At 41.9% G+C, this 115,343-nt stretch carries 114 protein-coding genes, 1 tRNA gene, 1 other RNA gene, 1 pseudogene, 1 riboswitch and 2 other annotated features (2 of these 120 only partly in view); of the genes and pseudogenes, 36 read left to right on the top strand and 81 right to left on the bottom strand.

All coding sequences use genetic code 11. The annotated features are described in order from the left end of the window. Together mvaD and mvk are read right to left on the bottom strand one after the other, a co-directional pair. Nucleotides 1–900, bottom strand: partial view of a diphosphomevalonate decarboxylase gene (gene mvaD, locus FD05_RS08935; RefSeq protein WP_020280277.1) — the 5' portion only. It extends 87 nt beyond the left edge of the window; only the first 900 of its 987 coding nucleotides appear in the window; the start codon lies at nt 898–900; its stop codon lies beyond the left edge, outside the window. Beyond that, nucleotides 881–1,858 carry a mevalonate kinase gene (mvk, locus tag FD05_RS08940; protein WP_020280276.1) on the bottom strand — a complete coding sequence of 326 codons (978 nt, stop codon included), beginning with the start codon at nt 1,856–1,858 and terminating at the stop codon, nt 881–883. Before mvk ends, mvaD begins: the two co-directional genes overlap by 20 nt. 194 nt (nt 1,859–2,052) lie before the next feature. Here mvk and FD05_RS08945 point away from each other — a divergent pair, with 194 nt between their 5' ends. The 5 genes from FD05_RS08945 (at nt 2,053) to FD05_RS08965 (ending at nt 8,741) form a co-directional block, all read left to right on the top strand. Beyond that, the gene (locus tag FD05_RS08945; RefSeq protein ID WP_039932352.1) at nt 2,053–4,890 is read left to right on the top strand and encodes a helicase C-terminal domain-containing protein; all 2,838 of its coding nucleotides are present in this window, start codon (nt 2,053–2,055) and stop codon (nt 4,888–4,890) included. 64 nt (nt 4,891–4,954) lie between these two features. Next, nucleotides 4,955–5,461, top strand: coding sequence for a cell wall elongation regulator TseB-like domain-containing protein (locus FD05_RS08950; RefSeq protein WP_020280274.1), 507 nt, complete (start codon nt 4,955–4,957; stop codon nt 5,459–5,461). Nucleotides 5,462–5,480: 19 nt separating this feature from the next. Then, entirely contained in the window at nt 5,481–6,701 is a 1,221-nt protein-coding gene (locus FD05_RS08955) for a pyridoxal phosphate-dependent aminotransferase (protein WP_020280273.1), read from the top strand. Between the two features lies 1 nt (nt 6,702). Further along, nucleotides 6,703–7,983, top strand: a complete 1,281-nt coding sequence (gene asnS / locus FD05_RS08960; RefSeq protein WP_020280272.1) for an asparagine--tRNA ligase — start codon at nt 6,703–6,705, stop codon at nt 7,981–7,983. Between the two features lie 44 nt (nt 7,984–8,027). Next, entirely contained in the window at nt 8,028–8,741 is a 714-nt protein-coding gene (locus tag FD05_RS08965; protein WP_020280271.1) for a DnaD domain-containing protein, read from the top strand. A gap of 95 nt (nt 8,742–8,836) precedes the next feature. On the opposite strand, the gene FD05_RS08970 is transcribed toward FD05_RS08965, so the two are convergent. Further along, a complete protein-coding gene (locus tag FD05_RS08970; RefSeq protein WP_020280270.1) occupies nt 8,837–11,185 on the bottom strand; it encodes a PBP1A family penicillin-binding protein in 2,349 nt (782 codons plus the stop codon). A gap of 18 nt (nt 11,186–11,203) precedes the next feature. Then, complete coding sequence (recU, locus tag FD05_RS08975) at nt 11,204–11,803, bottom strand: Holliday junction resolvase RecU (protein ID WP_020280269.1); 600 nt, start codon at nt 11,801–11,803, stop codon at nt 11,204–11,206. 125 nt (nt 11,804–11,928) lie between these two features. On the opposite strand from recU, the gene FD05_RS08980 reads away from it, so the two are divergent. From FD05_RS08980 to FD05_RS08995, 5 genes are all read left to right on the top strand, one after another. Continuing rightward, on the top strand, nt 11,929–12,501 hold the full coding sequence (locus tag FD05_RS08980) for an SLOG family protein (RefSeq protein ID WP_039932349.1): 573 nt from the start codon (nt 11,929–11,931) through the stop codon (nt 12,499–12,501). A 53-nt stretch (nt 12,502–12,554) separates the two neighbouring features. Further along, entirely contained in the window at nt 12,555–12,935 is a 381-nt protein-coding gene (gpsB, locus tag FD05_RS08985) for a cell division regulator GpsB (protein WP_020280267.1), read from the top strand. Between the two features lie 25 nt (nt 12,936–12,960). Continuing rightward, an RNA gene (gene rnpB, locus FD05_RS11550) (RNase P RNA component class B) lies at nt 12,961–13,334 on the top strand. 66 nt (nt 13,335–13,400) lie between these two features. Further along, the gene (locus tag FD05_RS08990) at nt 13,401–14,570 is read left to right on the top strand and encodes a THUMP domain-containing class I SAM-dependent RNA methyltransferase (RefSeq protein WP_039932347.1); all 1,170 of its coding nucleotides are present in this window, start codon (nt 13,401–13,403) and stop codon (nt 14,568–14,570) included. 50 nt (nt 14,571–14,620) lie between these two features. After that, nucleotides 14,621–15,733, top strand: a complete 1,113-nt coding sequence (locus FD05_RS08995) for an NAD(P)/FAD-dependent oxidoreductase (RefSeq protein WP_020280265.1) — start codon at nt 14,621–14,623, stop codon at nt 15,731–15,733. Here the strand turns inward: FD05_RS08995 and FD05_RS09000 are convergent. Further along, complete coding sequence (locus tag FD05_RS09000) at nt 15,730–16,119, bottom strand: ribonuclease HI family protein (protein WP_020280264.1); 390 nt, start codon at nt 16,117–16,119, stop codon at nt 15,730–15,732. The two genes, FD05_RS08995 and FD05_RS09000, sit on opposite strands and share 4 nt — an antisense overlap. 31 nt (nt 16,120–16,150) lie before the next feature. Here FD05_RS09000 and FD05_RS09005 point away from each other — a divergent pair, with 31 nt between their 5' ends. The 7 genes from FD05_RS09005 (at nt 16,151) to FD05_RS09035 (ending at nt 23,851) form a co-directional block, all read left to right on the top strand. Continuing rightward, nucleotides 16,151–16,537, top strand: a complete 387-nt coding sequence (locus FD05_RS09005; protein WP_039932345.1) for an EbsA family protein — start codon at nt 16,151–16,153, stop codon at nt 16,535–16,537. Nucleotides 16,538–16,587: 50 nt separating this feature from the next. Further along, entirely contained in the window at nt 16,588–18,249 is a 1,662-nt protein-coding gene (locus FD05_RS09010; protein ID WP_020280261.1) for a formate--tetrahydrofolate ligase, read from the top strand. Nucleotides 18,250–18,263: 14 nt separating this feature from the next. Beyond that, nucleotides 18,264–18,704, top strand: coding sequence for a signal peptidase II (gene lspA / locus FD05_RS09015; RefSeq protein ID WP_020280260.1), 441 nt, complete (start codon nt 18,264–18,266; stop codon nt 18,702–18,704). Between the two features lie 16 nt (nt 18,705–18,720). Then, complete coding sequence (locus FD05_RS09020) at nt 18,721–19,629, top strand: RluA family pseudouridine synthase (protein ID WP_020280259.1); 909 nt, start codon at nt 18,721–18,723, stop codon at nt 19,627–19,629. Nucleotides 19,630–19,719: 90 nt separating this feature from the next. Continuing rightward, nucleotides 19,720–20,253, top strand: coding sequence for a bifunctional pyr operon transcriptional regulator/uracil phosphoribosyltransferase PyrR (gene pyrR / locus FD05_RS09025; RefSeq protein WP_013727896.1), 534 nt, complete (start codon nt 19,720–19,722; stop codon nt 20,251–20,253). A gap of 21 nt (nt 20,254–20,274) precedes the next feature. After that, nucleotides 20,275–21,366: a carbamoyl phosphate synthase small subunit gene (locus FD05_RS09030; protein ID WP_020280257.1), complete on the top strand. Its 1,092-nt coding sequence runs from the start codon at nt 20,275–20,277 to the stop codon at nt 21,364–21,366. Next, nucleotides 21,350–23,851, top strand: coding sequence for a carbamoyl phosphate synthase preATP-grasp domain-containing protein (locus tag FD05_RS09035; protein ID WP_039932342.1), 2,502 nt, complete (start codon nt 21,350–21,352; stop codon nt 23,849–23,851). The genes FD05_RS09030 and FD05_RS09035 overlap by 17 nt, the downstream gene beginning before the upstream one ends. 39 nt (nt 23,852–23,890) lie before the next feature. On the opposite strand, the gene FD05_RS09040 is transcribed toward FD05_RS09035, so the two are convergent. Continuing rightward, nucleotides 23,891–25,597, bottom strand: a complete 1,707-nt coding sequence (locus FD05_RS09040; RefSeq protein ID WP_020280255.1) for an NFACT RNA binding domain-containing protein — start codon at nt 25,595–25,597, stop codon at nt 23,891–23,893. A 132-nt stretch (nt 25,598–25,729) separates the two neighbouring features. Between FD05_RS09040 and FD05_RS09045 the strand changes: the two genes are divergently transcribed. From FD05_RS09045 to FD05_RS09085, 9 genes are all read left to right on the top strand, one after another. Next, the gene (locus FD05_RS09045) at nt 25,730–26,143 is read left to right on the top strand and encodes a MarR family winged helix-turn-helix transcriptional regulator (protein WP_020280254.1); all 414 of its coding nucleotides are present in this window, start codon (nt 25,730–25,732) and stop codon (nt 26,141–26,143) included. A gap of 19 nt (nt 26,144–26,162) precedes the next feature. Further along, nucleotides 26,163–27,035: a DegV family protein gene (locus tag FD05_RS09050; protein ID WP_020280253.1), complete on the top strand. Its 873-nt coding sequence runs from the start codon at nt 26,163–26,165 to the stop codon at nt 27,033–27,035. Nucleotides 27,036–27,140: 105 nt separating this feature from the next. Next, nucleotides 27,141–27,255, top strand: a riboswitch (THF riboswitch). Between the two features lie 54 nt (nt 27,256–27,309). After that, nucleotides 27,310–27,840 carry a folate family ECF transporter S component gene (locus FD05_RS09055; RefSeq protein ID WP_020280252.1) on the top strand — a complete coding sequence of 177 codons (531 nt, stop codon included), beginning with the start codon at nt 27,310–27,312 and terminating at the stop codon, nt 27,838–27,840. A 72-nt stretch (nt 27,841–27,912) separates the two neighbouring features. Then, nucleotides 27,913–28,260, top strand: a complete 348-nt coding sequence (gene folB / locus FD05_RS09060; RefSeq protein WP_020280251.1) for a dihydroneopterin aldolase — start codon at nt 27,913–27,915, stop codon at nt 28,258–28,260. Nucleotides 28,261–28,262: 2 nt separating this feature from the next. Then, nucleotides 28,263–29,306, top strand: a complete 1,044-nt coding sequence (gene folE, locus FD05_RS09065; RefSeq protein WP_020280250.1) for a GTP cyclohydrolase I FolE — start codon at nt 28,263–28,265, stop codon at nt 29,304–29,306. A gap of 9 nt (nt 29,307–29,315) precedes the next feature. Further along, on the top strand, nt 29,316–30,629 hold the full coding sequence (locus tag FD05_RS09070) for a bifunctional folylpolyglutamate synthase/dihydrofolate synthase (RefSeq protein ID WP_020280249.1): 1,314 nt from the start codon (nt 29,316–29,318) through the stop codon (nt 30,627–30,629). Beyond that, a complete protein-coding gene (gene folP, locus FD05_RS09075; RefSeq protein WP_020280248.1) occupies nt 30,616–31,464 on the top strand; it encodes a dihydropteroate synthase in 849 nt (282 codons plus the stop codon). The genes FD05_RS09070 and folP overlap by 14 nt, the downstream gene beginning before the upstream one ends. Before the next feature lie 12 nt (nt 31,465–31,476). Continuing rightward, on the top strand, nt 31,477–32,004 hold the full coding sequence (locus tag FD05_RS09080; protein WP_020280247.1) for an NUDIX domain-containing protein: 528 nt from the start codon (nt 31,477–31,479) through the stop codon (nt 32,002–32,004). Between the two features lie 34 nt (nt 32,005–32,038). Continuing rightward, on the top strand, nt 32,039–32,458 hold the full coding sequence (locus FD05_RS09085) for a GNAT family N-acetyltransferase (RefSeq protein ID WP_020280246.1): 420 nt from the start codon (nt 32,039–32,041) through the stop codon (nt 32,456–32,458). Nucleotides 32,459–32,631: 173 nt separating this feature from the next. Here FD05_RS09085 and FD05_RS09090 read toward each other — a convergent pair whose 3' ends face one another. After that, entirely contained in the window at nt 32,632–33,474 is an 843-nt protein-coding gene (locus tag FD05_RS09090; RefSeq protein WP_020280245.1) for a LicD family protein, read from the bottom strand. 226 nt (nt 33,475–33,700) lie between these two features. Here FD05_RS09090 and xerS point away from each other — a divergent pair, with 226 nt between their 5' ends. Further along, nucleotides 33,701–34,798 (top strand): tyrosine recombinase XerS, encoded by a 1,098-nt coding sequence (gene xerS, locus FD05_RS09095; protein WP_020280244.1) that lies wholly within the window; start codon nt 33,701–33,703, stop codon nt 34,796–34,798. 48 nt (nt 34,799–34,846) lie between these two features. Here xerS and mutY read toward each other — a convergent pair whose 3' ends face one another. The 7 genes from mutY to parE form a co-directional block, all read right to left on the bottom strand. After that, nucleotides 34,847–35,962: an A/G-specific adenine glycosylase gene (gene mutY / locus FD05_RS09100; RefSeq protein WP_020280243.1), complete on the bottom strand. Its 1,116-nt coding sequence runs from the start codon at nt 35,960–35,962 to the stop codon at nt 34,847–34,849. A gap of 87 nt (nt 35,963–36,049) precedes the next feature. Continuing rightward, a complete protein-coding gene (gene msrA / locus FD05_RS09105; RefSeq protein ID WP_020280241.1) occupies nt 36,050–36,568 on the bottom strand; it encodes a peptide-methionine (S)-S-oxide reductase MsrA in 519 nt (172 codons plus the stop codon). Nucleotides 36,569–36,588: 20 nt separating this feature from the next. Next, complete coding sequence (gene msrB / locus FD05_RS09110) at nt 36,589–37,017, bottom strand: peptide-methionine (R)-S-oxide reductase MsrB (RefSeq protein WP_020280240.1); 429 nt, start codon at nt 37,015–37,017, stop codon at nt 36,589–36,591. A 134-nt stretch (nt 37,018–37,151) separates the two neighbouring features. Next, entirely contained in the window at nt 37,152–38,078 is a 927-nt protein-coding gene (locus tag FD05_RS09115) for a manganese-dependent inorganic pyrophosphatase (RefSeq protein WP_020280239.1), read from the bottom strand. Between the two features lie 28 nt (nt 38,079–38,106). Then, nucleotides 38,107–39,066: a LysR family transcriptional regulator gene (locus FD05_RS09120; protein ID WP_020280238.1), complete on the bottom strand. Its 960-nt coding sequence runs from the start codon at nt 39,064–39,066 to the stop codon at nt 38,107–38,109. A 102-nt stretch (nt 39,067–39,168) separates the two neighbouring features. Further along, entirely contained in the window at nt 39,169–41,607 is a 2,439-nt protein-coding gene (parC, locus tag FD05_RS09125; protein ID WP_020280237.1) for a DNA topoisomerase IV subunit A, read from the bottom strand. Between the two features lie 15 nt (nt 41,608–41,622). Continuing rightward, nucleotides 41,623–43,578: a DNA topoisomerase IV subunit B gene (parE, locus tag FD05_RS09130; RefSeq protein ID WP_020280236.1), complete on the bottom strand. Its 1,956-nt coding sequence runs from the start codon at nt 43,576–43,578 to the stop codon at nt 41,623–41,625. A 147-nt stretch (nt 43,579–43,725) separates the two neighbouring features. On the opposite strand from parE, the gene plsY reads away from it, so the two are divergent. Continuing rightward, on the top strand, nt 43,726–44,364 hold the full coding sequence (plsY, locus tag FD05_RS09135) for a glycerol-3-phosphate 1-O-acyltransferase PlsY (protein WP_020280235.1): 639 nt from the start codon (nt 43,726–43,728) through the stop codon (nt 44,362–44,364). 186 nt (nt 44,365–44,550) lie between these two features. Here plsY and FD05_RS09140 read toward each other — a convergent pair whose 3' ends face one another. The 19 genes and pseudogenes from FD05_RS09140 to FD05_RS09230 all read right to left on the bottom strand — a co-directional run bounded on the left by FD05_RS09140 (nt 44,551) and on the right by FD05_RS09230 (nt 64,315). Further along, nucleotides 44,551–45,426, bottom strand: a complete 876-nt coding sequence (locus tag FD05_RS09140; RefSeq protein ID WP_020280234.1) for an aldose 1-epimerase family protein — start codon at nt 45,424–45,426, stop codon at nt 44,551–44,553. A 19-nt stretch (nt 45,427–45,445) separates the two neighbouring features. Further along, nucleotides 45,446–46,858, bottom strand: a complete 1,413-nt coding sequence (gene hslU, locus FD05_RS09145; RefSeq protein ID WP_020280233.1) for an ATP-dependent protease ATPase subunit HslU — start codon at nt 46,856–46,858, stop codon at nt 45,446–45,448. Between the two features lie 12 nt (nt 46,859–46,870). Beyond that, entirely contained in the window at nt 46,871–47,413 is a 543-nt protein-coding gene (hslV, locus tag FD05_RS09150; protein WP_020280232.1) for an ATP-dependent protease subunit HslV, read from the bottom strand. A 13-nt stretch (nt 47,414–47,426) separates the two neighbouring features. Further along, nucleotides 47,427–48,371 carry a tyrosine recombinase XerC gene (gene xerC, locus FD05_RS09155; RefSeq protein WP_020280231.1) on the bottom strand — a complete coding sequence of 315 codons (945 nt, stop codon included), beginning with the start codon at nt 48,369–48,371 and terminating at the stop codon, nt 47,427–47,429. Between the two features lie 272 nt (nt 48,372–48,643). Then, nucleotides 48,644–49,006, bottom strand: a complete 363-nt coding sequence (gene rplS, locus FD05_RS09160; protein ID WP_020280230.1) for a 50S ribosomal protein L19 — start codon at nt 49,004–49,006, stop codon at nt 48,644–48,646. A gap of 89 nt (nt 49,007–49,095) precedes the next feature. Next, nucleotides 49,096–49,896 carry a tRNA (guanosine(37)-N1)-methyltransferase TrmD gene (gene trmD, locus FD05_RS09165; protein WP_020280229.1) on the bottom strand — a complete coding sequence of 267 codons (801 nt, stop codon included), beginning with the start codon at nt 49,894–49,896 and terminating at the stop codon, nt 49,096–49,098. After that, nucleotides 49,893–50,414, bottom strand: a complete 522-nt coding sequence (rimM, locus tag FD05_RS09170) for a ribosome maturation factor RimM (RefSeq protein WP_020280228.1) — start codon at nt 50,412–50,414, stop codon at nt 49,893–49,895. Before rimM ends, trmD begins: the two co-directional genes overlap by 4 nt. A gap of 85 nt (nt 50,415–50,499) precedes the next feature. Continuing rightward, nucleotides 50,500–50,748, bottom strand: coding sequence for a KH domain-containing protein (locus tag FD05_RS09175; protein ID WP_020280227.1), 249 nt, complete (start codon nt 50,746–50,748; stop codon nt 50,500–50,502). Nucleotides 50,749–50,764: 16 nt separating this feature from the next. After that, nucleotides 50,765–51,040: a 30S ribosomal protein S16 gene (gene rpsP, locus FD05_RS09180; RefSeq protein WP_013727929.1), complete on the bottom strand. Its 276-nt coding sequence runs from the start codon at nt 51,038–51,040 to the stop codon at nt 50,765–50,767. A 160-nt stretch (nt 51,041–51,200) separates the two neighbouring features. Beyond that, nucleotides 51,201–52,637 (bottom strand): signal recognition particle protein, encoded by a 1,437-nt coding sequence (gene ffh, locus FD05_RS09185; protein WP_020280226.1) that lies wholly within the window; start codon nt 52,635–52,637, stop codon nt 51,201–51,203. Nucleotides 52,638–52,649: 12 nt separating this feature from the next. Further along, a complete protein-coding gene (locus tag FD05_RS09190) occupies nt 52,650–52,991 on the bottom strand; it encodes a putative DNA-binding protein (RefSeq protein WP_020280225.1) in 342 nt (113 codons plus the stop codon). Between the two features lie 76 nt (nt 52,992–53,067). Beyond that, entirely contained in the window at nt 53,068–54,396 is a 1,329-nt protein-coding gene (gene ftsY, locus FD05_RS09195) for a signal recognition particle-docking protein FtsY (RefSeq protein WP_020280224.1), read from the bottom strand. Then, nucleotides 54,397–57,948: a chromosome segregation protein SMC gene (smc, locus tag FD05_RS09200; RefSeq protein WP_020280223.1), complete on the bottom strand. Its 3,552-nt coding sequence runs from the start codon at nt 57,946–57,948 to the stop codon at nt 54,397–54,399. A 14-nt stretch (nt 57,949–57,962) separates the two neighbouring features. Then, nucleotides 57,963–58,673 carry a ribonuclease III gene (rnc, locus tag FD05_RS09205; RefSeq protein ID WP_039932336.1) on the bottom strand — a complete coding sequence of 237 codons (711 nt, stop codon included), beginning with the start codon at nt 58,671–58,673 and terminating at the stop codon, nt 57,963–57,965. A gap of 87 nt (nt 58,674–58,760) precedes the next feature. Next, nucleotides 58,761–59,003 (bottom strand): acyl carrier protein, encoded by a 243-nt coding sequence (acpP, locus tag FD05_RS09210; RefSeq protein WP_039932335.1) that lies wholly within the window; start codon nt 59,001–59,003, stop codon nt 58,761–58,763. A 52-nt stretch (nt 59,004–59,055) separates the two neighbouring features. Continuing rightward, entirely contained in the window at nt 59,056–60,099 is a 1,044-nt protein-coding gene (gene plsX, locus FD05_RS09215) for a phosphate acyltransferase PlsX (protein ID WP_020280220.1), read from the bottom strand. Between the two features lie 14 nt (nt 60,100–60,113). After that, nucleotides 60,114–62,150 (bottom strand): annotated as a pseudogene (gene recG, locus FD05_RS09220) (ATP-dependent DNA helicase RecG); the annotation flags it as partial. Nucleotides 62,151–62,213: 63 nt separating this feature from the next. Further along, nucleotides 62,214–63,923, bottom strand: a complete 1,710-nt coding sequence (locus FD05_RS09225) for a DAK2 domain-containing protein (RefSeq protein ID WP_039932331.1) — start codon at nt 63,921–63,923, stop codon at nt 62,214–62,216. A gap of 29 nt (nt 63,924–63,952) precedes the next feature. Further along, on the bottom strand, nt 63,953–64,315 hold the full coding sequence (locus tag FD05_RS09230) for an Asp23/Gls24 family envelope stress response protein (RefSeq protein ID WP_020280217.1): 363 nt from the start codon (nt 64,313–64,315) through the stop codon (nt 63,953–63,955). A 219-nt stretch (nt 64,316–64,534) separates the two neighbouring features. On the opposite strand from FD05_RS09230, the gene rpmB reads away from it, so the two are divergent. Continuing rightward, nucleotides 64,535–64,720 (top strand): 50S ribosomal protein L28, encoded by a 186-nt coding sequence (rpmB, locus tag FD05_RS09235; protein WP_008856832.1) that lies wholly within the window; start codon nt 64,535–64,537, stop codon nt 64,718–64,720. A 100-nt stretch (nt 64,721–64,820) separates the two neighbouring features. Here the strand turns inward: rpmB and FD05_RS09240 are convergent, their stop codons facing one another. The 11 genes from FD05_RS09240 to gmk all read right to left on the bottom strand — a co-directional run bounded on the left by FD05_RS09240 (nt 64,821) and on the right by gmk (nt 76,836). Continuing rightward, nucleotides 64,821–65,483 (bottom strand): thiamine diphosphokinase, encoded by a 663-nt coding sequence (locus FD05_RS09240; protein ID WP_020280216.1) that lies wholly within the window; start codon nt 65,481–65,483, stop codon nt 64,821–64,823. Next, on the bottom strand, nt 65,484–66,137 hold the full coding sequence (gene rpe / locus FD05_RS09245) for a ribulose-phosphate 3-epimerase (RefSeq protein WP_020280215.1): 654 nt from the start codon (nt 66,135–66,137) through the stop codon (nt 65,484–65,486). Between the two features lie 11 nt (nt 66,138–66,148). Then, the gene (gene rsgA, locus FD05_RS09250) at nt 66,149–67,039 is read right to left on the bottom strand and encodes a ribosome small subunit-dependent GTPase A (protein ID WP_039932329.1); all 891 of its coding nucleotides are present in this window, start codon (nt 67,037–67,039) and stop codon (nt 66,149–66,151) included. A gap of 68 nt (nt 67,040–67,107) precedes the next feature. Next, nucleotides 67,108–69,156: a Stk1 family PASTA domain-containing Ser/Thr kinase gene (gene pknB, locus FD05_RS09255; protein ID WP_020280213.1), complete on the bottom strand. Its 2,049-nt coding sequence runs from the start codon at nt 69,154–69,156 to the stop codon at nt 67,108–67,110. After that, on the bottom strand, nt 69,149–69,898 hold the full coding sequence (locus tag FD05_RS09260; protein ID WP_020280212.1) for a Stp1/IreP family PP2C-type Ser/Thr phosphatase: 750 nt from the start codon (nt 69,896–69,898) through the stop codon (nt 69,149–69,151). The genes pknB and FD05_RS09260 overlap by 8 nt, the downstream gene beginning before the upstream one ends. A gap of 14 nt (nt 69,899–69,912) precedes the next feature. Then, nucleotides 69,913–71,244: a 16S rRNA (cytosine(967)-C(5))-methyltransferase RsmB gene (rsmB, locus tag FD05_RS09265; protein WP_056938585.1), complete on the bottom strand. Its 1,332-nt coding sequence runs from the start codon at nt 71,242–71,244 to the stop codon at nt 69,913–69,915. Next, nucleotides 71,245–72,189: a methionyl-tRNA formyltransferase gene (gene fmt / locus FD05_RS09270; protein ID WP_020280209.1), complete on the bottom strand. Its 945-nt coding sequence runs from the start codon at nt 72,187–72,189 to the stop codon at nt 71,245–71,247. It abuts the gene before it with no gap. Between the two features lie 27 nt (nt 72,190–72,216). Then, entirely contained in the window at nt 72,217–74,616 is a 2,400-nt protein-coding gene (gene priA, locus FD05_RS09275; RefSeq protein ID WP_039932327.1) for a primosomal protein N', read from the bottom strand. An 18-nt stretch (nt 74,617–74,634) separates the two neighbouring features. Then, nucleotides 74,635–75,840: a bifunctional phosphopantothenoylcysteine decarboxylase/phosphopantothenate--cysteine ligase CoaBC gene (gene coaBC / locus FD05_RS09280; RefSeq protein ID WP_020280207.1), complete on the bottom strand. Its 1,206-nt coding sequence runs from the start codon at nt 75,838–75,840 to the stop codon at nt 74,635–74,637. Nucleotides 75,841–76,007: 167 nt separating this feature from the next. Further along, entirely contained in the window at nt 76,008–76,220 is a 213-nt protein-coding gene (gene rpoZ / locus FD05_RS09285; protein WP_020280206.1) for a DNA-directed RNA polymerase subunit omega, read from the bottom strand. A 1-nt stretch (nt 76,221) separates the two neighbouring features. Next, nucleotides 76,222–76,836: a guanylate kinase gene (gene gmk, locus FD05_RS09290; RefSeq protein WP_039932325.1), complete on the bottom strand. Its 615-nt coding sequence runs from the start codon at nt 76,834–76,836 to the stop codon at nt 76,222–76,224. Between the two features lie 163 nt (nt 76,837–76,999). Between gmk and FD05_RS09295 the strand changes: the two genes are divergently transcribed. Then, nucleotides 77,000–77,305, top strand: a complete 306-nt coding sequence (locus tag FD05_RS09295; RefSeq protein WP_039932324.1) for a hypothetical protein — start codon at nt 77,000–77,002, stop codon at nt 77,303–77,305. Between the two features lie 63 nt (nt 77,306–77,368). On the opposite strand, the gene recN is transcribed toward FD05_RS09295, so the two are convergent. The 13 genes from recN to rplU all read right to left on the bottom strand — a co-directional run bounded on the left by recN (nt 77,369) and on the right by rplU (nt 86,405). Then, entirely contained in the window at nt 77,369–79,069 is a 1,701-nt protein-coding gene (gene recN / locus FD05_RS09300) for a DNA repair protein RecN (RefSeq protein ID WP_020280203.1), read from the bottom strand. A gap of 22 nt (nt 79,070–79,091) precedes the next feature. After that, nucleotides 79,092–79,550, bottom strand: a complete 459-nt coding sequence (locus FD05_RS09305) for an arginine repressor (protein ID WP_020280202.1) — start codon at nt 79,548–79,550, stop codon at nt 79,092–79,094. A 38-nt stretch (nt 79,551–79,588) separates the two neighbouring features. Further along, a complete protein-coding gene (locus FD05_RS09310) occupies nt 79,589–80,404 on the bottom strand; it encodes a TlyA family RNA methyltransferase (RefSeq protein WP_020280201.1) in 816 nt (271 codons plus the stop codon). A 1-nt stretch (nt 80,405) separates the two neighbouring features. Continuing rightward, nucleotides 80,406–81,299, bottom strand: coding sequence for a polyprenyl synthetase family protein (locus FD05_RS09315; RefSeq protein ID WP_020280200.1), 894 nt, complete (start codon nt 81,297–81,299; stop codon nt 80,406–80,408). Then, the gene (locus FD05_RS09320; protein WP_020280199.1) at nt 81,280–81,546 is read right to left on the bottom strand and encodes an exodeoxyribonuclease VII small subunit; all 267 of its coding nucleotides are present in this window, start codon (nt 81,544–81,546) and stop codon (nt 81,280–81,282) included. The genes FD05_RS09315 and FD05_RS09320 overlap by 20 nt, the downstream gene beginning before the upstream one ends. 1 nt (nt 81,547) lies before the next feature. After that, complete coding sequence (xseA, locus tag FD05_RS09325; RefSeq protein ID WP_020280198.1) at nt 81,548–82,891, bottom strand: exodeoxyribonuclease VII large subunit; 1,344 nt, start codon at nt 82,889–82,891, stop codon at nt 81,548–81,550. Next, a complete protein-coding gene (locus FD05_RS09330; protein WP_020280197.1) occupies nt 82,881–83,747 on the bottom strand; it encodes a bifunctional methylenetetrahydrofolate dehydrogenase/methenyltetrahydrofolate cyclohydrolase in 867 nt (288 codons plus the stop codon). The genes xseA and FD05_RS09330 overlap by 11 nt, the downstream gene beginning before the upstream one ends. Nucleotides 83,748–83,822: 75 nt before the next feature. Beyond that, nucleotides 83,823–84,236, bottom strand: a complete 414-nt coding sequence (gene nusB, locus FD05_RS09335) for a transcription antitermination factor NusB (RefSeq protein WP_020280196.1) — start codon at nt 84,234–84,236, stop codon at nt 83,823–83,825. Beyond that, nucleotides 84,236–84,673 (bottom strand): Asp23/Gls24 family envelope stress response protein, encoded by a 438-nt coding sequence (locus tag FD05_RS09340; protein WP_020280195.1) that lies wholly within the window; start codon nt 84,671–84,673, stop codon nt 84,236–84,238. Before FD05_RS09340 ends, nusB begins: the two co-directional genes overlap by 1 nt. 31 nt (nt 84,674–84,704) lie before the next feature. Further along, nucleotides 84,705–85,265, bottom strand: a complete 561-nt coding sequence (gene efp / locus FD05_RS09345) for an elongation factor P (RefSeq protein ID WP_020280194.1) — start codon at nt 85,263–85,265, stop codon at nt 84,705–84,707. Between the two features lie 155 nt (nt 85,266–85,420). Further along, nucleotides 85,421–85,714 (bottom strand): 50S ribosomal protein L27, encoded by a 294-nt coding sequence (gene rpmA, locus FD05_RS09350; protein ID WP_014940013.1) that lies wholly within the window; start codon nt 85,712–85,714, stop codon nt 85,421–85,423. A gap of 26 nt (nt 85,715–85,740) precedes the next feature. After that, nucleotides 85,741–86,076, bottom strand: coding sequence for a ribosomal-processing cysteine protease Prp (locus FD05_RS09355; RefSeq protein ID WP_020280193.1), 336 nt, complete (start codon nt 86,074–86,076; stop codon nt 85,741–85,743). A gap of 20 nt (nt 86,077–86,096) precedes the next feature. Continuing rightward, the gene (gene rplU / locus FD05_RS09360; protein WP_020280192.1) at nt 86,097–86,405 is read right to left on the bottom strand and encodes a 50S ribosomal protein L21; all 309 of its coding nucleotides are present in this window, start codon (nt 86,403–86,405) and stop codon (nt 86,097–86,099) included. Between the two features lie 19 nt (nt 86,406–86,424). Next, nucleotides 86,425–86,507 (bottom strand) — a sequence feature (ribosomal protein L21 leader region). A gap of 435 nt (nt 86,508–86,942) precedes the next feature. On the opposite strand from rplU, the gene FD05_RS09365 reads away from it, so the two are divergent. Beyond that, nucleotides 86,943–87,016, top strand: a tRNA-Arg gene (locus FD05_RS09365). 161 nt (nt 87,017–87,177) lie between these two features. On the opposite strand, the gene FD05_RS09370 is transcribed toward FD05_RS09365, so the two are convergent. From FD05_RS09370 to FD05_RS09405, 8 genes are all read right to left on the bottom strand, one after another. Next, nucleotides 87,178–87,717: a dUTPase gene (locus FD05_RS09370; RefSeq protein ID WP_020280191.1), complete on the bottom strand. Its 540-nt coding sequence runs from the start codon at nt 87,715–87,717 to the stop codon at nt 87,178–87,180. Nucleotides 87,718–87,726: 9 nt separating this feature from the next. Continuing rightward, nucleotides 87,727–88,668, bottom strand: coding sequence for a hypothetical protein (locus tag FD05_RS09375; protein ID WP_020280190.1), 942 nt, complete (start codon nt 88,666–88,668; stop codon nt 87,727–87,729). Beyond that, nucleotides 88,661–89,542: a hypothetical protein gene (locus tag FD05_RS09380; protein ID WP_020280189.1), complete on the bottom strand. Its 882-nt coding sequence runs from the start codon at nt 89,540–89,542 to the stop codon at nt 88,661–88,663. The genes FD05_RS09375 and FD05_RS09380 overlap by 8 nt, the downstream gene beginning before the upstream one ends. Nucleotides 89,543–89,733: 191 nt before the next feature. After that, complete coding sequence (locus FD05_RS09385) at nt 89,734–91,374, bottom strand: peptide ABC transporter substrate-binding protein (RefSeq protein ID WP_020280188.1); 1,641 nt, start codon at nt 91,372–91,374, stop codon at nt 89,734–89,736. A 182-nt stretch (nt 91,375–91,556) separates the two neighbouring features. Next, nucleotides 91,557–92,900, bottom strand: a complete 1,344-nt coding sequence (gene glnA / locus FD05_RS09390; RefSeq protein WP_020280187.1) for a type I glutamate--ammonia ligase — start codon at nt 92,898–92,900, stop codon at nt 91,557–91,559. A 16-nt stretch (nt 92,901–92,916) separates the two neighbouring features. Then, nucleotides 92,917–93,327, bottom strand: coding sequence for a MerR family transcriptional regulator (locus tag FD05_RS09395; RefSeq protein WP_013727970.1), 411 nt, complete (start codon nt 93,325–93,327; stop codon nt 92,917–92,919). Between the two features lie 82 nt (nt 93,328–93,409). Beyond that, nucleotides 93,410–94,342 carry a tRNA (adenosine(37)-N6)-dimethylallyltransferase MiaA gene (gene miaA / locus FD05_RS09400; protein WP_020280185.1) on the bottom strand — a complete coding sequence of 311 codons (933 nt, stop codon included), beginning with the start codon at nt 94,340–94,342 and terminating at the stop codon, nt 93,410–93,412. Further along, complete coding sequence (locus FD05_RS09405) at nt 94,339–95,085, bottom strand: glycerophosphodiester phosphodiesterase family protein (protein WP_020280184.1); 747 nt, start codon at nt 95,083–95,085, stop codon at nt 94,339–94,341. Before FD05_RS09405 ends, miaA begins: the two co-directional genes overlap by 4 nt. Nucleotides 95,086–95,184: 99 nt before the next feature. On the opposite strand from FD05_RS09405, the gene FD05_RS11555 reads away from it, so the two are divergent. Beyond that, a complete protein-coding gene (locus FD05_RS11555) occupies nt 95,185–95,361 on the top strand; it encodes a DUF3042 family protein (RefSeq protein WP_020280183.1) in 177 nt (58 codons plus the stop codon). Nucleotides 95,362–95,447: 86 nt separating this feature from the next. Here the strand turns inward: FD05_RS11555 and FD05_RS09410 are convergent, their stop codons facing one another. The 7 genes from FD05_RS09410 to FD05_RS09435 form a co-directional block, all read right to left on the bottom strand. Then, nucleotides 95,448–95,870 (bottom strand): rhodanese-like domain-containing protein, encoded by a 423-nt coding sequence (locus FD05_RS09410; RefSeq protein WP_039932318.1) that lies wholly within the window; start codon nt 95,868–95,870, stop codon nt 95,448–95,450. Nucleotides 95,871–95,899: 29 nt separating this feature from the next. Beyond that, entirely contained in the window at nt 95,900–96,880 is a 981-nt protein-coding gene (locus tag FD05_RS09415; protein ID WP_020280181.1) for an ROK family glucokinase, read from the bottom strand. Further along, nucleotides 96,855–97,094 carry a YqgQ family protein gene (locus tag FD05_RS09420; RefSeq protein WP_020280180.1) on the bottom strand — a complete coding sequence of 80 codons (240 nt, stop codon included), beginning with the start codon at nt 97,092–97,094 and terminating at the stop codon, nt 96,855–96,857. The genes FD05_RS09415 and FD05_RS09420 overlap by 26 nt, the downstream gene beginning before the upstream one ends. A 42-nt stretch (nt 97,095–97,136) precedes the next feature. Further along, nucleotides 97,137–97,799, bottom strand: coding sequence for a rhomboid family intramembrane serine protease (locus FD05_RS09425; protein ID WP_020280179.1), 663 nt, complete (start codon nt 97,797–97,799; stop codon nt 97,137–97,139). A 13-nt stretch (nt 97,800–97,812) separates the two neighbouring features. Beyond that, nucleotides 97,813–98,373, bottom strand: a complete 561-nt coding sequence (locus FD05_RS09430; RefSeq protein WP_020280178.1) for a 5-formyltetrahydrofolate cyclo-ligase — start codon at nt 98,371–98,373, stop codon at nt 97,813–97,815. A gap of 83 nt (nt 98,374–98,456) precedes the next feature. Continuing rightward, a complete protein-coding gene (gene rpmG / locus FD05_RS11560) occupies nt 98,457–98,606 on the bottom strand; it encodes a 50S ribosomal protein L33 (RefSeq protein WP_013727979.1) in 150 nt (49 codons plus the stop codon). A gap of 115 nt (nt 98,607–98,721) precedes the next feature. After that, a complete protein-coding gene (locus tag FD05_RS09435; RefSeq protein ID WP_020280176.1) occupies nt 98,722–100,773 on the bottom strand; it encodes a peptidoglycan D,D-transpeptidase FtsI family protein in 2,052 nt (683 codons plus the stop codon). Nucleotides 100,774–100,901: 128 nt separating this feature from the next. Here FD05_RS09435 and FD05_RS09440 point away from each other — a divergent pair, with 128 nt between their 5' ends. Continuing rightward, nucleotides 100,902–103,580: a YfhO family protein gene (locus FD05_RS09440; protein WP_020280175.1), complete on the top strand. Its 2,679-nt coding sequence runs from the start codon at nt 100,902–100,904 to the stop codon at nt 103,578–103,580. A gap of 63 nt (nt 103,581–103,643) precedes the next feature. Here FD05_RS09440 and FD05_RS09445 read toward each other — a convergent pair whose 3' ends face one another. The 9 genes from FD05_RS09445 to FD05_RS09485 form a co-directional block, all read right to left on the bottom strand. Continuing rightward, on the bottom strand, nt 103,644–103,961 hold the full coding sequence (locus tag FD05_RS09445) for a HesB/YadR/YfhF family protein (protein WP_020280174.1): 318 nt from the start codon (nt 103,959–103,961) through the stop codon (nt 103,644–103,646). Nucleotides 103,962–104,203: 242 nt separating this feature from the next. Next, nucleotides 104,204–104,677: a transcription elongation factor GreA gene (gene greA / locus FD05_RS09450; RefSeq protein ID WP_020280173.1), complete on the bottom strand. Its 474-nt coding sequence runs from the start codon at nt 104,675–104,677 to the stop codon at nt 104,204–104,206. 21 nt (nt 104,678–104,698) lie between these two features. Beyond that, nucleotides 104,699–105,373 (bottom strand): uridine kinase, encoded by a 675-nt coding sequence (udk, locus tag FD05_RS09455; RefSeq protein WP_020280172.1) that lies wholly within the window; start codon nt 105,371–105,373, stop codon nt 104,699–104,701. Nucleotides 105,374–105,393: 20 nt separating this feature from the next. Continuing rightward, nucleotides 105,394–106,515 carry an endolytic transglycosylase MltG gene (gene mltG, locus FD05_RS09460; protein WP_020280171.1) on the bottom strand — a complete coding sequence of 374 codons (1,122 nt, stop codon included), beginning with the start codon at nt 106,513–106,515 and terminating at the stop codon, nt 105,394–105,396. A gap of 43 nt (nt 106,516–106,558) precedes the next feature. Then, nucleotides 106,559–108,970 carry a phenylalanine--tRNA ligase subunit beta gene (gene pheT / locus FD05_RS09465; protein WP_020280170.1) on the bottom strand — a complete coding sequence of 804 codons (2,412 nt, stop codon included), beginning with the start codon at nt 108,968–108,970 and terminating at the stop codon, nt 106,559–106,561. Nucleotides 108,971–108,973: 3 nt separating this feature from the next. Beyond that, a complete protein-coding gene (gene pheS, locus FD05_RS09470) occupies nt 108,974–110,023 on the bottom strand; it encodes a phenylalanine--tRNA ligase subunit alpha (protein WP_020280169.1) in 1,050 nt (349 codons plus the stop codon). 46 nt (nt 110,024–110,069) lie between these two features. Then, nucleotides 110,070–110,288: a binding site (T-box leader), on the bottom strand. 37 nt (nt 110,289–110,325) lie between these two features. Continuing rightward, on the bottom strand, nt 110,326–110,676 hold the full coding sequence (locus tag FD05_RS09475; protein WP_020280167.1) for a winged helix-turn-helix transcriptional regulator: 351 nt from the start codon (nt 110,674–110,676) through the stop codon (nt 110,326–110,328). Nucleotides 110,677–110,705: 29 nt separating this feature from the next. After that, nucleotides 110,706–111,212 (bottom strand): HD domain-containing protein, encoded by a 507-nt coding sequence (locus FD05_RS09480; protein ID WP_020280166.1) that lies wholly within the window; start codon nt 111,210–111,212, stop codon nt 110,706–110,708. Between the two features lie 70 nt (nt 111,213–111,282). Next, nucleotides 111,283–112,053: a TrmH family RNA methyltransferase gene (locus FD05_RS09485; RefSeq protein ID WP_020280165.1), complete on the bottom strand. Its 771-nt coding sequence runs from the start codon at nt 112,051–112,053 to the stop codon at nt 111,283–111,285. A gap of 42 nt (nt 112,054–112,095) precedes the next feature. Between FD05_RS09485 and FD05_RS09490 the strand changes: the two genes are divergently transcribed. The 3 genes from FD05_RS09490 to FD05_RS09500 all read left to right on the top strand — a co-directional run. Beyond that, nucleotides 112,096–112,380: an acylphosphatase gene (locus tag FD05_RS09490; RefSeq protein ID WP_039932314.1), complete on the top strand. Its 285-nt coding sequence runs from the start codon at nt 112,096–112,098 to the stop codon at nt 112,378–112,380. 68 nt (nt 112,381–112,448) lie between these two features. Continuing rightward, the gene (gene yidC / locus FD05_RS09495) at nt 112,449–113,474 is read left to right on the top strand and encodes a membrane protein insertase YidC (RefSeq protein WP_020280163.1); all 1,026 of its coding nucleotides are present in this window, start codon (nt 112,449–112,451) and stop codon (nt 113,472–113,474) included. A gap of 141 nt (nt 113,475–113,615) precedes the next feature. Next, nucleotides 113,616–115,343, top strand: the 5' portion of a protein-coding gene (locus FD05_RS09500; RefSeq protein ID WP_020280162.1) for a cation:proton antiporter family protein. The gene runs 129 nt beyond the window's last position; the window shows 1,728 of its 1,857 coding nt (coding positions 1–1,728); it begins with the start codon at nt 113,616–113,618; the stop codon falls past the right edge of the window.

Consider the following 115,343-nt stretch of genomic DNA (forward strand, 5'->3'; position numbering starts at 1 on the left):
CGCATTTTGCTTTTGGCAAATCACTTTGACGTTTGGCCCAGCGTCAATTGTATAGTAGCACTCAATGCCGGAATGCCGAAGTCGTTTGACTTCGTTCATGGCTTCAAGCGTATCCCCAGTAAAGTAAAGAAAATCTGGATTGGCACTCAACGTTAAGGCGTGCATCCGCATCGCATTTAATTCGCTGATGGTGCCAAAACGGGTAAAGTCATCGGCGTTAATTGCCGTTTTAATACTCTGCAGGTCTGATTCGACCACCTTTACCCAGGTTGGATAGTACGGCGAAGTGGTGACTGATAACGCCATTCCTTGACGACTTGAAATTGGTTTGTGGTGTTTTTCGACCGTCAGGGCCACAATTCGAATGTCATTTAAATTAGGCGTTTCGATTGGAACTGCGTAGGAATCGGAATCGTTGGTGCCACGCTGCCACTCTACAAAGCCGCCAAATATTGATCGACAAGCGGATCCAGAACCGCGACGAGCCAATCGGGATAGGGCTTGCAAGTCCAAGTCCATTCCCGCAGCTCGACTGGCAGCCGCTGCCAGGGCAGCAAATGCTGAGGCGGACGACGCCAATCCAGCGGCAGTCGGCACGTGGTTTTCGGATTTTACTCGGGCGTTTAAGGTTATATCTGACTGCTGACGAACAATGTTTAAGAAATCGTGAACCCGTTGCCAGCCATTACCATCAATCAGTTGATCATCGATCGAAACCGAATCCTGGTCCAAGCTGGCATCAAATTGAACACTGGTTTGAGTATAAAATTGATCCAGCGTCAACGAGAGACTGCCGGTATATGGAATAATAAATTCTGCGTTCCGTTTGCCCCAATATTTGATTAAGGCGATATTCGTATGGGCAATCGCGGTAACGATCTTATCTGACGAGATTGTCATGGGCTTCTCCTGTTGAAAATTGATAGTTCTTAAATGATTGAATCCAAGTTTGAGTGGCGCCAGCTGATCTGAGCGCCGTGGAAATTTGTTGGGCGTCGCTTTGATTTTTTGCCAAGGCAATCACACAACCGCCTAGGCCACTACCGGTCAGTTTGGCACCCAAGGCGCGGTTGTCACAGGCAACCCGACAGAAAGTGTCAAGCGTCTGATTGCTGACACCGAGTTGAGCCAAATCGCGTTGAGACTGATTCATTAATTTGCCTAATCGTTCATCATCAGTCGTTGCCAATGCATCCTTGGCAGATACAGCAATCTTCCCAAGCTCCTCTATGAGCGGTTTGGCTGTTTCAGGTTCGTCGACGATATTATCGTGGATCAGCGAAACGGCTTCAGATGTTTTCCCTTTGATTCCGCTATCAGCGATGACAAGTGAAGAGGTAGGGAGATTAAAATCGATCTGTTCGTTAATTTCATTTTTGACAAACCAAATTGGCATGTTGGAGCTGGCAGTTGCCGAATCTAAGCCGCTTGGATTGCCATGGGTAATTTTTTCTTCAATGTCAGCTAATTTTAATAGTTGGATTCTGGTCAAATTGACTTCAAAAAAGCCAAAGAAGGCCCGGACGATCGCAATCGCCGTTGCTGCTGAAGAACCCATCCCACGTTCGGAAGGTAATTTACTCTCAATATTGAGATCAAATGAAAGGTCCTGGGCGCCAAATAGGCTAATCAGATGGTTGGTTAACGTTTTAACGCCACGCAAATTGTCGGCCATTTCACTGATCGGGCCATCAAAATAACGGCAGTGGATTTCTTGCCCACTGGGGATTTTTTTCAAGGTTGCTGTGACGTCTACAGAATAGATTGGAATGGCAATTGCCGGCTGCCCGTATACGACACTGTGCTCACCAAACCAAATGATTTTTGCGTAACTTTTTCCAGTTGCTTTATCTTTCAACTTTATCCGCTCACTTTCAAACATTCCAATTTTATCATAGTTCACTGATTCGAGAACGTTTTAAAGATATTTTTAGAGATTCATAAATAATTCGACTTCTTTCCATGGTAGATTATCACATCTAGCTTGTAGTATGATTAAAGTTAGTGAATATTTAAGAAAAGTCAGCTAATAAATCAGATTGGTGAATGACAATGAATTCAAAAACCACCTTCGCAGTTGTTGATATTGAAACGACCGGGACGGATATTGCCGCCGATAACCGGACAATTCAGTTCAGCTGCTGCTTGGTTTCCAACAATAAAATTATAAAAACGTTCGTAACTGATATTAACCCGCAACGAGAAGTACCCAATCGAATCGTGCAGTTAACCGGCATTACCAACGAACGACTTAAAAAAGCAAAAACTTTTGATCAGGTTGCCGCTCAACTCTATTCCCTGTTGAACAATACGGTCTTTGTCGCCCATAACGTCAACTTTGATTTTCCATTTTTAAATTCGGAATTTCAACGGGTCGGCTATCCTGAATTACAAATTGAAGCCATCGATACAGTCACGTTGAGCCAGATACTATTGCCCACCTTGTCCAGCTATCGGCTTCAGGATCTGAGTGCTTACTTCAATATTGAGCACGATCATCCCCACACCGCAGACAGTGACGCAATGGCAACAGCCAAACTATTGCTGATCTTACTTCGACAAATCCAAATGCTGCCAAGAATCACCTTGGAGCAGATCATCAGCGTGAATCCATCCCTGCCTCAAGATACGATGCAGGTCTTTTTGGACGCCGATGAGGCTAATCGTAAGCGGGTTCACACGCCCAAGCTGCCGGATCAGCTACGAATTTCTTCAGGACTCGTTTTACGGAAACATGATTCAGTTGATCAAACCGATGAGGCCGGTCGACAGGATTTCCGATATCCAAAGACTAAGAAAGCCAAGCAAAAGATTTTACCCGACAACCTGGAATCACGCCTGGAACAAAACAAAATGATGAACCTGATCTACAACAACTATGCAGATCCGCAACATCACGATGCCAAAACATTGTTAATCGAAGCCCCAACTGGGATTGGTAAAAGTTTGGGTTATTGTTTGCCGCTCAGTTACTTGGTATCTGCCAAGAAACCAGCGGTCATCAGTACCTCCACGACTTATTTGCAGTTTCAGCTGCAGAACCAAACCCTGCCAATGTTAAACGAAGGGCTGCCATTTAAAGTCCACAGCGTCATCTTAAAGGGTGCCAGTCACTATATTGATCTCTATAAATTCCGCAACCTATTATTTGTTCCGGACAGTTCCAGTCAAACTGCGTTTATTAAGGCGCAGATTTTAGTGTGGCTGACGGTGACCACGACTGGTGATCTGGATGAACTGCATTTAAACGTCGACCAGACACCATTTGTCTGGAAAATTCAGCACACCGGTGTTAAGTGGCTTGATCCAAATGAACCGTTTTATGACGACGATTTTCTGCGCTACAACTTACAAAAAGCTGAAAGTGCCGACTTTGTCATTGTGAATCACAGTTATTTAATCAAAAATTGGCAATACTTCAAGGACTTGCCAACCAAGCCCTATCTGTTAATTGATGAAACCCAACAATTTGCCGAGACTGCCATTCGCAATAATCAGGAACGCATCAATCCGTTATCGCTGATTACCACGATTAACAAAATTCTGGCAAACATTAACGGCACCCACGAGGATAATATCAGAGAAATTGTCGGTGAAGATGCAATCTTGGATCACGCCATTAGTGAACTTGACGGGCAGCTTCGTGAAGGCAAGAACTTGGTTGCCAATGTAATCCAGACCTTTTTCGAAATGGTGGTTAAAGGTAAACGGCTCCATCGCAATGTTGAGTTCTTTGAGCGGCTCATTCCGATTACTGAAATGAAGTCGGTCATTAGTGCCAACCAGGCTTCCATCAAGAAACTAAGGGCAGTTCATGACAGTTTGGATGGCTTGCTGGCAACCTTAAATACCCAGATTGATCACAATGCGGGTGCCTATACCAACCATGATTTCTTGAGCATTTATTCATTTTTTGAAAATTATAATGAGTTTAATCATAAATTGAGATTGCTGTTGTCCATTATTGATGTCGACGACAAATCCATTGAGCAGCATGTGACTTGGGTGACAGTCAATAATGTCAAAGATGTTAATAGTTTGACTTTGAATCGGGGGATTTTGAAAACCGAGGATTATCTCCGAGATCACGTCTACTCAGCCTTTGAACCGGTGACCTTCACTGGCGCGACAATCTTTTCGTCGCGGCGATCGCAGTTCATCTATAACTTATTGGGGATTAGTCGTGAAGATTCGGCTATTAAACGTCTGAAGAGTGACTTTAATCCAAAAGATCAGGCAAGATTGTATTTGGTGACCGGTCAAGATGATCAGCAGTTTGCCACCAACTCAGATACGTATCTGGAAAAAGTGGCCGCCAATATTGAAACCATTTATAAGAATGAGCCGCGGCAGACTTTGGTGTTGTTTAATTCGTTAAACGCGATTGAGCGAACTTATCATTTGCTTCAGGAGAATGGCTTTACCGCCACCCATTTTGTCTTGGCGCAGGGTGTTCATGGAACGGCTTCTAAAATCAGTAAGCAATTTATTCACCACGAACCGGCAATCCTGCTGGGTGCCAACACATTCTGGCAGGGGGTTGATTTCCCGCGGAATTTATTGGAAAATTTGATTGTTGCGCAATTACCATTTGATACGCCATCAGATCCATATAATCACGCGCTGTACTCAATTGAACGGAGTAAGGGTAAGAATCCGTTTTACAGTATTACGCTCCCCAAAGCGACGCTACGGCTCCGTCAGGGCATGGGACGGCTGCTCCGAACCAAGGATGATTTTGGGACGATCTTTATTTTGGATCCAAGGTTGTTATCCAAACGATACGGCAGCACAATTCTATCAAATCTGCGAAACGATATTCCCGTTATCCAAGGCGATATTGATGATTGCGTGCTGGACATGGTTAAGTTTTTTGAAAGCAGAAATTAATGTCCGTTTGTCGGGCAGTTTATTTGCTATAATTAGAAATAACGAAATTTAAGAGGGAGATAACATGCAACGGCATCGAAGAGTAAAAAAACAATCATATGTTAAAATTTCCTGGATCGTGATCGCCGTTATTTTAATTCTCTGCTTTACGTTCTTCATTATCATGCATACCGCAGAACGACCAATGACAATTGCCCGTGGCCAAACCGAGACCATTGCGAAAAAGTATGCCGGTTTACGAGATGTAGACTCCTTCTACACTTCTAATTTAGGCAAAACCTACTACTCGGTTTCCGGTGTCGATAACAAGAATAAGAACGTCTATGTGATTGTTGCCAAGAAGGGCGGAACAGTAACCGTCATTAACCGCAACAGTGGCATTACCGAACAACAAGCAAAGAATGTGATTCAGCGCCAGAAGCACCCGGCAAAGTTGAATGGGATTGGGCTGACTTTGATCAAGTCCAAACCATACTGGGTGGCCAGTTATATGAATTCTAAAGGCAACTTGTGCTTTACAACCATTAGTTTCAAGAATGGGGCAATTTATAAATCAATCGAAAATATTTAATTCATGAAAGGATACTTTAATGAAATTTTCTGATAGGGCGATGCAGGTCACGCCTTCCGCAACTGTAAAAGTCTCTAACACTGCCAAAGCAATGATCAGAAAGGGCATCGAAGTCATTAATTTAGGCATTGGCGAACCCGATTTTAAAACGCCTAAAGTGATTGCAGATGCTGCCATCAAAGCAATTCAGGACGGTAAGACGAGTTTCTATACGCCGGCAAGTGGATTGCCTCAGTTAAAAGAAGCCATTGCAGAACGGATCAAAAAGGACTGCGGGGTCATTTACCCGGTTGATCAGATTAGTGTGACCAATGGGGCTAAAATGGCGCTGTACGTTTTGATGCAGGTGTTAGTAGATCAAGGCTCTGAAGTTCTCTTACCACGGCCAAGCTGGGTGAGCTACAAGCAACAGGTTCTCCTAGCCGGTGGCAAGCCGGTGGTTGTTGAGACTGGCGATGATTTTAAAATTACGACTAAAACCCTGGACGATGCTGTTTCCAGGGATGCCAAGGTCTTAGTAATCAATTCGCCACAGAATCCAACCGGGACCGTTTATTCCAGGGATGAACTGGAAGCGATTGGTAAATGGGCTGTTCTGCACAATGTCACTTTGATTGCCGACGATATCTATGGCAAATTGATGTATAACCAAAATCAGTTTGTGTCACTCATTCAAATTAGTGACGAAATTGCTGCATCAACGGTGTTGGTCAATGGCGTATCCAAAGCTTATTCCATGACCGGTTGGCGGATTGGCTATGTTGCCGGTGCTCCTGAGCTCATTAGCAAGGTGAACGCCATCCTTTCTCATTCGACTGGGAACCCAGCGACTGTTAGCCAGTATGCGGCAATTGCAGCTTTTGAATCAGACCAGACTGAGGTGGAATCGATGCGAGTCGCTTTTGAAGAACGACTGAATACGATTTATCCACTGGTTCAAAAAATCCCTGGATTTAAGATGGCAGTTAAACCTCAGGGTGCCTTTTACCTGTTCCCAAATGTTCAAGAAGCCATCAAACTTGCTGGAGTAAATACATCTGGGGAGTTGGTTGATCTTTTGCTGGATAAAGCACACGTTGCTGTCGTTGACGGGGATGCGTTTGGCATGCCCGGCTACTTGCGATTAAGTTATGCTGCCAGCTTGAAAGATTTGTTGACAGCGGTTGATCGAATTACTAAATTTATGAATCAATTTTTAAAAAAACAAGTATCTGGAGGGATCGGAATTGAAACAAATTAACATGGTTGACGCCCCAAAGTACGTTAACGAAAAAGTCAAAATTGGTGTTTGGTTAACCAATAAACGCTCAAGTGGGAAGATTGCTTTCCTGCAGCTCCGTGATGGATCAGCCTTTTTCCAAGGTGTGGTCGTGAAAAACAATGTTACCCCGGAAGTTTTTGAATTGGCCAAGGAAGTTAAACAAGAGACCAGTATGTGGGTCACAGGAATTATTCACGAAGATTCCCGGTCTAAATTTGGCTATGAGATTGAAATTGAAACCATTGAAGTGATTTCTGAAGCTCATGATTATCCAATTACACCCAAAGAACATGGTATTGACTTCTTGATGGATCACCGACACCTATGGTTGAGATCTAGTCGACCACATGCCGTTATGCGGATCCGTAATGAAGTCATCAAAGCAACTTATGATTTTTTCAATGACGAAGGATTTATTAAAATTGATGCGCCAATTCTGACCGGTAGTGCACCAGAGGGAACCACCACTTTATTCCATACTGAATATTTTGATCGGGATGCTTATCTTTCTCAAAGTGGTCAGTTATACGAAGAAGCTGGTGCCGAAGCCTTTGGCAAGGTCTTTTCATTTGGGCCGACTTTTAGAGCGGAAAAATCCAAGACCCGTCGCCATTTGATCGAATTTTGGATGATTGAACCCGAAATGGCCTTTATGCACCAAGAGGAAAGTTTGGAAATTCAAGAGCGCTACATCGCTTACTTGGTCACTCGGGTTCTTAAAAATTGTGAAATGGAATTAAAGACCTTGGATCGTGATCCTGAAGTTCTTAAAAAATATACGATTTTACCATACCCTCGCATTAGTTATGATGAAGCAATCGACATGCTCAAAAAGGGTGGTTTTGATCTTGAATGGGGTGTTGATTTCGGTTCACCTGAGGAGACTTTCCTGGCAGATCAATTTAACCAACCAGTCTTTGTCATTAACTATCCAAAGGCAATTAAGCCATTTTACATGAAGCCACATCCAACCCGCGATGACGTGGTTATTTGTGCTGACTTGTTGGCGCCTGAAGGTTATGGGGAAATCATCGGTGGTTCAGAACGGGCAACCGATTACAATTACCTTTATGACCAAATTGTCAAAGCCGGCTTAGACCCTAAGGAGTATTCATGGTACTTGGATCTCCGTAAGTACGGAAGTGTTCCGCATTCTGGATTTGGATTGGGACTTGAACGTGCCTTGACCTGGTTAACAGGTGAGGACCATGTCCGTGAGGCAATTCCATTCCCAAGATTACTTAACCGAATTTATCCATAGACTGAAATGTCACAGTCATTTTAAGAGGATCCGAGGCGATTTGAATGGATGATTATGCACACAGCATTTTGTCAGCTGGGCAAACCACGGTCAGCAATTATTTGTTGGCAAATTATCATCAGATTGGTATCAACAATCAGGAGTTGTTTATTTATCTGCTGATCAAAGGTGACCACGATTTGGTCATCCCGATGCCTGAAATGGCTGATTTGCATGATCAAACTGGTTATTCTGAGCAACAGCTGTTCAATCTCTTTCATCAAATGATCGAAAAAAAGTTAACGAAGATCACTCAAATCACGATCGAAGGTCAACAAGTTGATGCGTATGATTTCACACCAATGTACGAAAAGTTGGCAATGTTTAAGCCAGAAGAGGACGGACGGCTGACATCATCTACTACAACTGATATTGTTGACAGTACGCAACGTCAGGCGGTTTTCCAAAGCATTGAGCAAGAATTCGGCAGAACGCTGTCGCCAATCGAAATGGAATCCATCAGTCAGTGGCTGGATATTGATCACTATTCACCGGAGTTGATTCAGTTGGCTTTAAAAGAGGCAGTGTTGAATCAAGTTTACAATTTGAAGTATATGGATCGAATCATTAGTAACTGGTACAAAAAGAATCTTAAAACCCCCGCACAAGTTGAGGCATATAAGAAGACCCGGAAGAATCCCCATTCGGATGATATCTCAAATGGGTATGATGGGCCAGATATTCCGTTTATCAACTTATCGGGAAATTCAAATAAATAACTGGAAGATCGGCAATAAAAAATGTCGATCTTTTTTCGTATATAAAAAACGATAGCTGCAAGAAAATTTCTTACAACTATCGTTTGATTTGATTTTTATTGGGTGACGTCTGCTCCGCCGTTATTGCTGTCGGTATTGGTGTTGCCGCCAGTATCTGGCGTGGTGTTACCGCCATCGCCGCCGCTATTACCACCACTGCCGCCATTATCAGTGGAACTAGAGCTTGCAGAACTGCTGTCAGAACCACCATCTCCGCCATCTCCGCTTGGCTTTTGCTCGGATGGAGTGGATTCAGATGATTCACTGGAACTCTCAGCACTGCTTGAACTTTCATTTTCTCTTGGCTGGGTCACGACTGCTGAGCTGGAACTTGAACCACTGTCAGTTGTGTAACCACTGGTTGTCTGATTGGAGCTGTTGTCGGTGACAGTTCCCGGATAACCTGCCACATAATATTCAGTCTGGCCGCCACGGTTGGTTGCTACAACGTCACTTGGCTGAGTCCAGTCTGTATTGGGCTTGTCTTCTGAAATATAGCCCATAACATTTTTGTAAATTTGTTGAGCAATTGTCGTTTGTGCTGAGGTGACATAGGAATTGGCCTTGAATTGATGATCATAGCCGGTCCAAATTGCCAACGAATAGTTCTTCGTATAGCCAGAGAACCATGAATCCATGGTGGACATGGCAGGCACTTTATTCAAATAGTCATCAGGATACTGAGTGGTACCGGTTTTACCGGCCTCATATAATCCAGAAATCTTTGCTGCAGTTCCAGAACCTTGTGAGTCGGTCATGACGCCTTTAAGCATGTTGGTAATCATAAAAGCGGTCGCAGGGGACATTGCCCGTTTACCTTGTTTGTGATATTTGTGAGTCACACCATTGACTTGAACAATTTTGTTGATCAAATATGGCTTATAATACGTTCCACCATTCGAGAAGGCAGCATATGAAGCGGCCAACTGTTCCGATGAAATGTAAAGGCCAATTCCGTTTTGAATTTCAAGTGGTTTACTGAAGGACATTCCCAAATTCTTCAAGAAGGTTGTGGCCTTAGGTACGCCAACGTTTTCAAGTGTACGAATCGCAGGAATATTCCGTGATTCAACTAACGCTTTTCGCATTGTAATGGTCCCTTGATACTTATTATCAAAATCATAAACTGACTTATCTGTTCCAGGATAGACGTACGGGGTATCTTTGACTGGTTGGTAGGTCGGATATTTTAAGTACTGAATTGCTGGACCGTAATCCATAATCGGCTTGGCAGTCGATCCAGATGAACGTCCGGTTTGAACAGCACGGTTAAGGCCAAAGGCGACTTTAGTCTTGCGACCACCTTGCATTGCAACAACACGACCGTTATTCACATCCACAACGGTCGCTCCGACTTGGAATCGATCGTTAGGATAGGCGATTGTTGGATCATTGTTGCTGACTTGATAAAGCTTCTTTTGGGCGCTCATGTTCAAATTAGTGTAAACTTTGAGCCCGCTATTTGGTTTATAACCTTTGTCCTCAAGTTCTTCAATTGCCTGTTTTAAGTAAGAGTCAATATATTTGGATGTTTTTTCAGAAGTGCGTGCTTTGGCATGAGTTTCGGAAAGATGCGCCTTAACACTGGTATTCTTGGCGGATTGCGCCTGTTGTTGTGTAATGGCTTTTGTTTTGACCATGGCATCCAGAACTTCATCGCGTCGTTTGGTTGCATATTGTGGATACTTGTATGGATTATATAAAGTCGGTGATTGTGGCATCCCTGCAAGTAGAGCAAATTCAGGCAGAGTTAATTGGTCAAGCGTCTTGTCGTAATAATACTCTGCGGCGGTTTGCATCCCGTAAACGCCATTACCCATATAAACTTTGTTGATATAAAATTCCAAAATTTGACTCTTGGAATAGCGGTTTTCGACTTTAATGGCAAGCCAAGCTTCCTGTGCTTTTCGTTTAAGCGTCCGATCACTGGCAGCCGTGGAGAAAACTGATAATTTAACTAATTGCTGAGTAAGGGTACTACCACCTTGAAGGCCGAGTGATGACCCAGTTAAGTTGGAAATGGCTGCTCCAGCAATTCGAATCGGGTCAACTCCATGGTGTTTATAAAAGCGTCGATCTTCAATCGAGACAACGGCCCGCTTAAGGGTTCTGGGAATCTTGTTGGATTTAACATAATCTCGATTTTGGCTGCCCAAACGTGAAATAACCGTGCCATTTGCATCATAGAATTTGGTTGAGTTATCGCTGGTCAAAGCCGATCGAGTAATTCTTGGGGCACTGGCCGCATAATACGTAAACAAGCCGGCACCAAAGAGGAATAATGCGCCGACCAAAATTAAAGCCCATTTGAGGATTCGACGAAATGGTCCTTTTTTATGGGTATTGCTAAACTGTCGTCCGCGCCGAACTTCAGCACGGGAGTTCTTAGGATTGTTCTGTGACATAGAGTTCTCCTTCGTAACTTATTCGATGAAAGAATCAACCGCCTTAAGATAGGGTAGTAGTGGGTTAATCCTGTATTGAATCAAAAAGCCTTCCTGTTCAATGACTTTTCTTGGAATGGATTTACGGCCGCCTTTGTTTTGATCATCCCAGTAGGCAATCAGGTCAGTTGCCTTAAGCACGTAGACTGATTGATCAGACACAAATTTGATGATCGCAAAGCAAATGCCTTGTTGATCAAGGCATTGCCGCATATGTTCAACTTGATGTTCATGAAAGTTTTTTAATGGGAACGATGTTTTATTCTTGGTCTCTTTGGCATCAAAGTCAATATATTTTCCATGATAAACACCATTGTAATCAGTGGTTGAAGCACGACGAAAATAAGCCTCTTTAATTCTGGCAGCACTTCTCTTGGGATAATCAACAGAAACAATTTGAATTGGGGTCGGCTTTTTATGAATGACCGCGATTCCTTCACGCAGGTAATACTGATTGCTTTTGTTGATTTCATCTTCCAAAGTCATTCCACGATTTGAGAAGTCAATTGAATCATTGCTGGTACCAGAAGAAACTGGTTGTCCGCGAAACTGATTTCCATTCGGGTATCTGATAGTCATTAAACATGAACTTCCTTTTTTGTGAATAGTTATATTGTACTTCATTTAACTTAATAATAACTACAATAATGTTATTATACCAAGTAGAGTCTCTATTTAAAATATTTAATCGTTAGGGTGATATCATGAGCCGCTTGTGGGTAACCGGCTATCGAAGTTATGAGTTAGGAATTTTTAAAGATGACGATCCAAAACGAAAAGTCATCGATTCGGTTTTAAAAAGTGAAATTAGTCAAGCAATTGTCGACGGCATGGACTGGCTGATTTCTGGTGGGCAACTGGGAATTGAACAATGGTCGCTCGAAATGGCATTGAATTTAAAAAAAGATTATCCTGGTGAATTTCAAACATCAATGATGTTGCCTTTTGCGGAATTTGGTAATAATTGGAATGAGAACAATCAAGCCAAGCTGCAAACATTGAAAGCCAAGGTTGATTTTTCTGCAGCAGTGTCAGAAAAGCCGTATCAATCGCCGCAACAGTTAAGAAATTACCAAGAATTCATGCTTAGCCATACGGATCAGGCATTATTGATATATGATTTAGATAATCCAGGGAAATCGCAGTACGATTATGATAAAATAAAAAAATTTGCAGAGAACCATCCATATCCGTATAAGCTAATTACTTTCGACGATTTACAAAGCGCTGCGGATGAATATCAGGAAAACTTGAATAATAGTGTTCAAGATGACTAATTTATGATATTATTTTAGGTGGTTTGTTGCAAATAGTGAGGTGTAACCCATAAATGGAAAACATTAATTATACTCCGAAGGATATCCTTCAAAAAGAGTTCAAACAAAAGATGCGTGGCTATGATCCTAACGATGTTGACAGTTTCTTGGACGACATCATCAAGGACTATGAAACCTTTAACAAAGAACTCCAATCTCTTAGTGACGAAAACGAGCGTTTAAAAGTCCAAGTTGACGAATTGAACAAGCAGCTTGCTGTATCCGGTTCTCAACCGATGCCATCAACCAGTGGCACGGCACCAACCAGAACTGCACCAAGTCAGCCAATGTCAAGTGCAACCAATATGGACATTTTGAAACGCCTTTCCAACCTTGAAAGACGAGTATTCGGATCACAACTTGATAATAATACCAATGATTCACACAGGCTTTAAAGCTTGCATATAACTAAATGGTGTAAATCCTGAGTAATTGCGGTCGTATTGTTACGGCTGAGGAAAGTCCATTCTCGCACGGGCTGAGATGCCCGTAGTGTTCGTGCTCGGTGAAAAAATAAGCCGGGGGACTCTTTGTGAGTTACGGCGGATATTAAGGCTAAGGCTTTGCTATGCTTTAATTCCCTAAGGTGCCACAGTGACGAACAGTGTAGGAAACTATGCTGATGGAACGCGGTAAACCCCTCGAGCGGGAAACCCAAACTTTTGGTAGGGGAGCTTCACACACGGTAAATGAACCAAGTGTGGGGGAGAAGTATTTCGATATTTCTCAGATAGATGATTACTACTTGTTATGTCGTCCTGGGATATAATAAGCACAAAACATGGCTTACAGGGATTTACACCAAACAGGTTGAGTGGGAGCTTGCTCCCACTTTTTTGTTACCCAGAATATGAAATGAGATGGATAAAATGAAATTCAAATTAATGGCCACATGTGCCGCCGGAATTGAAGCCTTAGTCGGCAAAGAAATGCGTGATCTAGGCTACGAAGTTCAAGTTGAAAATGGCCGGGTGCGTTTTACCGGTGATGAAACAGATATTATTAAAACTAATCTTTGGCTGAGAACCGCTGATCGAATCAAAATTATCGTTGACGAATTTGATGCCCAAACCTTTGATGAATTATTTGAGCAGACAACCGCCATTGCTTGGGACAAAATGTTACCAATGGATGCCGCTTTCCCAGTTGAAGGCCGCTCCAGAAATTCAAAACTTCATAGTGTGCCTGATTCTCAGGCGATTGTTAAAAAAGCCATTGTGAATGAATTAAGCACCGCTTATCACCGTCACACCCGACTACCTGAAACCGGTGCTGAATTTCCATTAGAGGTTGCCATTAACAAAGATCATGTGATGTTAACGATGGATACCACTGGCTCAAGTCTTTTTAAACGAGGTTATCGAGTTGAAAAAGGGACTGCACCTCTAAAAGAGAACATGGCCGCAGCTTTGGTGATGCTGACGAGCTGGTATCCTGAAATGCCATTTTTAGATCCCTTCTGTGGATCCGGAACTATTCCGATTGAAGCAGCAATGATTGGTCGAAATATCGCTCCCGGTTTTAACCGTGATTTTATCTGTGAACAATGGCCTTGGATTGACGGCGATATGGTTCAAAAGGTTCGTGACGACGCTGATTCAAAAGCTGATTACGATATTGAATTAGATATTTCAGCCAGTGATATTGACGGCAACATGATTGAAATTTCAAAGCGAAATGCTGAGGAAGCTGGTTTATTGGCTGATATTCACTTTAAGCAATTGGCAGTTGCCGATTTCAAAACCGACAAAGTCAACGGCGTGATCGTTGGTAATCCACCATACGGTCAACGGATGAGTGATGAGGAGCATGCCCATGAATTGTACAAGCAAATGGGAAAGGTCTTCAATCCGTTAACGAGTTGGTCCAAATACTTCTTAACTTCAGATTTGGACTTTGAGAAGTATTACGGTGCAAAAGCAACTAAACGGCGAAAATTATACAACGGTTCCATAAGGACGGACTATTTCCAATTTTGGGGCAAAAAAGTTCGAGATTTGAGTAGTTTAGACCAAATTCGAACGAAATAAGTTTAAAAATATGCTAAAATAAGAACAACTTGGCGAAAAGAAGTGGGTAGATGGTTAAACAAATCGCAATCATTGGCGGCGGCATTATTGGTGCAACAACCGCATTTTATCTGAGTGATTTGCAAGGAAATGAAAATGTCCAGGTCACCTTATTTGATGATGATACTGGTCAAGCAACAAAAGCAGCCTCAGGAATCATTTCTCCGTGGCTGTCAAAGCGCCGAAACAAGCGCTGGTACGCTTTAGCAAAGCGGGGTGCGGAATTATACCCTGAATTGGTTAAAGCAGCCCAGCTAAGCGATAGAGCCTATCAGCAAAGTGGGACAATTGTCACTCGAAAGAGTCATGATGATTTGTTGGCACTTTATCATGAAGCCGAAATTAAAATTCAGCACACTTCCGCGATGGGAAATGTTGAATTACTTGACGCTGATGAAGTCCAAAGACGAATGCCGCTGTTAACAAATGCGCCGGAAGGCATTTTTGTCAGTGGTGGTGCACGAATCGATGGGGCCAACTTTGTGACGGAATTGCTGACTCGAGCAGAGCAAAACAATGTTCAGGTCAGTCACCAACGGGTATCGTTAACAGCCGATGGCAGCCTTGAGACTCATGATGGTCCGCGGAAGTTTGACAGAGTGATCATTGCAACTGGCGCCTGGATGCATGAAACTTTGCAGCCATTGGGACTGAATATCAAAGTTCGACCACAAAAAGGGCAGTTGATTGATATAACAATCAACATGCCCAATCGGTGGAAGGATATGCCTGTGATGATGCCTGAAAGTATGAGTGACATTATTCCGTTCAACGGCGGTAAATTAGTGATTGGTGCGACCCATGAAAATGATGAGGGCTTTGATCTGACACCCAAAGCGGCCGCTCGCAAACAACTATTCAAAAATGCTCAGGCTTTTATAGACAATTTGTCTGAAAGCCAAATTACGGATATGCGCGTCGGCACTCGAGCTTATACCGATGACTTCGCACCGTTTTTTGGTGTTGTACCGATGCTGCCAAACTTTCTAATTGGCGGCGGACTTGGATCTTCAGGTTTGACGACGGGTCCGATTATTGGTTATTTCCTGGCACAGGCTATTTTGGGTGGTCCACTCGATGATTGGTCTCAGTATACAAAACCTGTGAGCCGGTATATCGTCTAGATCGAGTGCAGTGCTTGAATGGCGAGATTGTGGGCGCCCATATTCTGGCTATCAGGAATCCAAGTGTTGACGACTGTTGTGAACCGATCTTGTAATGCGAGAAGTTGATCAACGTAGGTTTCAAAATGCTTGGCGTATTGTTTATTCAAACTGTCAACCACAATTTTACTATCAGTATTGAAAAAGATAATTTCAGTCGGATCAATCTTTAAATCAATCAACTTTTCAAATCCTGTGATTGCAGCGATAAACTCAGCTTCGTGATTATTTGTCGGTTCAATCACGTCATTTAGCTGAAGTTGTTTGCCGTTATGAACGATCAACAGTCCGATTGCCGTGTGCCCGGTATGTTGATTGACGGCTGCATCTGTATATAGTTTAATCATCTTATCTACACTTTCTTTAAGGAGTTTATTTATGATAACCCAAAAGCGTCACTTCTTTTATCAACCAAGCCCATTAAGCAGCATTATTTGTTGGAGCTGGACGTTTGTCATCTTTTTTATTGGTGTCATCATCTGGCTTGAGATCACACATTTTCAATGGATTACACTGTTTTTCTTTGTATTGTTTGCGGTCATTGTCTGGGCGGAAATTCATTTCCGGAGCATCAATGTGTATAACGACAAATTTATTGTCAGCAGAATTACCAATCCGCACTGGCTAACTTTAGATTTGGACCAGATTTCCCATGTCCAAACGTCAAAGTACCAATTAGCCTTTGTTGCTAATACAAAGATCTATAGTTTTATTTTACCTGCTAACTCAGTCATTGAAATAAAAGAATTGATTTCCAACAAATAATGTCTGGTATTGTTGTCTGTCGATAGTTATTTAGGAGGGTCATTATCATTATGAAGAGCGATGTTGAAATTTCCCAAGAAACTGCTATGGAACCAATTACCAAAGTTGCTAAAAAAATTGGCATTACTGAAGACCAAATTGAACAATACGGCAAGTATAAGGCAAAAATTAATTTTGACCCAACTACTGAAAAAGCCAAGGGTAAATTAATTTTAGTCACATCGATCAACCCAACGGCTGCTGGTGAAGGTAAGACGACTGTTACCATTGGTCTTGGCGATGCATTAAACGAACTACATAAAAAGGTTGTCCTGGCACTTCGGGAGCCATCTCTTGGCCCAGTGATGGGCATGAAAGGCGGCGCAACTGGTGGCGGTTATGCTCAAGTTGTGCCAATGGACGACATCAATTTACACTTTACTGGTGATTTTGATGCGCTCACAGAAGCCAATAATACCTTGGCAGCTTTAATTGATAACCATATTCAACATGGCAACCAATTGAACATTGATCCGCGGCAAATCACTTGGAAACGGGTGATGGATGTGAATGACCGTGAATTGCGTCAAGTTGTAGTTGGTTTGGGTGGCCGAACTTCTGGCGTGCCTCGTCAAGATGGCTTTGACATCACAGTTGCCAGTGAATTGATGGCCATTTTGTGTTTAGCTACCAGTCTAACTGATTTGAAGAAACGGATTAGCAAAATGTTAATTGGCTATACTTATGATCGCCAGCCGGTTACCGTGGCTGATTTACATGTTCAAGGGGCATTAACATTATTACTCAAAGATGCCATTAAGCCTAACTTGGTTCAGACCATCGAACATACCCCTGCATTTATCCATGGCGGCCCGTTTGCCAATATCGCCCATGGATGTAACAGCATATTGGCCACACAAGCTGCTCTTCATTTCGGTGATTACGCGATTACCGAGGCCGGATTCGGTTCAGACTTAGGCGCTGAAAAGTTCATGGATATTGTGACACCACGTCTTCAGCAATCACCAGATTGTGTTGTAGTGGTAGCAACTGTTCGGGCACTTAAACTCAACGGTGGGGCTGATAAGAAGACACTTAACGAGGAAAATCTGGATGCACTCAAAAAGGGCGTTGTTAACCTCAAACGGCACGTCGAAGGAATGCAGCAATATGGCAAACCAGTTGTTGTTGCCATTAACAAGTTTGCAACTGATACCGATGATGAGCTGACGTATCTGCAAAACTATGTTACTAATGAATTGCAAGTTACCGGCACGATTATTAATAGTTGGGCAGAAGGTGGCAAAGGTGCCATTAATCTTGCCAAAGATGTGATGGATGCATGTGCACAGCCAGCCAAATTCCATGAATTATATGCCGATGACGATTCAATTGAAGATAAAATGGAAAAGATCGTCACTAGAATTTATGGTGGCAATGGCATCGAATTTTCAAGCAAAGCTAAAAATGCCTTGAAACGAATTAAGAAATTGGGTTACGACCAGATGCCGGTTTGCATGGCTAAAACTCAATACTCATTTACCGATGATGCCAAACAATTAGGTGCGCCGGAAAACTTCAAGATTCACGTGTCAGATTTGCAACTGAAATTGGGTGCTGGATTTATTGTGGCACTTACAGGAAAAATTTTAACCATGCCCGGTCTGCCAACTCATCCGGCAGCTCTCGATATGGATATTGATGAACAGGGGCGGATTACCGGCCTGTTCTAAAAGGGGCGTTTATTTTGCCAGTACTTTATGCAATTGGGATCATTGCCTTAATTGTGATTGATCAGTTAGTTAAACATTTTGTGGTCGCCAGCTTGGCACTCGGTCAATCAGTATCCGTCGTCAATGGTTTATTGTCGATCACTAGAATCAATAATACCGGTGCGGCCTGGAGCATTCTATCCGGACATCAGTTTATTTTTGTGATTATCGCAATCTTAGCGGCAATCCTAGTTTCATATTTTATCTTTAGGTACTGGTCAAACATTCCTTATCGAATTGGACTTGGTCTGTTGTTGGCGGGAACCCTTGGAAACGTGATTGATCGGATCGTGAACAATCATGTGGTCGATATGTTCCAACTGGATTTTATCAACTTCCCAATTTTTAATTGTGCTGATATGTATTTGACGTTTGGAATTTTGCTTTTGGCAATCGCGATTATTCGCGAAGGCTGACGAGGGGTCGATCATTTTGAAAAAATATATTATTTCCGATCAAAACGGCCGACTGGACAAAGTCATCCCGGAGCTCGATCCGTCAGTCAGCCGTTCACGAGCTAAAAATTTAATTGATGATGGGCACGTCCACGTTAATGGCGAAGCTGCCAAACCGAAATATAAGGTCAAACCAAATGATCAAGTTGAAATTGAGGATGCCAAGCCGCAACCCATCAGTTTAGAACCTGAGAACATCCCACTCGACATCGTGTATGAAGATGACGATGTGATTGTCGTTAACAAACCTCAGGGGATGGTGGTTCATCCTTCCCCTGGCCATCCTGACCATACCCTGGTCAACGCGTTGCTGTATCATAGCCCGCTTTCGACCATCAACGGTGAGTACCGTCCCGGAATTGTCCACCGAATTGATAAAGATACTTCAGGTCTATTGATGGTCGCAAAAAATGATGCAGCACACAAATTTCTTTCACAACAATTGAAAGAACAGAAAAGCCTCAGAAAATATGTTGCCCTTGTTCACGGCCGCATTAGTGAAGATTCTGGTGTCGTTAATGCACCAATTGGACGGTCGCCCAAAGATCGCAAAAAGCAGGCAATTGTTCCTGATGGCCGTCATGCGGTGACCCATTTTGAGGTCTTAGAGCGATTCGCTGATTATACCTTGGTTGCGTGTCGACTTGAGACCGGACGGACACACCAAATCCGGGTTCACATGAAATACATTGGTCATCCAATCGTGGGTGATCCCTTGTATGGGCCTAGGAAAACGATTGCCGGCAACGGCCAATTCCTCCATGCGCAAGAGCTGGGATTTGAACATCCTAAAACCCATGAATTAATGATTTTTTCAGCACCACTACCAGAAATATTTGAACGAACACTTAATAATTTACGATTAAACAACGCGCTAGGATCTTGACAATCCCGCGTTGTTTTCATATTCTGAAGAGGTATAGCATTTAATGTAATCATCAGGTACAAACGTTACTCAATTAAGGAGCTTTTACTAATGGGAAAGATAATACTAGATAAAATGGCTATGCAGCGGGCCTTAACCAGAATTACTTATGAAATCGTTGAAAAAAATAAAGGTGTCGAAGACCTCGTTTTAATCGGCATCAAAACGCGTGGAATTTTTTTAGCAAATCGGATTGCCGATCGGCTCCAACAATTGGAAAATGTCTCGATTCCCGTTGGCGAGTTGGATATTACTAATTATCGTGATGATATCGAACATGACGCGATGAGCAGTGATGTCAAGATGTCCAACAATAAAATCAATTTTTCCATTGAAGGGAAACGGGTCATCTTAGTTGATGATGTGTTGTACACTGGCCGAACTGTCCGGGCAGCGCTCTCAGCTGTTATGGATTTAGGCCGGCCAAAGAGCATCAACTTAGCAGTTCTGGTTGACCGTGGTCACCGTGAGCTCCCGATTCGCGCCGATTTTGTTGGCAAAAATATTCCGAGTTCTCAAAAGGAAAAGATCAAGGTTTACGTATCAGAGATTGATGATAAGGATGCTGTTGAACTCATCAAATAATTCTTATTGCGAGGAGTCAGCATGACGGAAAGATATTTAATTTTAGAAGATGGGTCCGCTTATGCTGGAAAAGCATTCGGATCGCTGGCGACAACTACCGGTGAAATTGTTGCCAATTCAACTATGAATGGTTATCAAGAAATTATCTCCAATCAGATTTACCATAACCAAATCATTGTTTTCACCCAATCATCCATTGGAAATACCGGACTCGACCAGAATGCGTACGAGTCCATTTTGCCGTCCGCAAAAGGGGTCATTGTCAGGGAGTACGAAAACCTGGCAACTGACCACTTTAAGCGGATTTCTTTGGATCGATATTTAAAACAACATAAAATTCCTGGGATCTACGATGTCGATACCAGAGAAATTCGGCACCATTTACAGAAACGGGGCAACATGAAGGCTAGCATCGTGGATGTTGCTGATGATCATGCATTTGATCAGCTGCATGCCACCGTTCTAACCAATCAGCAAGTTGCCCAAGTTGCCACTCCGAAGCCATTTCCCAATCCTGATGAAGGCGCAAACGTGGTCGTGGTCGACTTTGGTTTAAAAAGTGGTATCTTGAGAGAATTGTCCCACCGAGACTGTAACGTCACCGTTGTGCCCTGGAACTTTTCTGCAGCTCAAATCCTGGATCTGGATCCAGATGGCATTGTCTTATCAACTGGCCCTGGATCACCAGAAAATCTCCCAACTTCTGTACTGGACATGATCACAGAAGTTCAGTCGCAAGCGCCATTGTTTGCAATTGGGTTAGGCCATGAATTATTTGCTTTGGCAAATGGTGCGAAAATTTCCAAATTAACCGTTGAACACCACGGTAGTAATCATCCAATCCGTGAAATTATTACCAACGAAATCTTTTTCTCAGGTCAAGAACAAGGCTATGCGGTTGATCCCAAATCGATTGATCACGCTCAGCTGTTCATTACCCATGTCGATTTGGTAAACGGCACTGTTCAGGGATTACGTCACCGAGATTATCCGGCATTTTCTGTCCAGTTTTCACCAGATGGCGCGCCGGGGCCTAAAGACAGCGTTGGCCTCTTTGATGACTTTGTTGAAATCATGGCAAGAAGAAGGGACAGCAATGACGATAGATATTAAAAAAGTACTTTTACTCGGCGGCGGTCCCACTAACATTGGTCATGAAAATGAACTGGATGCTGCTGCTTTTGAACGACTCATGGCTTTAAAGAAAACTGGGGCCAAGATTATTTATTTGGATAACAATGCTTTTTCTGTCACCACAGAAGAAATCCAACCAGCTAACGTTTATGTTCAAGAAGTTAATTTTCAAAACGTTGTTAATATCATTGATAAAGAAAATCCTGATGCCATTATGGCAACAACTGGTGGGCTCAATGGCATGCAAATTGCTTGGCAGCTAGCTGAAAGTGGTGTCTTGGCATCGAACAATATTTCGTTGCTTGGGATTAAACCTGCCGATCTGCGGAAAGTTATGGACAATCAAAAACTTCGTGATACATTAACAGAAATCAATGAAAAAGTGATTGCTTCAAAGATTGTTGCCGATGACGATGAAGCAATGGACTTTGTCAGAGAAGTTGGCTTTCCAGTAATTGTGAAGCCTATGTCATCAAGCCATGATACTAGCCGTTTCATCTGCAATAACACCGATGAATTGGAAGACGCCTTAGATGTTAGTTTTAAACGGACGTATATCAAACGTTGTTCAATTGAACAAAGCATCGTTGGCTACAAAGAAATTGAAATGGTTGGAATTCGCGATGCCAGTGGAAATAAGATTTTAATCTCCGGTATGGAGGATATGGATCCAATTGGAATTCACTCTGGAGATTCAATCATTTTTGCTCCAACTCAAACGCTCATTAATGAGGAATACCAGGCGCTTCGAAGCGCCACTTTCCGAATTATGGATGCCCTCAATGTGACGGGAACCTGTCATGTTCAGTTTGCTCAATCAAGGACTGATTCAAATTATTTTGTGACTAAGGTTAGTCCATTCTTCACACGTAACACCATTTTGGCTGCGAAGGCGACAGGGTACCCCTTAACCTACGTCTCAAGTTTTCTGGAACTTGGGTATAATCTTACCGAAATCAAGTTACCAAGCAAATACAGCAAGTTTTTGGCGTTTATGGAGCCAACAATGGATCACGTAGTCGTCAAAATTCCGTTATGGCCATTTAGAGATATCACTGACGTTGACCAACATTTGAATACATTGATGAAATCAGTTGGGTCGACGATTGGGATTGGTCGGACAGTTGAGGAAGCAATTATCAAATCAATGCACAGCTCCCAGTTCTCACCGCGGGATATTTTACCCAGTGTCTCAACCGTTGACGATGATGATGTGATTAATCAGTTAATTCATCCATTGGCCAGTCGAATATTAATTTTAATGGAAGCCCTTCATCGGGGGTTCTCCATCGATGAACTCTCTGAATTGACTCAAATCGACCGTTTTTATTTCTATAAATTGAATCAATTGTTGAGAGCACAAGATTTCGTAGTCAACAATCCGATGTCACCACAATCCATTGAGATTGGCCACAAGTATGGTTTTGGTGATGGTATGCTGGCTGAGTTATGGAAAGTCAATATTTCTAAAATTCAGCAAATGAATGAAAACTATCATAATCACGTGACTTACAAAGCCATCGAGCCCAGTGCTGGTGAATTCTTGGAATCTACAAATATCTTCTACAGTAGTTATGAACTTGAGAATGAAAGCCACCCATTTACTGACAAGAGCGCTTTAGTTATTGGACGGGGTGGTAATCAGTTGGGCCCTAATTCGGCCGCTGATTATTACACATCCCAAATTTTGCGGGCACTTCACAAATCTGGTTATAAAACCATTATTATGAATACCAATCCAAACGCGGTTTCCCTGACACCTCAATTGAGTGATAAACAATATATTGAACCGATTCAACTTGGAAATATTTTGAACATTGTGGATATTGAGAAGCCGGATGTCGTCATTTTACCAGGCAACCGTCATTATTTATCCAAACAGTTAAAGCAGTTCAAGAATTTAAATATTATTGTATTGCCGCCAGATCAGAAAGTTGCCACATACAATCAAAAGTATGCGACGACTGCTGTCGATCTGTTTATTGAAGGTGACGAGGTATTACCGGTCACAACAATTTCCTTCGTTGGTAAAGATCAGCGTACCGATCTTCGATTCATTAATGATTATAAAGAGCCGATGGATAACTGGCAGACTGACGAAGCCAAACTAATCGCTGACGCTTCAACGAATGTTGATACTCAAGAATGGCAAGGCTTAGTCCAGGTCTTGTATAATACAACTGGTAATTCTGAATACGAGATGACCGGGATTCGACCAGTTCGAATTACTGAGACGGCCTTCTTAACTAAAACGACTGGTATTAATTGGGTTAATGTTCTGGTAAAAAAATATCTTGGAAAACTGGATATGGATGACTTGCGAGAAGATCTCAAGCCAACCGAACATAAACGATCATCAATTATGACTGCCCATTTTCCGTTCAAAGAGCTCCAATCTGGTCGCTCGGAAGGGACGACTAAGCAGGAAGTTGGTTCGTCGCTTTCATTTAAAAACTTTGAATAATATTATTCAAAAAAGCATTTCGACTTTTGTCGAAATGCTTTATTTTTTCATTTTATCAACTAAATCCTCGTCTGGTGTGACAAACAAGGTGGTTTGGTTATCATAAATAACGTAGCCAGGTTTAGTTCCATTTGGTTTACGAATATTTTTGACCTTGGTGTAGTCAACTTGAACTTTGGAAGACTCCTGTGCTTTGGAGTAGTAGGCGGCTAAATTTGCAGCTTCTGCCAAGGTTTCCTCAGAAGGATCAAAACTCCGGATAATGACATGTGATCCTGGAATATTCTTGGTGTGTAACCAAGTTTCCCGCTTATCGGCAGTGTGCATGGTCAGCTTTTCGTTCTGCAAATTATTTTTTCCGACTAAGATTTCGGTACCATCGGAAGAAACAAACTGCTCGGGTTTGTTAATCTTTTGACGCTTATTTTTCTTCTTTTTATTTTGTTCATGATCTCGCAGGTAATGTCCCTGCTCCAACTCATAACGAATATCTACCAAATCTTGTGGATCGGCCAACTCGATTTGTGATTGGATATTTTCGAAATACTCGATTTCTTGTTCCGTCAGTTTGATTTGTTCACCGACATATTTGACGGCGTTTTTTAGCTTTTGATATTTCTTAAAGTAGCGTTGCGCATTCTGAGAAGGTGATTGTTGATTTGAAAGCTGGATGTTAATCAACTTGTCTTCATCATAATAATTTGGCAATTCAATTGAAGTCATCCCACGTTGAACCTTATTGAGATAGGTGGTCAGGATCTCACCCTTGACCCGATAGTCGTCCGCATTTTCAGTTTCCTTCATATCTCGTTGGAGCTTTTTGAGTTTATTACGATTTTTCTTTAATTGTTTTTTGACGACTTGGATTAATACCGCGCCTTGTTCGCGAACGCGGTCTCGCTGAGCTTTACTGGCGTAAAAACCATCAAGTAGTTCACTTAAAGTTGAGAAAGTCTTATTTTTAGTTGTACCTGGGTACGGAAATGCGGTAAAATTAATCTTGTTACCTGCAACATGGCTAAAGGTTGGCTCTGGGACGTCAAATCTTTGGAAGAAATTCTTAAAATTAGTCTCAACATTTTCGTCTTTATGCAAATTAGTTGCAAGTGCCAAAGACGTGTCATTGCCGAGTCCTTGAATGCTTTTTCTTAAATTATCCGCCAACATATCGACGTTAGGGAAATCTTTGATTAATTGTTTGATATTGGAAAAATCTGTGATTTTAAATGGATTTTCCAGATCTTGTTTTGGCGGTTTAATATAGGTTGCACCAGGAAGTAATAAACGGTATCGGTTGACATCCGAGCCCACATGTTTGATTGCATCAATAATTTTTCCTGTGGCTTGGTCCACCAAGATGATATTACTGTGTCGGGCCATAATCTCAACAATCAGATCTAATTTGGTTTGATCACCAAGTTCATTGCGTGCAGTGAAGGTAAACGTCAGCACCCGATCGTTTTCTTGTTGAGAAACATCACTCAGAATCCCACCACTTAAATGCTTGCGCATAATCATTGTAAAGTTCGTTGGGACATTCGGATTTACATAGGGAACCTTCGTAATCTGTACCCGGGCATAAGTAGGGTTGGCAGATAGCAGAAGCTGCCGGTTTTTTCCGTGAGCTCGAATGGTTAATATGAGCTCATTTGGATAGGGTTGATTAATTTTGCTGATTCTGCCGGTTTGCAGCAGATCAGTTAATTCATTTTTCATAGAATGGGTAAAAGAACCATCAAATGACATCTTATCACTCACTTTCGTATAAGTAGCATGTACTAGTATAGCGCACTTTCCTTACTGATGCTAAGGAAGACACATGTTATTTGTATGTAATAATCAAATAGCGTATACTAATTTTTCGGAGGTCTTTTCATCATGAAGGATATTCTTGTGGCACTTAATTCCGCTGCCAAAAATCATCGGTCCCAAATATTCAAGATTACCAAGGCAATGAATTTAACAATCTCGGAATGGAAATTGTTAAATCAATTGATTGCTGGCAATACAACTCAGGAGTTGTTGTCTGAGAGTACTCAACTTGATATTTCCACGTTATCCCGACAATTAAAGCGGTTATTGGAAAAAGAAATGATTGATAAAACGGCGGTTGGACGTGACAAGCGACAACTCATCTATAGAGTAACCGATAAAGGAACCCATGCCAGTGAATATGTCCAAGATGAAATTCAACAGCTGACAGATCGGGTATTCAACCATTGGACAGATGAAGAGAAAAACCTCTTAAAGATATTGATTAATCGTCTTGAAAAGAGTTTGGATAGAATTTAATTATGAGCAGGTGAATTTAATGAAAATTGCGATCGTGACCGATAGCACGGCGTATTTGACCAAGGAAGAACAAGCAAAATATCATATTACCGAAGTGCCGATTCCTGTCATTATTGATGGTCGGGAATACAAAGAGGGTGTCGATCTTACCACAGAAGAATTCTATGATAAATTAAAGAATTCCCAAGCCTTTCCAAGTACTTCACAGCCACCGATTGGTGAAATGATTGACCTTTACAACTCCTTGGCAGCAAAAGGTTATGACACCGTGATCAGCATTCACCTTGCCAGTACCATTTCAGGATTTTATAGCGCCTTAACCCAGATTGCCCCCACAATTGACAGCATTAAAGTGATTCCGTATGATTCGAAAATTACTGTCAAATTAATGGGATATATGGCCATTCAGGCAAGCAAAATGGCTAGTCTTGGCCGGACACCCGAACAAATCATTACATATCTTGATGGTCTTCGACAGACAATTGATGAAGTTTTTGTTGTTGATGATTTGCAAAATTTGGTCCGTGGCGGCCGACTTTCAAATGCTTCTGCTTTTATTGGTGGGGTGTTGAAGATTAAACCTTTGCTGACTTTTGATGATAAGAGCAACGAAATTGTGGCTTTCGAAAAGATTCGATCCCGGAAAAAAGCTTTGAAGCGCGTCGAAGAAATTTTTGCTGACGTTCAACACAAAGTTGATTATCCGCTCCGGGCATTAGTGATCAATGCCAATGACCCGAAAGCCGGTAACGAATGGGCAAATAAAATTCACGAACTTTATCCAGATATGAAGATTGAACAAAGTTATTTTGGACCGACCATTGGGACGCATTTAGGCGACAAGGCATTAGCACTTGCCTGGCTTAGAGACTTTGATTTAGATAATATCTAATATGAACTATTTTAATATGCAGTCGCCTATTGTTCAGCAAAACACGAACTAAGCGATTGCATTTTTTAATCCATGTGATAGACTTTAATAGTTACATAAATTAAATATGGGGTAGGATTCAATGCGTTAAGTGTCGAAGGAACGGAATGTGAACTTCGAACGAAAAACGGCTGACTACGACTTGTCAGTCCTTTGCGGTATTGTTTCCGCATTCACTATGCTATTTAGATTTCCGCTAAATAATGGTGAGCTCCTTTTAAGGAGATGCTGCATCATGAAGTCATTGTCATTAGGTTTTCGTAAGCTTCGGGTCGTCGATATTGTTGTGTTAGGGATCTTTATGTCACTGCTATTGATTCTTGGCCGGTTCACAGTTGGGGTTCAGACATGGCGGTTGAGCTTTGGATTTGTGGTCACAGCAATTGCTGGTTTATTATATGGGCCATTATGGTCCTCATCAATTGCCGCTTTGGCTGATATCATTGGCACATTAGTTTCTGGCAATGTTTATTTCCCAGGATTCACGCTTTCAGCGATTTTAGGGGCTGCTATTTATGGCTACTTCTTTTATGGTAAGGAAATTACCTGGAAACGTGTGATTATCGCTCAATTGATTATTGCCGTATTCGTGAACGCCATTCTGAACACGTATTGGTTAACGATCTTATACAAGACACCATTTTTAGCATATTTACCCATTCGAATGATTAAAGAAGTTGTCATGACACCAATTCAGATGGCAATTATCTACTATGTTTTGAATTCGCAAACGTTACAAAATATTCAAAACAAATTATTCAAATAATTTAATGCGACACACTTGCTGATGCGTATAGTGGGCCGCTTTTTGTATTGCAGTTGAGAGGAGAGCCAGGACATGTATTTGATTCGCATTCATAACATGAAATTTCATAGTCACATTGGTGTTTTGAAGGAGGAAAAAGTTGTTGGCCAAAATCTTCAAATTGATTTGACGGTTAAGGTTAATGCCCAACCGGCAAATGATGACTTGAAGACGACGGTTTCTTATGCCGACTTCTATCCAGCAATTGAGGATATCGTCACGTCCAGCCACGCGGATCTTGTTGAAACCTTGGCCGAAACAATCATTTCAAGGATCAAGCGACTTGATTCTCGGATTGCGACCGTCCAAGTCAAGATTAAGAAACAGTCAACACCGATTGATGGCGCATTTGACGATGTTGAAATACAAATGGAGGGTTGATCATGGAAGATGTTTATTTGAGTTTAGGTAGTAATATTGGTAACCGTGAGCGATACCTTCATCAGGCGATTTCCATGCTTGGAAATGATTCAGGTATTTTGGTTGATAAGGTTGCTCATTTTTATGAAACTTCGCCAGTGGGTGGCGTGGAACAGCGCGCATTTTTGAATACTGCTGTGAAGATCGCAACACGTTATCAACCCGAGGAGTTGCTGCAAAAAATTCACGACATTGAAAGCGAGCTTCAGCGAACCAGGACAATTCATTGGGGCCCTCGCACACTGGACATTGATATTATTTTCTTTGGCAATCAGAAGATACAAAATCAAAGATTGACGATTCCACACCCAGAAGCCTTTAACCGCTTATTTGTGTTAATGCCAATTCAAGAGATTATGGATGAATCCTTACCTCAATTTTCCAAAATTAATCAGACCATCTCTCAATTTCCGGATAAGGATCAAGAAATTCACAAAATTAATTCTGCGGATTCTTTTGATGATTCAATCAAGACATCTATCAGGAAACTGTTGACCACGATTGGGGAGGATCCCGATCGGTCCGGACTCAAAGAAACTCCTGACCGGGTTGCCAGAATGTATGGAGAAATATTTTCTTCCATTGGTATTGAGGATTTTCAAGACTACAAACTTTTTGATGAGCCAATCAAGGATTCAAAGATGATTATGATCAAATCGATTCCATTTTATTCCATGTGTGAACACCACATGATGCCATTTTGGGGCACTGTCAATGTCGGTTATCTGCCAAAAGACGGTAAAATTATTGGCTTGAGCAAGATTCCGCGGCTAGTTGATTTTGTATCACACAAGTTAAGCTTGCAGGAAAAGATTACCGATGATGTTTTGTCGCAAATGGACAAGATTTTGAGCCCGCAGGGGGTAGCTGTCGTTGTTGACGCCCGCCATATGTGTGTTGAAATGCGTGGTGTCAAGAAGACCGGTTCGGTCACGCGAACAACCAAGTTTTCTGGGGTGTTCGAACAGGATCCCTCGCTTCGTCAGGAATTCTTGCAGTCAATTTAGGAGGTTCAAATGAGCCAAACAACCGAATTTACAGGATTTCTATACGATCAAGGTGACCGGATTAAACTTTTAAAAGAAGTTTTATCTGAGCTTGGGCATCCAGATACCAATTTTTCAATTATTCATGTCTGTGGGACCAATGGAAAAGGTTCCACTGCGATGATGATTGGGTCGATTTTACAGAAGCTCCAATTTCGGGTCGGCTTGTTTACCAGTCCGTTCATTGGTGATGTGACGAATGGAATCCAAATTAACCAAAGGAATATCTCATCAGTCACTCGCCAAGCACTTTTGTCGCGGCTTGAACAGATCATGTCTTCCGACAAATTTGCTGGTCAAACTTTATCTGAATTTGAAGCAGAATTTGTTGCTGCTATGATGTATTTTTCAGATCAACACGTTGATTATGTGGTTCTTGAATGCGGGCTTGGCGGCGAGTTAGATGCTACAAATGCCGTTACAACGACTATGTATTCGATTTTTACTAAAATTGGTTTGGATCATATTGGCATTCTTGGGAACAACATTGAAGAAATTGCCACTACTAAGTCTAAGATCATTCGAGAAGACAATACAACGATTGTCGCACCAGATCAGCGACCCGCAGCATTTGACGTTTTGGCTGAGGAAGCCCGAATAAAACACGCCAAGTTGTTGGATGCCGGTACCATAAAAATACGCGAAGTTGACGCTGGTCTGCCCTCACAAACGATTCAGTTTCATCAAGAATCATTTGAAGGCCACTTCAAGTTTGGACTTCAAGGGACTTACCAGGTTGAAAATGTCTCAACAGTCGTTACTTGGTTAATCGATTTTGTTCAGAAACAACAATTATCGATTAATCTTGATCGACTTTTGACTGATTCACTCGGTCAGCTTCAAGTTCCTGGACGGTTCGAAATGATTTCTTCATCACCGAAAATTATTGTGGACGGTGCCCATAATCTTGATGCAATCTCTGCTTTCGTTGATACAGTGAGTGTCAATTTAAAGCATCAGCATAAAGTGATTGTCACGGGCTTCTTGAAGGATAAGGACTATCGTGATTGTGTAAAATTGTTAACCCAAATTGATGATGCCAGTTTTCGGTTGACCCGTCCTGATAACGCCAAACGTGCATTATCGGAGCAAACACTTCAAACAGTATTCGCCGAGAATAGCGGAATCGAATATCCAACATATGCTGAGCCAATCACCGCTTTAACCCACACAATGACGGAATTTCGGCATCAGCCGGACACAATTATCCTGGTTGTGGGTTCATTTTACCTGCTTAACCCAATTCGAAGGTTTATTAAAGATAGGAGTAATGATCATGAATAACAGTGAACAACATTTTTCCGGTCGTGGATTTGATTTTGATGTCACTCAAGAACCCTTAATTTATTCCATTTTAAATCTGACCCCCGATTCATTTTTTGATGGCGGCGTGAACGATAGTATTGACCAAGTCCTGCAGCGGATTGAAACTGAGCAGGAGCTGGGTGCCAAAGTATTCGAGCTAGGTGGAAAATCCTCCAAACCTCATTTTGACGACATTAGTCCCGCTGAGGAATGGGGTAGGGTTAAACCGTATTTAACGGCCATTCAGCAGCGCTTTCCCAAGATTGTTTTGGCAATTGATTCGAATACCAACGCTGTCATTGAAGAAGCTTTAAAATCTGGAATTCAAATTATTAATGATATTGATGGGTTTAATTCTGAAGTAAAGTTGAATTTAATTGCGAAATATCACCCGTCAGTGGTGACGATGTTCAATGGGCGAAACTTTGACGAACAACCCGAGACATTAAATCAAACGATGGATCATTTTTTCACTGACTCGATCGCTCATTTAGAGAAGGCTGGGTTGGCCAAAACTGAAATTGTCATTGATCCCGGAATTGGTTTTTCGACCTCCAATACGTTGGAGTTTGACTTAATCAAGATGAAAGCCACGAAACATTTAATCAGCTTTAACACACCGGTCATGGTGGCCATTTCTCGGAAAAGTTTTGCTAAACGATTATTTGACGCAAAATTAGAGGATCGACTTGTTCCGACAATCCTATTTGAAACATTTATGACTCAATTGGGTGGTCGAATTCTGCGGGTGCATGATGTCAAAGAAACTCATGAGATGATTGAAACCTATAAAATCTTCAAAGATCAATTGTGAGGGTGATTTAGAATGATTAATGGCATGAACTTTATATCCAAGATAATTCAGGATATTCAAAAGCTTGAATCAACTGACTATCCCTGGATTAGCCACGAGAAACTCGAATCATTGGAATCCTTAATCAATGATCACCAAGAAGGACTTCGAAATCGAAAATCTTTGATTCATTTATCTGCCAGTGCATTTGTCATTAATGACCATCTTGGGTATTTTATCCGGCATCCATATTTGCACACAATTTTATTGCCGGCAGGTCATGTAGAGCCCAATGAACTACCAGTGAACTGTGCGGTTCGTGAATTTCATGAAGAGACCGGATATACTGCTGACGGACCTTTGGGCAAGTTAATTGATCTTAATTTGATTGACATTCCAGCTAATCCTTTGAAAGATGAAATGGCACATCAGCATATTGATTTCCGGTACGCTTTGCCGCTTGCCGATACACTTCCAGCAACCCCAGAGTTACCAGTGTTTCGACTTTCGGGGAAGGATGCTCCAGCTGAATTTCAGCCATACTTTTACTTGGACGACTAACTAATGGAAGAAGGCGATCGTTATCGAAAATAATATGAAAATTCGCAAGATGCGGCTCGAAGATTATCCAAACGCGTATCAACTCTGGCAACGGATACCTGGGATGAATTTAAGGGATCCGGATGACAGTTTTAAAGAAATCAGCCGGTTGATCAGCTTTAATCCTGACTTTTGCTATGTCGTCGAAAATACTAATCAGCAAATAGTTGGCAGTATTCTTGGTGCAACGGATGGCCGGCGCGGTACAATTTATCATCTGGCCGTGGATCCTAAAGTACAACGGCAAGGTCTTGGCACTAAATTGGTTGATCTCGTCATTGATCAGTTAAAACAAGTTGGCATTCAAAAAGTATACGTTATGGTGATGCGTGATAATCAAGCTGGTGAACAATTTTGGCTGCGACAGAAGTTTGTAAAGCGCGACGACATCGTTCGTTTTAACAAAATTATTTAAAGCCGATCAATTCAAAGAGGGAGCCATCATTTTAACCGAATTGGATTATTCGCTTTCTACTTTACATAATATATATTATACGAAGTAGTGTAAAATCAAAAAAGAATCAGTTCTCAAAGCCAACACTCTCGGCAATGACAACTGATTCTTTTGTGCATTAATTTGGTGAATAATTAACTGACGGCTTCTTCCAGATCATTCCCAGATTCAACTTGAGTGTTCGTTTGATAACTATCCACCTTTACTTTTAAAACGTGACGCTGAATGCGTTTATCAAGCGGTGGTAATTTCATATAGTCGCCGTATAATCTCGTTAAGTATGCGTCATAATCTGCTAGCACCGGTACCTGTAAATTTTCAAATTTCATGGTTTTTACATGATGAATTTCATCTGGTTTGATTAATTCTTTACCATATTGATATGGTGATGACATGTTAATTAATGATAAGTCTGGATGACCATTATATTGCGTCATGGTGCTCAAACGAATGTCATACAGCTCACTTAAGTTATAATCTGCATATTTGGATTGACTGATGCTTTCTTGATAAAGATCCGGATAAAATCGTTTCCGAATTTCTGCCAGCAGATCCGTTAACTTTTCTTGCTGACGTTGTTGCTGAAGTTGTTTCTTGGGCATTCTGTCAAATGGGAATACGTCAATGAAGATGCCATTCTTAGCTTTTGTCAGTTCACGACCATGTTCTAAAATTTCTGTGCCATTGGCCATCACTTTGGCAAAATCATATTCATATTGTGGATCAAGGCGGTTTTCCTCAACGAAGTATCCCCGGTCTGACAGTTCCGCTGGTGCAAATTGCAGAAACTTTTCGAAGTCAGTTCGCGGTAGTCCAATGTCGATATCGTCATCCCATGGAATAAATCCGTGGTGGCGGACAGCACCAATTGCTGAACCACCGGTTAGAAAGTATTCTAAATGATGCCGAGAATTGATTTCTGCGACGTTTGCCAGGATACCTAGCTGAATTTTGTGAATTAATTGTAAATCAAGCATAACTCATGACCTCCTCAATCAAAATTTCAATCTCATATCTAAACCTCTTTTGTGTTGGATTGTTCAACTACTAATATTAATCAGATCAAACAGCGGGTCAATTAATATGCCTTTTTATGCTATACTTAACTTAATAAAATACAGATTTTATTAAGTTATAAGTCTAAAAGTAAATAAGCCCCACCAAAATACCGGTTTTTATCCAGGTTACTAAGGAGTTAAAAAAATGAATTCTTCCCAATATATTCACCACAATGAACAGCTGGTGCAGAAATTGCCCGATTACATCAACGAATATTACTTAGACAAATCAACGGTCCCATTATCCCCTGCCACGCTATACCAATATTTGAACGAGTTTCATCGCTTCTTGAGTTGGGTGATTGCTGTTGGTATTGTCAAAGTCTCCCAAGTTAAAGACATCCCACTTTCGAGTCTTGAACATTTCAAAAAACAGGATATGGAGCTCTATAAGTCCTATCTGCTCAATCGCGGCAAACAAACTGCCAACAATCCCCAAGGATCGATTTCCCACCGAACTGTCAATCGTTCACTCAATGCACTCTCAGCCTTGTTCCGGTATCTGACTGAGGAAACTGAAACCGCAGATGGCGAACCTTATTTTTATCGAAATGTGATGAAAAAAATTTCATTGGTGTCTGACAGCGAAACCTACCAGACCCGCGCCAATAACATTAAAGACCAGTTGATGCTTGGTGATAGTGATATGAAATATGTCGAGTTTATCAAAAATGATTACCCAAAAGCGCTCACAAACAAACGAACTCTTGCGTTATATCGACGTGATCGCGAGCGCGATACTGCCATCAATGCTTTAATGTTGGGAACCGGGATTCGAGTGTCCGAACTCACCAATGCCAACTTGAAGGACTTAAATATTAATAAAGCGACAATTACGGTCCGACGCAAAGGCGGTAAACGCGATTCGGTCCCGATTGCTGGTTGGGTCTTAACCTACTTAGCCGATTATTTGAAGATTCGTAAGCAGCGTTATTCGGCAAGTAAGGACACCCCTGCCCTCTTTTTGACGAAAGGGGCAACTGCTCCAAGACGCATTTCAACTGCCACTGTAGAGCTGCTAGTGGCCAAATACTCCCAGGCTTTCAACCATGTTCGGGTCACACCGCATAAACTGCGACATACTTTGGCTTCAAAGTTATATTTAGAAACCAATAATGAGCATTTGGTGGCGACTCAGTTAGGCCAAAGTTCAACCAATGCAACCGGTTTGTATACTCACATCATTGACACCAAGCAACGGCAGGCCTTGAATGGATTGCATCAACAGGATAAATCAGAGTAACTTAAAAAACGCATCCTCTGAATGGCAACATTCACTGGATGCGTTTATTCATGATATAGATGGTCTTTTTTGATAAGCTGACCACAATTTGGATTGTACTTTTGAAAATGTCATTTCGTCAAAAACTGCTGGCTGGATCCATTTCCCTGGAAAATAACTGAGATCCACATTCTCTGGTAGACGGCCTTCCAGCAGGGTAATTTTCCACTGTTGATGAGTAAATGTGTGGGTGACTGGTTTATCAAGCACCTGACTGAGTTTAATTGGAAGTTGATAATCGCTTTGCATTTTGGCCTCAACAATTTGGATCAGCGCAGACTTGGAAAGACTTTGATCATCGGTTAGGTCCTGATGATCAAACAATGGAAACATCCAAAAATTAGCGAGAATCCCACTTGATGGACGCTTCTGAAATAAGTAGCCGTTATCTGATCGGATCACTAAACCAAAGTAATCATGAACCACTGGCCGCTTCTTCTTGGTTTTCACCGGATATTGATCCTCAATTCCGTCCAAAAATGCTTGATTAAAAGCCCTGACTGGTGAGTGGCTGGAATCAAAATTTGTTGCTGTCATGTAGCTGGCACCCAAATCCATGATTGCCTGATTAAAATCACCGGGTCGATCTTTAGAAATGATTTTGTTGATGACCTTCTCAAATATTTTCCGGGTTTGCGGTTTAGCTACGTCGGCATTAATTTCAAGCAGTCGGGCAAAGACTCGAAAAGCATTGCCGTCGACTGCTGCGACCGGTTGGTTAAACGCGATACTGGCAATTGCGCCGGCAGTATAAGGCCCGATGCCACTCAACTCTTGAAGGTCGTGGGCGTTAGATGGCCATTTGCCATGATAATCAGTCACAACTTGGCGGGCAGCTTTTTGGAGATTCCGGGCTCGTGAGTAGTATCCTAATCCCTCCCAAGTTTTCATCAGCTTGTCTTCTGGTGCATCGGCCAAATCTTGGACGGTTGGAAATTCTTCCATGAAGTGTAAATAATATGGGATCACCGTTTGAACCTGGGTCTGCTGTAACATGATCTCTGAAACCCAGACATGATATGGATTGTGGTCCTGACGCCAAGGAAGCGTTCGCTTGTTGTGATCATACCAGTCGAGCAATGTTTGTTGGAACGCTTTAATTTTTGTTTCTGACCACTCAATCATCCGAGTTCGTCCTTTCCGACTACCTGTAACCAAAAAGCAGCAAGATTGACCCAGAAATTTGGGTTACCTGCTGCCAGAGGCTCACGATTAATGCTGCCAATTTTGCTTAATAAACTTTTCTCGCCCACCCATTTCTTCCATCTGATAACGTAATGGGTTTTTCTTATAGAATTCTTGATGTTCGTCCTCAGCTGGATAAAATGGTTTGGCATCTTCAATTTGAGTCACAATTGGACTATCAAATTGTTCACTTTCAGCAAGGGCTTTCTTCGATGCTTCAGCAATCTTTCTTTGTTCATCGTCCTTAACAAAAATTACTGGTCGATAGTTATCGCCGCGATCTTGGAATTGACCCATCGCATCCGTGGGATCGGTTTGATGCCAATAAATCTCGACTAATTTGTCGTAACTAATTACTTCAGGATCGAAGAAAATTTTGACTGCTTCGGTATGGCCAGTCGTGTGACTTGCGACCTGCTCATAAGTTGGGTTGGGAACGTGGCCGCCGGTATAACCGGAAACGACTTTGTTAATGCCGGGAATCGTGTCGAATGGCTTAACCATGCACCAGAAACATCCGCCTGCGAAAATTGCTGTATCTTCCATTCATTGCACCTCAATTTTATTTATTCAAATAATTGTTTGTATTTACTGTATCCCTTTGCATCCAATTCATCAACTGGAATAAATTTTAAAGCGGCAGAATTAATGCAGAATCGATGACCGCCAGCTTCCTTAGGGCCATCTGGAAATACATGTCCAAGATGAGAACCGGCTTCTTTGCTGCGGACTTCTTCTCGAATCATGCCGTGCGACATATCCAAGTGATTATCGATATTGGCTTTATCAATTGGTTTGGTAAATGATGGCCAACCACAACCGGCATCGTATTTATCGGTCGATGAAAACAGTGGCTCTCCGCTCACAACATCCACATAAATGCCATCTTTGTAAAAGTCATCATACTCACCGCTAAACGGTGCTTCGGTGGCTTTATTTTGTGTTACAGCGTACTGTTCTGGGGTTAATTTATTTTTGAGGTTTTGCTTGTCCATAAGAGCCCTCCGTTTCAATAATAGGTTGTGTACAATTCAACTATTCTTATTATAGAGGGCGTCTGGATCAAAGTAAACAAAAACGGCCATAACTAAATCGAATTGATTAGTCAGGCCGCTCAGCGTTTTAAGGATTAATCTAATGCATCATTCAATGGAGGGACAACTTGCTTCTTACGTGAAACAACTCCCGGCAATGATAATGTATCATTTGCTAATTTACTGTTAAAGGCTTTTTCAACAGCTGAGGCAGGTTCGCCGACAACGATCATCTTAGAATCGCTGTTCAAAACATTCGTAATGAGAACAAGGAATAAATCATAGCCCTTGTCTGCGGCTTCAGCCTTCATCGCTTTTTTGATGTCGTCTTGACGTTTGTCGATTTCGCTGAATTCAACGACGTTGATTTGATCAATTCGAACGCTCTTGCCACCCATGGTGAATGACTTGGCATCTTGATCGATCAATTCCTGGTCGCTCTTTGCTGAAACGTTAGTCCCGGCTTTAAGCATTTCGATACCATACTTTTCATAGTCGATGTCAGCAATTTCTGCCAAAGTTTTAACGGCAATTTTGTCTTCTTCGGTAGTAGTTGGTGACTTCAACAGCAAAGTATCTGAGATAATTGCTGATAACATCAAACCAGCTAATTGAGCAGGAATTTCAACTTTGTTTTCGTCAAACATCTTAACGATGATTGTACTGCAGCAGCCAACTGGTTCAGCACGGTAATACAGTGGCTGGTCAGTTTGGAAGTTGGAAATTCGATGGTGATCAACGACGTGAGTGATCGTTAAATCTTTGATATCACTAACACTTTGTTGAAATTCATTATGGTCAACCAACATAACTGAATCAACTTCATTTTTAGCGGTTTTGATAATTCGTGGTGTTGGTTCGTCAAAATAATTAAGGACAAATGCGGTTTCTGAATTAGGTTCACCCAAAGCAACAGCTTCTGTATCATAACCTAATTTATTTTGAAGATATGAAAATGCTTTAGCAGCAACAATCGCATCTGTATCAGGACTTTGATGACCGAAAACTAATTCTTTACTCATTTAAACAATCTCCTTTTATTTTAATAATTTATTTCCCTAAACGGGCTAAATAATCTTCTTTAGCAAGAAACTCATCAAACTTCTGTAAGAATCGTTCAATCCGTGGAATTTCATTCTTGCGCTTACGGTAGACGAAGTTCAGGTCAAATTTAACTTTAGGATCCAACTCAGTCACCCAAATGTCATCGTCAGTTAACTTCTTCAAGTCGATGTTTAACATATATGACTTTGGTAATGCCGTATTGGTATGCGAGTTGATGGCAAACTTCAAAATTTGTTCTGGCATGGTGTAACGAGCAGCAACCTTTGGCCAGTCAACCATCTGATTCTTAAAGGATTCCCGTAAAGTTTGGTTCAAGTAATAATCTTGTGGATACATCACCCAAGGTCGGTCATTAACATCCTTCAATCGAACCCGTTTGCGTTTTGCCAAACTTGGATTGTGGTGAATGAATAACAGATCATCAGAAATGATCTTCTTGGAGCTGTATGGTTTCCAATTCTTGATCGATTCATCCGGCAGGTACATAATCGCCAGGTCAATTCGGTTGTTCTCCAAGCTTTCCCAAATTTCTTTTCTGGTCAACATGTGGAAATTGACTTCCAAATCAGGATTTTCTTGGTACAACGCTAATGCAAAGTCTTCAAAAACTTTGGTTTCAATTGATGCCAGGATTCCCAGATTAATCTGACCAGTCGTTGAACTAGTTGCCTGTTGGATCTGGTCATTGGCGTCATTTAACAGGTCGTAAATTTGCCGTGTGGTCTTCAACATGATCACGCCTGCATCAGTCAGTCGCAGTTTCTTACCAACTGAGTAGAATAATTCAGTTCCCATTGTCTTTTCAAGCTTCTTAATCTGCTGGGTCAACGCTGGCTGCGTGATCCCTAAGATTTGAGCGGCTTGCGTATAGTTCATTGTTTCTGACAACTGGAGAAAATACGATAAAGTCTTAGATGCAAAGATATTTTCCTGAGTGGTTTTCATTCAGACTCTCCTTATCGGTCAGTGCGACCATTAAATAATTAACAGGATACTGCTATTATGATAATTCTTATTGTTAATACAATCAATTGATATGATAAAAACTTAATCAATTGATAAGTCGACGAACTTTGGCCTGATGGAAACTGGTGTCCCTTCACTATCCACGTCGATCACAAAGGATCCGTTTGAGTAGCGGCCACCCAATGAGTAATCGGCTGGCAAAATATCATGAATCTTACGATGATCAGTCCGTACTTCAAGTGGCTGATCTTCACTTTCAATCGTGCAGAAATCAACAATCCGATGGGAATTGCTCTTAAGTTCCCGCAAAATCATGACGCCTTTTCGAGCTCGGGAAGTAACTGGAACTTCTTTAATTGCCAACTTCTTAAAGGCACCCCGTTGCGTCACAATTGCCAAGACGCTCTGATCGTTAACCAGCTGCAGATTAGCAACTTTATCTTCACCACGTAAGGCAATTGACTTCACCCCAGTAGTTCGACCGCCGTTAACTGGTACTTCGTCAATGCCGTATCGTAATGCCAGACCGTGATTTGAAATCAGCAATAGCTGACCAGCATCTTCTGGATTTGGCAGGTAATGGATGGCAACGACTCTTTCATCTGCATTCTTGAGCTTCTCGTAAGTATAAGCATGACTCTTATAAGTTCGACCTGGTTTCATATCGTCCAAAGCAGTCTGTTTAACATGCCCTTGATCCGTGGCAATCAGGAAATTGCCCTTTTCCTTCAGCGAATTGAACGCATAAGTACCAATGATTTCTTCATCAGCATCCAAACCAATTGTCTGAGAAATATGCTCACCGGTATCTTTCCATTTCACATCAGCAAGTTCAAAGACCGGCCGGTAAATCAGATTACCCTTGTTGGTAAACATAAATAAATGATCACGGGCATTTAACTGCTCCATGAAAATTGGATAATCTTCATCCTTTAAGCCGGTATCGGTTGTGGATGCCTTGTATGAACGGATACTGCTGCGCTTGATATAGCCGTCGTGGCTAACCATCACGACCACATCTTCATCTGGAATCAAGACATCGGTATTAATTTTAATGTCAGAAACTTTGGCTTGAATTTCAGTTCTGCGGGCATTGCGATAATTCTTTGAAATCGCTTTTAGCTCGCTAGCCAAAACTCGGTTGAGTTCTTTGGGGCTATCCAGGATTTTATGATATTTGGTAATTTCGTCTGAAAGATGCTGATGCTCTGTTTCTAGTTCAGTAACGTCAGTGTTCGTCAATCGATAAAGTTGTAAGGCGACGATGGCATCAGATTGTTTCTCTGAGAACCCGTATTCTTTAACTAAATTGTCACGGGCATCCTTACGGTTCTTGCTGGCTCGGATAGTTTTGATCACATCATCCAGGATTGAGAGCGCCTTAATCAGACCTTCAACAATATGCTGACGGTCCTGAGCCTTCTTCAAATTAAATTTCGTCCGCTTTCCGATGACTTCCTGTTGAAATTCCAGATAAGCGACTAGGATTTTCTTCAGTGATAAGCGTTCCGGTCGCATATGAGAAATTGCCACCATATTGAAGTTGTACGAAACCTGAAGGTCAGTGTTCTTGAATAAGTAATTCAAGATTCCTTTGGAGTCAACATCCCGTTTAAGTTCGATGACGATACTCAAACCGTTTCGATCACTTTGATCACGAACTTCTGAGATACCCTCAATCTTTTTATTTAAGCGAATTTCATCAATCCGCTTCACTAATTGGGCTTTATTGACTTCATATGGAATTTCCGTGATGACAATTTGTGACTTGTTGCCCTTCAAGGGTTCAATGGAGGTCTTGGAACGGACAATAATCTTACCATGTCCGGTTTCATAAGCCTTCTTGATGCCGTCGATTCCTTGAACAATTGCTCCGGTTGGGAAATCCGGCCCTTTAACAAACTGCATTAAATCATCCAAAGTTGCATCGGGATGCTTCATGAGATAAAGAATGGCATCGATCACTTCACCTAAATTATGAGGTGGAATGTCAGTCGCATATCCTGCTGAAATACCGGTTGAACCGTTGACTAATAAATTAGGAAATCTGGCTGGGAGCACAGTTGGTTCATACTCGGTGTCATCAAAATTGAGGACCCAATCAACCGTGTCTTTATCAATATCGCGTAACATTTCAGTCGCAATTTTGCTCAACCGTGCTTCGGTATACCGCATAGCTGCAGGCGGATCGCCATCCATTGAACCGTTGTTACCATGCATTTCAATCAGTGGTTCTCGGACTTTCCAATCCTGACTCATTCGGTTTAACGCTTCATAGATTGAACTGTCACCATGGGGATGAAAGTTACCCATGACGTTCCCTACAGATTTGGCTGACTTTCGGAATGCCTTGTCGTAGGTGTTGCCGTCTTTGTTCATCGCATACAAAATTCGTCGTTGAACCGGTTTTAAACCGTCGCGAATGTCAGGTAATGCCCGTTCTTGAATGATTGATTTGGAATATCTGCTGAATCGTTCACCCATCACATCTTCAAGGGTCAAACTTTCAATTTTACTCATCTTTTAGTCGCACCCCTAATCATTTGTATTATCCAAGATGCTGCCATCTTCTTCTAAATTAAACTTAACGTTTTGCTCGATCCATTTTCGTCGGGGTTCGACTTTATCGCCCATCAACGTTGTGACTCGTTTTTCTGCCAAGGCAGCATCGTCAATTCGAACTCGAATTAAGGTTCTGGTATCCGGATTCATTGTGGTTTCCCACAGCTGATCGGCGTTCATTTCACCAAGACCCTTGAATCGCTGAAGGCTGTATCCTTTGCCGAAATCTTTGGAAACCTTGTTAAGTTCTTCATTGGTCCAAGCATACTGAACCTTTAATTTCTTGCCGGCACCTTTTTGTAACTTATAAAGTGGCGGCAGCGCAATAAACACCCGGCCGTTATCAATCATTGGCCGCATGTATTTGTAGAAGAACGTTAATAATAAAATTTGAATATGAGCCCCATCATCATCGGCATCAGTCATGATAATGATCTTATCGTAATTGGCGTCGTCAATGTTAAAGTCAGCGCCAACCCCGGCCCCAATTGTATAAATCATGGTGTTAATTTCTTCATTTTTCATGATTTCCGGTAATTTGGCCCGTTCGGTGTTCAAAACCTTACCTCTAAGCGGCAAAATTGCTTGATAACGACGGTCTCGGCCCTGTTTGGCAGATCCGCCGGCAGAATCTCCTTCGACCAGGAAAAGCTCGTTACGGCTGTAATCCTTGGATTGAGCTGGGGTCAACTTACCGGACAGCAGACGTTCCTGCTTCTTATGACGCTTACCAGTCCGAGTTTCATCCCTGGCTTTTCGAGCCGCCTGACGGGCTTGGCGTGCTCGCAATCCTTTATGAACCAAGGTTTGAGCAAATTCACCGTTTTCCATCAAATAGTAGCCGAGTTTTTCGCTGACAACATTATCGACAATTGAACGTGCTTCGGGGGTCCCTAATTTTTCCTTGGTCTGCCCTTCGAACTGGAGAATTTCTTCTGGAACTCGTAATGACAAGACCACCGAGAGGCCTTCACGCACATCGCTACCCTCAAGGTTTTTATCTTTTTCCTTGAGCATGCCGACTTTTCTGGCATAGTCGTTAAACGCTTTTGTCCAGGCATTTCGTAAACCGGCTTCGTGGGTTCCACCGTCTTTAGTTCGGACGTTATTGACAAATGACAGCATTGTTTCGGAATAGCCGTCATTATATTGAGCAGCGACTTCTACTTCGACGCCCTCTTTTTTGCCATCAAAGTACATGACATCGCCTAATGTATGTTTGTCTTCATTCAAGTATTGAACGAATTCTTTGATGCCTTCTTCATAATGGAAGACTTCTTCTTGTTCCTGATCCGTCCGTTCGTCGGTTAATGTGATCTTAGTTCCTTTTAGCAGGAAGGCAGATTCACGTAACCGTTCAGAGAGCACTGAGAAATTATAAACGGTGCTGGTAAAGATAGTTGGATCGGGCTTGAAGGTGACTGTCGTCCCACTATGAGCCCGAGTCTTGCCCAGCTTTTTTAAGGTACCAACTGGGTGACCACCGTTTTTGAAGTCTTCTTCATAACGATACCCATCACGGACGATCACAACTTTGAGCCAAGTGGAAAGTGCGTTAACAACACTGGCACCAACTCCATGCAGACCACCGGAAGTTTTATAGCCCCCCTGGCCAAATTTTCCACCTGCATGAAGCATCGTCAAAATGACTTCAGGAGTCGGTTTCCCTGAAGCGTGCATGCCAACTGGCATCCCTCTGCCATGATCGACAACGGTAATGCTGTTGTCTTTATGAATTGATACTTGGATCTCGTCCCCATAACCGGCCAAGACTTCATCGACGGCGTTATCAACTATTTCGTAAACCAGATGATGCAGGCCGCGGGAATCTGTGGAACCGATATACATTCCGGGACGCTTTCTAACTGCGTCGAGTCCCTCAAGAATTTGAATCGAGGAATCATCATATTTTTGCTTTTGCTTTACCATTCGTTATGACTCCTTTTTTTGCAATCTACTTCATAATAACCTAATTTGACGGTTATGGAAACGAAATTTTATTGGCTGAATGCAAATTCCATGCTAAAATGAGAAACGCTATTAAGTTTATTAATTGCGACTACTGAGAGGTTTAAGATGAATTTCAATATTGAACAAATTATCATGATGTTAGCAGCAGCTTATTTATTAGGCTCAATTCCAAGTGGTGTCTGGATCGGCAAAATTTTCTTCCATGTTGATATTCGCCGCCATGGCTCCGGCAATATTGGGACAACCAATACCTACCGGGTTTTAGGACCGATTGCCGGCTCAATCGTGATGGCTTTGGATATTTCCAAAGGTGCAGTTGCGACGTTGCTGCCGACATTCTTCCATGTGACAACAGTCAGCCCACTGGTCTTCGGTTTGATGGCCATTCTCGGTCACACCTTTTCGATTTTTGATAAATTTAAAGGTGGCAAGGCCGTTGCGACGAGCGCGGGGATGCTGCTGGCGTACAAACCGGCCTTTTTCTTTCTAGCTGCGGGTATTTGGATATTAGTGATCTTGCTTACCAGCATGGTTAGTTTGGCCAGCATGATTGGTTTTACATTGACGACGATTGCCATTTTTTTCACTCACGATATTTTCCTGAGCGCGTTGGCGGTCCTGTTAACGATTTTTATTTTCTATCGTCATCGTGCCAACATCAGCCGAATTCGAAACGGGACGGAAAGTATGGTGCCATTTGGGCTCGGTAATATGCTTCGAAAACGCCGCAGTTCCACTAAATAAGTTAATCAAAAACGAGTGATTTCTGAATTTGAGGAATCACTCGTTTTATTTTGTTTTGTTACTGATTGCTGAAACGTGCTCTCTGGGGCAGCAGTCTGCATCTAAAGGGTTTTGACTAAAAATCAAACTCGATTTTTAGCCAAAACCCTTTAGACACCGCCTGCTAACCGCCCCTGATTACACTCTTTAAAAGAAACTAATCGAATACTTACCTGCAAAGGCGTGGCGGCCTTCTAGCTTGTTAATGGCAAACTTATCTGTCAATTGACCATCTGAGTTAACCGTGTCGGCCAACCCCCACCATGGTTCGATGCAGACAAATGGCGCTTTCTTAGGATATGGCGACCAAATGCCCACATAAGGCGCATTTTCGACCGTTAAAGAAACACCGTGATCATTGTTTGCATTTGCCAGCATGACCGTCGTTTCACGACGGTCAAGGTTCAGCACAATGGCATCGCTGTTAAACATGTCGTGGTCCAACGATAATGGCTTGGTCAGGTCAATGGTCTTGGAATCATCAGGATCGCTATACGGCGGTTTTAGAGGGATCTGAGTGTAAGCCTTCTTAGGAGCGACCCTTACAAATGAATCCCCGAAAGCTCCTTCTCCTTTAACTAAAGGCACATTGAAGCCAGGATGGGCACCAATTGAAAATAGTAAGGTGTCTTGCGCTGGATTAATAACGTTCAAACTGACATTCAGTTGATGGTCAACCAGTTCATAAATGATTCTTAATTCGAATTTAAATGGATATTTGGCGAGCGTTTCGTCATTGGAACGCAATAGCAATGAAGCTTTAGTAGGGAGCTGAGATTCAACCTTGAACTGATTGTCCCGGGCAAACCCGTGCTGAGTCATCTCATATGTCTGTCCATCATATTCATACTGATTGTCCTTCAAGCGACCGACAATGGGAAACAAAATGGGCGCATGCCGTTTCCAATAAGTCGGATCTGCCTGCCAAATATATTCAAGCCCATCGGTATCTTTAACACTGGTCAGTTCAGCGCCCAGTTCATTAATTAAAACGGTTAGATACTGATTCTTTAGCGTAATCATTTGAATTTCTCCTCCAGATTTACAGAATGTAACGTGACAGGTCCTTGTTTTGAGCTAATTTACCGACCTTGTCGTCAACGTATTTTTCGGTAATCGTGATGTCACCCATCTGCATATCAGGGCCTTCGTAAAGGATGTCTTCAAGTAATTTTTCTAGGATCGTGTGCAGACGACGAGCGCCAATATTGTCTGTATTATGGTTAACGTCGGTCGCAATCTCGGCAATTCGATTGATGGCCTCGATTGTGAAAGTCACTTTAATATTGTCAGTCCCGATCAAAGCGATGTACTGCTTGGTGAGTGAGTTGGTTGGCTCTGTCAAAATTCGGACAAAGTCCTCTTTGGTCAGTTCGTTTAATTCAACTCGAATTGGGAAACGGCCTTGGAGTTCAGGAATCAAATCTGAAGGCTTGTTCTCAGCAAAGGCACCTGAACCGATAAAAAGCATGTGGTCAGTATTAACCGTGCCATATTTGGTATTAACTTGTGAACCTTCAACGATTGGTAAAATGTCTCGTTGAACACCTTCACGGGAAACTTCCCCGCTATTTTGGGATTTACCTGGGGCAATTTTGTCAATTTCATCGATAAAGATAATCCCTGTGTTTTCAGCACGGACAATCGCATTATGATACAGGTCTGCCTTGTTAATCAGTTCCTCAGATGCTTGTCGAGTTAAAATTTCGCGCGCTTCGCTAACCGGCACAGTCCGCTTGATTTTCTTCTTTGGCATCAAACCTGATAAGGTATCATTCAAATCGATCCCCATTTGGTTCATCATGGTGCTTTGGCCGGCAGGTTGTTGTGAAGGATCGTCCATTTCAATTTCAACTTGGTCGTTTTCAAGCAAGCCTGCCTTGAGTTTTTCGGCCGTTGACATCCGCTTCTCACGAATATCATCAGTCACATCTTCTTGGTCGTCCTGGTCTGCAGAAGGCATTTGGCCATTTTGCATTTGAGTAAACATGTTCATGAGGTTCTGCATGTCATTTTGACGTTTTTCTTTTTTCTTGGCAGGTACTAACAGCTTAACCAGTCGATTATTGGCCTGTTTTTCGGCTTCGACATGGACCTGCTTATATTGATCGGCACGTTCCAACTGGATAGCATTTTCAACCAGGTCACGGACCATGGATTCAACATCACCACCAACATAGCCGACTTCAGTGAACTTAGTAGCTTCGACTTTGACAAATGGTGCGTTGACAATCTTGGCCAATCGGCGGGCAATTTCAGTTTTACCAACTCCGGTCGGTCCGATCATGAGTAGATTTTTTGGTGAAATTTCATCCTGCATGTCCTTTGACAGCTGCATTCTGCGATAACGATTCCGCAAAGCAACCGCAACGGCTTTTTTGGCTTCATTTTGACCCACAATGTATTGGTCTAAAACGTCAACAATCTCTTTTGGTGTTTGAGTAGACTCAGTCAATTTAAGTTCCTCCTATAATTCTTCAGAAATCACGTTCTGGTTGGTGAAGATATCGATATTTCCAGCAATGTGAATGGCAGCTTCTGCGATTTCTCTGGCGCTCATGTCTTGAGCGTGGTGTTTCATGGCAGTTGCGGCAGCCAGTGCGAAGTTACCACCTGACCCAATGGCTAAAATATCGTCATCTGGCTCGATGACTTCACCTTGGCCGGATACCAGTAGTAAATCCTTGTCGTTCATCACGATTAATAAAGCTTCAAGCTTTTGCAGCTGCTGATCGCCACGCCACTCTTGGGCTAATTCAACGGCAGATCGTTTGAGATCGCCGTCAAATTGATTTAATTTCTTTTCGAAACGTTCTTCAAGGTTAAAAGCATCGGCAACGCTACCAGCAAAGCCGACGACAACTTTGTTATCGTAAATGCGACGAACCTTGTGGGCAGTTCCTTTCATGATGACTTTTTCACCCATGGTAACCTGACCGTCTCCGGCCATAGCGAGATGTCCGTTGTGACGGACAGCGACGATGGTTGTTGCTTCAAATTTGATTGGCATAGTATACCCCTTTTTATTTTGATTTTAATGAATCATTATTTCGAGGAAAATACTTCTTATAATCATCCATTAAATGTGATTTGGTAACATGTGTGTAAATTTGGGTTGTCGATAGGCTGCTATGGCCCAGCAACTCCTGGACAGATCGCATGTCAGCACCGTTATTGAGCATTTCTGTTGCGAAGGTGTGGCGTAACATGTGGGGATGAATCTTGGTGGTCAGACTGCTTTGTTTGACAATCTCGTCCATAATATATTCGATTCCTCGGGCTGTAATCGGCCTGCCATAATGATTAATGAACAGAAATCGGTGGCTTTGATGATACTTAGCCATGATTGGGCCTCTGGCACCACTCAAGTATGCTTCAATTGCATCTTGAGCATATTCCCCAAAGGGAACGTAACGCTGCTTGTTGCCCTTCCCAGTGACTAAAATGGTCCGGTTATCCAAATCAATATCATTCAATTGAATACCGGCACATTCACTCACCCGAATACCGGTTGCGTAAAGTGTTTCTAAAACCGCCGAATTTCTTAACCCAAGTTGAGGATTAGGATTTTGTTTGGCGCCTTCAAAAAGTGCCCGCATCTCATTTTGGTACAAAAATCTTGGCAGCCGACGATTATTTGTCTTCAGGTGAACGTACTCGAATGGATTATGAGCGATGACCTCACTTTTAACCAAAAATGCGTAAAATGATTTTAATGCAGAAATCTTTTGGGCAATCGAATTTCTGGCGTACTTTTTTTCGTACAAGTTAGTCAGAAACGATTCAACGTCAAAGGCGTCCACTTTCGTCAGTTCTTTCTGGTCACTAGGCACCTCAGCTAAAAATACGACGAACTCGGTGATTGCCTGCTGATATGCCTGGATCGTATCTGCAGAATAATTTCGATCACTTCGTAGATACTTCAAAAACCATTGAATATTTTTTTGATCTCCATTTAATTCCGTCATGAGCCACCATCCTCAACGATGTAATCGCGTTCAAGTCCTAACATCTATGATAGCAAATAAACGCGGCTTGTGCCTGGATTGCATTGAAATTAAAGAAAACTAAATTCGATTAGCCTCATCGAATAAGCGTCATTCTACATAGCTCGTTAGCAGTCGGCAAACTAAAGTGCCAGTCTTTACCAGAACTTAAGATTTACTTTGGTCGTCTGATTCACCAAACGGAAACACAAAAAAGACCGAATCGATTTCTCGATTCAGTCTGGTTTGGTTCATTATCCACGTGAACGAAGTGAAGCTCTAATACGAGCAGCCTTACCTTGTAAGTCACGCAGGTAGTAAAGCTTAGCACGACGAACGTGTCCTTGTCTTACTACTTCGATTTTATCAACTCGTGGTGAATGAAGTGGGAAAATTCGTTCAACACCAACACCGTTACTTACTTTACGAACAGTGTAAGTTGCTTGAATTCCTGAACCCTTGCGTTTGATAACAACACCTTCGAACAACTGAATACGTTCTCTGGTACCTTCAACAACCTTAACGTAGATTTTCACAGAATCTCCGGCACGGAAATCAGGAATATCATTACGTAGTTGTTTCTCGTTGATCTTGTCAATCAATTGATTTTGTCGCATAAACAAATCTTCCTTTCACTAACATTCATTATCTTGTTTGACAGCGGAATGTTGTTTTGCGGCTTGCGCCAAAAATTAGTGTAACATAATTAATCCTTGTCTGTAAAGGTTTTTTTCTTGTCAGCATCCTTTGCAGCCTGCTTTTCTTCTTCCTCAATTCGAACGTCTGCGAACAGCTTTTTTTGCGTACTGGTCAAATTATGATGATCAATTAGGTCCGGCCGACGCAGATAGGTTCGACGCAGAGCCTCTTTTTGATTCCATAAGGCGATCTTTTTGTGGTCGCCATTCATCAGGACTTCAGGGACTTTCATGCCTCGAAATTCAGCTGGTCGGGTATATTGAGGTTCTTCAAGCAAACCAGTGGAAAATGATTCTTCAACACTTGACTGGTTATTGCCCAAAACACCAGGAATCAGACGGGTAATTGCATCAATCATAACCATTGCCGGTAATTCCCCGCCGGTCAACACGAAGTCTCCTAGGGAATATTCATCGGTGACGATTGAACGAATCCGTTCGTCATAGCCCTCATAATGACCACAGATAAAGGTTAAATGGTCATCATGTGACAGTATCTCAGCATCATGCTGTTTAAATTGCTTTCCAGCCGGATCCATGAGAATCACTTTACCTTGCGGATATCCAGCAGCCTTCGCAGTCTTTCTGGTATGGTCGTAGGCATCCAAAATTGGTTGCGCCTGAAGCAGCATACCCGCCCCACCGCCAAACGGATAGTCATCTACATGGCGATGCTTATCGGTGGTGAACTCCCGAAAATTGGTCACATCTAAATCAATGATGTGATTTTCGATTGCTTTTCCGATAATTGAATCGTGCATCGGAACTGAAAACATTTCTGGAAAAAGGCTTAATACATCAATTCTCATTCGTCCAAGCCCTCCGGAACGTCAGCCGTTATTTTGCCGGCATCGAGGTCAACATTTGTGATGACTGAATCAATTTTTGGTAATAATAGGTCTTTTTGACCATCCCGTTCAACGACCCAAACATCGTTGGCACCCGGTGATAAGATTTCTTTCACTTGGCCGATTTCATTGCCCTGAGGGTCGACGACATCCAAACCAATAATTTGGTGGTAATAATATTCACCGGGTTTGAGATCGTCATTAGAGAGACTATCCTCGTCGATTTTGAGTTCTGATGGCTTTAAGTACTCAACATCATTAATTGAGGGATGATTCTTGAAATGCAACAGAATAAAGCCTTTGTGCTTGCGAACACTGTCGATCGTCAAGCCAACCATCTCTTTTCTGTTGGGCAGCTTGGCAAAAACGGTGTTGCCGACCTTAAATCGTTTGTCGGGAAAATCAGTGATTGAAATCACTCGGACTTCGCCTTTCAAGCCTTGGGTATTGACAATTTTGCCGATATTATAATAATTCATCAAATAATTCCTCCAGCTCACTTTGAATTCCAATTTTGAATAAGAAAAAAGGGCCCAAACAAAACATACGTTTCGCTTAAGAACCCTATTGCTTCCCATCGTCAACAATCAAACGAGCTTTCTTTTGACCCTCAACCGGAACGCTGTACACAATTGTCCTGATTGTCTGAATCACATGGCCATGCTTTCCAATGATTCTGCCAATGTCATCTTCATTTAACTTCAGATGATATTCCAGGAATCGATCGGATTCATTATGCGAAATCTCGACATCATTTGGATAATCGACTAACGGTGAAATAATCTTATTAATTAAACCATCAATACTTGTCATGATGATAATCACTCACTTACTTTTTTGAGTATTTAGCTTCGTGATATTTCTTCATAATGCCGGCATCTGATAAGATGTTACGAACAGTATCAGATGGTTGGGCACCATTGTTTAACCAGTTCATGATTGATTCTTCTTCAAGAGTAATCTTAGCTGGTTGAGTTAATGGGCTGTAAGTACCAACGTTTTCGATGAAACGACCGTCACGAGGACTACGTGAATCGGCAACAACGATACGGTAATAAGGACGCTTCTTTGAACCCATGCGCTTTAAACGAATCTTAACTGACATGCTTTTACCTCCTGTAATGTTTTAACGATTAATAATATACCAGTAATTTGAATGCTTGTAAAGGTTTTTTTCTTTACACCGTCAAAATGGCTTGTTTATTGGTTAGATTTAGACTTGTTGGACAAATTGACCAGCTGTTAACGACAATTGCTTGTCAGAATTAACGACGTTTTTTATTTTTCTTCATCCGACGTTTCTTGTTCTTTTTCATCTTCCGGCTGAACTGTTTCATTGCCAGCTTGGACATTTTACCGCCCATGCCAGTGCTATTCATCATATTTTCCATACCAGACATGTTACCCTTGGAAACCTTGTTCATCATGGTCTTCATCTGACCAAACTGTTTGATCATTCGATTGACTTCTTGAACTGGGCGCCCGGAACCACGGGCAATTCTCCTACGTCTTGATGGATTTAAAACGTCTGGATCCGTTCGCTCTTGTTCCGTCATTGAATAGACGATAGCTTTAAGATGATCCATATCTTTGGGATTCATATTAGCGTTTTTGAGCTGTGGATTGTTGGCCATTCCAGGAATCATCTTCATAATTTCATCCAAAGGACCCATTTTTTGAATTTGATTTAATTGGTCGACAAAATCGTTGAAATCAAAAGTGTTTTCCTTGATCTTTTCGGAAAGCTCTTGGGCTTGTTTTTCATCATATTCTTTTTGAGTCTTTTCAATGAGTGAAAGCATATCACCCATCCCAAGGATTCGAGAAGCCATTCGATCAGGATAAAAGACGTCCAAATCAGACATTTTTTCACCCTGACCAACAAACTTAATTGGCTTTTGAGTAACCGCACGAATTGAGAGTGCAGCACCACCACGGGTATCACCATCCAGCTTGGTTAGGACGACACCAGTGACATCCAAGGTCTTATTAAAGCCCTCGGCAGTTGCCACGGCGTTTTGACCAGTCATGGCATCAATGACCAACAAGATTTCGTTTGGTTGAACGGCATCTTTAATATGACTCAACTCGTCCATCAACTTCTCGTCGATTTGCAAACGACCGGCGGTATCGATGATCACGTAGTCGTTATGATCTTCTTTAGCCTTTTGTACACCTTGTTTGGCAATTTCAACTGGATCAACATCTGTTCCTAGTTGGAAAACAGGCACGTCAATCTCTTGGCCAACTGTTTGCAGTTGATCAATGGCAGCTGGCCGGTAGACATCATCAGCAATCAATAAAGGGCGGGCATTTTGCTCGTTCTTTAATTTCAAAGCTAACTTACCGGCAGTGGTCGTTTTACCAGCACCTTGAAGTCCAGACATCATGATGATTGTCGGAATCTTTTCGGATTTGTTTAGGGGAACTGCTTCTTCCCCCATTGTTTTGGTTAATTCTTCGTCAACAATTTTGACAATTTGTTGAGATGGATTCAAGCCTTCCAGCACCTTGGCACCGTTGGCCCGTTCCTCAACTGTTTTGACAAAATCACGAACGACTTGGAAATTGACATCGGCTTCAAGTAAAGCCAGACGGATCTCACGCATGGTAGCACGAAGGTCTGATTGTGAGACCTTTCCTTTACCACGTAAAGTTTTCATGGCGTTTTGTAAACGCTCGGTTAATCCTTCAAAAGCCAATTAGTTCACCCCTTATTGTTCTTCGGTTGTTTCCAGATTTCTGATCATTGAGTTTAATTTTTGATCGTGGGAATATTTTTGTTCAACATAAGACTGAATCTGATCAAGTTTGTGATTTCGATCGACAAAACTGTGATATAAATTCAATTTATCTTCGTATTGCTGCAGAATCTTTTCTGACCGGCGGATATTATCATAAACCGCTTGTCGACTGACGTTATACTCACCAGCAATTTCACCCAGCGAATAATCGTCTGCATAATACAGCTCAATATAATTTGCCTGCTTTTTGGTGAGTAACGGCTCGTAAAATTCAAACAAAGAATTAATATAGTTGTTTTTTTCCAGTTCCATGTTCAAGCTCCTTTAACAACCGATACGTCCATAGCGTACCGATTAATGCCGAGTCAGTCAACGCTAAATGCACAGTCTATTCGGAAATTAATCCTTTAAATAATCCATAGACAAAATCATTTGGATCAAACGGCTTGAGATCGGTGACTTTTTCGCCTAAGCCAACGTATTTAACCGGCAAATGCAACTCGCTGCGGATGGCAAGGACGATTCCACCACGAGCAGTCCCATCTAATTTGGTCAAGACGATTCCAGTTACATCAGTCGCTTCTTTAAACATTTTGGCTTGGGTCATAGCATTTTGACCAGTGGTTGCATCCAAGACCAGCAAAACTTCGTGGGGGGCTTCAGGAATTTCTCGGGTGAGAATCTTTTTCATCTTACTCAATTCGTTCATCAAATTAACTTTGTTCTGTAAACGCCCGGCTGTATCAACCATCAGCACATCATAATTGTCATCACGCGCTTTTTGGACAGCGTCATAGACGACTGACGCCGGATCGCTCTTGGCTTTTCCTTTTACAATATCGACGCCATCACGCACAGCCCAAACATTTAGTTGCTCAATTGCGCCGGCTCTAAAAGTATCGGCAGCTGCCAGAACAACTTTTTTGCCCTGATCTTTGTACATTTTAGCCATTTTACCAATCGTGGTCGTTTTACCAACACCATTTACCCCAACAAAGAGGATCACAGTTGGCCCCGATTTGGCCATGTTAATTGCTGGGTTTTCACCGTTACCGGCTTTATCGTACATATCGATGAGCTTTTTAACGATCACATTTTGAACATCTTTTGGCTTTTTGGCATTTTGCAGCTTCACTTCATCACGCAGCTCATCGGTAATCCGCATTGAAGTTTCAAAACCAACATCAGATTCAATCAGCATATCTTCCAAGTTATCGAAAAATGACTCATCGACATGCCGGAAATTAGCTAATAACGCGTTGAGCTTCTCACCAAATGAGGAACGAGACTTTTCCAAGCCCTTTTCGTATTGTACCGTAGTTGATTCAGCAGCAGCTTCATTATGTTCATCAGCTTCCGGCTGTTGACCAGCTTGACTAGTTTGTGAAGCCTCTTCACCTGGTTCCTGAGTATTTTCCTTGGTTTCCTCCTGTGGTTGAGAAGGTGCCTCTTTAGTCGGCTCAGTTGGCGTAGAACTTGGCTCTTCAGGCTGCTCATCTGCTTGTTGAGCAGACTTTTCGGTGGTTTGGACATCTGCAGACGGATCGGTTGTTTGCTTTGGGCTTTCGTCTGAAGTTGATACTGCACTGCTTGGACTTGGTTGAACCTCTTCCTTGGCTGGTGTTTCAGTTGCTGGCTCGGTTTGTTCAGTTGATTTTTCTGGTTCCTTTTCTTCATTCTTCTTTGAACGACGTTTAAATATATCAAAAAGACCCAATCAACTCACCTCCGTTTTTAAATTATCTAAGTTAACAGTGACAACTTTAGAAACGCCTGATTCCTGCATTGTCACACCATACAGTTGATCGGCGTAAATCATGGTTTCTTTTCGGTGGGTAATGACAACGAATTGAGTTTCATCACCGAAACGCTTCAAATACTTAGCAAAACGATCCGCATTGAATGGATCAAGGGCGGCTTCGGCCTCATCTAGAATACAGAATGGAACCGGGCGAACTTTGATGATCGCAAACAGCAGGGTAATCGCTGTTAAAGCCTTTTCCCCACCGGACAGTAAGCTTAAATTACGGTAGTTCTTGCCAGGCGGCTTGACCATAATTTCAATTCCAGTATCCAGCATATCATCGGGATCGGTCAAGACCAGCTTGGCTTCCCCACCACCAAACATGTCAACAAAGACTTTGGAAAAAGCTTTGCTGACTTGGTTAAACGCGGTGGCAAACTTATTGGAAATTGTTGAATCCATATCGCGCATGGTGGAAGTTAAATGATCTTTGGCATCAAGTAAATCTTGTTTTTGTTTGGTTAAAAAGTCAAACCGTTTGGAAACTTCTTTGAATTCTTGAATGGCACCGATATTGACTGGACCGATCTCATCAATTCCAGTTCGAAGCATTTTAATCTGACTGGCGACTTGTTTTTCGTCCCAGTTCCAGTCAGGGTTCGTCAAATCAGGTTGTTCAATTTGGTAAGATTCTCTTAATGTCGCCAAATTACCATCTAAATCCTGACGGTTCTTAGCTGCTTTTTGCTGGGCACTGGTCAGTTCATACTTGGCATTGTTTAAATTAATCTGTTCATCTTGGATGGTTTGGTTCAAATCATCTAGGCGACTCTGACCAGCTTCAATGGTTGTTTTGAGCTTTTTAAGATCCAAATTTGTTGAATCCTGCGCAGTTTGAGCAGCATCAATTTCCTTGTTCAAACTGCCGGAATCCACTTGGTGGTTGAGTTCGGTTTCTAATTTTGTTCGTTGCTCAACCAACTGACCACGGTCGTGCTGGTGATTGGTTATTTGCGTATTAATTGCCGTTTGATCAACCTTGAGTTGGCTCAACTTTTGCTCTTCCACAACAATCTCTTCGTGGAGGGATTGTTTCTGGGTGGCAAATTTTTCGGCTGATTGCTTGACGTTAGCTAATTGAACGCGTTTATCGTCAAGCTGATCATTCGTATTCTGGATTTGTTGTTCAATTGTTTTTTGCCGATCAGCCAGTTCTGAACTGTCACTGGACTCGCCAGTTTGAGATGAATTTTTGATTGCTAACTGCAGTGTTTTGAGTTCCCGCTGCTTTTCTTGAGCAGCTGTTCGCAATGTTTGACAATCATTTTCCAGAGCGCTAACTTTCTGTTGGATTTGGTAAACTTTCTGTTGGCCACGTTCGTGAGAAGCCTCAATCTTTGCAAGTTCATCTTTGGCGTTCTGAAGCTGTTTTTCATTTTCAGCTAATTTTTGGTCCATTTGAGCAGTCGATTTATTCAAGGCTTCCAATTCGTTTTTTTGAACCAACACACCTTGATTATCATTGCGGTTGGCTCCACCTGTAAGTGAGCCACCGGCATTAACCACTTGGCCGTCTAGTGTCACAATTCGGGTTCGATGATTAATTTGTTTGGAAATGTTGATCGCACTATCAAGCTTGTCGGCAATGATGGTGGTTCCAAGAAGAAAAGCTTTAATCTTGCTTAAATTGTTGGGCATCGTGACTAAGTCAGCGGCAACCCCAATAAATCCAGGTACTGCTTGAGCCTCTCGAATAACATTTGGGTTTAATTGATGGCCATTGATCGTGGAAATCGGTAAGAGTGTGACTCTTCCCAACCGCTCTTTTGTCAGCAAGCGAATTGCCGCAGATGCGGCTTGATTATTTTCGACAATGATGTGTTGAGCCTGTGACCCCAGGGCGGTCTCGATTGCTTTGACGTATTTTTCATTAATTTCAAGGTAATCAGAAACCGGTCCCAATATTCCGGTTAATTCATTTTTTCGTTTGAGAAGATTGGCAACCCCACGATAAAAGCCGCGATAAGAATCGTGGAGATTTTTAAGTGATTCTGCCTTGGCTTTGGCTTGTTCGGCTATCTTTAAAGCTGCCAGCCAGTTGGCCTGCGACTGGTCCACTGCCTGTTTGCGGGCATTCATAAGTTTGGCCAAATCTGCCAGTTTGGCGGCGACATCTTTTAGATCGGACCGAGTTTCATTCAAAGTGGTTTGCTTGTCGCTGAATTGTTCTTGAGTCTGGTGCAAATCGTCGGTTGCTTTAGCGATCCGTTGTCGTTGTGACCCAAGTCGTTCTTCCAACTGCCGATCATCATGACTTTTCATGGTAATCCGGTTCTTAATGGTCGTCTTTTGTTGCAGCAAGTCAACGTATTGATTACGCAGTTTGTCGATTTCTCCCTCAATGACAGAGACACTGTTGGCCTTTTCTTTGGCTGCAACTTGATTGAACTGGTCTTGTTTGGCGTCAATTTTAGCTGCAAGCCGTTTACCAGCATCAATTGATTGGCTGAGTTTGACCTTGTAGTCGTCAATTTGTTTGTCGGTTAATTTGATTTGTTCGGAAATCCGCTTTAAGTCGGCATCTTTAAACGACTTTTCCTGTGCTGTTAGTTGATGTTTGCTTTTTAACGATTGAATCCGTTCCGTGATTTCTAATAATTGATCATTTAAGTGGTCAATTGTGGACCGATTTGCAGTCAGCTTGGTTTTTAATTGATCCCTGGAGTTTTCATCTTTTCGAACCTGGGCATAGATTTTGTTAACCAGGTCCGACTTTTCAGAAACAGTTTGCTTAACATGATTTGAATCATTCATCAGCTGCTTGGTTGATAAAATCAACTGCTGCTTTTCAAACTGATCCAAACGTTTCTTTTGATCAAGATAATCTGTTGCCAAACTGCTCTGTTCTTCAAGGGGCGCCATCCGTCCCCGGAGTTCGGAAATAATATCTTCAACTCGGTTAAGATTGTCGGTTGTTTCATCAATTTCTTTTTGGGCGGTGTTCTTGTGCTGCTTATATTTGTACACACCAGCCACGTTCTCGATGATTGAGCGCCGTTCTTCTGGTTTACTATTAAAAATCTGTTCAACATTTCCTTGAGAAATAATTGATAATGAGCCCTGACCAATTCCTGTATCCATGAATAAATCAGTAATATCTTTCAGGCGGCATTGCTTTTCGTTCAGGTAATAAGAACTATCACCGTTGCGGAAGAGTTTTCGGGACAGTTTCAATTCATCAAATGGGGTTTGAATGAAATGGTCAGAATTGTCCAAAGTTAACGTAACGGACGCCATGCCTAAAGACCGTCGATCAGCGGAGCCCGAAAAAATAACATCAGGCATCCGTGACCCACGGAGATTTTTGGCAGATTGTTCCCCCATTACCCAACGAATGGATTCAGCAATATTGCTTTTTCCACTACCATTGGGACCAACAATTCCGGTCATCCCACCCGGAAAGTTAATGAGTGTTTTATCCGCAAATGATTTAAAACCTACAATTTCAATGGATTTAAGTTGCACACTCGTTCTCCAGTCTAAACTAGATTGTCTCCCTCTGTATCAAACTGCTCCAGCGCTTGCTGAGCAGCCTTTTGTTCAGCGCCCTTTTTGGAATGACCAATCCCGACACCGTATAGTTTGCCGTCAATCGAAACGTTGACTTTAAACGATCGATCATTATCAGGACCGTATTCATCAACTAATTCATAGTCGATCGCAACCGGACCGTCAGCTTGAGCGAGTTCCTGCAATTCTGTCTTGTGATCGAAGAATTCCGCAAACATGCCTTCGTCCAGTTTAGGGAAAATAACTTTGGTCACAAAGCGGGTAACTTCTGCTTGTCCCTGATCAAGGTATAAACAGCCAACAAATGATTCGAAAATATCACATAGTAGTGAATCACGATCGCGGGCACCCGCTTTCTCTTCACCTCTGCCCAAACGAATATATTTGTTGAAATTGCATTCCCTGGCAAATGTACTAAAACTTTGTTCGTTGACCATTGCTGCCCGCAGCCGAGTTAATCGACCCTGAGGCATCTTAGGATAACGTTTGAAAATATAGTCGGAAACGATCAGTTGTAAGACAGCATCACCCAAAAATTCCAATCGTTCATAAAACTTCAGTCCTTCACCGCGATGTTCGTTAACATATGAAGCTTGTGTAAATGCCTCGTCGAGTAAAGCCTGATCATCGATATGAATGTCAAAGTCCTGTTTTAACATTTCATTTAAGCCTTTTATCAATCTTGTACCTCCAAATAAAATCCAGATAACAGTAAAAAATTGAAATTATATCAATCCTGAAATAATTTCAATTTGTGATTACTTTTATTATTTTTGATGAGCCATGATGTAGTCAACAGCTTCGTTAATTGTGTTCAGCTTTTCAGCATCCTCATCCGAAATTTCAGCATTAAAAGTATCTTCCATGTCCAGCACAAATTCAACAAAGTCAATTGAATCAGCGTCCAGATCATTTTTAAAATTCAAGTCACCGGTAATTTTACTTCGGTCGACATCAAATTGGTCAGCCACTAAATCGGCAATTTTTGCGAACACTTCGTTTTTATCCATTTTGATAAACACCTATTTCATAAAATTAATTTGCTAATTACCATTATATCAACTATTTACTGCTTTTGATACTATCTTTTATTTGTTGCAGTTCGTCAGCGTGATCGGTAACATATTTGTCCAAATCTGGAATCATGTTAGACAAAATAATTTGGCGAATCTGGCCGATGGTGTTCTTGACGGTGTCAGCTTTGCTGCTGCCGTGAGTTTTCACAACCGGTGCTTTGACTCCCAACAGTACGGCGCCACCGTACTGAGAATAATCCATCGAACTGCCGATCTTATGAAAAGTATCTTTGAGCATCAAGGCACCAAACTTGGCTTTGGTGCCATTGCCCATGATGGTGCTCTTAATGAGTTTCATCATTGACAATGCAGTTCCTTCAATACTCTTTAAAACGGCATTCCCAGTAAAGCCATCAGTTACGACAACGTCGGCCGCCCCATTTAGCAATTCACGGGATTCAACGTTCCCGACAAAATTGATGTCTTTGTCAGCCGCCAACAGATCATGAACCTTGCGATGATTCATATCACCCTTATCAGCTTCGGTTCCGTTATTCAGCAACCCAATTCGGGGATTTTTAACCTGGTTCACATTTTGAGCATAATACTTACCCATGAGGGCATATTGGTAAATGTTCAAGACTTTGGTATCGGCATTAGCACCAACGTCAATCATCACAAACTTATTTTGATTTTTGCCTGCAATAACTGGCAGGGTCGTCGTCAAACCTGGGCGATCAATTCCTTTAATTCGGCCAACAATAAATAATCCAGCTGCTAAGATTGCGCCGGTGTTCCCTGCAGAAAAGAATGCATCTGCATTGCCTTCTTTAACAGCGGTTGCCGCAAGGACAATACTGGATTGTTTCTTGGTCCGAACTGCTTTAACGGGTTCATCACCCATTTCAATGACTTCGTTGGCTTGGACGATCTGAATTCGTTCATCGTTGGTCAGATATTTTTTGATTTGGTCCGTTTTTCCATATAATTGAAATTCAACGTCAGGATAAGCATCCCGCGCCAATTGGATTCCTTCAACAACTTCTTTAGGGGCGTAATCGCCGCCCATTGCGTCAACTGCAATTTTCATTTTTAACTCCTATTTTAATCAGTAGTAATGATTTCATTGTACTTTAAGTATCGCACTAATTGTACATTTTCTGGATTTTTTTGCCAATCCTTGTGGACGGTAATGCTTTGAGCTTCTTGGTTAGCAACTTGTAAAATATTAAGATCGCCAACTGGATCAGCGACTTTAAAGTCGGGCATTCCTGACTGTTTACTGCCGGTGATATCGCCCTGCCCCCGTAATTCCAAATCTTTTTGAGAGAGGAAAAAGCCATCGGTACTGCTGGCAACTGCGGTCATCCGTTTCTTGCCGAGTTCATTTTTCGGATCGGCAATCAAAATGCAATACGACTGAGTATCGCCACGACCAACCCGGCCACGTAATTGATGAAGCTGTGCCAAGCCAAAATGATCTGCGTCAAAGATCAGCATTGTGTTGGCATTGGCAACATCCACGCCGACTTCAATGACGGTCGTTGCCACCAAGACTTGAAACTGGTTATTCTTAAAATCAGCCATAGCAGTGTCTTTTTCTTCATCTGTCATTCGGCCGTGTAGTAACCCAACTGAATAGGCTGGTTCAAAAATCGCTTTGAATCGATCAAAAATTGCCAAGGCATTTTTCATATCAACCGCTTCTGATTCTTCAATCAGTGGCGTCACAACGTAGATCTGATTACCGGCATCAAGTTGCTTTTTGACAAATCGAATGGCAGAATCTGTTTTCGCAGAAGTAATCCAGGTTGTTTTGATGGGTTTACGCCCCTTTGGCAGTTCATCGATCACAGAAACGTCCATGTCACCATACATCGTGATTGCCAACGTTCGGGGAATCGGTGTCGCCGTCATGGCCAACATATTGGTACTCCGCCCTTTTAAGCATAACGCTTGGCGTTGGTTGACACCAAATCGATGTTGTTCATCAATGACTGCCAGCCCAAGATCGTCATAATCCACTTGGTCTTGAAAAAGCGCATGAGTGCCGACAATTAAATTAACTTCGCCGTCGGCAATCCTTGGTAGCATTGCTTTTCGTGCCAAGCTGCTGGTGGCGCCAGTTAATAAGGCAATATTAACATTCAGGCCGGCAAACATCTTGGCAAATGTATTTGCATGCTGTTCCGCCAAGATTTCTGTCGGTGCCATGATCGCAGCTTGTTTGTGGGCACTGATTGCAGCGAGAATTGCGATCGCTGCGACAACTGTCTTACCACTGCCGACGTCTCCTTGAAGCAGCCGATTCATTTCAAGTGGCTGAGCAAGATCGGCTAGAATTTCGTTGACCACTTTGTTTTGTGAGTCAGTAAGTTTGAATTTTAGTTGATTGGTAAATTTTTGAATTAACTGTGAATCATATGCAATGACTGCAGCTGGATCCGGCTTTCGATGCTGCTGTTTTAAAATTTGAATCTTCATCGCAAACAAGAAGAATTCCATAAATTTGGCAGTTCGAAAAGCTTTTTGAGCCGCAACTGGTGATTCAGGAAAATGAATGTTTTTGATCGTATCATGGAATGACTCTAAACGGTATTTCGTTCGAATTGATTCTGGAATGATATCGTCAAGTTGATCCTCGTATTCATCGAAGCCCAATTTGACAAGTTGCTTAATCGTGTTTTGTTTAACTTCTTTGTTGCTGGGATAAATTGAATCGTAGGTATCACTCTTATCACCATTTAAAATTTTCATTCCCTGAATTTGATTACGATTTCGATCAAACGTTCCGAAAATAATAACTGGTGCCTCAAGCTCAAGTTGTTTTTTAAGCCAAGGCTGATTAAAGAATGTCACATTATAAATATCATCATTGATCTTAAGGTGAAAGCCCAGCCGACTCCTACGTCTACCAAAAAAGTTCACGGTCGGTTCGCTAATGACCGTTCCTTTAACTGTCACTTTTTGTCCATCAACGGCTGTACGGAGATCCTTTAATGATAAGTCGTCATAGCGTCGAGGATAATAGGTCAGTAAATCATTGATTGTATTAATGCCAAGCTTATTTAGAGCAGTTAGCCGTTTTTCGCCGACACCTTTGAGAACGCCGACTGAATCGCTCAAACTGGCCATATTATCCCTCCTTTGTTTTTGATATAAATAAAAGTTTGGCCAACTGTGACCAAACTTTTAGGAATTTGCTTATTCGACAGAAATCAAAAATGGATAAACCGGTTGATCACCTTCGTGGATTTCAACTTCCAATTCATCGTCGAGCTTTAAAATACCGGCTTGAACTTTTTCGGCAGCTGATTTGTCAGTGCCTTCACCATAAATAATGGTAATCGCTTCACTGTCGTCATCCAACATCTTGCCAACCATTTTAATTGAAGTCTCAACCAAATCATCACCAACTGTGGCAATATCTCCATCAACAATACCCATAAATTGATCCTTTTTGATATCTAAATCGTCAATCTTGGTATCTCGAATGGCTGTCGTAACCTGACCGGATTTAACGGTTGGCAGATTGTCTTCCATTGCTTTTTGATTATCTGAAAGTGAATTTTCTGGGTTGAAGCCAAGCATGGCGGTAATCCCTTGCGAGATCGTCTTGGAATGGACAATGACGGTCGGAATATCAACCACTTTAGCGGCTTGCTCAGCCGCCAGAAAAATATTTTTATTGTTCGGCAACACGATTGCTTGTTTGGCTTTGGTGTTCTTAATGGCATTCACAATGTCTTCAGTACTTGGATTCATTGTCTGACCGCCACTGACGATATAGTTAACACCTAAGCTTTCGAACAATTGGTTAAGGCCCTTACCTGATGAGACTGAAATAATGGCGGTATCTGAAGTAGGTTGTTGCGTATTAATGCTTTCAGCCTTCTCGATTGGTGAAGCTTCTTCAGTGTTTTCTTCGTCCTCTTCAATAATCGTTTCTTGTTGAAGACGCATGTTATCAACTTTGACGGTTGCTAAATCACCAAACTCCTGGCCCCAAGCAAGAACCTTGCCTGGATGTTCGGTATGAACGTGGACTTTAACGATGTCGTCATCATTAATGACCAGCAGAGAGTCCCCAAGTTTGGCTAAATAATCATAGAAAGTCTGGTAATCGAATTTGTGGTCAACTTCGCGGCCTTTTCCAATCCGAACCATGATCTGAGTACAATAACCATAAACAATATCTTCAGGATTTAATTTACTTTGAACGCTTTGATCAGCCACTTTAATCATCTGATTCATTTCGGCATCATTTGGCTGATATTCGCCTGATTCAGCTTCATCACGGCCATTTAAGACGTCATCAAAGGCTTCCAGTACAAAGACCAGTCCCTGACCACCGGAATCCACAACGCCCACCTGCTTCAACACAGGCAGTAAATCAGGCGTCTTCTCCAAAGCTGATTGTGAAGCCTTGTAAATGGCATCCATGACTGCAACAACATCATTGGTGGTTGCAGCAGCCTTTTTACCAGCGGTAGCGGCCATCCTGACAACCGTCAAAATGGTTCCCTCGGTTGGCTTCATAACTGATTTGTAGGCAATTTCGGTTCCAGCAACAAAGGCATCCGAGATGTCTTGGGCGCTGAGTGTTTCCTTGCCTTCTGTAGACTTTGAGAAGCCACGGAAAATTTGCGATAAAATAACCCCTGAGTTACCACGAGCACCCATTAAGAGACCCTTGGCCAAGGCAGCGGTTAAGTCGCCGACATTCGTCTTGACGTCTTTGTTGACATATTTGTACCCGGAAGCCATTGATAGGCTCATATTGGTGCCAGTATCACCATCCGGAACTGGAAATACGTTTAATGAATTGATAAAATCAGAATTTTTATTTAATTTAGTTGCGGCTGCTTGAACCATCGCCGTAAATTCGGTGTTGGTAATTTCTGTAACTTTCAACAACTTGTCCTCCTTGGTCATTCGCGTAATCAGTCGTTCATTACCTGAACGCCTTGAATGATTACATTGACCGAATTTGCAGATACCCCAAGCATACTTTGTAGGTTATACTTAACCTTTGCTTGAACGTTTTTAGAAACTTCTGAAATTTTATTGCCATATGCGACAATAATATAAACGTTAATTTCAATTTCATTATCGTGTTGTTTAACGACAACGCCTTTGAAATAATTTTCACGATTTAGAATGGTATTAACGTTGTCTCTGAGCTGATTGCGACTTGCCATACCAACGACACCATAATTGTCGGTCGCAGCACCGCCAACAACATTTGCGATAACATTGTTGTCGATGTCAACTGTTCCAAATCTTGTTTTGATTTTGACGGCCATGTGCAGCAGCCTCCTTATTTTCTATTTACCTATTAACGATAGTTAATATTACCACAATAACGCTAAAAACCAAAGTAATCTTGATGGTTGGAAATGGGCTGTCAAGTATAATTACTTGAAAGAAAAGTATTGCAATATCAATGTATCTATGATAAATTATTCTAGTGTAATGAAACAGACTTTAACACTAAAATCAAAGAGAAGGGAGATTTGTTACCCATGGCAAAGGATTTTATTAACGGTAAGCGTACCCACTTTGGTAACAAACGTTCACACGCTTTAAACTCAAGCCGTCGCAGCTGGAAGCCAAATTTGCAAAAAGTTCGGATTCTTGTTGATGGCAAGCCTAAGAAGGTTTGGATTTCTGCCCGAACACTTAAATCAGGTAAAGTAACCCGTGTATAGCAATAACTTGGATCGATGCTAATCGATCTTTTTTATTACAATCAAACAGCGGCAATGTTCAGCAACCATTTTGGTTGACCTGAGCGTTGCCGCTGTTTTTTTAATTAAATCTGTTAATATCTTTGCTTTGGATGACACACATGACCCCACTGCCAAACTTAAACTTAGCAGTCTCGCCGACAAATTCATTACTGGCTAAGGACATTGGGTGCTTGACCTGATAATCATCCAACCGGTATTTTTCGTCATACAGGGTTAGATGGTCCATTGGGGTCAATGCCACAAATGCCAGATACTTTTTATCTGGCTCTTTAGCGATCTGATATTCACCTGGTAAGAAGAAAGTCATCGTGTTCTGCTTGTCGATCATCCGAATTTTGGGCGCATACGGCTTGAATCGAGGCTCCAAAACCATCCACAAGTTTGCCAGAAAATGGTCGAGCCGACCACCGGTAGCACCATATATGTCAAGTCGATCGGCATGGTATTCCTGCAGGGCAACTTTTAGTCCCAGCTGGGTATCGGTGTCGTCTTTTTCTGGAATTGACTGGCGGATGTCTTTGATGTGATCGCGGACTAGTTGAAGTTCGTCAGGTTTAAGAGAATCGAAATCGCCGATTGCAACCAACGGATCAATCCCCTTGTCAATCAAATGGAGATTGCCTCTATCAATACCGATCCAATCACCCTTTACCTGGCCATTTTTTAATTCATCCGGCCAGAGGTCAATCGGGCCGCCGACCAATAGATTGAGTATCTTCATTTATTTTGTCGCATCCTTTATTGCTTTGATTCGGCTAACTGGGTCGTCGGCGTCAAAAACGTATGATCCGGCAACGGCGACAGTTGCCCCTGCTTGATAGGCACCAACAACTGTGTGTTCATTGACCCCACCATCAATTTCAATATCGAAGTCCAAGCCTTCTGATTTTTTGATTTCATTTAATTCGGCAATCTTCTTGACGGTTTCAGGCAGGAACTTTTGTCCGCCAAATCCTGGGTTCACAGTCATGACCAACACTTGGTCAACCATGTAAAGGACCGGCGTGATCGCAGACACTGGAGTGCCGGGGTTGATCACAACTTCGGCCTTGACGCCCTTATTCTTGATCATTTGAAGGGCCCGATGAATATGTGGTGTTGCCTCAACGTGAACCCCAATAATATCAGCGCCGGCATCGGCAAATTGGTCAACAAATCGTTCGGGTGACTGAACCATCATGTGAACATCAAGGGTCATGTCAGTGATTGGACGAATTGCTTTGACCCATCCCGGACCATATGACAATGCCGGTACAAATTGACCATCCATAATGTCGATGTGTAGGACTTCTGCCCCACCTTTATCAACTTTTTCGATATCCCTTTGTAAATTAACATAATCTGCACTTAAAATTGAAGGCGCAACTTTAATCATAATGAACTTCCTCACTTTTTATAATTTGGTTTCCGGTTTTTGATATCAGTGTACAGCTGCAGATAATTTTCGTATCGACTCTGCATTATCTCACCATTTGCCACTTCTTTTTTCACTTCGCAGTCAGGTTCATTAACATGAACACAGCCACGAAAACGGCATTTAACGGCTGCCCGCTTGAACTCAGGGAAGTAGTTCGCCAATTCCCGGTAATCGATCTCTAACGTGTCATAAGACGAGAATCCGGGGGTGTCGGCAATATAGCCATCGTTCACCCGTAGCAACGCAACTTTTCGAGTGGTATGTTTCCCACGATTTAGCGCAGTGGAAATCTCCCCAGTCGCCAGTTGTAAGTCAGGCGCTAAGTGATTCAGAAGTGTCGATTTCCCGGCACCAGTCTGTCCCATTATCACATTTTCTTTTCCTGAAAACAATTGGCGTAAATGATCCAACGACTTTTCATCGAATGCTTTTTTAGGCAAAATCACATCGTATGGGACTTTTGCATAATCTTCAGCTAACTTTGTAAAATACTGGGATTGTTGATCATCCAATAAATCAGTTTTCGTAAAATAGATAATTGGCTTGATATGACTGATTTCCAATGCAATCAGCTGTCGATCAAGCAAATTACTAGAAAATTCCGGTTGAGTTGTCGCCGTGGCCACAATTGCTTGGTCGATATTGGCGATCGGCGGCCGGACCAACGAATTCTTCCGTGGCAGCATTTTGAGTATGTAACCTTTGTCTTCATCTTCAACTTGGAACTCTACGTCATCACCAACTAATGGTGTAATCTTTCGTTTCCGAAAATTCCCCCTGGCGCGCGTTCTGTAAATCTTACCGTCTGAGTGAACATCATAGAAACCACTCAACGATTGAAAAATCTTTCCCTGTTTCAATTGATCACCTCGATAAAAAATCACTTCCCTTTTATTATAAGAGAAGTGACTTTAATTTGCAGTAATTATTAATGTGAATCGTAAGTGACGTTGTTGTCACGCATAATGGTTTTACCGTCCCGAACAACTTTATACTTGCCAACTTCATTACCAGTCAGCTTGAACGGTAAAATGACTTGGGTATCTTTTGTAATAACCATCTGCTTGTAAACATTTGAAAGACTGTGGTCATGGTCTTTGAGATAGATCAACACAACATTTTCATTTGAGCCGCTGGAATCGTCTGCAGAAGATGCTTCACCAGAGGCACCACTTTCTGTCAATGTGGAATCAGAAGTTGCCGCACTGGTATTTTGCAGATATGGAATCGTTATTCGAACATTAAAGCTCTTCAACTCATCTGAACTATCTTTCTTAGGACCACGAGAAATCCAAACGGCCACGTTACCACCCTGTTGAATGGATTCGTTGGCGTTAGGTGATTGACGAACGACCCGCCCCTTTGGCTGATCGTCTGAGTATACATAATCAAAGGTCGGGTTGATTTCCACTTTGTTCGAGTAAGAAACAACTTGCGCTTTGGTCATCCCCGTCAAATCTTTCAGGGTGATTCGCTTCACACCGGTTGAAACCATAAATGTCAGTGTCTTATTAGCCGGATTGAATCGCTTGCCGGACTGGAAATCCTGCTGGAGAATTCTCCCGGATCTAAATGAACTCGACGGTGCATTTCGTTTATGCACTGTGAAGCCCTCATCCTCAAGCTTCTGTTTGACAACATCATATTCCTGGCCAACATAATTACCGACGAGGACCTTTCGAGGACCGGAACTGACAACTAAATTAACTTTGGTCCCCTTTTTAACCTTGGTCTCTTCTTTAGGGGTGGAATGAATCACTCGGTGACGGTCAATTTTGTCACTACTCTGATATTTAACAGTCCCAACCGTTAAATCGGCAGCTTTAATTTTAGCTTCCGCGTCTGTCTCCAAGGTTCCTGAAACAACTGGAACGGTCGTTTTGCCGTTAGCCGAAACAATCATAATGAATGCTAGAATAATCAACACGACACCAGCAATGCCACCGATAATCAACCATCGGCGACGACGCTTTTTTTTCGGTGCTTTTTTGGTAGGATTCGCTTGATCCGCGTTTGCTGATTCTGAGTTTTGTTTGGCAGGACCGGCATCTGCTGATGCCGGATTTTCACCTAATGGACTAAACGGCATCACCCGAGTAGCTTCATTGACAGTGTCCTCAGGTGGCGCAACGGTAAACTTAGGCTCATTGGCCCGAGATTTATCAAGTGACGTGTTCAGATCAGCCGCCATCTCATTGACTGTTTGATATCGGTCATCAGGATTCTTGGCGGTCGCTTTGAGAACAACGTTTTCCATAGCTTGTGGGATGCGCGGATCAAAGTCCCTGACTGAAGGCATTGGCGTCTGAGAATGCTTAATTGCAATTGAAACCGCCGTGTCCCCATTGAAAGGAACTTTCCCGGTTAAAATTTCATAGAGGATAATCCCCAATGAGTAAATATCTGAACGGGCAGTGGCCATTTGACCCTTGATTTGTTCTGGAGACAAATAATGAATTGACCCAATAATTGAGCGGGTCTGTGTCATGGTGTCTTCGGTGCCGGCTCTGGAAATCCCAAAGTCGGTAATTTTAATGTAGCCATGTTTATCGACTAATATATTTTGTGGTTTTAAATCACGGTGAATGATGTTGTGCCGATGAGCTTCACTCACAGCTGAGCAAATCTGTTCCATGATGTTAACGACTTCAGCGTAAGGAATCGGAAAATTATCCTTGATGTACTTCTTTAAATCCTCACCATCAACGAACTCCATGACCAGATATTGCATCCCCTCAACCTCATCGACATCATAGATGCCCACAATATGGGGATTATCAAGTTGGGTCGCCGCCATAGCCTCGTGCTGAAATCGCTTTTTAGCTTTAGGGTTGTCTCGAAAATCCAACCGCAGTAATTTAACGGCTACTTTTCGTTTTAAAATCAGATCTTCAGCCAAATAGACATCGGCCATCCCGCCTTCACCAAGGCGACCGATGATTTCATATCGGCCATTTAATACATAACCCTTATTCATCGGCGGTCACCTCCGAATCGTACTTGGCAATTAAAACGGTGATGTTATCCAGGCCACCATTTTCGTTAGCCAGTGAAACCAGCATGTCGCACTTCGACTGCAGTTCTTCATCCATTGCTAAAATCTTTTCGATGTCAGAATCGTCCACCATGTTGGTTAGCCCATCGGTGCAGAGCATGATTTGGTCACCAGGTTGAGCGGTGTAGGGTTTAAAGTCAGCAGCAGAATCGCTGTTGATTCCTAAGCTCTTGGTAATAATATTCTTATAAGGATTGGTTTTGGCTTGATCAGGCGTAATATCGCCGTGTTTAACCAATTCGTTGACATAGGAATGGTCCTCGGTGATCTGAGTAAATTGGGCGTTGGAATAGACATAGCCGCGGCTGTCACCAATATTTGCGATGAGACTTTGTTTACCATCAATCAAAGCAGCGACAATGGTTGTCCCCATGCCATGTAATCGGGTATCGGTATTGGATTCATCAATGATGGCGGTGTTTTCTTTAGCCAACTGATTTTCAAACCATGTTTCAATTTTGTCCAAGCTGGAAATTGCCGTCGCTTCAAAGGCTTCTCCTATGTGGGTAACCACCATTTGAGAAGCGACTTCACCGGCATTGTTGCCACCGATACCATCGGTGATCAATGCTAGGACCAAACCATTTTGATTTTTAAATGCGCCGACTGCATCTTCGTTTTTATCACGAACTTTACCAGTCGAGGATTGATATGCAATTTGCAAATTGATCAACTCCGTTATGATTTCCGAGTAAGAGAGCAAACAAAGAATCCGTCTGAATCATAGTCATCGGGATAGATCTGAACCATATCACTATCTGGATTTAAATTCTTGTCAGTTTTGGTCTTGGAAATTTCAAAATTTGGGTTCTCGCTAATAAACTTGGCGATAACATCCTGGTTTTCTTGTTTGACAATCGTGCACGTACTATATGTAATAGTACCACCAGTTTTAACTTTAGAAGACACAGCATTTAAAATTTGCAGCTGAATTTCACTCAAACGGTTAATGTCAGCGACAGTCTTGTCGTAACGAATTTCAGGCTTCCTTCTCAATAGTCCAAGTCCGGAACATGGTGCATCAACTAAGATTGAATCAAACATGCCGTCATCAAACTTGGTATCAACTTTGCGGGCATCCAATTCGAAGGTTTCAACTTTTTTGTAGACTCCTAAACGAGTTGCATTTCGTTGGACCGTTTTAAGCTTTTTTTTGTGGATATCAAGGGCAAAAACCTTTCCGTCTTCCAAACGACTGGCAATCTGTGTCGTTTTACCGCCGGGGGCACTGCAGGCATCCAAAATATTATCTGCCGGGTCAATTTTCATCGATTCCACAGGCAGCATGGCACTTTCATCTTGAATGGTTAGCAAGCCATCACTAAAGAAATCACTGTGGATAATTTGACCGTCGTTAATGATAATGCCTTCACTGGAAACCTTGCTTGGTTCAGCATCGAAACCATCTTTGGCGAGATCGGCCAGCAAATCTGCTTGAGAAATTTTCGCCAAATTGGCTCGAACTGACTGTTTGGGAGCTTTGTTGAGGGATGCCAAGATAGATGCAGCTTTGGCCTTACCCAATTGCTCCTCAAGCATGTCAACCAACCAGGTTGGCACACTATATTCAATCGATAAGCGGGTCTTTTCATCTTGGATATCATCCAAGTTGGGAGTTCCCTTGCGATCCATTTGATGAAGAATTCCGGTCACAAATCGTCTGGTCCCGTCATGACCCATCACCTTGGCAATCTTGATGGTTTCATCAAAAATTGCCCGCTTGGGAACCCGATCTAAGTACTCCAATTGATACATGGCAGTATAGAGCAATTCCTTGACCCAAGTTTCGGTCTTTTCAGGTTCTCGTAGGAATGGCCGCAATTTGTATTCCAATGTCAATCGATGTTGAATCACGCCGTACACGATGTTAGTGAATAAGCCCTTATCGGCGGGACCCATTGAAGTTGACTGAATCACTGCGTTAATTTGAAGATTTGAATATGAACCATTGCTGGTTCTAACCAATGTCATCACGGCAAGTTGGCGTGGATTATTTGTTGTATATTTCATTTATTTAATCACCTGTTGGCCAACTTTAAGTGACTGACCAATCCCATTTAAGTAGTCTGTAATCTGTTGTTTTGGTTTGCCTGCGGGCTGAATTTCTTGAATCGACAGAACAGTTCCATCCCCTGCTGACAATAATAATTGGTGCTTGGTTTTTTCGACGACTGAACCTGGTACTAAATCTGTATGCTGATCAATTACCTGGGCACGCCAGATTTTGGTTCGTTTGCCATTCATCATTGTATAAGCCACTGGATCCGGGCACAATGCCCGAATCTTAGCATTTACCATAAAAGCGGTTTGGCTAAAGTCCAGTTGTTCCTCATCTGGCTTGATGGTTGGCGAAAAGACCACTTGATCTTCCGCTTGTGGCATTGGTGAAACATCCCCAGAAATCACTTTCGGTAATGTCTCTAGCAACAAATCACGACCAACGAGACTTAGCTTGTCAAATATCGACTCAGTGTCATCATCGTCTTCAATCTTGATGGCTTTTTGGGCTAAAATATCGCCGGCATCCATCTTCTTAACCATATAAATTAAACTAATCCCGGTTTCTTTGTCACCGTTCATAATTGCATACTGAACGGGTGCCCCGCCACGATACTTTGGAAGTAATGAGCCATGGACATTGACAGAAGCAACTTTAACGGCGTTTAGCATCTTTGATGGCAAAAACTGTCCGTAAGCGGCCGTGACAATCAAGTCTGGATGAAAATCAATCACCCGCTGCATTTCCGGGCTGCCACTTAATTTTTCCGGTTGAAAGACTGGAATGTTATTCTTGACCGCGGCTTGTTTGACCGGGCTCTGCGAAATCTTGTGTTTACGCCCAACCGGTCGATCCGGTTGAGTCACGACGCATAAAATATCATATTGTTTATCAATTAATCCTTGTAGAATTGGCACCGCAAACTGCGGTGTTCCCATGAATACGATTGTCGTCAAATTGATCGTTTCCTTTCGTACTATAAATTACATAAAATCAAGCGGTTCATTATCAATCGCAATCTGAAGCCCCTGGCGTTGTTTCTTTTGCGATTGAACCAAGATATCATCCAAAGTGGCTTTTAAATGAGGCTCCTTACGATATTTGATAATGATCTGATAGTAATAATGATTGTTAATTCTGGTAATTGTTTTTGGGGTTGGACCAAGAATGATTGCGTTTGGAGAGAGATTTTTCTTCAAAAAATTCATGATCCCAAACATTTCCGAGGCCGTTTGGTTCTCACTGGGTGAATTGCCAGTGAGCTTAACGGTGTAGTAGTATGGTGGATATTTGCCGTCATGACGAACCCGCATTTCAGTTGCGTAAAACTTTTCGTAGTCCTGCGTCTTTGCCAACTGAATCGCATAGTGATCCGGGTTAAAGGTTTGAATAATCACTTCACCGGTTTTATCTGCTCGCCCCGAGCGTCCTGACACCTGGGTTAACAGTTCAAAAGTGCGTTCACTGGAACGAAAATCAGGGAATTGCAATGCAGAATCGGCATTCAGAACCCCGACTAAGGTGACTTCGGGGAAATCCAGCCCTTTTGCAATCATTTGAGTTCCCAACAAGATATCTGCTTTATGGGCACCAAACTTGTCAATGATCGCTTCATGCGAGCCCTTTTTGCGAGTGGTATCAACGTCCATTCTCAAAACTCGGGCGGTTGGGAACATATTTTTGACCTGTTCTTCCAACTGCTGACTTCCCATGCCATAAAAGCGGATCCGCTTGCTATGACATTTAGGACAAACCGTTGGTACCGGCTCTTTGTGGCCACAGTAATGGCAATTCAGCGTGTGGGTATCTTTGTGCATCGTTAGTGAAATATCACAGTTGGGACATCTTGGGACGTAACCACAATCCCGACACATCAAGAATGCTGAATAACCACGGCGATTTAATAGTAAGATCACCTGTTCATGTTTGTCCAACCGGACCTGAATGGCATCCGCCAGTTTTGTCGATAATGCACTATGGTGTTTGGCCATCTCGGTTTTCATGTCAATAATCGAAACGTGTGGTAATGCGTGCTGATTGATCCGGTGTGGGAGACTGAGCAGTGTGTAAACGCCTTTCATTGCCCGTGCACGGGATTCCAGAGAAGGGGTGGCACTTCCCAGGACAACTGGGCAATGATTGTAAGCAGCCCGCCATTTGGCAACATCACGGGTTTGGTAGCGCGGATTGTCAGCCTGTTTATAACTGCTATCGTGCTCCTCATCCATAATGATCAGACCAATATTGGTTAGAGGCGCAAAGACGGCCGAACGGACACCAACCACAACCTTCGCTTTACCCTGATTGATCCGCTGCCATTCATCATAACGTTCACCACTGGACATCGCGCTATGAAGCATTGCGACCTGATCACCGAAACGGCTTCGGATTCTGCCGACAATTTGAGGGGTCAAGGTAATTTCTGGGACCAACATTAAAGCTGTTCGCCCCATCGCCAGTGCATGCGCAATTGATTGAAGATAGACTTCCGTCTTGCCAGATCCAGTGACCCCCTCAAGAAGGAAGACCTGGTCTTTTTTCTGGGAAACAGCTTTTTCAATTGAACTAACCGCCTTTTGCTGATCAGGTTGGAGTTCAAATGGCTTAGTAGGCGCCACCTCTCTTAAAAATGGGTTACGCACGTGACGCTTTAAAGTGGCGGAAACCCAACCTTTCTTTTCGGCAGTTTTAAGCGTGCCGGCAGTCACCCCCATCGATTCCCACTTAGTGAGTAATAGTGTATCGTTTGGATGTTGTGACAACGTTTTTAACAACTTAATTTGGCCAATCGCATTCTTGCGAACAGTCTTGAGGGCCGCTTGAATTTCCTGCTGATCCAGATTGCCTGAATAAGCTTTTAACATAATCGGGCGAGCGTGATTCGTTAAATTATACTCTACGCGAATGTCACCCATTTTTTGAAGTTTCAAGATTTCCGCCAAAGTCTGATTATCAAATTGTTGCCGATCATATTCAATTTCAGGCTCGCCATGGAAGATTTCAGGATACTTAGCACAAATTTGTTGGTTTTTAGCAATTAATTTCTTTTTGCTTTTGGTCCGCATCCCGCCAGGCAACATTGTCTGCAGGCAGCTGATTTTAAATGAGTATGTTTGATCTGCCAACCACTGAGCCAGGTCGAGCAGCTCAGGATTGATGACCGGATACAGGTCGATGAGATCCGCAATTGGTTTTAATTTCCCATCAAAACTGGAACTATCAGTAATTCCAACAATGAATCCGGTAATTTTTCGGTGACCAAAAGGAACCTGCACTCGCATGCCGGGTTGAATTTGATCAGCCAAATGATCCGGAATCGAGTAACTGAACGGACTATTGGTTTGGCGTGTTGGCACGTCAACAATTACTTGAGCAACCTGCAAGGCAGATTCTCCTTTCATTTATTTCTGAAGTTTGTTTGAAATAATATCAATCAATTGGCTGGCAACCTTGCTCTTACTTTCAATGGTCGTTTTGATTTGCCGACCGTCGGCAAATAAGAAGGTCACTTGATTGTCGTCTGCGTTGAAACCAATTCCAGCTTGTGAAACATCATTGGCGACAATTAAATCTAAGTTTTTGGACTTAATCTTTTTCTCGGCGTTGGCGATTAAATCATTGGTTTCAGCAGCAAAACCGACAACAATTTGGTTCGCTTGCTTGATTGTCGAAATCTCTTTTAGGATATCTGGGTTTCGAACCAGTTCCAATGACATGGTTTGATTGTCGGCCGTTTTTTTAATTTTCTTCTTGGCAACTTCGGCAGGGCGATAATCGGCAACTGCCGCCGCCATGACCAGGATATCGGCATTTTTAAACTGAGCTTTAACTGCTGCTAATAATTCCGCAGCCGTTTCCACTTTAACCAGTTGAATCCCTTCTGGAGGGGTAATCTGTGGGTTTGCTGCGATTAGTGTCACTTCCGCACCTGCTTGTCGGGCTGCAGTGGCAATGGCAAAGCCCATTTTCCCTGAGGAATGATTAGTCAAGTATCGGACAGGATCAAGTGGCTCGCGGGTGCCCCCAGCAGTGACAACAACCTTTTTGCCAGCAAGCGGACCGGTAGCCGCTGCTGACACATCGATCCAACTGAGAATTTCGTCTGGTTCCGGCATGCGGCCTTTACCAGAGTATCCTTCAGCAAGGAATCCTTCTGCCGGTTCCATGACATGAATGCCTGCAGTTTTAAGTTCATCAATGTTTCGCTGGGTGGCAAAGTTAGTCAGCATGTGGGTGTTCATGGCAGGCACCACAAATACCGGACTTGTCATCGTTAATAAGGTGGAAGTGACCATGTTATCAGCAATCCCGTTAGCCATTTTAGCAATTGTATTGGCAGATGCCGGAGCAACAATTGCCAAATCAGCCGTGTCAGCCATGTTGACATGTGGAATGATTGTCGGATCACTACTGGTAAAATCGTTAGTTAAGACTTTATTTTTACTGACAGTTTGAAATGCCAGTGGTGTCACAAATTTTTGCGCAGCTTCACTCATAATGACGTGGACCGTGTTCTGGCTCTTGACCAATTCACGAACCAGCGTCAAAGACTTGTAAACTGCAATACTGCCTGTCACAAAGACGGCAACATTTTTATTTCGAAACATTTTTCCACCTCGTTTCAGATTTCCTCTTTTATTGTACCAAATCTAGGCGAGATAAAAACGACGAGTGCCTTGAAAGTTCTGTGATTTGCATGAATAGCTGACATTTTCATGAAAAAAAGACTGAAGACAAAACATTTGTTTTGCCTCAGTCCCTTCATTAGTAATTATTATTCAAAGTCTTTTGCTTTAGGATCAATCTTCAAAACGCCAGCAGCAATTTCTTCCAAAGCTTTTCCAACTGACTTTTGTGATTTATAGCTATCCAATAATGGCTTAGCACCAGCATCTAATTCATGTGCACGTTTGCTGGCAAGGGCAATTAATGAATAACGGGAATCAATCTTATCTAACAATTTATCAACAGATGGGTAAAGTAACATATTATTTATCTCCTAACATTGATTCATAATCGGGCATGACCCGAGCGACTTTTAATCGTTCACTTCTAATAATTGACTTGATTCGGTCAACGGCCAAAGGCACCTTGTCATTCAAAACAGCATAATCATAGTTTCGCATCATACTGATTTCATTAACGGCCTTCTTGATTCGTTTGTTAATGACATCCATCTTGTCGGTTCCACGACCAACTAACCGATGTTTTAACTCCATCAAATCTGGTGGGGTTAAGAAGACAAAGACAGCATCAGGTACATTGGCTCGAACCTGCATGGCACCGTTAACTTCGATTTCAAGAAAAACGTCTTTGCCGGCTTCCAAGGTCTCATTAACATATTTTAATGGCGTACCGTAGTAGTTGTCAACATACTTGGCGTATTCGAGCATTTCACCATTCTGAATGTTCTCTTCGAACTGCTCTTTAGAAACAAAATAATAATCGACACCATTTTTTTCACCAGGGCGCGGCTTTCTGGTCGTCATTGAAGTCGAGTATTCAAAATCGACATCCGGCTCCTCAAATAACGCTTTTCGTACCGTTCCCTTACCAACGCCGGACGGTCCTGATAAAACAATCAACATTCCTCTTTTAGCCATCGAAAAAATCCCTTCAATTATTTTGTAATACCTGCTATTATCGCGCTTTTTAGGTGATTTGACAAGTCCTGGTCACCTGGATAAAGAATTTGAATTTAGGGGTTGCGTTTTAGAACGAATGTTCGTATAATGAAAGCACAAACAAATGTTCGGGGTGAACAAAATGCAAAACAAACAATCATATCTATCAGAAATTACCAAGACGTTTATCAACAACTATGACCGCTTCTTTGAAATCGTTCGGAACACTCGTCAGATCAAGCAAATGCCAACCTTCCAGATTAACTACTTTATCAAGCAAACACTTGAAAACAACTTTCCAGTCACAATTGAATTCAATGATCAAGACGTTGAACAATCCGGATACTTATCCAAAATTTCAGATGATCGATATTTACTCACGTCAGATGATAATCGGTTAACTCGGATCATTCGGGTGGCTGAAATTAAAGCAATTCGAAAATATTAAATCACCGTTTCAGGTAATATTTAAGGGGAACCACGCTGTAAAGCGCTGGCTCCCCTATTTTTGTTATGCCTTAATTTTTTGTTTCTCTTCATCAGCCAGCTTCAGCAATTCGCTGGCATGTTCTTTAGTTAATTTGGTAATTGCAGTTCCAGATAACATTCGAGATATCTCAGCGACGCTTTGGGCCGTGGTTAACTCGGTGATGGTCGTTGTCGTTCGATTATCCGAGACTTGTTTTTCAATAAAGTAGTGGTGATCGCTCATTGCTGCCACCTGCGGTAAATGCGTAATACATAAAACTTGGGACTTTTGAGAAATGGTATAAATTTTGTTACCAATCGCCTGAGCAACGCGACCCGATACACCCGTGTCGACTTCATCAAAAATGATTGAGGTGACGCCAGCCGCTTTAGCGAACATTGTCTTCAATGCCAGCATGATCCGTGACAACTCCCCACCGGATGCTGATTTAACCAATGGCAGCATTTTTTCGCCCGGATTGGTTTGAATGTAAAATTCAACTCGATCTGCGCCGAGGCGATTTAGTGCCCGGTTCTGCTGAATGTTGACTTCAAAGACAGCCTTATCCATATATAGATCGGAAAGTTGTTGATGGACAGCTTCTTCAAGCTTTTTAGCCCAACGGTGACGAATATCAGTCATTTTGGTAGCTGACTTAATCAAAACTGCTTTAATTTCAGCCAACTGTTTATCCAAATCATCGTTAGCTTCGGCATCTCCAGACATTTGTTTGAGTTCCTGCTTGATTTTAGCTAAGTATGCTAAAATTTGCGCAACTGAATCCCCATACTTGTGCTTTAACTGATAAATGGTGTTCAAACGCTGCTCAACTTGATCCAAACGATCCTGGTCGAACTCGAGATTATTTAATTGATCTGAAATCTGACTGGCGACATCTTGCAAGGCAAAGAAAGCCCCAGACAGATTATCAGAGATCGTTTTGTACTCCGGATCCAAATCTTCAATATCCTGCATTGAACTCATTGCCGAACCAATCGAATCAATTGATCCAGTGGCATCCTCATCGCCGTTAATACCTTCATAGCTGGCCAATAATGCATCATGAATTTTTTGGAAATTATTCAAACGGTCTCTTTCGGCAACCAAATTGGTATCTTCGTTCTCATGAAGATCCGCAGCTTCAATTTCTTTGATTTGGAATTTCAGCATATCGACGCGTTGGGCCCATTCTTTTTCGTTTTGGTGTTTTTTTTCATTAAGATTACGCAGCTTGATGAACTGATCGTATTTTTCTTGATAAGATTCCAGCACAGGTGTCAGTTCATCTTCAGCAAAATCATCCAATAACTGAATATGGCGTTCTGGACGCATGAGTTCTTGATGGTCATTTTGACCTTGAATGTCAACAATCGTTTCACCAATGCGCTTCAAGGTGGCAATGTTAACCATGATCCCGTTGACCCGGCAACTATTTCTGCCATTAGCGAAGATAACCCGTTCGATAATCACATTCCCATCGCTGTGATCGATACCCAAATCATCCAGCACACTGTAAGTTGGGTTGTCATCATGCAAAATAAAGTTTCCCTGGATGACGGCCTTGGTCGCTCCAGTACGAATAAGGTCGTGTGACCCCCGTCCACCAACCAGGAGCCCCACGGCATCGATGATAATTGATTTACCAGCACCAGTTTCACCCGTTAAGACGGTCATCCCTGCCTGGAAATCAATATCTAAATGTTCAATGATTGCAAAATCTGTAATTGATAATTCTAGTAACATGGATTAAACCTCTCAATGACTGCTAATCGGTGCCCAGCATATTGTTAATCTGGTTGCGAACGTTAACGGCATCCTCATCTGTTTTTCCAATAATTAAAACTGTATTGTCATCGCCAAGGGTGCCAAAAATCCCACTGTAGTTCATTTGATACATCAAACTTGAAATGACTGGACCGCTTCCGGGTAAAACCTTCATAAAAACGAGTTTGTCCTGAGAATCAACCGACACAAAAGAATCCCGAATCGTTTGAACAAGTTTCTTTTCAGTATCAATGTTTTTCTGGGTTGGCAGACTGTATCGATAACCACCAGTAACGGATGGAACTTTGACCAGCTGCATATCCTTAATGTCTCGAGAAACAGTGGCTTGAGTAACTTTGATTCCCTGTTTATCCAACAATGAAACAAAGTCCTCCTGTCTTTGAATATTATTACTTGTAAGTAATTGTTTAATCAATCTTTGGCGTTCTTTTTTGCGCATGAATACACCCCCAATAGTAAATTGAATAAAAATACAGATTATGATCCCTTTAACTCAGAATAAGCGTTCTCAATGACTTTTTCAATCGAAACATTTGCTGACATGCGTGGTTCATCGTCAGATTCCAGTTCGACTAGGAATTCGATATTCCCAGCACCACCTTTAATTGGTGAGAAATCAAGGTTCTGAACGGAATATCCGTTGGCAACCGCAAAATTCAAGATCTTTTCAAGTACCATTTTATGCACTGCGGGATCTTTAACGATGCCGTGTTTACCAACATTTGATTTACCAGCCTCAAATTGTGGCTTGATCAAAGCGACTACATGACCATTTTTCTTAATAATGTTTTTTAATGGTGGCAAAATTAATTCCAGTGAGATGAAGGAAACATCAATTGAGGCAAATTCAGGTTGCCCATGGGTAAAATCAGCTAACTTGCTGTAACGGAAATTGGTGTGTTCCATCACAACCACGCGGGGGTCTTCCCGCAGCTTCCAAACGAGTTGATTACTGCCGACATCTAGGGCATAACTTAGCTTGGCACCGTTTTGCAGCATGACATCGGTAAAACCACCGGTTGATGACCCAATATCAAGGACCGTCATTCCTTTGACGTCAAGATTGAATACCTTTAATGCTTTTTCAAGTTTTAAGCCGCCACGGCTTACATAAGGCATTGGCTTACCCTTGAGATGCAAATCGGTATCCACTGGAATTTTAGTTCCAGGTTTATCCAGCCGTTCTTCATTATCCCCTAAGATTTCTCCAGCCATTACAGCCCGCTTTGCTTTTTCACGGGTGTCAAATAACCCCTGAGTTACTAACAATACATCGACTCGTTGCTTTTCCATATTACTTCTCGTCCTCATTTTTAAAATAACTTGTAAAATCATTTAACAAGTTGGTATCAATTGATAATTCCTCACCCGCCGTTTGAAGTGCCTGTTGAGCTTGTTGGATGGTTTCGTGAAGCATTTCGTAAGATTGATCCAAACCAACAAGATTTGGATAGGTGTTCTTGCCGGCATCTTGATGAACCGGCTTACCGATTTCAGCTTCAGTTCCGACAACATCTAAAATGTCATCGTAAATCTGGTAAGCCTCTCCAAATTTTTCCGCAAATGTCAATAATGACTGGCGTTTTTCGGGGATGACGCGTCCCATGATCAAGCCAGCTTCCACGGCATAGCGAATCAGAGCACCAGTCTTGTTACGGTCTAATTTTTGCAGACCTTCCAAGGACAATCGGGTGCCTTCAAATTCAATGTCATCAGCCTGACCGGACACCATCCCGTGGGGCCCCGCTGCTTTTGCGAGCGCCAATGTCAGTTCGGCTTGCGTCTCATTATCCAAATCATTATCAACTAGCCACTGAAAAGCCAGTGGTTGTAACCCATCGCCTGCCAAAGTTGCCATCCCAGCACCAAATTTAACATGGTTAGTGGGCTTTCCACGTCGTAAATCGTCGTTATCCATGGCAGGTAAATCATCGTGAATCAGTGAATAGGAGTGCATTAGTTCTAGTGCACAGCTGGTCTTTAACACCGTATGGTCAATTTTGTCACCAAGACTGGTTAACACTGCCAGCGTCAACAATGGCCGCAAACGTTTCCCGCCGGCGTTGACTGAGTAGTTCATGGCGGCTGCCAGGGTTGTTTGGTCAGTATCTTGGGTGATTTCATTTGCTAACACATGATTAATTTTAGGGATCCATAAATTTTCAAAGTCAGTCAGCTTGGTTGCCATTACTATCACTCTTCTCATCTTTAGGCGCTTCAAAGTTAACCTCGTTGCCATCTTTATCCATCATTTTGGCCATCGTATGTTCTGCCTTGGTCAAGGTGTCTTGAAGTTGTTCGCTTAATTTGATGCCAATTTTAAATTTGTCCATTGATTCTTCAAGCGAAACGTTGCCCTGCTCAAGTTGATTGACAATCGTTTCCAACTCAGTCATTTTTTCCTCGAAAGTTTTGTTATTTTGTGTATCAGCCATGTTATTTCTCCTTCTTGCGGTTAATTTTGTTTACAGATGCGTTAACAGTGCCATCAGTAAAATGAACATCGATGGTTTGACTATCCAAATCGGCCACCCGTTTAACAAAATGTCCTTGCTCATCTGTGGTATACGTATAACCTCGACTGAGGATCTTCAAAGGGCTCAAATGATCGAGTGAACCAACCAGCATCTGATAATGTTGCTGAACATTTCTCATGTTCTGAGTGGTTGCTCGATTGAGTCGGCCCTGCAAAGTTGATAATTTTTGTTGCTGCTCTTTGATGGTATACGTCGGTGCGACCAATCGCAGTCTCATCTTCAAGTCAGCAAAACGCTCCTTACGTTTGCCGGTAATTTTATCAGCTTGGTTATATAACCGCTGAGTTAATAAATCCAGCCGTTGGGAAAACGTTTCGTAAATTCGTTGTGGTGAGGTGAAAACAGTCGATTGTCGTAAACGCTTCAATCGAAGCTGATCAGCCTGAATCACCTGATAAGTTGCATTAACAATTCGATTTTGAGTGGTCTTCAAATCAACCAATACTTGGTCCAAACGAGGAACTGCCAACTCAGCAGCTGCAGTTGGTGTGGCGGCACGGACATCAGCAACCAAATCCGCAATTGTGGTATCAGTTTCATGACCCACGGATGAAATCACGGGAATTTTGCTGGCCACAATTGCTCTGGCAACGTTTTCTTCATTAAATGGCCACAAATCTTCAATTGAGCCACCACCACGGCCAACAATCAATGTGTCAAAACTGCCATCCTGATTGACCCGCTCAATTTGTTGAACAATATCGGCACTGGCCTCAGTTCCTTGCACCAATGCGGGAAACAGCACAATTTGAGCAATTGGATATCGTCGTCGGACGGTCGTGATAATATCACGGATAACCGCACCACTAGGTGATGTCACAACCGCAATCCGCTTTGGAAATTGTTTGAGCGGCTTTTTAGGCAAGTTAAACAACCCTTCACCAGACAGCTTTTTCTTAAGCTGTTCGTAAGCCTGGTAAAGTTGGCCGACACCATCTGGTTCCATTTGTTCAACGTATATCTGGTAACTTCCACTCGGCTCATAAACTGAAATATGGCCAACAACTAAGACTTTCATCCCTTCCTCGGGCGTAAATTTTATCCGGTTAAACGCAGACTTGAACATGATCGCACTAATCTTGGCGTTGTCATCCTTCAAACTGAAATATTGATGGGCATTTGGCCGCAACCGAAAGTTGGAAATTTCCCCAGTGAGGTATACCTTAGTTAAATACGGATCAACATCGAATTTTCTTTTTATATATTTTGTTAAGGCGCTAACAGTTAGATAATCATTGGCCACTTTCAAGGCTCCATTCTGCTAAATCAACAGTCTGCTGCATTAAAGTTGCAATTGTCATTGGGCCAACACCACCGGGAACTGGTGTAATGTAAGAAACTTTATCGAACAAATCATCATAGTCAGTATCGCCAACCAAATGACCTTCTTCATTAATATTCTGACCAACATCAATCACAACCGCACCAGGTTTCACATCATTTTTAGTGACCGTATGAAGACTGCCAGTTGCTGAAACGATCACATCAGCATTCTTAGTATATTGAGTAATATCTTTAGTTAAAAGATGCAGAATTGAAACCGAAGCCCCGGCATTTAACATCAAGGCGGCCATCGGTTTACCAACAATTGCACTTCGACCGATCATCACAACGTCTTTACCCTTTAAGTCGATATTATATTCTTTGAACATTGTCATCACACCCTTGGGCGTACATGCCACTGGATATTTAGTTGAGTCATTTAAATACAATTTACCAACGTTAATGGGATGAAAACCGTCAACATCTTTTTCAGGTAAAATTGAACGCGTAATTTGCTTTTCATTAATTTGCTTGGGAAGTGGATCCTGCACCAAAATACCGGTGATTTTAGGATCTGCGTTATACTCCTGAACAATTTTCAACAATTCGTCTTGTGAAATTGTGTCTGGGAGCTCTCTGACGATTGAGTAGATTCCCAATCGTTTTGCTGTACGATGCTTATTTCTAACATATCGTTGACTCGCTGGATCCGTACCAACAATGATGACGACTAAACCAGGAGTGATTCCATTTTGATCTTGGAGCTGCTTAACCCGCTCACTCGTCTGTGAGTTTAACTTCTTTGCCAATGCTTTTCCATCAATAATTGTTGCCATTTAGAAACCGCTCCTTTATATTTTCATTGTTAACAAATCATATGTACAAAAAAATAGATTTACACATGTGTAAATCTATTTTACCAGTTCTTCTAAAGCGTGTGACAAAATCCCGTTAACAAATTTTCGTGAACGGTCATCACTAAACTTTTTTGCAAGCTCAATTGCTTCGTTGATTGATACCTTGGCAGGCATGTCATCTACATAAACCATTTCATAGATGGCAATCTCCAAGATAATCAAGTCAGTTCTGGCAATTCGCTCAAGTGACCAACTGGCAGCTAAATACTTTTCAATTGTTTGATCGATTTCAGATTTGTGCTCCAAAACACCTGAAATAAGTTGATGCAAATATTCAGGATAGTCGTCACCATATTTACCGCTCGTCAAAACTTGGAAGAAATCCTTCCAATCAGTTTGATCGTTAGTATTTAGGGCAAACAACGTTTGAAACGCAATTTCTCTGATTTGGTGTCGTGTTAATTCCACTAGTCCTCACCATTTTCCTCTTCGTCGGCAAATGGGTTATTCGGATCAACCGTACTGGTGGTCTTCTCCGGAATGACCCCTTGAACATGCACGTTAACTTCAGTAACCTTTAGGCCTGTCATGAAGAGTAACTGCTGTTCAACTTGACTTTGAATTTCAAGTGCAACTTTAGGTACAGAAACACCATAATTCAGGTAAACATAAACGTCGACCGTTAATTCTTCATCAGTATACGTTAAATTAACGCCCTTGCCATGTTCTTTTCTTCTTCCCAGCAGCTCATTAACACTATTAGTGAACGAGCCTCGCATCCGATTAACACCATCAATTTGGGATGCTGCAACGCCAGCAATGATCTCTAACACGTTGGGTGCAATTTCAATCTTGCCAAGCTCCGGATCGTTAGAATGAAGAATGATATTCGTGTCTTCAGCCATCATAAAGCCTCCGTTTCAGATCAATCGAATACTATGCTCGGGAAATATAAGTTCCGTCGGTCGTATTGATAGTCAACTTATCACCTTGGTTAACAAAGAAAGGTACTTGCAATGTTAAACCAGTGGTCATTGTTGCGGGTTTTGAACCACCTGATGCAGTATCACCCTTGATACCAGGTTCAGTTGAAGCAACTTCCAAAGTAACAGTGTTAGGCAATTCAATTCCTAAGGTTTCGTTACCGTATTGGATAACTTGAACTTCCATATTTTCTTGTAAGTAGTTCAATTCGCTCTTGATTTGCTCAGCAGGAATTGAGATTTGATCATAAGTATCCATATCCATGAATACGTGTTGATCGCCATCTGCATATAGATATTGCATCTTACGAGTATCAATTTGAGCTTGTTCCATCTTGGCACCAGAACGGAATGTCTTTTCTTGAACAGCACCAGTCCGTAGGTTCTTTAGCTTAGAACGGACAAAAGCGCCACCTTTACCAGGCTTAACATGTTGGAAACTCAAGATTCTCCAGATTGCGTGATCAACTTCGATGGTTAATCCATTCTTAAAATCAGCAGTTGAAATTGCCATTTTTGTTCCTCCTAAATGTAATGTAACATACATAGATTATATAATACTTTAAACCAAAATAGCCAATTAAAATGGTATCTTGATCTCAGACAATTAAAAAGCTGGGATGCAAAACACGAGTTTTGTCCCAGCCTCTTTAATTTAAATATTATGAGTTATTTAGCAGCTTCAGCAACTGGATAAACTGAAACCTGACGCTTGTCGCGTCCTTTTCTTTCGAAACGAACAACTCCATCAACTACTGCAAACAATGTGTCATCGTTACCACGCTTAACATTGTTGCCTGGGTAAATATGAGTTCCACGTTGACGATAGATGATTGATCCACTGTGTACTGAAGAACCATCAGCAGCCTTCGTACCTAAACGACGACCAGCTGAGTTACGACCATTGGCAGTTGATCCACCACCTTTATGGTGAGAGAAGAATTGTAAATTCATTGCTAACATAGGTTTACACCTCCAGATTAATTGATTTATTTTGCTGTATTTAACTTGATATACTTACTATAACTCTCTGCTATATCGGCCATTCCGTTCGCAAATGTATTCAAAACTGCATCAGCTTGAATACTCTTTTTTGAATCCGAAACAACTGGCACATTGACTGACAGATAACCGCCATTGTCATCGTCACTATCAACATCCACGTCAAGTCCAACAACCTCTTGGAGGCCGTTAACTGTCGTAATGCTTAATACTGAAACGGCAGAACAGACAATATCTTGTCCATATTCACCAGCATCGGCATGTCCGGTAATCGTAAAACCACTCACATGACCACGATAACGCTTAATGGTAGCTTTAATCATATCAGTCACCTCAAAGTAATTTATGCTTTGATTGAATCAATAACAACCTTAGTATACGGTTGACGATGGCCCTTCTTTGAACGTGAGCCCTTCTTTGGCTTGTAACGGAAGATAATAATCTTCTTTTGACGACCCTGTTTTTCAACAGTTCCAGTTACTGATGCGCCATCAACAAATGGTGTACCAACTTTAACTGAATCGCCGCCTACCATGACAACTTGATCAAAAGTAACCTTTGAGCCTTCGTCTGCGTCTAATTTTTCAACGTAAATTGCATCGCCTTCGGAAACTTTGTATTGCTTACCGCCTGTAGTAATAACTGCGTACATATCTTGTGCACCTCCTTATAATTTTGCTTAGACTCGCCGAGAACAAGCGTCTTGATCTATATCAAGAACTTATCAGCTTGAATCGAGCGGTTGTAGCTGTGGAAGCCACAATTACAACGTTACTAGTATACATAATCGCTACCCGTTCGTCAATAGAAACCTGCAAGCCATAAAAAAACAACCGCTACCCACGGCTGCCTTTTTATTTTCTTTGAGCTAAATGCTTGCCGTTCTCCCGAATGGTTGTTGAAGAATCGGTAAAATACTGAATAATTCCACAGACTATGAAAATAAATACAATAAATATTACAAACCCCACAACTTCCACCTCCTATTGATGTGACAGCAATTTGCTGCACAACTTTATTATCATGTTTTTGCTAAACGGCTTCAAATATTTCAGTGAAAATGGGTGAAACTTTAATAAAAATGCAACATTCTTAAGAGAATCATAATCCTTTGCGGCCTTTAACACAAATACTCTGATTAAACATTGACTACTATGGTAATATTTCATATAATTGTTATTGTTGATTTGTCGCAATAGCTCAGCTGGATAGAGCAACGGTCTTCTAAACCGTAGGTCGAGAGTCCGAATCTCTCTTGCGACATCTTTAATACAGATAAAGGGCCTGTCAAACCATGTTAATCATGGTTCTGACAGGCCCTTTTTGGTGCATTTGAAATGATTGTATAAATTATCATCGACACAAAAAGAACCAAGACGCAGATTGTCATCTTCCGTCCCGGTCCCTTCTACATATCGCTAAAATTAATAATTCTCATCTTGCCTGTTCTCATTAATTTTATTCTTTTTATTAAAGGCATTTTCAATCTCATCTTCAGTGTAGCCAAAATCGACTAAACCGAACTTGAGAAATAGCCGCCAAGAGTGGTTAAAGCTGTCCCCGCTATGATTAAAGTAGGCGTCAAACAACATTCGTTTCAGTGCCAAATATTGTTTGTCGAGATTGTCTTCTTTTTTGAATTTTTTAATCTTATCGAGATCATCTTGAGAATTCAAAATCACATGGTTCCAATTCTTAAGGTTGGAAATCAGTAAGTAGAAATCCATGGCATCAACATATTCATACAACAGGGTTTCCCGTGGTGTCTTGTTAGGATCACTCTTACCTCGATGAATCTTCCACACTTTAAACCATTCCGAAGTGTTTGCCATCTCAGCTAATTCAACATCTAGGGCCACAAAGGCATTCTTCACTCGCCCATCATTAGACCAATGAAGCTGTTTCTTGGATTCAATTTGACGATTCAAATATACTGACGAAGCAATTAATGCTTGTAAATCCATTACAAACTCCTATCCAAAAATAAATTTGTTTGAAAGAATTTCGAGTTGCTTTTTGTTATCCAAATACCAATCTTTGATGAATGGGTAATCAAGCAATAAATTAAGCCAACTCTCCTTTTGATCATTGTCGTGAATAGTAGCGCCCCACTTCGGTCGATCCTCATCACCGGCATTGTAGACATTCAGTTTGGTATCGTTATCAAGGGTTAATGAAGCCCCACCATTTTCACCAGACATCAAAATGTACTTATTATCGGCAGATTTAACGAACAATTCATCCAGGATTGGTTCTGGAATTTCACCAGCGGCGAACTCGTAGAACTCACCATTAACACCATCAAGCACATTAAAGTCAATCTTGAAGCCGAAACTTTCTTTGAGAACTTCTGCCGCTTGCATGATCACTTGCATGGCCTGCTTGATTGCACCAATTTCCAATCCTTCCAGATCAACTACAAAGTAGTCGATTAAGGCAGAACCGTGAAACATCAATTCCTTGTTCTTTAAATTCAGATAGAACAGTGGCCGGTTGTGGGCGGTTGGGCCAAAGAAGAAGCCAGCTGCATTCTTAGTTGATTTTGTGAAAGTAAAGGTATTGTCCCCAAGTGAAGTAAATTTGGCCAACAACTTCTGTACGTGCTCAGAATTGCTGATCGCAAATCCATCAGCATTGTTAGACAAGGCTAATAAACGTTCAAAGAAAATTGACTGAACGTCTTCATCAGAAAATTGATGTGGAAATTCCACAAAATCAGTGTTCAGTTGATAATTAGTTAACTCAACAGCAGCTGCCAATAAATCGTTCAATTCCTTGGTCTGATTCAGGCTCTTAAAAGCGGCAACATACTTGGATCCGTTGTCTAATCCTGCTTGAATTGAGCCCGTGTAGTTGTTTAATAATTCAGGGGTCGTTAAAACTTTCTTTTCAGTATCAGTATTTTCATTACTCACCGTCAGTCACCTGCGATTCTTTGCTCAAGCTTTGCAAGTATTTGGCGTATAGATTGTTGTTGTTATCAATAAATGCTTCAAAACTGCCAAATGAAGCCCGAATGTTTTGTTTTTCCAAATTGTAAATTGTTTCTTCCTTGGACAAGGCTAAAATTTGATTTTCGTTCTTTTTGATTGCTGCCCGGCCGTCAGAAGCTTGTTCGTCAATGTTGGTTAATTCAAGGAGCGCATCTTGGAGCTGTTGGTGCTCTTCCTTGACTTTACCTGCTTCCCAAGGCATTGGTGACTTTTCTTCATTTTCTTTGATTTGTTTACGGATTTCTTCCTTGCGCTGATCCCGCTTGGTTTGATCTTCAATTAACTGAGTGAGCTTTTCATTTTTCTGACCTAATTCGCGCATCTGGTCATCGTTCACCCGTTTGTTTTGGCTCTCAAGTTCAAATGATTTGGCCAAAGTATTATATTCATCCTCGGCAAAGTTGAATTGGACGTTAATGGCATCCAATTCCCCAAACATTCGGTGATCCCACCAGTTACCAAAATAAATATTGAATTTCCCCAAATCATATTCGTGGTAATAGAAAAATGGATATGTAGTGCCTAAATAGTCGATCAGTTTGTTGCTTAGATGATGACTGAGCTGAGCCTTTAAATCAGCCGCTAAGTTGAAGAAACTGGCTTTTGGCTGATCCGGTTGTTCACCCTTAACTTCTGTTGCAAAGCGGTTGGGATCCATTAATTCATAAACTTTTAAATCATTGCCATTTTTAATCGAGTCATTCAAGTCAGACAGATATTTTACTTTTTCGCTTAACGCGGAAGATAAAATTGAGTCGTTTTGGCTGAATGGATCGTTTTCAATTTTGTTATCCATAATATTGCCTCGTATTCCCCTTATTTATACATTTAATGTTATCTGAAAAACGTACATAAATAAAGGCCTAATCGTATTATTTATGAAAGATTTGTAAAATTGATGAGAAAATATTCCATTATCGCAAAAAAATGCTGATAAAAGAAAAAACCGGACGTTTTTAACATCCGATCTTCATGAAACAAATTACATTATTTAACAACATATACATTCTTATAGTTATAGGTCGCACCAGCAGTATTGTAAATGATACCCTTCACTTTACTGCTCAACAGATTCTTGCTTGCAGATTGATAAAGTGGTGTAATCCCCTGATTCTCAAGCAAAATATTTTGTGCTTTCGTCAAGTCCTCAAAACGCTTGTCAGGGTTTCCAGCATCAGTGGTAGAAGAAGCCTTGATCAGCTGATCATACTGCTTATTCGACCATTGTGGCACGTTGCTGGGGTTACCTGAAGTCAAGATGTTCAAGAAAGTAATTGGATCAGCAAAATCTGCGTACCAATCCCCCATAGTGACTTCATAGTTATGAGATTTCTGCCTTGATAACAAAGTCTGGAACGGAATGTTTCTGAGGCCGACTTTCAGGCCCGGCAGATTCTTTTCTAATTGTGATTGAAGATACTCACTCACTTGTTTTTGGGCGAATTCATCTGAACTTAGCAGCGTGAAGCTCATTTGTTTAATGCCAAGTTCTTTGAGTCCTTGTTTCCAAAGCGTTTTCGCCTTAGTTGGATTATATGTCAGTGAATCCGGTTTAGCGGTCGTAGCGGTGAAGTCTTTACCAGTCTTTGGATTAATCGAAAGTCCTTTGGAAACGAAACTTTGAGAATTAAATGAGCCGTCTCCCAAAATCTTCTTGGTTAACTGGCTACGGTCAATTGACATCGAAATTGCTTCTCTGATCTTAAGATTCTTGAAGAGCTTTTTCTTCTGGTTAAATGCCAAATAATAACAGCTGGAGGTTTCTCGAGTGACCAAGTCCTTATTGTTTTTCAAGTTTTTTGCCAACACACCTGATAAGCCCACATACTGAAGCTTATCTGTCTTGAACTGGTTGTAACCGGTCGATGGATCCTTGGTTACTTGATAATGCAGCTTATCTAATTTGACAGCTTTCTTATCCCAATAGTTTTTGTTTTTGGCTAATGTCCATGTCATTCCCGTACCATTCCAGCTGGTCAATTTGAATGGGCCGTTGTAAACCATATCAGTGCTCTTTGTTCCGTAATCAGCCCCATACTTTTCAACTACTTTTTGATTTTGTGGGAAGAACAGTGGGAAGCCCATTAGCAACTTGAAGTATGGAATTTTCTTTTCCAACGTCACAACCAACTTATATTTACCATCGGCCTTAATCCCTAAAGTGTTTGGCGATTTTTTGTTGGCTTGGATGGCATCCGCATTTTTGATTCCAGAAAATAAGTAACCATACTGAGATGCAGTTTTGGGATTGACAGTTCTTCGCCATGAATAAACAAAATCATTAGCTGTCACTGGATCCCCGTTACTCCATTTAGTCCCCTTTCGGAGATTAAATGTATATTGCAAGCCATCTTTTGAAATGGTTGTCTTGGTGGCCAATGCATTTTCGATCTTGCTGTCCTTTCCCAAACGGTACAGCCCTTCATCGACGTTATTCAACACTTCAAATGTTTGAACGGAAGTCGTCTTCGAAAGGTCAACGGTTGAAAGTTCGGAATCAACGGCAGTTGTAAATTCCTGCTTGTCGGCGAGCTTGCCTGAACCACTTTTCTGCGATGAACAGCCGCTCAAGACTAACGCAAATGCAACCACTAAACCCATTTTTAAACCAAGATGATTATTTGACATATAAGAACACCCCTTAGTTGAAGTTAGAACAATACAAATAATGTTAAGTATACATGATATTTTAATGAGAGCAACAGGGTAAACGAAAAGCCCACGGCAGTACACCAAATCGTGCACCACTGTGAGCTTTACTGATACCTAATGATGCTCTTGCCAAGTGCGAAAAATCTTGTTAAACATTTTTAATACTTTTCAAGGTATTGATCACGTTCCCAGCCGGAAACTTGAGTGCGATATGAATCGTATTCAAGGTTTTTGGCTTCGATAAAGCTGTTGTAAAGATGTTGACCAAGTGCCTTCTTCATCGTTTCATCAGCGGACAAGTCTTTCAATGCATTATGCAAAGTGTCAGGCAAGTTAGTGATGTGACTCTTTTGACGTTCTTCAGCATCCATCCGGTAAATGTTGCGATCGATACTGTGCTCTGGTTCGATCTTGTTACGCAAGCCATCAAGACCAGCTTCCAAGACACAAGCAATTGCTAAATATGGATTAGCAGTTGGATCAACTGAACGAAGTTCCAAACGAGTTGAATTGCCACGAGCACTTGGAATTCGGATTAATGGTGAACGGTTTGAACCGGACCAAGCAACATATACAGGTGCTTCATAACCAGGAACCAAGCGTTTGTATGAGTTAACGATTGGGTTACATACAGCGGTAAATGAACGGGCATGCTTCAGCAAACCACCTAAGAAGTAGTAAGCTTCTTGAGAGATTTCCAATTCGCCATCTTTATCATAGAAGGTGTTACCTTTATCATTGAATAGTGACATGTTCAAATGCATTCCAGAACCGTTGATTCCACTAAGTGGCTTTGGCATGAAGGTTGCATACAATCCGTATTTACGGGCAACGGTCTTCACAACCAATTTAAAGGTTTGAATGTTGTCAGCGGCTGCTAAGGCATCAGCATATTTGAAATCAATTTCATGTTGGCCAGGCGCAACTTCATGATGGGCAGCTTCAACATCGAAGCCCATTTCTTCAAGGGTCAAGACGATTTCACGACGGCAATTTTCACCTAAGTCCATTGGCGCCATATCGAAGTAACTTCCCTTATCATTCAAATGTAAAGTTGGATCGCCGTTTTCGTCCATCTTGAACAAGAAGAATTCTGGTTCAGGTCCAATGTTGAATGAGGTGAAGCCAGCCTTCTTCATGTCACCAAGAACACGGATAAGGTTGTTACGAGGGTCAGCGGCATATGGTTCGCCGTTTGGACGATAAACTTGACAAATGACACGGGCAATCTTGCCACGATCAGTACTCCATGGGAAGATCATCCAAGTTGATAAATCAGGATACAAATACATATCACTTTCTTCAATTCGAACAAAACCTTCAATTGAAGAACCATCAAACATCAATTTGTTATCAAGTAATTTGTCGAGTTGCGTTATTGGAACTTCAACGTTCTTGATTGTGCCAAATAAATCGGTGAACATCAAACGTAAGAATTTGACGTCTTCATCCTTTACCATGTTGCGAATATCATCTTTTGAATAATCATGCCTTGTAGCCATCTATCCATCGCTCCCATCAGTGATTTAGTTTATTTAAATTGTTCAAATTATTCGGATCATCAAATGACGAAGAAGGCGGCTTCAATCCACCAATGTTGAGAAACTCGTCTTGAAGAATCTTTCTGACATCACTGTCAGTTAAACCCTTCTCAAGGTTGCGCTTCCGCTCGTCTTCCAGCTGGTTCTGCTTTTTGTACACCTCTTTGATGCCGGAAATGTTCAAACCATCATCAAGATAATCCTTAATTTCCAAAAGCCGATCGACATCATTCAATGAATACATTCGTCGATTCCCTTCATTTCGAAGAGGCTTGATCAATTCCTGCTGTTCATAATATCTGATTTGTCGTGCAGTCAAGTCAGTCAGCTTCATCACGGTTCCAATCGGCAGGACTGACATTGAACGCCGTAGTTCCTTCTCTCGCATTGTTCACCTCCTAAATCTTGTATCCATAATACCATTCACATAATCAAAGTCAAGACCAAATGTTACATTTTATAACATGTGTTTAATTTTTGCTGTCAGCAAGCCATCTCTGGACGTCAGTTTCAATGGTAAGCAGCTCTTTGGGGTGCTCAACTAAGTTATACCAATTTGGCTGAGGGTCGGTTTTGTTTCTAAACCACGTTAATTGACGCTTAGCATAGTGCCGGGAGTCCTTTTTAATCAAGTCAACCGCATCTTCCAATGAGGTTTGACCCGCGAAGTAAGGAAATAATTCGCGATACCCAATACCCTTGCCTGACTGGAAATTCTGGCCGCCTTGATTGAATAACCGCTGGGCTTCATCCAGCAAACCCGTGGCCATCATCTGATCGACCCGCTGATTAATTCGTTGATAAAGCAGTGTGCGATCGGTCGTTAAGCCAATCACAAATGCATCATACTTTGATCCGCTATTTTTTTGGTCAGAGAACCGACGTCCGGTTTTTATGTATACTTCCAGCGCGCGAATCACTCGCCGGACATTATTAATGGGGATGCCTGCTGCAGCATCTGGATCAACTTTAGCCAGCCGGTCGTGTAACGCTTGATTACCCTTTGATTCCGCTTCCGCCAACAGTTGTTGCCGGAGAGAATCGTCTTGATATTTGTCCCCACCGAGTTGGAGACCGGACAACAAGGCCTGGAGATAAAGGCCGGTCCCACCCACAACCATTGGCAATTTACCCCTGGAATTAATTTCATTGATCTGTTCAGATGCTTCTTGTTCAAAATCAGCAACCGAAAATCGTTGGTCAATATTTCTGACATTGATCAAATGATGCGGGATCCCAGCCATTTCTTCGGGGGTCACTTTGGCCGTGCCAATATTAAGGGTTCGATAAACCTGCATGGAATCACCAGAAATGATTTCGCCATCGAATTTATGCGCAAGCTTAATTGACAACGACGTTTTACCGACAGCTGTCGGCCCAACAATTGCAAGAACTTTGGTCATTCCAATCCCTCCCGCATTTCTGATCGCACTTGGACTGCTCTGGCCGGAAAGTCCGTGATAATGGCCGCCATATTGCGTTCGAAGCAATACTGCATATCTTCGGTTGAATTAACCGTCCATGGACGCAAATTCTGAGCAGGAGCAAAAAATGGGTGGCGTTTGAGCCAACGAATGTCTGGATGAAAATCAGCAATCAAATGGTCTTTCTTCAATGTTTTTGCCTGCTTGGCAGCTGTTTTGAATAGCTTGGCGCCGGATGATTTGGGATCCAGTCGGTTGAGAATTTCCAACGATTGAGCATTGAAGCTGGAATATATTAATTGAAAAGGATAATGGATCGACGCAAAATAGTTAAAAACTGCTTCTTCGATGCCAGGATACTGAATTTTGTTTGTTTTTAACTCCAGATTAAAAATGCCAGTAAAATTGTCCTTAATTAGCAATTCAACAACTTCCTGCAACGTTGGGACAGTGGTCCCTTTAAATTCGCTGCTGAACCGAATTCCAGCATCGAGATGTTTAATTTCAGACAAATTTTTGTCCACAATTCGGCCAGACCCGTTTGTGGTCCGGTCAACTGTTTCGTCATGCATGATGATGAATTGGTGATCTTTAGAAAAATGAACGTCGGTTTCAAGCCCATCAGCACCGTCATTGATGGCGGTCTGAAAGGAAATTAACGTATTCTCTGGACGGGTTCCCTTACTGCCACGGTGGGCAATAATTTTAGTATCAATTTTCACGATAAACTCCTTTTAAAGCGATTAATTGGTCAATTAACTAGATATCTGTAAAAAAATAAAGCATAATGAAAGTATAAACGAATATTGGAGGGTTTAGATATGAAACATTTTACTAATGGGCTCATTGTTGGTGTTCTTGGAACCGTTGCTGCCGGTGTTGGTGCACTGCTGACATTCAAAAAGTCAGTTGTCGACCCAATCGAAGATGAAGAGCAAAAGTTCGAAGATAACCGTAAAAAGGCAATGCGTAAAAGCCGAGCCGCCCACCATGGATAATGGGTTATCCAATTAAATCAAAATTAAAATGATGATAAAAATAGGACTATGGACAAAACATTTGTTTTGCTCATAGTCCTATTTTATCAATAATTGCTCTTTTTTTCTTTACCATTCCAGCCTTGATAACCATTTTTTAGGATATAAAGGTCTTTATAACCCTTTTTACTTAAAAAGAGGGCAGCTCGTTTACTAATTGTTTTTCCCTGATCATACATATAAACGGGCAAGTCTGGCCGTAACTGTGTATAAAAGTTCTTAATGGTTGAATAAGGCATGCTGCGGGCACCAAGTACATGGCCATCTTTGAAGTTCTTTTGTTCGCGTAAATCGATCACCTGAGCTTTTCGCATTCCCTTTTGAAACTCATCATTTTTCAAATAAGTAGCAGCTTGTTTAACACGCGCATTTTGATACATCGTGTAGCCACCCCATGCAAGTAAAATAATGATTAAAATAATGGTCATGACCGTATTTGCGGTTATTGCGCCAATTATCAACAAAAACATCCCTCTTTCTCTCTAAAAAATATTAATTATTATGCAAATGGTTGATTGTTTCTAAACTGTAAGGCCAATGATGCGGCACCAATAACACCAGCGTCGTTTCCAAGTTGTGCCAATTTCAAACGGGTTGAGTCCCGAACGGATGGAAAGGCGTTTTCTTGGAAATAACGGGTAGTGGGTTGCAACAAAGTATTACCGGCATTGGAAACACCACCACCAATAATAATGTTCTCCGGGTTCAAAGTGTTCCCAATGTGTGAGAGTGCCAAACCCAAGTATGAGCAAACTCGGTCAACAATTTGGTTAGCCAAAATATCACCATTATCAGCGAGGAAAAAGACCATCTTGGAAGACAAATCTTCATCGCCATCAATCAATTCCTTAATTCGTGAATGGCCAGTGAATTTCTCAGCCATATCTTTGGCAATGTGGACGACACCAGTTGCAGAAGCATACTGCTCCAAGCAGCCACGTTTACCACAGGTACATTGATAGCCATTTGGCACAACAGTGATATGGCCAACTTCTCCAGCACCGTTATTAATCCCATGAACCAGCTTACCATTGGCAATCACACCACCACCAACACCAGTTCCTAAAGTGATAAAGACAACATCTTTAGCTTTGTCTCCAGCACCTTTCCAGTATTCTCCAAGTGCGGCACTGTTGGCATCATTGTCGATCAGGATTGGCAAGTTCAAATTAGCAGAAATTGTTGCCCCAACCGGTTGCACGATGTCCCAGTTCAAGTTGTATGCACCAACAACCGTCCCTTTCTCACGATTAACAGCACCTGGTGTTCCCATTCCGATTCCATAGAAATCAGCTGCGTTATAATCGTCTTTTCTCATCTGATCACTAATTGATTTGATCATATCAGGCACAATGTGACTTCCGTGTTCAGTGATGTTGGTAGGAATCCGCCACTTAGTGAGCACGTTCCCCTTTGTATCAATGAACGCAAACTTCGTTGTTGTTCCGCCTAAATCAATTCCGATTAATTTCTTTGCCAATGTAATTTCCCCTGCCTTCTTGTTTTTCTTCGATCCGATGTTCTCGGGTCAAAATCAGTTTTGCATGAATAAACTCATCATGACTGATCAGCTTGGCGTCATGAAGATGATCCAACTCTAACGCCATGACCTCAATGTCCCAAAGCCGTTTGCCGACATATACATAAATATTGAATTTCTTCAGCAGTTGCTGAACATCATACAGCGTTTTCATTATCTCACATCCTCATGTAAATTTCTTTCATTTTTTCAAATTTCAGAATTTTGCCTGCATACCTATTGTAAACAAAACGAAAGCGATTACAACCAACATTATTGCAGAAATAATTCTTTTGGTTTGACTCGTCTTGGAAAAGCCAACGCCAGTCACATACGCCACTAGGAATCCACCGACTAATCCACCCAAGTGTCCAGCAATATCGATTCCCGAAACAAAAATATCAGTCCCAATATTTAAGACAATGAATAACAAAAAGGTTTTAGCCATCGAAACAATTGCCGGATTCTTGGAAAAACTTTCCCCCAGCATCATAAAAGCGCCAAATAGCCCGAAAATAGCGGTACTAGCGCCGGCAGACAAATTGCTGGTAAACGCAAAGCTCCCAAGATTACCCATGATGCCAGATACAAAGAAGATAATTGCAAACCGCCAGTGACCAAACAACTGCTCAACGTATTGACCAATAAAATAAAGTGTGATTCCATTCATTAATATATGCGTAAATCCAATATGAATGAAGATGGGTGTCACTAAACGCCAGTATTGCCCGGCGCGAATGAGCGGATTATACTTAGCTCCAAATTGAACCAAAGTCAGTGGATTCTCAGTCCCCCCCATAACGGACATGAGGGCAAAGACAATGACCATGATTCCAAGGAGCCCATAGGTGATATAAGGTTTGTCGCGTAAATGACTCATGACTCCTCCAATCTTACTTTTCGTAAACTAATTGATTGATTTTAACATCAAAATCTTCCACATCCCAAACCGGTTCAGCAAACAATTGGACCGGCGTGGCAACGGCGATGCTTGTTCCGGCAAAGCCTTTCAAAAATCGATCATAGAAACCGCCACCGTACCCAATTCGATAATGCGTTTTGGAAAATGCCAATCCAGGCACGAGCAAGGTATCAAGCTGGTTTTTAGATAACACTTTGCCGCCAACGGGTTCGATTGTTCCAAATTTAGTTTGCGATAAAACCGTATCCGGTTCCAACAATACAAATTCCATTTGCCGATGTGGCAGTGTCCGGGGCACAGCTACTTTCTTCCCGTGACTTAGGGCCCAGTGAATAATTGGCTGAGTATTCAACTCGTCATCCATACTGAGAGTGATGCCAAATGTACTGCCATTTGAAAATGCAGAATCAGTAAATAGCTCTTCGTATAAATGATTAATTTGTGATTGATTTTTTGGATTTTGTAGATAATCATGTAAACGCGCAATTTGTTGATCACGAATCACTGATTTTGAGTTAATCGATTTTGCCACTGATATCACCTGATTATTTGTTCAGTCAAATTAGGTTGACCGAGTCTTTTGTATAAAAAAAGGTTTGGGTATCTACCCAAGCCTTATTTGGTTTCTCGATGTAATGTTACTTTACGCTCACGTGGGCAATACTTTTTAAGCTCCAAACGGTCGGGATTGTTTCGACGGTTCTTGCTGGATAAGTAAGTACGTTCGTGGCATTCAGTACATTCCATTGTAATGTGTACTCGCATGGAATACTACCTCCAAACTTTTTATAAAATAGCTAGTCTAATAGCCTCAACTTAAAATATTTTATCATCAATCCTACTAAATTACTAGGACAAAATCGATAAATGTTAAGTGTTTTTACTTAACAGTCGAAGTTGATTGGACCGTCTTCCAATAAGCGGAATAGATTTGCTTGGCTAAAGCCATGTTGTTACTTTCAGCGTTCACGCCTAGATTAGGCATAGCTAAAGCGACAACCACTTGGGGATGGCTGGATGGTGCATAAGAAGCCAAACTCAACGTAACAGTCTCATTACCATTGTAGAATGTTTGGGCAGTACCGGTCTTTGCTGAAATCTCTGGCTTGATAGAACTTAACATCCCACCAGTCTTGTAAGTGTTGGTACCATGGACCACTCGATATAACCCAGTTTTGACAACGTCACGCTGAGCTTTGGTCATATCAATATGATTCAGAACTTTAGGCATAACGGTCGCCTTAACCGTCCCTAATTTACCGTTCTTACTGGTTCCTCGAATTGCCTCCACAACGTGTGGTTCAATTCGGTTACCGCCATTGGCAATTGTCGACATATATTGGGCAACTTGCATCGTTGTATAAGCATCGTAGTTCCCAAATGATAAGTCCAGGGCACTCCCAATGTGATTATAACCACTTGCACCTTGTAATCCAGTGGATTCACCAGGAATATCAACCCCCGTCTTAACACCTAAACCAAATTGGTTAAAGTAACCCCGCATGGTATTGAAGACATTGGGACTCATTGTTAAGGCGCCACCTTCAACATAGTTGAAATGGCCTTCCTTCATGGCTAATTGCATCATGTACGAGTTAGAAGACACTTGAAGCGCATCGCTGGCATCAACGGAAATGTTTGCATGACCATTATGGTTAAACCATGACGACTTCTTAACCCCTCCAGTCGTGATTGGCTGATCGGTCAAAGTGCTGTTAGTTGGTGTAATCACGTGATCCATTAAGGCCCCAGAAACCATAGCACCTTTAACAACGGACCCCATAACGATTGAACTGTTGATTGTCCCTAGAATGTTATCAGTAATCTTAGAAGTCTTTGGATTCCGATCAACGCCTGCCATTCCGATGATGGCACCATTGTTAGGGTTCATGACAACCGCATAAGTTCCGGTTGAATTGCCCCCTGCGCTCGACTCAGCAGAATGAACGAGTGATTGAAGTTGCTTTTGGAACTTTGCATTGATGGTCAATTGGAGATTATCTCCCTTTTGGCCACCATATTTTTTAATTTCTTTCTTGATCTGATTATCACTATTCAAAACAATTTGGGTTTGGGACTTGGTTCCTCTCAGCACAGGTTCATACTGACGTTCCAAATAACTTTGACCGACACTGTCGTTTCGTGAATAACCTTGAGCAAGCAATTCATTGACACGATCACTTGGTAACCCGCTCTTTTCATTAGAAACAGTTCCAGTAATTCCTTGGATTGATTGTCCATTTGGATAATTTCGACTCCAACTTGTCCCGACATTTACGCCAGGCATATCCGCCAGATGTTCACCGACCATCGCAACTTCACGTGTTGAGACTTTATCATCCTTAATGTTAACCGTCGATAATTGGTAAGCACCACTCATTTTGGCAAAAATTGTTGCCGCATTCTTAGTAGCAGCGGAAAATGTAGAATTTGGATAACCCTCGACCTTGGTAACGGCCTTGTCATACTTGGCATCAGCGGAATAATCCTGGATTCCAGAAATTGTTTTTTCCACCTTAGCTAAGTTACTTGCATCTGCCAAGTAATAATCTGCCAACTGACGTTTAGTCAAACTGCCAGTTGGAACAGTAACGTATTGTGCCAATCGATTAGCTGTCTTGTACATATCTGATGACAAAACATTGACACCCTTGGTATAAATAATTGCTTGGTGCGCTGAGTTTCCAACTAAAACATGTCCAGTAGAATCAAAAATCATGCCCCGCTGAACATTGCCATTAACGACTGAGGTATCTGAACGATTGACTTCGGCTTTAAATTTAGAACCGTACATCACCTGCAGGTAAGCTAACTGTGTCAGTAGTGCAACAAATAAAATTCCAACAACAATAAAAATGATATTGATTCGAAAAGGCAGCGAAGCAGCCTTCCCCTTGTTTGTTTTCTTGGTTCGCTTTTTAAAAATTTTCACAATATTAACTCCTTGCCATGAAACTTATTCTATCAAATTTTCCAACTAAAAACTAGAACCGGTAGTCAATCTTTAACTTATTATGATATTCTATAGGTTGTTAATCACTTTTAAAAAGGATGTAGATTATGAAATCAAAGAAGACAACCAAAATTTCCATATTAGTCCTGTGCTTTTTGGTACCGGTACTAATTTCCACCAGTTACTTTATCTTTCGTCACTTTGCACCGTTTGGAAACTCGTCCGTGATGACTGTCGATTTGGGCCAACAGTACATTGATTTTTATACGAGTTTCCATGACTCCCTACTACATAGTCCAAGTGGCTTTTTATTTTCATTTTCAAAAGCACTTGGAGGCGACATGCTGGGAACCTGGGCATATTACTTAATGAGTCCGCTCAACCTAATCATGTTGTTCTTCCCGCTTGCCAAGCTGCCTAGTGTTTTGGGCATCATCACAATTCTCAAGTATGGCTTGGCCGGTTTAAGTTTTGGTTACTTCCTTATGAAGGTCACCAAACATGTTGGCTGGGCAATTATTGGTTTTGCAGTTTCTTACGCAATGATGGGTTGGATCATCGCCAACCAATTTAATATGCTCTGGACTGATGTTTTATGGGTCCTGCCAATGATTTTCTATGGGCTGCATAAGATTTTGAAGAACCAATCCAGCGCGCTGTATATTGTGAGTTTGACTGCGATGCTGATCATGAATTATTACATGAGTTACATGATCGCTATTTTCCTAACGCTTGTCATGTTCATTTATTGGGCCGCTAAGGCGCTTCCGGTTGAGAATCAAACACAAGCCAAGGCAGTCTGGAAATGGCTGAAAGCGTCCGTTCTAAGCGGTATTTTGGCCGCTTGGCTGTTAGTTCCAACCTTCTTCTCACTTCTAGGAAGTAAAACACAGTATTCCAAGGGTCAGTACAAAATTAAATTTGAGTACAATCCACTCGATATGCTGGGTAAGTTCTTTAATGGATCCGTTAATTTCAACGAACTGCCTGCCGGAACTGCCAATATATTTGTTGCCAGTGTTGTGTTGATCTTATTTGTTTATTATTTCTTCATTCCAACGATTAAACGAAACGTCAAAATCGCCAACTTATCACTCACAGCATTTATGATTCTCTCGATGTGTTTCCAACCGCTAGACCTTCTCTGGCATGCAATGCAATTGCCAGTTTGGTACACGTTCCGATTCTCATATCTATTCTCATTTTGGATGATTTTTACCGCCTTCCAAGCTTTTCTTCATATTTTAGATGAAGGAATCAACTGGAAAGGTTACCTGGTAACTGCCGGCATCATGGCTTTAGGTGTCCTGTACGTTGAACTCCGGTGGAAACACTTAGAATATATGCGCCACTTTGATTTTCTATGGGGTTGTGTCTATTTGGTGGTTTCGCTGGGAATCGTCGTTTTCCTGGGAATTTACCGAAAAAATATTGTTTTGGCAATCACCCTTGCCGTCTTAATGAGTGGTGAAATGGCGTTAAACATGGTCACTTCACTTAATCACTTGGATTATTTGAAAGCCAGCAACTATACGGCTTTTGAACGCGTCATGAGAAATCACGTTGACAAAATCAAGCAAAAAGACAAGGGCTTCTATCGTTTAGGCACGACTTTCTCACGTACCAAAAACGATGCGTTCACAGGAAACTACAACGGCGGTTCGATCTTCTCGTCGACTTTGGAATCGGACACTTCACAATTCTTTAAGAATATTGGTCAACCAAATGGTGATTCGTTCGTTCTTTATTCAAACGGAACCATGTTTACCGACTCATTGTTGAATATGAAGTACTACATGAGTCATCAAATTCCTGAAGCCAACCCTAACAAAAAGCCGAAGAAGCAACTATTAACGACCATGACTCGAAAGCCTGATTACAATAATTACAACCTCTTATCTCAGGATGCCTTGATTGGAACTTATCGTAATCCTTACGCCGTTCCAATTGGTTTCTTGGCACCTGAGTCAGGCATGAAACACAATTCGATTGCAAAGAGCCCAATCACCTACCAGAACCAAATTGCCCACAGATTGGATCCCAATATTCATAACTTGTTTGAACCGGCTAAATATACTGATATGAGATACAACAATATTCAGCCAATTTCTAAGTTAAATAATGCTGTCTTGAAGAAAAAGAACCTCTTGGAAATGTCCTACATCATTTTCACAGTTCCAATTGAAAAGAATACGTCATACTACATGACTTTAGGAACTGAGATTAACAAGGGCAATATTTCGATCTCAGTCGACGGTCAAGCACAGACCCAATTTACACCGTCTGAGAAGACAATCATTGCTAACATTGCCACTGGTACCAGTATCAACACGACTGCCAATGTCCAGATCTTTGTGAACAAGAACAACGCCCTTCTTCAGGATGTTAAATTGTATAAAGTTCATAACTCAAAGATCGCCAAATTCTTCAAAGATTTGAATTCACGACCATACAAAGTGACGAAGTGGAACAACCACCAGTTGTCAGGAACCGTTAATGTGAAATCAAATAACCAAACATTAACAACAACGATTCCATTCGAAAATGGTTGGACTGCGAAAGTCGATGGTAAGTCCGTTCAACCTAAACGTTGGGCGAAGATGTTCACCTATATTCCAATCAGCAAGGGTCACCACAAGGTTGTCTTCACTTATTGGCCTGAGGGACTCAAGATCGGAATCTTGATTACCGTCTTTGGCCTCGCATTCATTGGAACTGAGTATGTCTTGAAACGACGTCATAAAAAGTCGACCACGGATCATGAAACATCAACAGAAACTAAGTAAATGAACCAAATAAAGGGTTGGAAATCACTTTCAGATTTCCAACCCTTTTTATGATGCAACTATTTATTTATCAAGATCGCCGTTTGGCGTGTACGTGTAAACGACGTTTTCAGGATCCTTTTCGGGATTAAAGTCGACAGTTAAATCAAACCCTACGAAGAACCAGCGATCACCTTCGTCAACAAAGTAGGTAATGCCGTCTTTTTCAGTTTTGGTGTATGTTTCACCAGGGGTGTCATCACGGGTTAATGCCAATGAGAATCCTTCGTGTACCGGCGTTTTGCCATAAACTTTACCATAGAAGCGCACACCGTTACCGTTGCTTAGACCCATTTCAGATTGAAACCATTTGCTTGCTGCATCAGTTACTTCAATTTTCATTATTATGCTCACTCCTAAAATCGTTGTTGTATTCGCTTACATTCGATTATAACATCATTGCCGTATTTCACAAACTATATGCTGATGAGGAATTGGTGATATGCAAAATCATTTTCCAAAATCTTCAAAAGATAATGATGACAGCATCTTCAAAGGTCTCCAAAAAAGAGTCAGTCCCTAAGCAGATGCTTAAGACTGACTCTTTTCACATGGTGATAGTTGTTTGTATAACGCAAGATTTGCTATTCAACCTTGGTAATCTTGACCTTCATCGTTCCGGCTGGGATCGGAATATTAACTTCCTCATTCAAACGATGCCCAATTAACCCTTTGGCAATCGGTGAATCGTTTGAGATCTTACCAGACATTGGATCTGCTTCCGCAGCACCAACAATTTGGTACGTTTCAGGATCCTCGTCAGGCAATTCTTGGAAGGTCACTTTCTTACCGACAGTCACCTCGTCTTTATCACTATCATTTGAATCAATGATTTGGGCGTACTGCAACATGTGCTCGATTGTGGTAATTCGACTTTCGAGCATACTTTGCTCGTCTTTGGCAGACTCATACTCTGAATTTTCAGATAAGTCTCCGTAACTTCTTGCAATCTTAATACGTTCAACTACTTTTGGTCGTTGATTTACTTTAAGGTCTTCTAATTCCGCCTTAAGTTTGTCGCGTCCTTCGGCAGTCATTGGATATGTGTCTTCAGCCATTGGTAAATTCCCCTTTTATATTTAAATTGTTGAATCAAAGTTGTTCTTAATTTCTTTGTTGCCGCGGCGAACTAAAATGGACCGCATTTTTGTGGTTAGCAGATCAATGGCAACCTGATTCTCACCGCCTTCCGGGACGATCAAATCAGCGTAGCGCTTGGTCGGCTCGACAAACTGGTGATACATTGGCTTAACGGTCATTAAGTACTGATGAATGATATTGTCTAACGATCGGCCGCGGTCCTTTGTGTCCCGCTCAATTCGTCGAATTAAGCGAATATCGTCATCCGTGTCAACAAATACTTTAATATCCATTAAATCACGTAATCTTTTGTCGTCAAGGATTAAAATGCCTTCCAAAATGATAACTTCGCGTGGATCTTGATGAATTGTCTGATCACTCCGGGTAAATTCTTCGTAATCATAAACCGGCTTTTCAATTGCTTCATAGTTAAGCAATTGCTTAAGCTGTTCGATTAACAGATCAAAATCAAATGCCATTGGGTGATCATAATTCACTTTTCTTCGCTCGGCCATACTCATCTCAGCCTGATCATTATAATACGAATCCTGCTGAATGATGGTAATGGAATAATTGGATAATTGATCAAATATTTTTCGAGCAACAGTTGTTTTACCACTACCGGAACCACCGGTAATGCCGATGACCACCGGGCGCGTTTTATGATTTGCCATGTAAATAAGAGCCCTTTCAGTTAGTTATTATCAGACGTATGCGCAGCAATCTGTTGTTGATGTTCGGCATATGTCTTGGAGTAATAGACTTTCTTTGTTTTGGTGTTGGCAACGAAGTACAAGTAATCTTTTGAACGATCGAGTGGATGCAGGACAGCATTGATCGAACTAATACTTGGACTGTCAAATGGACCAGGCCCAAAACCGGTGTATTTATAAAGATTATATGGTGAGTCACTTTGTAAGTCTTTATTCGTCAAAACTTTGTTGTTCCGATGAATTGCATATAGAACAGCGACATCCGATTGCAACGGCATGTTAATATCAATCCGATTTAACAAGACACCTGCCATCTTTCGACGATCAGTCTGATTAACCCCTTCACGTTCAATGAGTGAAGACAAGGTCATGAATTGCTGCATGCTCATCCCGGATTTTTTAATCTTGCTGAGGTTCGGTGCCACCATTTGATTCGTCTTGGCAACCATTTGAGTGACCAGAGATTTAAGGGACATGTTCTTCTCAACTTCATAAGTTGCAGGATACAAGTAGCCTTCAAGTCGGTAACGAACGTTTTTAGCTTTCATTGCTGAATTCAACAAGTCGGGATAACGTCCGGCCAATTGTTCAAGATAGGTTTGGTCTTTCATCAACTTTAAGAAATCGCTGCGAGAAAAATCGGTGGTTACCGCAACCTGGGTCGCAATTTGATCAACATTGGCACCTTCTCGTACCAATACTTTACCCTTGGTGCTTTGGATTGGCTGATCAGTCCCGCCTTCTTGGAGTCTGTTAGCAATCTTTTTGAGGCTCATGGAAGGTTTGAGTTGATAATAACCTGCTCGAAAGTTCGCCATGTTGTTGGATTTAACATAATAATCAAACACCATGCCGCTCTTAACAATCTTTTTATTCTGAAGGATCGAACCAATTTGTTTGTTCGATGCTCCCAGTGGAATATGCACCTGAGTCACATTCGTGTTTTGCGGATTCATTGGCTTTAAAGCATCTTGGAAATAACGATAGCCCATAAAACCAATCGTTGCAGCTAAAATAATCAATAAGGTAATTACAGAAATAATAATTCTTCGCCCGAGACTTTTATTGGGTTTGGGGTTTCGTCGACTTGAGTCATCACTCATGAGAAGCTCCTCCTATCTGTTCAGTTTAATTATAGTTTCCAAATTACCTTATTTCTGCATTTAAGTCAGCTGTTAAGCGTTTTTTAATCTTTTCAAAGGCGGTATTCACGACTTCGTCCTTCAAAGTTTCTCGTGAATCAACATAAGTTAAGGAATAAGCCATCGATTTCTTACCGTCAGGAACATTGTCCCCTTGGTAAACATCGAACAAACGAACGTTGTTGAGGTATGCGCCGCCACGTTTATTCATGACCTCCAAGATTTGACTGTTGGTCACATCCTGGTCAACAACCAATGAAATGTCCCGTTTGATAGATGGATACTTGGAAATTGTTTGATATTGATCATCACTTTTTGGCAAATCAATTAATTCCTGCATATCCAGCTCAAATCCATAGGTCTCTTTGATCTTGAATTTCTTCGCGATTCGCGGATGAATCTGACCCAAAAATCCGACATAGTGACCGTGAATTGAAATGTTGGCTGTCCGGCCGGGATGCATTTCTGGATATTGGTCAGTTGCAGTGTATTCGATATCGCCTTTAACACCCAAATTAATCAAGAACTGGTTCACAATCCCTTTGAGCTGGAAGAAATCAACTGGCTTGACATGATTATTCCATAAAGGATCAGTTAAATTACCGCTGATAACACCAGCAATATGTTCAACTTCTTGTGGACGAATTTGATCCGCACTGTCTTTGTAGAACACCCGACCAGCTTCATACAAAGCAACATCATCAACTTTGTGGGCATGGTTGTATGCAACGTCATCCAACAAGCCAGACAACATATTCATTCTCAAAACCGCATGATCTTGCGTCATTGGCCATAACAAGTTAGTTTCTTCACTGTCTCTCATTAAGAACATTTTGGCTTTCTCAGCCGTGGTCAGTGAGTATGAAATAGCTTGAGTAAGTCCCAAACCTTCTAAAGCAGTCCGAGCAGCTCGCTGAAGTTTCTGGGTTGGCGTCAAAATACCAACACTTTGACGTCCAGTTGGCAAGGTTGCAGGTAAATTGTCATAGCCGTAAATTCTGGCAACTTCTTCGTACAAATCTGCGTCACGGAAAATATCCCAACGACGAGCGGGAACTGTCACATTCAACCCATCTGCGTGGGCTTCGCTTGTAAATCCAAGACGATCAAAAATGTTCTTAATGTCTTCAGTACTGAATGAAGTACCTAAAACATGGTTGGTCCGCTCTGCGGTAATGTAAATAGTGGGCAAATCAGGATGATATTCACTGGCAGTCACAGTTCCTTTGGCGATCTTGCCGCCAGCCAGCTCTTTAATCATACTTACGGCTTCGTCGACAGCATCCTGAACACCATCAGGGTTAATTCCCCGTTCAAAACGCTGAGAGGCTTCAGAGCGCAAATTTTGGCGTTGCGCAGTCTTACGAATGTGGAATGAATCGAAAATTGCTGATTCAATAGCAACATTTGTCGTGTCGTCATCAATCTGAGTGTTAAAGCCACCCATTACACCTGCTAAAGCAATCGGCTTGTGGTCGTCGGCAATCACGATGTCATCAGTTGTGAGGTCATGTTCAGCTTCATCAAGAGTGGTTAACTTCTCGCCTTTCTTGGCAGGACGAACAGTCACGGTACCGTTAATTTTATCCTTATCAAATGAATGTAGCGGTTGACCGTATTTTAATAAAATGTAGTTGGTAACATCGACAACATTATTGATTGGCCGAATACCGGCGTTCCAGAGAATAATTTGCAGCCATGATGGGCTTGGCGCAATCTTGACACCTTCAACAACCCGCAGCTTGTAAGTCTTTGCGAGCTTATCATCAGCAGTTGCCTGAATCTCTTGATTGGCATCAAGGAAATCATCTTCGTCAACGACCGGTTTTTTGATTTCAGGCTTCTGATCATAGATGGCAGCTAGGTCATGGACAGTCCCCAGAATGCTCAGCATATCGCCACGGTTTGGCGTTACATCAAGATCAATGATTGGATCGTCCATCCCCAAATACTTATAAATGGGTTCGCCAACTGGAACATCATCGTCAAAAACATAAATGCCATCGGCCCATTCCTTTGGGACAACGTCTTTGCTAAAGCCAATTTCATCAAGCGCACAAATCATCCCTGATGATTCAACTCCGCGCATTTTAGAACGCTTAATTTTAACGTTGCCGCCGATTCGTGAGTTTGGCAGGGCAACGATTACCTTTTGATCAACATCAACGTTAGGAGCGCCACATACGATTTGGAGTGGTTCATCTTCACCGACATCAACTTGACAGATGTGTAAATGATCTGATTCTGGATGCTTGGTCATCGATAAAATATGGCCAACCACCAACTTCTTCAGCCCATCTTCGGCAACGGTGACTGAATCAACTTCAACCGCAGTTCGTTCGATCTTTTCAGCTAAATCTTTTGCGGGCATATTCAGATCTAAATATTGTTTGAGCCATTTATAAGAAACTTTCATTATCTAATTACCCCTCTTACTGAATTGATTTAAGAAGCGGACATCATCCAAATAGAAGTCACGGATGTCATCAACACCATATTTGAGCATAGCGAAACGATCTGGGCCAACTCCAAAGGCAAAGCCACCGTACTTCTTCGAATCAACACCTGCCATGTCCAAAACATTTGGATGAACCATGCCGGCACCCAAGACTTCAATCCAGCCAGTGTGCTTGCAGACGTCACAACCTTTGCCCATGCAGTTAAAACAAGTCACATCGACTTCAACTGAAGGCTCAGTAAATGGAAAATAACTGGGACGGAGCCGAATATCAAATTTATCACCAAAAATATTTTGGGCCATGGTGATTAACGTTCCCTTCAAATCGGCCATGGTGACGTGTTCATCGATGAACAGGCCTTCAACCTGATGGAATTGATGTGAATGGGTCGGATCATCGGTATCACGGCGATAAACGATTCCTGGTGATACCATCTTCAAAGGTCCCTTCGAAAAATCATGCTTTTCCAAGGCTCGGGCCTGCATAGGTGAGGTTTGGGTTCGCATCAAAATTTCTTTACTTATGTAGAATGTATCCTGCATATCTCGTGCTGGATGATTCTTAGGTAAGTTCATCATTTCGAAGTTATACTTATCCTCTTCAACTTCAGGACCGGACAAGACTTCATAACCCATCCCTAAGAATAAATCGACAATTTGATCGATGATCTGTTGAATAACATGTGGTTGGCCCTGCGTAACGGGTTTACCCGGCATAGTGACATCAATCTTTTCTGAAGCCAGTTGCTCATTCAAAGCAGCATCTTCCAATTTTTCTCGATGATCGGCAACCGCCTCAGTAATCGCATCGCGAATCTTATTGGCATAACTACCAACTTCTGGACGCTCTTCGGGGGTTAAATCTTTGATTCCACGAAGTGCAGCGGTGATTGGCCCCTTCTTACCAAGTAAATGCACCCGGATTCCATTTAATGTCTTTAAATCGCTGGTTTGCTGAATATCCGCAAGCCCTTGTTCTTTGATCTCTGTTAATTGATCTCGCAGTGACATAGTATCCCTCCAGTTCTATTTTTAAACACAAAAAAAGCTTCGCCCAACAAGGGACGAAGCAACGCGGTACCACCCTAATTTGCTGTCTCAAAAGACAACACACTTAAGACATCGTTAACGGTGATTACCCGGAAATTTTTTGTTAAATAACGCCCAATTTCAGCTCGAAAAATGAATTCGTGAAGATCCCCTACTTCGTTTTCACCAACCACGAAGTCTCTCAGATAGGCAATCAACCTACTACTTTTTTCTCAAACGCTTTACATTAGTGAATAATAAGCTAAAACGAAAAAATGGTCAAGCTACTTTTTAATGCTTGGATACCATTTTTCTGACCATGTATGAATCTCATGCATGATTGGTGCCAATTCCTTGCCTTGTTCAGTCAATGAATACTCGATCAATGATGAGTCATCGTGTTCAGTTCTGATGACAACGCCATCTTCTTCAAGCTCACGCAAACGCTCAACCAATACTCGGTCACTGCACTTAGGAATTTGTCTGGCGATTTCACGGAAACGTAAAACACCTTCCTGAAGGAGGACGTCAATGATTAAACCATTCCATTTCTTACCAAGGAATGAAAAAGTTTTTTCAAACTTTGGACACAAATAATAATTGATTGCATCTTGTAACCCAATTACCTGTCGCATATAAATTCCCCCTCTCAAAATAAAAATTGTTATTTGGTTGCTGTGGTTCCTTTAACTTGTTTTTTTAAAGTTTCAAACTTGGCTTTAAGTGGACTCACAAATTCGTGAACTGCTTCATAGTCGTCAACCAGTGAAACAATGACACTTTCTTCATACTTTGGTCGTGCGAGTGTTAACCCCCACATGTGCTTCAAAATAATGTCTTTTTCCATTGGTGATAACTTTGTGATCCGTTCGGCATTCCGCAAGGCAACCCGTGGGTGAATAAATGCGTGAGAACCTAAATCAAACTTGGTAGTTCTCCAGTCGTAGAAAAACAGATCATGAAGCAGACCAGCACGAGCAACTGCACGATAGTCTAAACCCCTTCTTTTGGCAATCTTGTAACTGTCAAAAGAAACAGCAATGGAATGTTCAAGTCGAGTTGAGTGATGGTGTTGAGTATAGTTAGCCAATTTCTTAACCATATCAGTTGCCATCAGGTCAGAAACTATTTCACGATACTCAGAATCGTTTTTCCATTCATCCTTTTGCATGTAATACCCCTTTGTCTTTATTTATCAACATGATACTAGGTATTGCCCCAAATATCAATGAAAACGAACCTTATTTAACAAACTTGAAAAGTAATATCCCAGTCGCAACGGCCACATTCAAAGATTCAGCTTCACCGTTCATTGGAATGTAGAGGTTTTGGTCGGTCTTTTCCAAAATTGCCGGATCAACCCCGTTACCTTCATTTCCCATAATCAGTGCAAATTGTTTCGTAGGTGTTATATCATAGTAGGAAATGGCTTGATCATTTAACTCGGTGCCATAAGTTTTGACTCCGGCATCCTTAAACGCAGCCATCCACTCCAGAATGTCTCCGGTAAAGAGCTTCATATGAAATTGACTGCCCTGCATTGAGCGAACCACTTTCGGGTTGTAAAGATCGGCTGACCCCTTGCCAAAAACAATGCCATCCAGGCCTGCAGCATCCGCAGTCCGAACCATTGTTCCAATGTTACCAGGATCTTGAATGTTGTCCAACAGCAACCAGGCACCCTTTAGATCGCTTGGAATCTGCTCATGATAATCCTCGGTTTCCAAGACGGCGAAAACGCCTTGGGGTGTTTCGGTTGAAGAAATATGTTTGGCGATTTCCGGAGTGATCAAGAAGACTTCAGTATCGTCGTCGACTGGCAAATCTCCAAGGTAGCTTTCATCAACAACCATTAATTGTTTGATTGCCTGACGATGTCGAATGGCTTCGTCAACGATATGCCAGCCTTCAATCACGTATTGACCGGATTTAACTCGGCCTTTTTTGGACTGCATCTTAGTCCACTCTTTAACACGGTTGTTCTGATTCGAAGTAATTCTTTCAATATCCATAAATATCTCTCTTTCTTAATTCAATGATAGGTGGTCTTAAATGTGAATGACAATATTAAAACCGTTAAAATGAACGCTTCCGGACGAGTCCAAGGTGTCGGCTTCAGGTGGGCAACGATTCAGATTGCAGAATCCTTGGACATCTCCGGCTGGGTCAAGAATGAACCGGACGGCAGCGTTTCGATTCTCGCCAGTGGCAGTCATGAAAACCTGGATCATTTCATTGAAAAAATCCGCCAGTCACCAACTTCATTTGCCAAAGTAAGAAGTCTTCAAATCAATTATATCGCGAAAAGGGTTAATAAAGGGTTTAATGTTAAATATTAAATTGAAAAGCAGTCGATAATCTAGTAAGATTGTTTTGTTTACGTACTAACTTAAGAAAGGTCTTACTCATGAAAAAAATTAAACACTTAACCACTCTCGGATTACTTTCCGGTATGGCCCTACTTTTAAGTGGCTGTGTCCGCACGACTAAGTCAGGTAAGCCGTATGGTGCAGTTTACGATTACTTGGCTCGTCCAGCACAAGGGATCATGGAATGGATTGCCCAGTTTGTTGGCAGTTATGGCTGGGCAATCATCGTATTGACTGTTGTTGTGCGATTGTTCCTGCTGCCAATCATGGTTCGCCAAATGAAGGCTTCAACGATCCAACAAGAAAAGATGCAGTTAATTCGACCACAGATGGCTGAACTGCAGAAACGAACCAAAGCTGCCAAAACGCCTGAAGAGCAAACTGCTGCCAGCCAAGCGATGATGGCCTTGTACAAGCAAAACGGGATTTCAATGACCGGTGGAATTGGTTGTTTACCACTGCTGATTCAAATGCCAATTTTTACTGCTTTGTATGCTGCTATTCGTTATTCACCTGAATTGTCACACACGGTCTTCATGGGAATCCGACTTGGCCAATCAAGCTGGCTGTTAGCGGTCTTGTCGTTTCTTTCCTACCTATTACAAGGGTACATCGCAATGCTGGGGACACCCGCGGCTCAGAAGAAACAAATGGGTGCCATGATGTTGATGAGTCCAATTATGATCTTGGTATTCACACTGACAGCCCCAGCTGGCTTGGGCATTTACTTCTTCATCGGTGGACTGTTTGCGTGTGTTCAGACATTAATTATCAATATGTATCGACCAAGAATTCGAAAGAATATTGCCAAGGAAAATGAAGGCAAAAAAGTCGTCACAGTTGAAGATTTGATGCCGAGCCCCGCCCCGGTCGAAAATGAAAAACCAGCTGGCCCGAATGTGCACGAACGCAACCGGCAACGCAACTCCGGCAAGCAGCAAGTTAATCACAAACCTGCATCTGCTGCAAAACAGGCAACCACTTCAAAGCCTGCACCAAAGCAAACTGAGAAGCCAAAATCAAATAGGAAGAGAAATGCTGGCAAGCAGCAAAGACATCATTAATAGTATCTAATCGGCCAATCACATCTTAGGGTGTGATTTTTTTATCGCCGTTAAAATTTTTGGACTCAATTTCACCCGAACTAAGCCCATGAATGGTAGGATATTCATGGATATTTTTCAAGAAAAGAGTTGTTGAGGTTTATGAACCAATTATCACTACTAATCATTCTGCTGGCTGCCCTAGTCATCCCTTTGGCAATGGCACGCTTTAAGATTACTTTTCTACCCACTGCCGTTGTGGAGATCATCGTTGGTGTCTTTTTGGGACCATCAGTTTTTAACTGGATTGCAACCTCCGAGACACTCAATATTCTCCAAAACGTCGGGGTTATTTTTCTATTGTTTTTGAGCGGCATGGAGATTGATTTCAGTTTGTTCAAAAGCAAGCCCCGTGAACTATCACCTTTAGCCGCCAAAAATCAGCAGAATCAGCCTAAGTACTCAGTGCTTAAAATTGCATCAGTTGCTTATGGCACAATTATTCTGATGTCATTTGTAATGGCTTATATTCTTAAATTGACTGGTCTCTTCTCAGATGTTTGGTTGTCAGCCATTCTCTTCATGACAATTTCATTAGGGATTGTCATTGCTGGTCTGAAAGAAAAAGAACTGCTCAGTAAACCGTTTGGCCAAGCAATTCTTCTAATTGCCGGCCTTGGTGAAGTGGTCCCGATGATCGGGCTGACGTTTTACGCATCGGCATATAGTCCACATTCAAAATCATTATGGCTAATCTTATTGATCTTGGTTGCCGCAGCGCTGTTGTTCTGGCGATTTAAAGCTTTCTTTCGCTTCTTCGACCAAATCAATAAATCCACCACCCAAGTTGATATTCGCCTATCATTTTTCATGATCGTAACCTTGGTGACGGTGGCGGAATCCGTTGGTGCCGAAGGAATCCTAGGGGCATTTTTAGCTGGAATTGTCATTAAGCTGCTTGAACCACACGAGGAAACCAAAGTACGACTGGATTCAATCGGCTATGGTTTTTTCATCCCGATTTTCTTTATTATGAGCGGCGTTAATTTAAATCTACGACAATTGATTACTAATCCTCAGACACTCATTTTAATTCCAGTCATTTTTGTTGGGTACGTTTTGGCAAAATCATTAGTGTTCACAGCACTGAAATTACGCTTTAAAAATTCAAATTCGATTGCCGGAACTGCAATGACTGCCACAACCATTACTGTGGTATTAGCGGTCTTACAAGTTGCCAGCCACCTGCATCGAATCACCAATCAACAATCCGGCGCATTCCTTCTCTCTGCTGTGATTACGTGTGTCGTTGGTCCGTTGATTTTTAACAAACTATATTCTTCTGAGTCTGAGGATTTAAAGAAAACAACAGTCCATTTTATCGGCACCAACCTCACCACGGTTCCAGTGGCCCAACAATTAGCAAAGGGCTGGTATGACGTCACAATGTACACTAATAATCAGCACAACTATCGGGCATTTAACAGTGAAACGACCATCCAGCTCTTGGATAGTTTGGATCCTGAATTCATGATTAAAAATGGTGTTTTCGATGCGGATGTTGTCGTCCTGGGTCAAATTAATTCCGAAAAGAACTATGAATTAGCTAAAATTGCGAAAAAGTATGGGGTTAACCGCGTGATCGTCCGCTTTGAAGATCGCAATATTTTGGATGACCGTCGGGATGAACTCAATCGGCTGGGTGTGGAGCTTTACAACACGCCAGACGTCAATATCAGCATGCTCAGGGCTTTAATTGAATCCCCATCAACTATGCGGCTGATGACTTCAACAGACTCCAGTGTCTATGAGGTGGCTCTCAGGAACCGTCGTTATGCGGATATCCAGGTTCGGAACATTCCATTTATCGATAAGGTCACAATTACCCAA

This window comes from Lentilactobacillus otakiensis DSM 19908 = JCM 15040 (genome assembly GCF_001434145.1).
GTDB classification, from domain to species: Bacteria; Bacillota; Bacilli; order Lactobacillales; family Lactobacillaceae; genus Lentilactobacillus; species Lentilactobacillus otakiensis.

Coding starts and splice junctions, on each gene's coding strand:
- FD05_RS08945 (WP_039932352.1), top strand. CDS start 2,053: ATGAATTCAAAAACCACCTTCGCAGTTGTTGATATTGAAACGACCGGG.
- FD05_RS08950 (WP_020280274.1), top strand. CDS start 4,955: ATGCAACGGCATCGAAGAGTAAAAAAACAATCATATGTTAAAATTTCC.
- FD05_RS08955 (WP_020280273.1), top strand. CDS start 5,481: ATGAAATTTTCTGATAGGGCGATGCAGGTCACGCCTTCCGCAACTGTA.
- asnS (WP_020280272.1), top strand. CDS start 6,703: ATGGTTGACGCCCCAAAGTACGTTAACGAAAAAGTCAAAATTGGTGTT.
- FD05_RS08965 (WP_020280271.1), top strand. CDS start 8,028: ATGGATGATTATGCACACAGCATTTTGTCAGCTGGGCAAACCACGGTC.
- FD05_RS08970 (WP_020280270.1), bottom strand. CDS start 11,185: ATGTCACAGAACAATCCTAAGAACTCCCGTGCTGAAGTTCGGCGCGGA.
- recU (WP_020280269.1), bottom strand. CDS start 11,803: ATGACTATCAGATACCCGAATGGAAATCAGTTTCGCGGACAACCAGTT.
- FD05_RS08980 (WP_039932349.1), top strand. CDS start 11,929: ATGAGCCGCTTGTGGGTAACCGGCTATCGAAGTTATGAGTTAGGAATT.
- gpsB (WP_020280267.1), top strand. CDS start 12,555: ATGGAAAACATTAATTATACTCCGAAGGATATCCTTCAAAAAGAGTTC.
- FD05_RS08990 (WP_039932347.1), top strand. CDS start 13,401: ATGGATAAAATGAAATTCAAATTAATGGCCACATGTGCCGCCGGAATT.
- FD05_RS08995 (WP_020280265.1), top strand. CDS start 14,621: ATGGTTAAACAAATCGCAATCATTGGCGGCGGCATTATTGGTGCAACA.
- FD05_RS09000 (WP_020280264.1), bottom strand. CDS start 16,119: ATGATTAAACTATATACAGATGCAGCCGTCAATCAACATACCGGGCAC.
- FD05_RS09005 (WP_039932345.1), top strand. CDS start 16,151: ATGATAACCCAAAAGCGTCACTTCTTTTATCAACCAAGCCCATTAAGC.
- FD05_RS09010 (WP_020280261.1), top strand. CDS start 16,588: ATGAAGAGCGATGTTGAAATTTCCCAAGAAACTGCTATGGAACCAATT.
- pyrR (WP_013727896.1), top strand. CDS start 19,720: ATGGGAAAGATAATACTAGATAAAATGGCTATGCAGCGGGCCTTAACC.
- FD05_RS09030 (WP_020280257.1), top strand. CDS start 20,275: ATGACGGAAAGATATTTAATTTTAGAAGATGGGTCCGCTTATGCTGGA.
- FD05_RS09035 (WP_039932342.1), top strand. CDS start 21,350: ATGACGATAGATATTAAAAAAGTACTTTTACTCGGCGGCGGTCCCACT.
- FD05_RS09040 (WP_020280255.1), bottom strand. CDS start 25,597: ATGTCATTTGATGGTTCTTTTACCCATTCTATGAAAAATGAATTAACT.
- FD05_RS09045 (WP_020280254.1), top strand. CDS start 25,730: ATGAAGGATATTCTTGTGGCACTTAATTCCGCTGCCAAAAATCATCGG.
- FD05_RS09050 (WP_020280253.1), top strand. CDS start 26,163: ATGAAAATTGCGATCGTGACCGATAGCACGGCGTATTTGACCAAGGAA.
- FD05_RS09055 (WP_020280252.1), top strand. CDS start 27,310: ATGAAGTCATTGTCATTAGGTTTTCGTAAGCTTCGGGTCGTCGATATT.
- folB (WP_020280251.1), top strand. CDS start 27,913: ATGTATTTGATTCGCATTCATAACATGAAATTTCATAGTCACATTGGT.
- folE (WP_020280250.1), top strand. CDS start 28,263: ATGGAAGATGTTTATTTGAGTTTAGGTAGTAATATTGGTAACCGTGAG.
- FD05_RS09070 (WP_020280249.1), top strand. CDS start 29,316: ATGAGCCAAACAACCGAATTTACAGGATTTCTATACGATCAAGGTGAC.
- folP (WP_020280248.1), top strand. CDS start 30,616: ATGATCATGAATAACAGTGAACAACATTTTTCCGGTCGTGGATTTGAT.
- FD05_RS09080 (WP_020280247.1), top strand. CDS start 31,477: ATGATTAATGGCATGAACTTTATATCCAAGATAATTCAGGATATTCAA.
- FD05_RS09085 (WP_020280246.1), top strand. CDS start 32,039: ATGAAAATTCGCAAGATGCGGCTCGAAGATTATCCAAACGCGTATCAA.
- FD05_RS09090 (WP_020280245.1), bottom strand. CDS start 33,474: ATGCTTGATTTACAATTAATTCACAAAATTCAGCTAGGTATCCTGGCA.
- xerS (WP_020280244.1), top strand. CDS start 33,701: ATGAATTCTTCCCAATATATTCACCACAATGAACAGCTGGTGCAGAAA.
- mutY (WP_020280243.1), bottom strand. CDS start 35,962: ATGATTGAGTGGTCAGAAACAAAAATTAAAGCGTTCCAACAAACATTG.
- msrA (WP_020280241.1), bottom strand. CDS start 36,568: ATGGAAGATACAGCAATTTTCGCAGGCGGATGTTTCTGGTGCATGGTT.
- msrB (WP_020280240.1), bottom strand. CDS start 37,017: ATGGACAAGCAAAACCTCAAAAATAAATTAACCCCAGAACAGTACGCT.
- FD05_RS09115 (WP_020280239.1), bottom strand. CDS start 38,078: ATGAGTAAAGAATTAGTTTTCGGTCATCAAAGTCCTGATACAGATGCG.
- FD05_RS09120 (WP_020280238.1), bottom strand. CDS start 39,066: ATGAAAACCACTCAGGAAAATATCTTTGCATCTAAGACTTTATCGTAT.
- parC (WP_020280237.1), bottom strand. CDS start 41,607: ATGAGTAAAATTGAAAGTTTGACCCTTGAAGATGTGATGGGTGAACGA.
- parE (WP_020280236.1), bottom strand. CDS start 43,578: ATGGTAAAGCAAAAGCAAAAATATGATGATTCCTCGATTCAAATTCTT.
- plsY (WP_020280235.1), top strand. CDS start 43,726: ATGAATTTCAATATTGAACAAATTATCATGATGTTAGCAGCAGCTTAT.
- FD05_RS09140 (WP_020280234.1), bottom strand. CDS start 45,426: ATGATTACGCTAAAGAATCAGTATCTAACCGTTTTAATTAATGAACTG.
- hslV (WP_020280232.1), bottom strand. CDS start 47,413: ATGCCAATCAAATTTGAAGCAACAACCATCGTCGCTGTCCGTCACAAC.
- xerC (WP_020280231.1), bottom strand. CDS start 48,371: ATGACGGAATTAAATGGAGATCAAAAAAATATTCAATGGTTTTTGAAG.
- rplS (WP_020280230.1), bottom strand. CDS start 49,006: ATGCGACAAAATCAATTGATTGACAAGATCAACGAGAAACAACTACGT.
- trmD (WP_020280229.1), bottom strand. CDS start 49,896: ATGAGAATTGATGTATTAAGCCTTTTTCCAGAAATGTTTTCAGTTCCG.
- rimM (WP_020280228.1), bottom strand. CDS start 50,414: ATGAATTATTATAATATCGGCAAAATTGTCAATACCCAAGGCTTGAAA.
- FD05_RS09175 (WP_020280227.1), bottom strand. CDS start 50,748: ATGACAAGTATTGATGGTTTAATTAATAAGATTATTTCACCGTTAGTC.
- rpsP (WP_013727929.1), bottom strand. CDS start 51,040: ATGTCAGTTAAGATTCGTTTAAAGCGCATGGGTTCAAAGAAGCGTCCT.
- FD05_RS09190 (WP_020280225.1), bottom strand. CDS start 52,991: ATGGAACTGGAAAAAAACAACTATATTAATTCTTTGTTTGAATTTTAC.
- acpP (WP_039932335.1), bottom strand. CDS start 59,003: ATGGATAAAAACGAAGTGTTCGCAAAAATTGCCGATTTAGTGGCTGAC.
- plsX (WP_020280220.1), bottom strand. CDS start 60,099: ATGAAAATTGCAGTTGACGCAATGGGCGGCGATTACGCCCCTAAAGAA.
- FD05_RS09230 (WP_020280217.1), bottom strand. CDS start 64,315: ATGGCCGTCAAAATCAAAACAAGATTTGGAACAGTTGACATCGACAAC.
- rpmB (WP_008856832.1), top strand. CDS start 64,535: ATGGCAAAGGATTTTATTAACGGTAAGCGTACCCACTTTGGTAACAAA.
- FD05_RS09240 (WP_020280216.1), bottom strand. CDS start 65,483: ATGAAGATACTCAATCTATTGGTCGGCGGCCCGATTGACCTCTGGCCG.
- rpe (WP_020280215.1), bottom strand. CDS start 66,137: ATGATTAAAGTTGCGCCTTCAATTTTAAGTGCAGATTATGTTAATTTA.
- pknB (WP_020280213.1), bottom strand. CDS start 69,156: ATGAATAAGGGTTATGTATTAAATGGCCGATATGAAATCATCGGTCGC.
- rsmB (WP_056938585.1), bottom strand. CDS start 71,244: ATGAAATATACAACAAATAATCCACGCCAACTTGCCGTGATGACATTG.
- coaBC (WP_020280207.1), bottom strand. CDS start 75,840: ATGTTTCGAAATAAAAATGTTGCCGTCTTTGTGACAGGCAGTATTGCA.
- rpoZ (WP_020280206.1), bottom strand. CDS start 76,220: ATGTTACTTTACCCATCTGTTGATAAATTGTTAGATAAGATTGATTCC.
- gmk (WP_039932325.1), bottom strand. CDS start 76,836: ATGGCTAAAAGAGGAATGTTGATTGTTTTATCAGGACCGTCCGGCGTT.
- FD05_RS09295 (WP_039932324.1), top strand. CDS start 77,000: ATGCAAAACAAACAATCATATCTATCAGAAATTACCAAGACGTTTATC.
- recN (WP_020280203.1), bottom strand. CDS start 79,069: ATGTTACTAGAATTATCAATTACAGATTTTGCAATCATTGAACATTTA.
- FD05_RS09305 (WP_020280202.1), bottom strand. CDS start 79,550: ATGCGCAAAAAAGAACGCCAAAGATTGATTAAACAATTACTTACAAGT.
- FD05_RS09310 (WP_020280201.1), bottom strand. CDS start 80,404: ATGGAAAAGCAACGAGTCGATGTATTGTTAGTAACTCAGGGGTTATTT.
- FD05_RS09315 (WP_020280200.1), bottom strand. CDS start 81,299: ATGGCAACCAAGCTGACTGACTTTGAAAATTTATGGATCCCTAAAATT.
- FD05_RS09320 (WP_020280199.1), bottom strand. CDS start 81,546: ATGGCTGATACACAAAATAACAAAACTTTCGAGGAAAAAATGACTGAG.
- FD05_RS09330 (WP_020280197.1), bottom strand. CDS start 83,747: ATGGCAACAATTATTGATGGAAAAGCATTGGCAAAGAAGTTAAACTCA.
- FD05_RS09340 (WP_020280195.1), bottom strand. CDS start 84,673: ATGGCTGAAGACACGAATATCATTCTTCATTCTAACGATCCGGAGCTT.
- efp (WP_020280194.1), bottom strand. CDS start 85,265: ATGGCAATTTCAACTGCTGATTTTAAGAATGGATTAACCATCGAAGTT.
- rpmA (WP_014940013.1), bottom strand. CDS start 85,714: ATGTTAGCAATGAATTTACAATTCTTCTCTCACCATAAAGGTGGTGGA.
- FD05_RS09355 (WP_020280193.1), bottom strand. CDS start 86,076: ATGATTAAAGCTACCATTAAGCGTTATCGTGGTCATGTGAGTGGTTTT.
- rplU (WP_020280192.1), bottom strand. CDS start 86,405: ATGTACGCAGTTATTACTACAGGCGGTAAGCAATACAAAGTTTCCGAA.
- FD05_RS09370 (WP_020280191.1), bottom strand. CDS start 87,717: ATGGATTTACAAGCATTAATTGCTTCGTCAGTATATTTGAATCGTCAA.
- FD05_RS09380 (WP_020280189.1), bottom strand. CDS start 89,542: ATGGATAACAAAATTGAAAACGATCCATTCAGCCAAAACGACTCAATT.
- FD05_RS09385 (WP_020280188.1), bottom strand. CDS start 91,374: ATGTCAAATAATCATCTTGGTTTAAAAATGGGTTTAGTGGTTGCATTT.
- glnA (WP_020280187.1), bottom strand. CDS start 92,900: ATGGCTACAAGGCATGATTATTCAAAAGATGATATTCGCAACATGGTA.
- FD05_RS09395 (WP_013727970.1), bottom strand. CDS start 93,327: ATGCGAGAGAAGGAACTACGGCGTTCAATGTCAGTCCTGCCGATTGGA.
- miaA (WP_020280185.1), bottom strand. CDS start 94,342: ATGACCAAAGTTCTTGCAATTGTTGGGCCGACAGCTGTCGGTAAAACG.
- FD05_RS11555 (WP_020280183.1), top strand. CDS start 95,185: ATGAAACATTTTACTAATGGGCTCATTGTTGGTGTTCTTGGAACCGTT.
- FD05_RS09410 (WP_039932318.1), bottom strand. CDS start 95,870: ATGTTTTTGTTGATAATTGGCGCAATAACCGCAAATACGGTCATGACC.
- FD05_RS09420 (WP_020280180.1), bottom strand. CDS start 97,094: ATGAAAACGCTGTATGATGTTCAGCAACTGCTGAAGAAATTCAATATT.
- FD05_RS09425 (WP_020280179.1), bottom strand. CDS start 97,799: ATGAGTCATTTACGCGACAAACCTTATATCACCTATGGGCTCCTTGGA.
- rpmG (WP_013727979.1), bottom strand. CDS start 98,606: ATGCGAGTACACATTACAATGGAATGTACTGAATGCCACGAACGTACT.
- FD05_RS09440 (WP_020280175.1), top strand. CDS start 100,902: ATGAAATCAAAGAAGACAACCAAAATTTCCATATTAGTCCTGTGCTTT.
- FD05_RS09445 (WP_020280174.1), bottom strand. CDS start 103,961: ATGAAAATTGAAGTAACTGATGCAGCAAGCAAATGGTTTCAATCTGAA.
- greA (WP_020280173.1), bottom strand. CDS start 104,677: ATGGCTGAAGACACATATCCAATGACTGCCGAAGGACGCGACAAACTT.
- udk (WP_020280172.1), bottom strand. CDS start 105,373: ATGGCAAATCATAAAACGCGCCCGGTGGTCATCGGCATTACCGGTGGT.
- mltG (WP_020280171.1), bottom strand. CDS start 106,515: ATGAGTGATGACTCAAGTCGACGAAACCCCAAACCCAATAAAAGTCTC.
- pheT (WP_020280170.1), bottom strand. CDS start 108,970: ATGAAAGTTTCTTATAAATGGCTCAAACAATATTTAGATCTGAATATG.
- pheS (WP_020280169.1), bottom strand. CDS start 110,023: ATGTCACTGCGAGATCAATTAACAGAGATCAAAGAACAAGGGCTTGCG.
- FD05_RS09475 (WP_020280167.1), bottom strand. CDS start 110,676: ATGCGACAGGTAATTGGGTTACAAGATGCAATCAATTATTATTTGTGT.
- FD05_RS09480 (WP_020280166.1), bottom strand. CDS start 111,212: ATGCAAAAGGATGAATGGAAAAACGATTCTGAGTATCGTGAAATAGTT.
- FD05_RS09485 (WP_020280165.1), bottom strand. CDS start 112,053: ATGGATATTGAAAGAATTACTTCGAATCAGAACAACCGTGTTAAAGAG.
- yidC (WP_020280163.1), top strand. CDS start 112,449: ATGAAAAAAATTAAACACTTAACCACTCTCGGATTACTTTCCGGTATG.